This window comes from Pseudomonas sp. NPDC087804, from assembly GCF_044742965.1.
GTDB classification, from domain to species: Bacteria; Pseudomonadota; Gammaproteobacteria; order Pseudomonadales; family Pseudomonadaceae; genus Aquipseudomonas; species Aquipseudomonas rustica.
Map to the genome: position 1 here is coordinate 1 of NZ_JBIUVN010000020.1, position 83,695 is coordinate 83,695.

Annotated in this window: 79 protein-coding genes (1 of these 79 cut by a window edge); 59 read left to right on the top strand and 20 right to left on the bottom strand. The window is 59.2% G+C overall.

Annotation, left to right across the window (positions count from 1 at the left end; translation table 11 throughout):
- Positions 1-176: 176 nt before the first annotated feature.
- From fabF to ACIOMO_RS20755, 21 genes are all read left to right on the top strand, one after another.
- The gene (gene fabF / locus ACIOMO_RS20655; protein ID WP_053122604.1) at positions 177-1,421 is read left to right on the top strand and encodes a beta-ketoacyl-ACP synthase II; all 1,245 of its coding nucleotides are present in this window, start codon (positions 177-179) and stop codon (positions 1,419-1,421) included.
- Positions 1,421-2,236 (top strand): aminodeoxychorismate lyase, encoded by an 816-nt coding sequence (pabC, locus tag ACIOMO_RS20660; protein WP_401243277.1) that lies wholly within the window; start codon positions 1,421-1,423, stop codon positions 2,234-2,236. The genes fabF and pabC overlap by 1 nt, the downstream gene beginning before the upstream one ends.
- A gap of 3 nt (positions 2,237-2,239) precedes the next feature.
- Positions 2,240-3,412, top strand: a complete 1,173-nt coding sequence (gene mltG, locus ACIOMO_RS20665) for an endolytic transglycosylase MltG (RefSeq protein ID WP_401243280.1) — start codon at positions 2,240-2,242, stop codon at positions 3,410-3,412.
- Positions 3,413-3,431: 19 nt separating this feature from the next.
- The gene (tmk, locus tag ACIOMO_RS20670) at positions 3,432-4,064 is read left to right on the top strand and encodes a dTMP kinase (protein ID WP_053122595.1); all 633 of its coding nucleotides are present in this window, start codon (positions 3,432-3,434) and stop codon (positions 4,062-4,064) included.
- Positions 4,057-5,040: a DNA polymerase III subunit delta' gene (locus tag ACIOMO_RS20675; RefSeq protein ID WP_282355209.1), complete on the top strand. Its 984-nt coding sequence runs from the start codon at positions 4,057-4,059 to the stop codon at positions 5,038-5,040. The genes tmk and ACIOMO_RS20675 overlap by 8 nt, the downstream gene beginning before the upstream one ends.
- A gap of 42 nt (positions 5,041-5,082) precedes the next feature.
- Positions 5,083-5,439, top strand: coding sequence for a PilZ domain-containing protein (locus ACIOMO_RS20680; protein WP_007950801.1), 357 nt, complete (start codon positions 5,083-5,085; stop codon positions 5,437-5,439).
- Between the two features lie 15 nt (positions 5,440-5,454).
- Positions 5,455-6,246, top strand: coding sequence for a TatD family hydrolase (locus ACIOMO_RS20685; RefSeq protein ID WP_401243285.1), 792 nt, complete (start codon positions 5,455-5,457; stop codon positions 6,244-6,246).
- Positions 6,247-6,700: 454 nt separating this feature from the next.
- On the top strand, positions 6,701-7,339 hold the full coding sequence (locus tag ACIOMO_RS20690) for a TetR/AcrR family transcriptional regulator (protein ID WP_007908276.1): 639 nt from the start codon (positions 6,701-6,703) through the stop codon (positions 7,337-7,339).
- 137 nt (positions 7,340-7,476) lie between these two features.
- Positions 7,477-8,445 carry a GTP 3',8-cyclase MoaA gene (locus tag ACIOMO_RS20695; RefSeq protein ID WP_159811500.1) on the top strand — a complete coding sequence of 323 codons (969 nt, stop codon included), beginning with the start codon at positions 7,477-7,479 and terminating at the stop codon, positions 8,443-8,445.
- A gap of 169 nt (positions 8,446-8,614) precedes the next feature.
- On the top strand, positions 8,615-9,220 hold the full coding sequence (locus ACIOMO_RS20700; protein WP_053122582.1) for a DUF4823 domain-containing protein: 606 nt from the start codon (positions 8,615-8,617) through the stop codon (positions 9,218-9,220).
- Between the two features lie 16 nt (positions 9,221-9,236).
- Positions 9,237-9,797: a DUF1285 domain-containing protein gene (locus ACIOMO_RS20705; RefSeq protein WP_401243289.1), complete on the top strand. Its 561-nt coding sequence runs from the start codon at positions 9,237-9,239 to the stop codon at positions 9,795-9,797.
- A gap of 176 nt (positions 9,798-9,973) precedes the next feature.
- Positions 9,974-10,690, top strand: coding sequence for a FadR/GntR family transcriptional regulator (locus ACIOMO_RS20710; protein ID WP_053122577.1), 717 nt, complete (start codon positions 9,974-9,976; stop codon positions 10,688-10,690).
- Positions 10,691-10,825: 135 nt separating this feature from the next.
- Positions 10,826-11,701: an SMP-30/gluconolactonase/LRE family protein gene (locus ACIOMO_RS20715; RefSeq protein WP_401243292.1), complete on the top strand. Its 876-nt coding sequence runs from the start codon at positions 10,826-10,828 to the stop codon at positions 11,699-11,701.
- A gap of 271 nt (positions 11,702-11,972) precedes the next feature.
- Positions 11,973-12,791: an SDR family oxidoreductase gene (locus ACIOMO_RS20720; RefSeq protein ID WP_159811504.1), complete on the top strand. Its 819-nt coding sequence runs from the start codon at positions 11,973-11,975 to the stop codon at positions 12,789-12,791.
- Positions 12,792-12,927: 136 nt separating this feature from the next.
- Entirely contained in the window at positions 12,928-13,932 is a 1,005-nt protein-coding gene (locus tag ACIOMO_RS20725; RefSeq protein ID WP_008087257.1) for a substrate-binding domain-containing protein, read from the top strand.
- Between the two features lie 53 nt (positions 13,933-13,985).
- The gene (araG, locus tag ACIOMO_RS20730; RefSeq protein WP_401243296.1) at positions 13,986-15,530 is read left to right on the top strand and encodes an L-arabinose ABC transporter ATP-binding protein AraG; all 1,545 of its coding nucleotides are present in this window, start codon (positions 13,986-13,988) and stop codon (positions 15,528-15,530) included.
- A gap of 12 nt (positions 15,531-15,542) precedes the next feature.
- Entirely contained in the window at positions 15,543-16,511 is a 969-nt protein-coding gene (gene araH, locus ACIOMO_RS20735) for an L-arabinose ABC transporter permease AraH (RefSeq protein ID WP_026000669.1), read from the top strand.
- A 246-nt stretch (positions 16,512-16,757) separates the two neighbouring features.
- Complete coding sequence (locus ACIOMO_RS20740; RefSeq protein ID WP_212543778.1) at positions 16,758-17,471, top strand: GntR family transcriptional regulator; 714 nt, start codon at positions 16,758-16,760, stop codon at positions 17,469-17,471.
- Positions 17,468-18,466 carry an ADP-ribosylglycohydrolase family protein gene (locus tag ACIOMO_RS20745; RefSeq protein WP_401243299.1) on the top strand — a complete coding sequence of 333 codons (999 nt, stop codon included), beginning with the start codon at positions 17,468-17,470 and terminating at the stop codon, positions 18,464-18,466. The genes ACIOMO_RS20740 and ACIOMO_RS20745 overlap by 4 nt, the downstream gene beginning before the upstream one ends.
- Positions 18,467-18,637: 171 nt before the next feature.
- A complete protein-coding gene (locus tag ACIOMO_RS20750) occupies positions 18,638-20,104 on the top strand; it encodes a cytosine permease (RefSeq protein WP_053122564.1) in 1,467 nt (488 codons plus the stop codon).
- Positions 20,097-21,026: a PfkB family carbohydrate kinase gene (locus tag ACIOMO_RS20755; RefSeq protein ID WP_401243302.1), complete on the top strand. Its 930-nt coding sequence runs from the start codon at positions 20,097-20,099 to the stop codon at positions 21,024-21,026. Before ACIOMO_RS20750 ends, ACIOMO_RS20755 begins: the two co-directional genes overlap by 8 nt.
- Before the next feature lie 145 nt (positions 21,027-21,171).
- On the opposite strand, the gene ACIOMO_RS20760 is transcribed toward ACIOMO_RS20755, so the two are convergent.
- The 5 genes from ACIOMO_RS20760 to ACIOMO_RS20780 form a co-directional block, all read right to left on the bottom strand.
- Positions 21,172-21,552, bottom strand: coding sequence for a Rho termination factor N-terminal domain-containing protein (locus tag ACIOMO_RS20760; RefSeq protein ID WP_400753762.1), 381 nt, complete (start codon positions 21,550-21,552; stop codon positions 21,172-21,174).
- 166 nt (positions 21,553-21,718) lie between these two features.
- On the bottom strand, positions 21,719-21,973 hold the full coding sequence (locus ACIOMO_RS20765) for a hypothetical protein (protein WP_053122559.1): 255 nt from the start codon (positions 21,971-21,973) through the stop codon (positions 21,719-21,721).
- Between the two features lie 44 nt (positions 21,974-22,017).
- Complete coding sequence (locus ACIOMO_RS20770; RefSeq protein WP_053122557.1) at positions 22,018-22,359, bottom strand: hypothetical protein; 342 nt, start codon at positions 22,357-22,359, stop codon at positions 22,018-22,020.
- An 82-nt stretch (positions 22,360-22,441) separates the two neighbouring features.
- Positions 22,442-23,638: an MFS transporter gene (locus ACIOMO_RS20775; RefSeq protein ID WP_401243307.1), complete on the bottom strand. Its 1,197-nt coding sequence runs from the start codon at positions 23,636-23,638 to the stop codon at positions 22,442-22,444.
- A 110-nt stretch (positions 23,639-23,748) separates the two neighbouring features.
- Positions 23,749-24,402, bottom strand: a complete 654-nt coding sequence (locus ACIOMO_RS20780) for an HD domain-containing protein (RefSeq protein WP_282358457.1) — start codon at positions 24,400-24,402, stop codon at positions 23,749-23,751.
- A gap of 220 nt (positions 24,403-24,622) precedes the next feature.
- On the opposite strand from ACIOMO_RS20780, the gene ACIOMO_RS20785 reads away from it, so the two are divergent.
- The 10 genes from ACIOMO_RS20785 (at position 24,623) to ACIOMO_RS20830 (ending at position 33,430) form a co-directional block, all read left to right on the top strand.
- The gene (locus ACIOMO_RS20785; RefSeq protein ID WP_053122551.1) at positions 24,623-25,102 is read left to right on the top strand and encodes a GNAT family N-acetyltransferase; all 480 of its coding nucleotides are present in this window, start codon (positions 24,623-24,625) and stop codon (positions 25,100-25,102) included.
- Positions 25,103-25,439: 337 nt separating this feature from the next.
- A complete protein-coding gene (locus ACIOMO_RS20790) occupies positions 25,440-25,934 on the top strand; it encodes a PAAR domain-containing protein (protein WP_053122549.1) in 495 nt (164 codons plus the stop codon).
- A 5-nt stretch (positions 25,935-25,939) separates the two neighbouring features.
- Positions 25,940-26,668, top strand: a complete 729-nt coding sequence (locus ACIOMO_RS20795; RefSeq protein ID WP_053122547.1) for a hypothetical protein — start codon at positions 25,940-25,942, stop codon at positions 26,666-26,668.
- Positions 26,665-27,198 carry a hypothetical protein gene (locus tag ACIOMO_RS20800; RefSeq protein ID WP_053122545.1) on the top strand — a complete coding sequence of 178 codons (534 nt, stop codon included), beginning with the start codon at positions 26,665-26,667 and terminating at the stop codon, positions 27,196-27,198. Before ACIOMO_RS20795 ends, ACIOMO_RS20800 begins: the two co-directional genes overlap by 4 nt.
- 30 nt (positions 27,199-27,228) lie before the next feature.
- Positions 27,229-28,143, top strand: coding sequence for a hypothetical protein (locus tag ACIOMO_RS20805; RefSeq protein ID WP_401243313.1), 915 nt, complete (start codon positions 27,229-27,231; stop codon positions 28,141-28,143).
- Positions 28,144-28,232: 89 nt separating this feature from the next.
- On the top strand, positions 28,233-29,222 hold the full coding sequence (locus ACIOMO_RS20810) for a 2-dehydro-3-deoxygalactonokinase (RefSeq protein WP_401243316.1): 990 nt from the start codon (positions 28,233-28,235) through the stop codon (positions 29,220-29,222).
- A 19-nt stretch (positions 29,223-29,241) separates the two neighbouring features.
- Positions 29,242-29,862, top strand: a complete 621-nt coding sequence (locus ACIOMO_RS20815) for a 2-dehydro-3-deoxy-6-phosphogalactonate aldolase (RefSeq protein WP_401243318.1) — start codon at positions 29,242-29,244, stop codon at positions 29,860-29,862.
- A gap of 61 nt (positions 29,863-29,923) precedes the next feature.
- Complete coding sequence (gene dgoD, locus ACIOMO_RS20820) at positions 29,924-31,072, top strand: galactonate dehydratase (protein WP_030131992.1); 1,149 nt, start codon at positions 29,924-29,926, stop codon at positions 31,070-31,072.
- Between the two features lie 183 nt (positions 31,073-31,255).
- Entirely contained in the window at positions 31,256-32,566 is a 1,311-nt protein-coding gene (locus ACIOMO_RS20825; RefSeq protein WP_401243321.1) for an MFS transporter, read from the top strand.
- A gap of 60 nt (positions 32,567-32,626) precedes the next feature.
- Positions 32,627-33,430, top strand: coding sequence for an IclR family transcriptional regulator (locus ACIOMO_RS20830; protein WP_053122534.1), 804 nt, complete (start codon positions 32,627-32,629; stop codon positions 33,428-33,430).
- A gap of 6 nt (positions 33,431-33,436) precedes the next feature.
- Here the strand turns inward: ACIOMO_RS20830 and ACIOMO_RS20835 are convergent, their stop codons facing one another.
- Positions 33,437-34,489, bottom strand: coding sequence for an NAD(P)-dependent alcohol dehydrogenase (locus tag ACIOMO_RS20835; RefSeq protein ID WP_053122532.1), 1,053 nt, complete (start codon positions 34,487-34,489; stop codon positions 33,437-33,439).
- Between the two features lie 192 nt (positions 34,490-34,681).
- Between ACIOMO_RS20835 and ACIOMO_RS20840 the strand changes: the two genes are divergently transcribed.
- On the top strand, positions 34,682-35,572 hold the full coding sequence (locus tag ACIOMO_RS20840; RefSeq protein WP_053122530.1) for an AraC family transcriptional regulator: 891 nt from the start codon (positions 34,682-34,684) through the stop codon (positions 35,570-35,572).
- A gap of 185 nt (positions 35,573-35,757) precedes the next feature.
- On the opposite strand, the gene ACIOMO_RS20845 is transcribed toward ACIOMO_RS20840, so the two are convergent.
- Complete coding sequence (locus ACIOMO_RS20845) at positions 35,758-37,422, bottom strand: 4Fe-4S dicluster domain-containing protein (RefSeq protein ID WP_212543769.1); 1,665 nt, start codon at positions 37,420-37,422, stop codon at positions 35,758-35,760.
- A gap of 548 nt (positions 37,423-37,970) precedes the next feature.
- Here ACIOMO_RS20845 and ACIOMO_RS20850 point away from each other — a divergent pair.
- The 10 genes from ACIOMO_RS20850 to ACIOMO_RS20895 all read left to right on the top strand — a co-directional run bounded on the left by ACIOMO_RS20850 (position 37,971) and on the right by ACIOMO_RS20895 (position 47,482).
- Complete coding sequence (locus ACIOMO_RS20850) at positions 37,971-38,720, top strand: electron transfer flavoprotein subunit beta/FixA family protein (protein ID WP_102900003.1); 750 nt, start codon at positions 37,971-37,973, stop codon at positions 38,718-38,720.
- Between the two features lie 2 nt (positions 38,721-38,722).
- A complete protein-coding gene (locus tag ACIOMO_RS20855) occupies positions 38,723-39,652 on the top strand; it encodes an electron transfer flavoprotein subunit alpha/FixB family protein (protein ID WP_007908340.1) in 930 nt (309 codons plus the stop codon).
- Between the two features lie 80 nt (positions 39,653-39,732).
- A complete protein-coding gene (locus ACIOMO_RS20860; RefSeq protein ID WP_401243328.1) occupies positions 39,733-40,554 on the top strand; it encodes a substrate-binding periplasmic protein in 822 nt (273 codons plus the stop codon).
- A gap of 9 nt (positions 40,555-40,563) precedes the next feature.
- Entirely contained in the window at positions 40,564-40,920 is a 357-nt protein-coding gene (locus tag ACIOMO_RS20865) for a DUF4398 domain-containing protein (protein ID WP_212543767.1), read from the top strand.
- Complete coding sequence (locus ACIOMO_RS20870) at positions 40,917-41,729, top strand: OmpA family protein (RefSeq protein WP_401243331.1); 813 nt, start codon at positions 40,917-40,919, stop codon at positions 41,727-41,729. Before ACIOMO_RS20865 ends, ACIOMO_RS20870 begins: the two co-directional genes overlap by 4 nt.
- A gap of 291 nt (positions 41,730-42,020) precedes the next feature.
- On the top strand, positions 42,021-43,460 hold the full coding sequence (locus ACIOMO_RS20875; protein ID WP_053122520.1) for a PLP-dependent aminotransferase family protein: 1,440 nt from the start codon (positions 42,021-42,023) through the stop codon (positions 43,458-43,460).
- Between the two features lie 79 nt (positions 43,461-43,539).
- A complete protein-coding gene (locus ACIOMO_RS20880; protein WP_053122518.1) occupies positions 43,540-44,007 on the top strand; it encodes a hypothetical protein in 468 nt (155 codons plus the stop codon).
- Between the two features lie 166 nt (positions 44,008-44,173).
- Positions 44,174-44,428 carry a YkgJ family cysteine cluster protein gene (locus ACIOMO_RS20885; protein WP_401243336.1) on the top strand — a complete coding sequence of 85 codons (255 nt, stop codon included), beginning with the start codon at positions 44,174-44,176 and terminating at the stop codon, positions 44,426-44,428.
- Positions 44,429-44,469: 41 nt separating this feature from the next.
- The gene (locus tag ACIOMO_RS20890) at positions 44,470-45,075 is read left to right on the top strand and encodes an START domain-containing protein (protein ID WP_401243339.1); all 606 of its coding nucleotides are present in this window, start codon (positions 44,470-44,472) and stop codon (positions 45,073-45,075) included.
- Between the two features lie 313 nt (positions 45,076-45,388).
- Positions 45,389-47,482, top strand: a complete 2,094-nt coding sequence (locus ACIOMO_RS20895) for an LTA synthase family protein (RefSeq protein ID WP_401243342.1) — start codon at positions 45,389-45,391, stop codon at positions 47,480-47,482.
- A gap of 74 nt (positions 47,483-47,556) precedes the next feature.
- On the opposite strand, the gene ACIOMO_RS20900 is transcribed toward ACIOMO_RS20895, so the two are convergent.
- Positions 47,557-47,715, bottom strand: a complete 159-nt coding sequence (locus ACIOMO_RS20900; RefSeq protein ID WP_169432680.1) for a DUF3309 family protein — start codon at positions 47,713-47,715, stop codon at positions 47,557-47,559.
- A 324-nt stretch (positions 47,716-48,039) separates the two neighbouring features.
- On the opposite strand from ACIOMO_RS20900, the gene ACIOMO_RS20905 reads away from it, so the two are divergent.
- The 3 genes from ACIOMO_RS20905 to csrA all read left to right on the top strand — a co-directional run bounded on the left by ACIOMO_RS20905 (position 48,040) and on the right by csrA (position 49,575).
- The gene (locus tag ACIOMO_RS20905; protein WP_053122510.1) at positions 48,040-48,855 is read left to right on the top strand and encodes an SDR family oxidoreductase; all 816 of its coding nucleotides are present in this window, start codon (positions 48,040-48,042) and stop codon (positions 48,853-48,855) included.
- A 63-nt stretch (positions 48,856-48,918) separates the two neighbouring features.
- A complete protein-coding gene (locus ACIOMO_RS20910) occupies positions 48,919-49,251 on the top strand; it encodes a YnfA family protein (RefSeq protein WP_053122508.1) in 333 nt (110 codons plus the stop codon).
- A gap of 138 nt (positions 49,252-49,389) precedes the next feature.
- Positions 49,390-49,575, top strand: a complete 186-nt coding sequence (csrA, locus tag ACIOMO_RS20915; RefSeq protein ID WP_401243347.1) for a carbon storage regulator CsrA — start codon at positions 49,390-49,392, stop codon at positions 49,573-49,575.
- 5 nt (positions 49,576-49,580) lie between these two features.
- Here csrA and ACIOMO_RS20920 read toward each other — a convergent pair whose 3' ends face one another.
- From ACIOMO_RS20920 to ACIOMO_RS20935, 4 genes are all read right to left on the bottom strand, one after another.
- Positions 49,581-49,808, bottom strand: a complete 228-nt coding sequence (locus ACIOMO_RS20920) for a YheU family protein (RefSeq protein ID WP_003192759.1) — start codon at positions 49,806-49,808, stop codon at positions 49,581-49,583.
- Positions 49,809-49,972: 164 nt separating this feature from the next.
- On the bottom strand, positions 49,973-51,163 hold the full coding sequence (locus ACIOMO_RS20925) for an osmoprotectant NAGGN system M42 family peptidase (protein ID WP_053122504.1): 1,191 nt from the start codon (positions 51,161-51,163) through the stop codon (positions 49,973-49,975).
- Positions 51,164-51,302: 139 nt separating this feature from the next.
- On the bottom strand, positions 51,303-53,048 hold the full coding sequence (ngg, locus tag ACIOMO_RS20930; protein WP_401243351.1) for an N-acetylglutaminylglutamine synthetase: 1,746 nt from the start codon (positions 53,046-53,048) through the stop codon (positions 51,303-51,305).
- A 3-nt stretch (positions 53,049-53,051) separates the two neighbouring features.
- On the bottom strand, positions 53,052-54,824 hold the full coding sequence (locus tag ACIOMO_RS20935; RefSeq protein ID WP_212548994.1) for an N-acetylglutaminylglutamine amidotransferase: 1,773 nt from the start codon (positions 54,822-54,824) through the stop codon (positions 53,052-53,054).
- Positions 54,825-55,140: 316 nt separating this feature from the next.
- Here ACIOMO_RS20935 and ACIOMO_RS20940 point away from each other — a divergent pair, with 316 nt between their 5' ends.
- Both ACIOMO_RS20940 and ACIOMO_RS20945 read left to right on the top strand, forming a co-directional pair.
- Positions 55,141-57,444: a dermonecrotic toxin domain-containing protein gene (locus ACIOMO_RS20940; RefSeq protein WP_401243354.1), complete on the top strand. Its 2,304-nt coding sequence runs from the start codon at positions 55,141-55,143 to the stop codon at positions 57,442-57,444.
- A gap of 22 nt (positions 57,445-57,466) precedes the next feature.
- Positions 57,467-59,962, top strand: coding sequence for an NEL-type E3 ubiquitin ligase domain-containing protein (locus tag ACIOMO_RS20945; RefSeq protein ID WP_401243357.1), 2,496 nt, complete (start codon positions 57,467-57,469; stop codon positions 59,960-59,962).
- A 3-nt stretch (positions 59,963-59,965) separates the two neighbouring features.
- Here ACIOMO_RS20945 and mnmC read toward each other — a convergent pair whose 3' ends face one another.
- The gene (gene mnmC / locus ACIOMO_RS20950) at positions 59,966-61,945 is read right to left on the bottom strand and encodes a bifunctional tRNA (5-methylaminomethyl-2-thiouridine)(34)-methyltransferase MnmD/FAD-dependent 5-carboxymethylaminomethyl-2-thiouridine(34) oxidoreductase MnmC (protein ID WP_401243359.1); all 1,980 of its coding nucleotides are present in this window, start codon (positions 61,943-61,945) and stop codon (positions 59,966-59,968) included.
- 227 nt (positions 61,946-62,172) lie between these two features.
- Here mnmC and pap point away from each other — a divergent pair, with 227 nt between their 5' ends.
- Together pap and ACIOMO_RS20960 are read left to right on the top strand one after the other, a co-directional pair.
- Positions 62,173-63,687, top strand: a complete 1,515-nt coding sequence (gene pap / locus ACIOMO_RS20955; protein WP_401243362.1) for a polyphosphate:AMP phosphotransferase — start codon at positions 62,173-62,175, stop codon at positions 63,685-63,687.
- Positions 63,688-63,789: 102 nt separating this feature from the next.
- Positions 63,790-64,974, top strand: a complete 1,185-nt coding sequence (locus ACIOMO_RS20960; protein ID WP_401243365.1) for a thiolase family protein — start codon at positions 63,790-63,792, stop codon at positions 64,972-64,974.
- A gap of 135 nt (positions 64,975-65,109) precedes the next feature.
- On the opposite strand, the gene ACIOMO_RS20965 is transcribed toward ACIOMO_RS20960, so the two are convergent.
- A complete protein-coding gene (locus tag ACIOMO_RS20965) occupies positions 65,110-65,304 on the bottom strand; it encodes a DUF6316 family protein (protein WP_212543757.1) in 195 nt (64 codons plus the stop codon).
- A 211-nt stretch (positions 65,305-65,515) separates the two neighbouring features.
- On the opposite strand from ACIOMO_RS20965, the gene ACIOMO_RS20970 reads away from it, so the two are divergent.
- Positions 65,516-66,469 carry a DMT family transporter gene (locus tag ACIOMO_RS20970; protein WP_401243369.1) on the top strand — a complete coding sequence of 318 codons (954 nt, stop codon included), beginning with the start codon at positions 65,516-65,518 and terminating at the stop codon, positions 66,467-66,469.
- Positions 66,470-66,553: 84 nt separating this feature from the next.
- Here ACIOMO_RS20970 and ACIOMO_RS20975 read toward each other — a convergent pair whose 3' ends face one another.
- Entirely contained in the window at positions 66,554-67,948 is a 1,395-nt protein-coding gene (locus ACIOMO_RS20975; protein WP_053122487.1) for a class II fumarate hydratase, read from the bottom strand.
- 194 nt (positions 67,949-68,142) lie between these two features.
- Here ACIOMO_RS20975 and ACIOMO_RS20980 point away from each other — a divergent pair, with 194 nt between their 5' ends.
- The 7 genes from ACIOMO_RS20980 (at position 68,143) to ACIOMO_RS21010 (ending at position 76,065) form a co-directional block, all read left to right on the top strand.
- Complete coding sequence (locus ACIOMO_RS20980) at positions 68,143-68,664, top strand: DUF2059 domain-containing protein (protein WP_053122485.1); 522 nt, start codon at positions 68,143-68,145, stop codon at positions 68,662-68,664.
- Between the two features lie 12 nt (positions 68,665-68,676).
- Positions 68,677-68,976: a BolA family transcriptional regulator gene (locus ACIOMO_RS20985; RefSeq protein WP_008079766.1), complete on the top strand. Its 300-nt coding sequence runs from the start codon at positions 68,677-68,679 to the stop codon at positions 68,974-68,976.
- Positions 68,977-69,271: 295 nt separating this feature from the next.
- On the top strand, positions 69,272-70,213 hold the full coding sequence (locus tag ACIOMO_RS20990; protein WP_401243374.1) for a rhodanese-related sulfurtransferase: 942 nt from the start codon (positions 69,272-69,274) through the stop codon (positions 70,211-70,213).
- A gap of 35 nt (positions 70,214-70,248) precedes the next feature.
- A complete protein-coding gene (locus ACIOMO_RS20995; RefSeq protein ID WP_401243397.1) occupies positions 70,249-70,851 on the top strand; it encodes a DsbA family protein in 603 nt (200 codons plus the stop codon).
- Complete coding sequence (locus ACIOMO_RS21000; protein ID WP_400649829.1) at positions 70,844-72,661, top strand: ABC transporter ATP-binding protein; 1,818 nt, start codon at positions 70,844-70,846, stop codon at positions 72,659-72,661. The genes ACIOMO_RS20995 and ACIOMO_RS21000 overlap by 8 nt, the downstream gene beginning before the upstream one ends.
- A 103-nt stretch (positions 72,662-72,764) precedes the next feature.
- Entirely contained in the window at positions 72,765-75,224 is a 2,460-nt protein-coding gene (locus tag ACIOMO_RS21005; protein ID WP_401243378.1) for an EAL domain-containing protein, read from the top strand.
- A gap of 79 nt (positions 75,225-75,303) precedes the next feature.
- Complete coding sequence (locus ACIOMO_RS21010) at positions 75,304-76,065, top strand: TenA family transcriptional regulator (protein ID WP_371925881.1); 762 nt, start codon at positions 75,304-75,306, stop codon at positions 76,063-76,065.
- Positions 76,066-76,204: 139 nt separating this feature from the next.
- Here the strand turns inward: ACIOMO_RS21010 and ACIOMO_RS21015 are convergent, their stop codons facing one another.
- The 5 genes from ACIOMO_RS21015 to ACIOMO_RS21035 all read right to left on the bottom strand — a co-directional run bounded on the left by ACIOMO_RS21015 (position 76,205) and on the right by ACIOMO_RS21035 (position 81,105).
- Positions 76,205-77,131 carry a GGDEF domain-containing protein gene (locus tag ACIOMO_RS21015; protein WP_053122473.1) on the bottom strand — a complete coding sequence of 309 codons (927 nt, stop codon included), beginning with the start codon at positions 77,129-77,131 and terminating at the stop codon, positions 76,205-76,207.
- A gap of 359 nt (positions 77,132-77,490) precedes the next feature.
- Positions 77,491-78,231, bottom strand: coding sequence for a YciK family oxidoreductase (locus ACIOMO_RS21020; protein ID WP_053122471.1), 741 nt, complete (start codon positions 78,229-78,231; stop codon positions 77,491-77,493).
- Between the two features lie 108 nt (positions 78,232-78,339).
- Positions 78,340-79,011, bottom strand: coding sequence for an N-acetylmuramic acid 6-phosphate phosphatase MupP (mupP, locus tag ACIOMO_RS21025; RefSeq protein ID WP_038364376.1), 672 nt, complete (start codon positions 79,009-79,011; stop codon positions 78,340-78,342).
- Positions 79,012-79,015: 4 nt separating this feature from the next.
- Positions 79,016-79,714, bottom strand: a complete 699-nt coding sequence (gene ubiG / locus ACIOMO_RS21030; protein ID WP_008079776.1) for a bifunctional 2-polyprenyl-6-hydroxyphenol methylase/3-demethylubiquinol 3-O-methyltransferase UbiG — start codon at positions 79,712-79,714, stop codon at positions 79,016-79,018.
- 56 nt (positions 79,715-79,770) lie between these two features.
- Entirely contained in the window at positions 79,771-81,105 is a 1,335-nt protein-coding gene (locus ACIOMO_RS21035; RefSeq protein WP_401243383.1) for a TRZ/ATZ family hydrolase, read from the bottom strand.
- A gap of 108 nt (positions 81,106-81,213) precedes the next feature.
- On the opposite strand from ACIOMO_RS21035, the gene mtnA reads away from it, so the two are divergent.
- A complete protein-coding gene (mtnA, locus tag ACIOMO_RS21040) occupies positions 81,214-82,290 on the top strand; it encodes an S-methyl-5-thioribose-1-phosphate isomerase (RefSeq protein ID WP_401243386.1) in 1,077 nt (358 codons plus the stop codon).
- Positions 82,291-82,714: 424 nt separating this feature from the next.
- On the top strand, positions 82,715-83,695 hold the 5' portion of the coding sequence (locus tag ACIOMO_RS21045) for a DNA gyrase subunit A (protein ID WP_401243389.1). Its footprint extends 1,857 nt past the window's final position; only the first 981 of its 2,838 coding nucleotides appear in the window; it begins with the start codon at positions 82,715-82,717; its stop codon lies off the right edge, out of view.

Here is an 83,695-nt window from a genome sequence, read left to right on the forward strand (position 1 = left end):
AAGACCCAGAGAAGATCACTACTGTACAAGCTGCAATCGACTACGTTACTAGCCACCAGGCGTAATAGTTTGTAATCGTTGTTTGCTGTCATGGAAAAACCGCACTGCCATCATGGCGTGCGGTTTTTTCTTTAGGCCTGATGCAAAGTCGTCGTCATTTGAAAAAGGAGAGTGCTGTGTCGCGTAGACGCGTCGTAGTCACCGGTATGGGTATGTTGTCGCCACTGGGCACGGATGTGCCGAGCAGTTGGCAGGGCATTCTGGCTGGCCGCAGTGGCATTGGTCTGATCGAACACACCGACCTTTCTGCCTATTCCACCCGCTTTGGCGGCTCGGTAAAGGGCTTCAATGTCGAGGAATACCTGTCGGTCAAGGAAGCACGCAAGCTCGACCTGTTCATTCAGTACGGTCTCGCCGCCGGTTTTCAAGCCGTGCGCAACTCCGGTCTGGAAGTCACCGATGCCAACCGTGAACGCATTGGCGTGGCCATGGGTTCGGGTATCGGCGGTCTGACCAACATCGAAGAAACCAGCCGTACCCTGCATGAGACGGGCCCGCGTCGAATCTCCCCATTCTTCGTGCCAGGCTCGATCATCAATATGATTTCCGGTTTTCTGTCCATCCATCTGGGTGCACAGGGGCCTAACTACGCCATCGCCACTGCATGCACCACCGGTACGCACTGCATCGGCATGGCCGCGCGCAACATCATGTACGACGAAGCCGACGTGATGATTGCCGGCGGTGCCGAAATGGCCGCGTGCGGTCTGGGCATGGGCGGCTTCGGCGCGTCCCGTGCGCTGTCGACCCGCAACGACGAGCCAACCCGTGCCAGCCGTCCGTGGGACAAGGGCCGTGACGGTTTCGTCCTGTCCGACGGTGCCGGTGCACTGGTACTCGAAGAGCTGGAGCACGCCAAGGCACGCGGCGCGACCATCTACGCCGAGCTGATCGGGTTCGGCACCAGCGGCGATGCGTTCCACATGACTTCGCCACCTGCCGACGGCGCCGGTGCAGCACGCTGCATCACCAATGCGTTGCGCGACGCGAAGATCAACGTCGACCAAGTGCAGTACATCAACGCCCACGGCACCTCGACTCCGGCCGGCGACCTTGCCGAAGCCAACGCGATCAAGTCGGTGTTCGGTGAGCACGCCTACAAGCTGGCCGTCAGCTCGACCAAATCGATGACCGGCCACCTGTTGGGCGCGGCGGGCGCGGTTGAAGCGATCTTCAGCGTGCTGGCGATCAACAGCCAGGTGGCACCGCCGACCATCAACCTCGATGAGCCGGACGAAGGCTGCGATCTCGATTTCGTGCCGCACACTGCGCGCAACATGGACATCGATGTCGTGCTGTCCAACTCCTTCGGTTTTGGCGGCACTAACGGCACCCTGGCGTTCCGTCGGTTCGCAGGCTGATGGACTGCTGGGTCGACGGTCAACCGGCTGACGCTCTGTCGCTGAAAGATCGCGGCCTGGCTTACGGCGATGGTCTGTTCGAGACCATTGCTGTGCGTGGCGGCCAACCGATCCTGCTGGATCGGCATCTGACGCGACTGGCCGATGGCTGTTCGCGTCTGGCCATCGCCGCCGATATCGAGTTGATTCGCGATGAGCTGCTGAGCTATGCGGCAGCGATGGGCGAGGGCGTGCTCAAACTCATCCTCACCCGTGGCGACGGTTTGCGCGGTTATGCGCCCGATCCTGCGGCGCCGGGCCGACGCATTCTGCAAGGCAATTCACCGGCGGCTTATCCCGCCGTCCATGCTGAACAAGGCGTTCGCCTGTTTCCGTGCAGCACACGCTTGGCTATTCAGCCATTGCTTGCCGGACTCAAACACCTCAACCGACTCGAACAAGTGCTCGCCCGCGCCGAATGGCAGGACAGCGAGCATGCTGAAGGCTTAATGCTCGATCAGGCTGGTCGGGTCATTGAAGGGGCGTTCAGCAATGTGTTTCTGGTGCGTGACGGCGTGTTGATCACGCCCGATCTGAAACGCTGCGGTGTCGCCGGTGTGATGCGCGCCGAAATATTGTTTCAGGCCGAGTCATTGGCCATCCCCACGCAAATCGCCGACATCAGCCTCGAACAGCTGCAATGGGCTGATGAAGTGTTCCTCTGCAACAGTGTTTATGGCGTGTGGCCGGTACGCGCCTACGCTGCACTGAGCTGGCCGGTTGGCCCGCTCACCCGTAAACTGCAAACCATTGCCCGCGCGCTACTGGATGCCTGATTCGTGAGACGTAAACTTTTGCTGCTGCTGGAAACCGGACTGGTTCTGGCAGGGCTGTTGTTGGGCGCCAGCGCCTGGAAGATTCACTCCGCACTGGAACAACCCCTGAACATCACGCAGGAAGAGCTGCTGGATGTGCCGAAAGGCTCTACCCCCACCCGTACTTTCCTCGAACTCGAAACCGATGGCGTCATCAAGGACGCGTTCTGGCTACGGGTTTACTGGCGCTTCAACCTCGCCGGCACACCGATCCACAGCGGTGAATACCGCATGCAGCCGGGCATGACCGTTAACGGTCTGATCGATTCGTGGAAGCGTGGCGACGTGGTTCAGTACAGCCTGACCCTGGTCGAGGGCTGGAACTTCCATCAAGTGCGTGCTGCATTGGCCAAGGACGAGAAAATCGAGCAGACCCTGAGCGGTTTGAGCGACAGCGACGTGATGGCGAAGATCGGCCACAAAGGCCTGTTCCCGGAAGGGCGTTTCTTTCCTGACACCTATCGCTTCGTGCGCGGTATGACCGATGCCGAGTTGCTGAAAAAGTCCTTCGACCGTCTCGACGAAGTGCTGGCCAGCGAATGGGAAAAACGGGCGTCGGACGTGCCTTACCGAGAGCCGTATCAAGCGCTGATCATGGCTTCGCTGGTCGAAAAAGAAACCGGCGTCCCGCAAGAGCGTGGGCAGATTGCCGGGGTCTTCGTACGGCGGATGGCGCTGGGCATGCAGCTGCAGACCGACCCGACGGTGATCTACGGTTTGGGTGATCGCTACACCGGCAAGCTGACCCGCGCGCATTTGAAAGAGCCGACGCCTTACAACACCTATGTGATTCCCGGCCTGCCGCCGACGCCGATTGCGATGGTTGGACGTGAAGCGATTCATGCGGCGCTGAATCCGGTCGATGGCACCAGCCTGTACTTCGTCGCGCGTGGCGACGGCAGCCATGTGTTCTCGGATGATCTCGATGCGCATAACGCGGCGGTGCGAGAGTTTCAGCTCAAGCGTCGTGCGGATTATCGTTCCAGCCCGGCGCCTGTAGTTGCACCGGAATCTGCGCAAGATCCGATTCCTGCAGCATCACCGGACACGGCGCCGGAAGCGTTGCCGCAAGTTCCCGCCGAGGAACCTGCGCCAACCCCGGCACCGGACGCCGCTGCACCCTCCAACGCGCAATGACTTTGACTAAGGACTGCCTGTGACTGGCTTGTTTATTACTCTGGAAGGCCCGGAAGGCGCCGGCAAAAGTACCAACCGCGAATACCTCGCCGAGCGTTTGCGCGCCGCCGGTATCGAAGTGGTGCTGACCCGTGAGCCCGGCGGTACGCCACTGGCCGAGCGGATCCGCGATGTGCTGCTGGCCCCGGCCGACGAAGTCATGAACCCGGATGCCGAGCTGTTGCTGGTGTTCGCGGCGCGCGCTCAGCACCTGGCCGAAGTGATTCGTCCGGCGCTGGCCCGCGGTGCAGTGGTGCTGTGTGATCGTTTTACCGATTCGACGTACGCCTATCAGGGTGGTGGACGAGGTTTGTCGCTGGAGCGCATCGCCACGCTGGAGAACTTCGTGCAGGGCGATCTGCGTCCTGACCTGACCTTGATTTTCGATCTGCCGGTGGAAATCGGCTTGGCCCGCGCCAGCGCCCGTGGTCGTCTCGATCGTTTCGAGCTGGAAGGCCGGGCGTTTTTCGAGGCAGTGCGCAATGCGTTTCTGAAGCGCGCCGAAGCCGATCCTGCGCGCTATGTGCGCATCGACGCCGGCCAACCATTGGCCAAGGTTCAGCAATCGCTGGATACCTTGCTGCCGAACTTGCTGGAGCTGGCCCGTGGCTGAGGCCTATCCATGGCAGGACAGCCTCTGGCAGCAACTGGCCGGCCGCAAGCAACACGCGCACGCGTATTTGCTGCACGGCCCGGCCGGGATCGGCAAGCGCGCGCTGGCCGAGCGCTTGATGGCGAGCCTGCTGTGCCAGCGCCCGACCCCGGAAGCCTGCGGCGAGTGCAAATCCTGCATGCTGCTCAGGGCCGGCAGTCATCCGGATAATTACATCCTCGAACCGGAAGAGGCCGACAAGGCGATCAAAGTCGATCAGGTGCGTGATCTGGTCAGTTTCGTGGTGCAAACCGCGCAACTGGGTGGGCGCAAAGTGGTGCTGATCGAGCCGGTCGAGGCGATGAACATCAACGCCGCCAACGCTTTGCTGAAAAGCCTTGAAGAGCCTTCCGGCGATACTGTGTTGCTGTTGGTCAGCCATCAGACCAGCCGTTTGCTGGCGACTATCAAGAGTCGTTGCGTGCAACAGGCCTGTCCGCTGCCGAGCGAAGCGATGAGCCTGCAATGGCTGGCTCAGGCGCTGCCCGATTGTTCTGAAGATGAGCGTGTCGAACTGCTGACGCTGGCGGCCGGTTCGCCGTTGATGGCGGTCAGTCTGCAATCTCAGGGTGTGCGTGAACAGCGCGCGCAAGTGGTCGAAGGCGTGAAGAAGTTGCTCAAACAGCAGCAATCGCCGACGCAACTGGCCGAAGAGTGGAAAAGCATTCCGATGCTGCGCCTGTTCGACTGGTTCTGCGACTGGTCGAGCCTGATCCTGCGCTATCAACTGACTCAGGATGAAGCGGGCCTCGGCCTGACCGATATGCGTAAAGTTGTGCAGTACCTCGCGCAGAAAAGTGCGCAGGGCAAAGTCCTCGAGATTCAGGACTGGATTCTCGCGCAGCGGCAGAAAGTCATGAGCAAGGCCAACCTCAATCCGGCGTTGCTGCTGGAGGCATTGTTGGTGCAATGGGCGGGATTGCCTGGCCAAAGATAAGAATGTGTACCTAGACTCTGAACATCAGCAGTGGAGGTCAACATGAATGAACCCGTCAGCCCGGGGCCGCGTAACGGCATCTTGTCCCTGACCATCAAGGACAAGTCGGTGCTTTACGCCGCCTACATGCCGTTCATCAAGAACGGCGGTCTGTTCATCCCGACCAACAAGAGCTACAAGTTGGGCGACGAGGTGTTCATGCTGCTGAACCTGATGGACGAGGCGGAGAAGATTCCGGTGGCCGGCAAGGTCGCCTGGATCACGCCCAAAGGTGCGCAGGGCAATCGCGCCGCCGGTGTCGGCGTGCAGTTTAATGATGGCGACAACACCGCGCGCAGTCGCATCGAAACCCATCTGGCCGGAGCCCTCAAGTCCGACCGTCCCACTCATACGATGTAAGTAGCCGTCCTTTTTATGCTCGTAGATTCCCATTGTCACCTTGATCGCCTCGACCTCGCCGCCCATGACGGTTCGCTGGATGCCGCACTCGATGCCGCCCGGCAGCGCGGGGTAGGGCACTTTCTGTGCATCGCCGTCAGCGCCGACAACGCTGCCGACGTCAAAGCCCTTGCTGAGCGTTACGACGACGTCGATTGCTCGGTCGGCGTGCATCCGCTGGATGTGCAGCCGGGCGCTGCGCCTGCGCTGGATTGGCTGCTGCACGAACTCAATCACCCGAAAGTGGTGGCGATCGGCGAAACCGGTCTGGACTATCACTACGAGCCGGAAGCCGCTGAATTGCAGCAGGAGTCGTTTCGTCTGCACCTGCAAGCGGCGCAGCAAACGGGCAAACCGGTGATCATCCACACCCGTGGCGCGCGGGCCGATACTCTTGAACTGCTGCGCGAAGCGGCGTTGCCTCAGGCCGGTGTGCTGCATTGCTTCACCGAAGACTGGGACATGGCCAAGGCTGCGCTGGACATGGGTTATTACATTTCTCTGTCGGGGATCGTCACCTTTCGCAATGCCGATGCGTTGCGCGATGTCGCGAGCAAAGTCCCGGCGGATCGCTTGCTGGTGGAAACCGACTCGCCGTACCTGGCGCCGATCCCGTATCGCGGCAAGCCAAACCTGCCGCAATACGTGCGTGAAGTGGCGGAATTCCTTGCGATGCTGCGCGGTGAGAACTACGAGCGGTTTGCCGAGCAGACCACCGAAAACTTCAAACGCCTGTTCCCGCTGGCCTCCGTTAAATCTGCCGTGTAGGAGCTGCCGCAGGCTGCGATCTTTTGATCTTGATTTTGACAGGCAAGGGCAAAAGATCGCAGCCTGCGGCAGCTCCTACAGGTGTGATGTTCGGGTAGCTGGGGTAAAGGTCAAATCGCAGGCAAAAAAAACCCGGGTTCTGGGGGGTGAATCCGGGTTAAGACCATTAGGAGTAAAACAAAGGCACGCGGTCCGTTGGTACCTTTATCGGCGCGACACTTGGGGGAGATGTCGCCCGACAGTTCAAGTATTGATCAGTCTGGCGTGCAGTCCAGTGAGCCGGTCGGGGTTTTTAAACAAATTTGGAATACGTTTGCTTCAGTTGAGTTCTCATTGCGTCCAAAACGTTCTCAAAATGAACAAGAAACGCAGATATGGTCGGATGATCCGTGCATTTTTGCGCAAGTTAGGCATAATACGCGGCTTCGAATTTTGACCCTTCAGACCTTTTCTTATGCACAAAGAACCTCGTAAGGTCCGTGAGTTTCGTCGCCGCGAGCAAGAAATTCTCGATACCGCGCTCAAGCTGTTCCTCGACCAAGGTGAAGACAGTGTCACCGTCGAGATGATTGCTGATGCCGTCGGTATCGGCAAAGGCACGATCTACAAGCACTTCAAATCCAAGGCGGAAATCTACCTGCGCCTGATGCTCGATTACGAGCGCGATTTGAACGAGCTGCTGCATTCGGCCGACGTCGACAAGGACAAGGAAGCGCTGTCCCGCGCCTACTTCGAATTCCGCATGCGCGACCCGCAGCGCTATCGCCTGTTCGATCGCCTCGAAGAGAAGGTGGTCAAGGGCAATCAAGTGCCGGAAATGGTCGAAGAGCTGCACAAGATCCGTGCCTCGAACTTCGAACGTCTGACCCTGTTGATCAAGGGCCGTATCAGCGAAGGCAAACTCGAAGACGTGCCGCCGTACTTCCACTACTGCGCATCCTGGGCGCTGGTGCACGGCGCGGTGGCGCTGTATCACTCGCCGTTCTGGAGCAATGTGCTGGAAGATCAGGAAGGTTTCTTCCAGTTCCTGATGGACATCGGCGTGCGCATGGGCAACAAGCGCAAGCGCGACCCGGAAACCCCAAGCAGCTGAGCCATTCAGCCGCCTTATTGCGCCATGATTTCGCTACATGTCGCAGTACCGCAGGAATATACTCAGGCATAGGGCTTGCTAAAACTTGATTTGTGAGTCAAGTTTTAGCGGCTCGAAATTTTTCCGCCGGAGTGATCATGATCGTTGACCGTCAAGGCAGGCGTTTTCGCAATTTGCGCATCAGCCTGACCTCAGCCTGCAATTACGCGTGTACCTACTGCGTGCCCAACGGCAAGCGGCTGGTGGCTGCGCAGGATGAACTGTCGGCCGAAGCCATGGCGCGCGGTGTTGAATACCTGATCGAGGCGGCTGGCATCGAGCGCTTGCGCATCACCGGTGGCGAGCCGCTGGTCAGCCCGAAACTCGAATCGTTCATGACCGCCGTCGGCAAGATGGGCCTGGAAGACATCAGTCTGACCACCAACGGCCAACTTCTCGCCAAGAAACTCCCACTGCTGGTCGATGCCGGTATACGCCGGATCAACGTGTCCCTCGATACCCTCGACGCCGGTGCCTTCCGCAGCATCGCCCGCGGCGGCGATCTGGCCACCGTGCTTGATGGCATGGATCAAGCCGCCGCCGCGGGGATGAAGATCAAGGTCAATATGGTGCCGTTGCGCGGGCAGAACCTTGATCAAGTGATGCCGCTGCTTGATTACTGTCTGCAACGAGGTTTCGAACTGCGCTTTATCGAATTGATGCGCATGGGCCACTTGGCCAAAGACTCCAATGCGTTTCTGCAACAGTTCGTCAGCCTTGAGCAATTGCTCAGCCTGATCGGCGAGCGCTACGAGTATGCGCAGACTGATGCGCCGATCGATGCCACCGCTGTGCGCTATGCGATTCCTGGCCTGGGCAACTTCGGCGTGATTGCCAACGAAAGCGTGCCGTTCTGTCGGACATGCTCGCGCTTGCGACTGTCGTCGACGGGTTGGCTGCATGGCTGCCTGTCGTCGAGCAACCGCCACTATGTCGGTGATCTGCTTGATAAGCCGCGTCATCAGGCGTTGCCAGCGCTGCAGCGTTTGTTGGTCAAGGCGTTGGGCGACAAGCAGGAAGTGGCGTTCTCTGGCGGTGCAACCGTCATGAAGATTATCGGCGGCTGATACTCCCTATTCGCGGGCAAGCCTTGCTCCTACAGGATCGCGTAAATCTGTAGGAGCAAGGCTTGCCCGCGAAAGCATTCTATAAATCAACGAAGATCCCGAGCTGGCGCAAAAGCTGCATCCAACGGCCATTCGCCGGTTTTCCGTCACCGGCCTCTGGAGGAATAGGATGCGTAGCCTGGTTTTGCTGCTGGCCGTTTTGGCGCTTGGCGGCTGTATGACTGTCAGCGATATGGCCGAAGGCACTCGCTACCAGATGAGCGACGCCGGTTTGCTCGATCACAGCGACAGCCGTCGCGTGAACAACTTCCGCATTCAGCCTGATTCGTTCATCTACATCGCCCAAGGCGCGTTCGCCCCGCCGGGCGGTTCTTACCCGCGTCCGAACGTGGTCGCCGAGGAAGCCTTCAAGGGTTTCGTCGAATACTTCCCGATGGTGCGCCGCGCTCGCGCTCCGGAAGGCCTTGATCAGGCGATGGGTGAGGCTCGCGATGCCGGTGCTCATTACCTGCTGTACACGCGTTTCGCCAAGGCTGATGACCGCATTGGTAACTCTGATGAGTGGCTTGATGAAGAAGCGGTCGACCGTCTCGGCATTGACGGTGGCGTGATTCAGATCATGTTGATCGAGACCAGCACCCAGTATTTGATTGATACTGCACGCATCAAAAGTCGTGGCGGTTTACTGACGTTCCACGACAATAAACCCGAAGACCTCATTGGCCCGCCGCTGGCACAGTACGCGCGCAGCCTGTTGGGGATCGGCGACCAATAAATTAAAGGAGAACGCCATGAGTGGCCCGCAAAAAGCCAATGACCTGTTGGGACAAATTCCCAAAACCAAAGGCTTGCCGCCGGTGCACTTGTGGAACCCGGACTTCTGCGGCGACATCGACATGCGCATCGCCCGCGACGGCACCTGGTATTACCTGGGCACGCCGATCGGGCGTAAGCCGATGGTCAAACTGTTCTCGACGATCATGCGCCGCGATGGCGATGATTATTTCCTGATTACTCCGGTCGAGAAGGTCGGGATCAAGGTCGACGACGCGCCGTTTGTGGCGATTGCCGTTGAGGTGGAAGGCGAGGGTGAGGCGCAGCTTTTGCGTTTTACCACCAACGTGGATGAGACGGCTGAGGCCGGGCCTAAGCATCCGATCCGCGTCGAGATTGATCCGACGACGCAAGAGCCTGCGCCTTATGTGCATGTGCGTACCAATCTTGAGGCGTTGATTCACCGCAATGTGTTCTACCAAATGGTGGAATTGGCGGTCAGCCGCGAAATCGATGGCCAGCGCTGGCTGGGCGTGTGGAGCGGCGGCGAGTTCTTTCGCATCGGCCTCGAACCCTGAGACACACATCCCCCCTGTAGGAGTGAGCCTGCTCGCGATAGCGGTTGATCAGTCAATCCTTGTGGTGACTGACACTCCGCAATCGCGAGCAGGCTCACTCCTACAGGGGATTGTGTTGACACCCAATCATATGATGATTAGCTTTATCACCCATCGCACTCCGCTTTGAGGTGTTCATGTCCAGCAGCTTCCACGCATCCACGGTTGACTGGCTCGGCAGCTGGATCGCCGCCGGCCAGGTAAAACCTGGGCAGACCATCAAGGTCGAGGCGGATCTGGGTGAGCAGCTCGGCGTCAGTCGCACCGTGATCCGCGAAGCAATCAAAACCCTCGTCGCCAAAGGCATGCTCGAAGTCGGGCCGAAAGTTGGCACCCGCGTGCTGCCAGTTCGGCGCTGGAATCTGTTCGATCCGCAAGTCGTCGGTTGGCTGTCGCGCAACGGCTTGCCGGAAAACTTCGTCGATGACCTGCTTGATCTGCGCCGCACCATCGAACCGATGGCCGTACGCTGGGCCTGCGAACGCGCCACCTTCGAACAGATCGAAGCCGTTCAACTGGCCTACAACGCCCTCGAACGCGCGGTCGACAGCGGCATCGATTACAACCGCGCCGATCAGGTCTTTCACGAATGCATCCTCGCGGCCAGTCACAATCAATTCATTGAACAAATGGTGCCGGCGCTCGGCGCGTTGTTGGCGGTGTCGTTTGAAGTGTCTGCCGCCGATCCCGATGAACTGCGCCGCACATTACCGATCCACAAAGACATGGCCGACGCCATCGCTGCCCGGGATTCCGCACGAGGTGTGTGGGCGTGCATGACTTTGATCGATAACGCCGACCTGGCGATCAAACGTTTTTACCCGAAAGTCATGGCCGACAAAAAAGCCAGCTGAACACACAGAAATCCCCTGTAGGAGTGAGCCTGCTCGCGATAGCGGTGAATCAGTCGCATTGAAGTCAACTGACACGACGCGATCGCGAGCAGGCTCACTCCTACAGAAAATCATAAGAACAATAGAGGAATGGATATGCCGTGCACCGCCCTGACCCAACACCGCGCCCAACTCGGTGAAGGCCCGTTCTGGGACGCGCCGACCCAGGCGTTGTACTGGGTCGACATCGCCGGCAAACAGGCCCTGCGCCTGATCGGCCAGAACGTACAAATCTGGCAAATGCCCGAGCACGTTTCCGCGTTCATCCCCTGTGCCAGCGGCGATGCGCTGGTCACGCTCAGCAGCGGCGTCTATCGCCTCGATCTCGATTCCCCTGGCCTCGAACCGCACCTGACCCTGTTCTGCGTCGCCGACCCGCAACCGGGCAATCGGCCCAATGAAGCGCGTTGCGATGGCCAAGGCCGTTTGTGGCTCGGTACCATGCAAAACAACATCGGCGAAAATGGCGAAGACCTGCCGATCACTCGCCGCTCCGGTGGCCTGTTCCGCGTCGATGCGGATCAACGCGTCACGCCATTGCTGCGCGGTTTGGGCATTCCCAACACGCTGCTGTGGAGTGACGACGGCACCACAGTTCTGTTCGGCGACAGCATGGACAGCACGCTCCATCGCTATTTCATTCAAACGGACGGCCATCTCGGTGCCGCCGAAACCTGGTACGGCCCCGACCAACAGGGCGGCCCGGACGGTTCGGCGATGGACGCCGAAGGTTACGTGTGGAATGCCCGTTGGGATGGCAGTTGCCTGCTGCGCCTGACGCCTGAAGGCAAAGTCGAGCGCAAAATCGAGTTGCCTGTCAGCCGCCCGACCAGTTGCGTGTTCGGTGGCGATGACCTGAAAACCCTGTACATCACCAGCGCCCAGAGCCCGCACAAGCATCCTCTGGACGGTGCAGTGCTGTCGATGCGCGTTGATGTGCCGGGAAAACTCTGTACGCGCTTTGCTGGTTAAATCCCAAAATATGGGATGCAAAATTATATATTGAGATTATTTGGCCGACGGGTTTATAGTCGGCTCCAGCAGTAACACGCACTCACACTTAAAAAGAACAAAACAGGTGAAGTGATGCAGCGAATCTCCATCGCACTCCCACGCGGAGTCCGCGTCTCGCAACGGCCCCATGCCGTCAGCGACGCCTGCCTGTTTTGTTTCAAACGCCTTCCGAACCGGACATCTTCAGCTGTCCGGTTTTTTTGTGCTTGCGAAACAGGAGTCGAGATCCATGGCTGAACCCCTTTCCCTGCCGCCGGTGCCTGCACCGCCGAAGGGCGAGCGTCTGAAAGACAAAGTGGTCTTGCTGACCGGCGCTGCGCAAGGCATCGGTGAAGCGATCGTTGCTGCATTTGCCTCGCAGCAAGCGAAACTGCTGATCAGCGATATTCAGGCCGAAAAGGTTGAGAAGGTTGCCGCCCACTGGCGCGAGCAGGGCTGTGACGTGCAGGCGCTCAAGGCCGATGTGTCGCGCCAGCACGATCTGCACGCGATGGCCAAACGCGCCGTTGAATTGCACGGTCGTATCGACGTGCTGGTCAACTGCGCCGGGGTCAACGTGTTCCGCGATCCGCTGGAAATGACCGACGAAGACTGGCATCGCTGCTTCGCCATCGACCTCGATGGTGCCTGGTTCGGCTGCAAAGCCGTGCTGCCGCAGATGATCGAGCAGGGCGTTGGCAGCATCATCAACATCGCCTCGACCCATTCCAGCCACATCATTCCCGGCTGCTTCCCGTACCCGGTGGCCAAACATGGTTTGCTCGGCCTGACCCGCGCCCTCGGCATCGAATACGCGGCGAAAGGCATTCGCGTCAACGCCATCGCGCCGGGCTACATCGAAACCCAATTGAATGTTGATTACTGGAACGGTTTCGCCGATCCGCACGCCGAACGTCAGCGCGCCTTCGATCTGCACCCGCCGAAACGTATTGGTCAGCCGCTGGAAGTGGCGATGACTGCGGTGTTTCTGGCCAGTGATGAAGCACCGTTTATCAACGCGTCATGCATCACCATCGATGGTGGCCGCTCGGTGATGTACCACGACTGAGCGCAGCGGCTTTCACGCGGATAAATCCGGGTGAAATCCAATCATCATACGATATGACTATTTTCAACAGGCTTTGCAGGAACACGCTTTAACGCTTTTCAAACATTGCTCAAAAAAAATAACAAGGAGTCAGCTTATGAAACGTCGTTTCGGGATTCGTACCCTGTGCACTACCGCCCTGGCGGTCACTGCATTCAGCCTGAGCAGTTCGCTGCTCGCTGCCGACACCGTGAAAATCGGTTTTCTGGTCAAGCAGGCTGAAGAGCCGTGGTTCCAGACCGAGTGGGCTTTCGCCGAGAAAGCCGCCAAGGACAAGGGCTTTGAACTGATCAAGATTGCTGTGCCGGATGGCGAGAAAACCCTCTCGGCCATCGACAGCCTCGCCGCCAACGGTGCCAAGGGCTTCGTGATCTGCCCGCCGGACGTGTCGCTCGGCCCGGCGATCATGGCCAAAGCCAAACTCAACGACCTGAAAGTGATTGCCGTCGACGACCGTTTTGTCGACGCCAACGGCAAGTTCATGGAAGACGTGCCGTACCTCGGCATGGCCGCGTTCGAAGTCGGCCAGAAGCAGGGCAACGCGATGGTCGCCGAAGCGAAGAAGCGTAACTGGGACTGGAAAGACACCTACGCGGTGGTCAACACCTACAACGAACTCGACACCGGCAAGAAGCGCACCGACGGCTCGGTGAAATCCCTTGAAGACGCCGGCATGCCGAAGGATCACATCCTCTTCGCCGCGCTGAAAACCCTCGACGTACCGGGCAGCATGGACGCCACCAACTCGGCGCTGGTGAAACTGCCGAGCGCGGCGAAAAACCTGATCATCGGCGGCATGAACGACAACACCGTGCTCGGCGGCGTGCGCGCCACTGAAGCGGCCGGTTTTGCCGCGACCAATGTGATCGGCATCGGCATCAACGGCACCGACGCCATCGGCGAATTGAAAAAGCCTAACAGCGGCTTCTTCGGTTCGATGCTGCCAAGCCCGCACATCGAAGGCTACAAAACCGCCGAGATGATGTACGAGTGGGTCACCACCGGCAAAGAACCGCCGAAGTACACCGCCATGGACGACGTCACCCTGATCACCCGCGAGAACTTCAAGCAAGAGCTGGAAAAAATCGGCTTGTGGAACTGATGCAGCGACGGCCCGGGCAGCCGGGCCGTTTTTCGGTGTGAAGAGGTGGCTTTATGCACGCGCAAGTACAGACACAACAACACAGCTCCAGCGGCAGCCTGCGCTTCAACGGGATCGGTAAAACCTTTCCCGGTGTGAAGGCGCTGGACGCCATCAGCTTCGTCGCGCATCCGGGGCAGGTTCATGCCTTGATGGGCGAGAACGGCGCTGGCAAATCGACCCTGCTGAAAATTCTCGGGGGCGCTTACATCCCGAGCAGCGGCGAGTTGCAGATCGGCGAGCAGACCATGGCGTTCAGGTCGACCGCTGACAGCATCGGCAGCGGCGTCGCGGTGATTCACCAAGAGCTGCATCTGGTGCCGGAAATGACCGTCGCCGAAAACCTGTTTCTCGGCCACCTGCCGGCCAGTTTCGGTTTGATCAATCGCGGCGCGCTGCGTCAGCAAGCGTTGAATTGCCTCAAAGGCCTGGCCGACGAAATCGATCCGCAGACCAAGGTCGGACGCCTGTCCCTCGGCCAGCGGCAACTGGTGGAAATCGCCAAAGCCCTGTCACGCGGCGCGCATGTCATCGCCTTCGACGAACCGACCAGCAGCCTCTCGGCCCGTGAGATCGATCGCTTGATGGCGATCATTGGTCGTCTGCGCGACGAGGGCAAAGTCGTGCTCTATGTCTCCCATCGGATGGAAGAAGTGTTCCGTATCTGCGACGCGGTCACGGTGTTCAAGGACGGCCGCTACGTGCGCACCTTCGAGGACATGAGCCAGCTGACCCACGATCAACTGGTGACCTGCATGGTCGGTCGCGACATTCAGGACATCTACGATTATCGCCATCGTCCACGCGGCGCTGTCGCGCTGAAGGTCGACGGTTTACTCGGTCCGGGTCTGCGTGAGCCGATCAGTTTCGAGGCGCACAAAGGTGAAATTCTTGGCCTGTTCGGATTGGTCGGGGCAGGGCGCACCGAGCTGTTTCGCTTGCTCAGCGGCCTTGAACGCAACACCGCCGGACGCCTCGAACTGCGCGGTCACGAATTGAAACTGCGCTCACCGCGCGACGCGATTGCCGCCGGGATTTTGCTCTGCCCGGAGGATCGTAAAAAGGAAGGCATCATCCCGCTGGCCAGCGTCGCCGAGAACATCAACATCAGTGCACGCGGTGCCCATTCGGGGTTCGGCTGCCTGATTCGCGGTCTGTGGGAAAAGGGCAACGCCGACAAACAGATCAAAGCGCTGAAAGTGAAAACGCCGCACGCCGGTCAGCAGATCAAATTCCTTTCCGGCGGCAATCAGCAGAAAGCCATTCTTGGCCGCTGGCTGTCGATGCCGATGAAAGTTCTGCTGCTCGACGAACCAACGCGCGGCATCGACATCGGCGCCAAAGCGGAGATCTACCAGATCATCCACAACCTCGCTGCCGAGGGCATTTCGGTGATCGTGGTGTCCAGCGACCTGATGGAAGTGATGGGCATTTCCGACCGCATTCTGGTGCTCTGCGAAGGCGCCCTGCGCGGCGAAATCAGCCGTGACCAGGCCAATGAATCCAACCTGCTGCAACTGGCTTTGCCGCGCCACCGCGCTGACGGCGTGGCGAACTGAGAGGTGACTATGATGACAACCCAAAACGAAACCCTGCCCAAAGAGCGCAAACCGCTGGACATGCGCCGCTTCCTTGATGACTGGGTCATGTTGCTGGCGGCGGTGGGCATTTTCGTTGCCTGTACGCTGCTGATCGACAACTTCCTTTCGCCGCTGAACATGCGTGGCCTGGGCCTGGCGATTTCCACCACCGGGATCGCGGCGTGCACGATGTTGTACTGCCTGGCGTCGGGGCATTTCGACTTGTCGGTGGGCTCGGTGATTGCCTGCGCCGGCGTGGTCGCGGCAGTGGTGATGCGCGACACCAACAGCGTGTTTCTCGGTGTCAGTGCAGCGTTGGTGATGGGCCTGATTGTCGGACTGATCAACGGGATTGTGATCGCCAAGTTGCGCGTCAATGCGTTGATCACGACGTTGGCGACCATGCAGATTGTTCGCGGTCTGGCGTACATTTTTGCCAATGGCAAAGCGGTGGGCGTGTCGCAGGAATCGTTCTTCGTGTTTGGTAATGGCCAGTTGTTTGGCGTGCCGGTGCCGATCCTGATCACGATTGTGTGCTTTCTGTTTTTCGGCTGGCTGCTGAATTACACCACCTACGGGCGCAACACTATGGCCATCGGTGGCAACCAGGAAGCGGCGCTGTTGGCGGGCGTGAACGTTGATCGCACCAAGATCATTATCTTTGCCGTGCATGGCGTGATTGGTGCGCTGGCGGGGGTGATTCTGGCGTCGCGGATGACCTCGGGGCAGCCGATGATTGGTCAGGGGTTTGAGCTGACGGTGATCTCGGCTTGCGTGTTGGGCGGGGTGTCGCTGAGCGGCGGGATTGGCATGATTCGGCATGTGATTGCCGGGGTGTTGATTTTGGCGATCATCGAGAATGCGATGAACTTGAAGAATATTGATACCTTCTACCAGTACGTGATTCGCGGGTCGATTCTGCTGCTGGCCGTCGTCATCGACCGCCTCAAACAACGCTAAGATCAAGAGCCCCTCACCCCAGCCCTCTCCCAGAGGGAGAGGGGGAAAGGGAGCAGATATCCTGGCTGTTCAAAACCTGAGTTCGACTCGATATTTCAGGTCGATCTAAGTAGAACAAACACCTCGATCAGTCCCCTCTCCCTCCGGGAGAGGGCTAGGGTGAGGGTGCTTTTGACCTTCAACCTTCCGTCACTTCCCCTAAATTTCCCTTGCTCGCCCGAACCCGTTTCGGTTATCACTTTGTACATGATTAGACAGGTACGATTTGACAAGAAACAACGGGTGGTCGACGAGCTCGTCCGGCGCATCGAAAGCGGCCTCATGGAGGACGGCTTTCTGTTGCCCGGCGAGCATCAGTTGGCTCAAGAATTCAAAGTCAGCCGAGGCACGCTGCGCGAAGCGCTGGCCGAACTGAAGCGGCGCAAGTACATCGCTACGCAAAGCGGGGTCGGTTCGATCGTCACCTTCGACGGTGTCGCCCTCGACCAGCGCAGCGGTTGGGCGCAGGCGCTGGCCGACAGCGGCGCGATGATCAATACCGAAGTGTTGCGTCTGGAAGCCGTGACCCGGCCCGATCTGCTTGCGCGTTTTGGCACTGACCAATTCATCACCCTCGACCGTCGTCGCCGTTCCACCGAAGGCACGCTGGTGTCCCTTGAACGTTCTTTGATGCCGGCCACCGGCGGCCTGGAAAGCCTGCCGCGCGTCGGTCTGATCGACAATTCCCTGACCATCACCCTGGCGGCCTATGGCTACGTCGGCGAGCGCGGCGATCAATGGATCGGCGCCGAACCGCTGAATGCCGTCGACGCTGAACTGCTCGGTCGCGCGGAAGGCACGGTGTTCCTCAAAGCCCTGCGCACCACTTACGACCGGCAGAACCGTTTTATGGAGCTGGTCGAAAGCCTGCTCGACCCGGTGCATTTCCGTCTGCACCTGCAATTTGGAGAAGCAAAATGACCCCGCTCAACCGTGCCCTCGGCGCTTTCTATGGTCTGGCCCTCGGCGACGCGCTGGGCATGCCGACGCAATCGCTGAACCGCGAAACCATCAAGGCGCGCTTCGGCCAGATCACCGATCTGCAAGATGCCGGGCCACTGCAACCCATCGCCGCGAACATGCCTAAAGGCTCAATCACTGACGACACCGAACAGGCGATTCTGGTCGGCGAATTGTTGGTCGAAGGCAACGGCCACATCAAACCGGCGATCCTCGCGCAACGCCTGATCGAGTGGGAAGCCGCGATGCAGGCCAAGGGCTCGCAGGACTTGCTCGGCCCGTCGACCAAACGCGCGATCGAAATGATCCTCGCCGGCCACTCGCCGGAAGACGCCGGGCGTTACGGCACCACCAATGGTGCAGCGATGCGCATCACACCGGTCGGCATCGCGGCGGATGTCGCCAATCCTGAGCGTTTTATCGCCGCCGTGGTGCAGGCCTGCCAGGTCACTCACAACACCACGCTGGGAATTTCCAGTGCGGCGGCGGTGGCGGCGGTGGTGTCTGCGGGTATCAACGGCATGGATCTGGGCGAGGCGTTGAACCTCGGTCAGCAAATCGCTCAGCAAGCGGAAGCGCACGGTCACTGGGTTGCCGGTGGGCGTATCGCTTCGCGCATCAGTTGGGCGCGCAGCATCAGCGTCGACAGTGACAACGCGTTGCTGGCCGATCTGCTCTACGACGTGATCGGTACATCGGTGGCGTCGCAGGAGTCGGTGGTGGTCTCGTTTGCACTGGCGCAGCAAGTGGCCGTCGGTGAGATGAGCGCGTTTGCTGCGCTGTGCATGGCCGCCAGTCTCGGTGGCGACACCGATACCATCGCGGCGATTCTTGGGGCGATGCTTGGGGCCTGCCTGGGTCTTGAGAGTTGGCCTGTCGAGATGATCGAGACAGTGAAAACCGTCAACGATCTGGAGCTGGAACCCCTTGTGAAAGGACTCCTCACTCTTCGCTGAGGACACCCATGTGTAGGAGTTGCCGAAGGCTGCGATCTGTTGATCTTCAGCAGTCTTCAGGCCGCCCCGAAATCGAGATCAAAAGATCGCAGCCTGCGGCAGCTCCTACAAGGAGAGGTGCAGGTATTGAATTGCCCATAAACACAAGAATGGCAAACAGGAGCATTTTTCATGAGTTCATCAAACGCCGGGCAAAGCGCCGGGCAACTGGAAACCCGCGGCATCGAGCCGGTGCCGGAAGCCGAGTGCAACGGTCATCCGCTGCAACTGTTCTGGGTCTGGTTCGCCGCCAACATTTCCATCCTCGGTCTGCCGCTGGGCGCCACGCTGGTCGCGTTTCGCGGGTTGGCGATCTGGCAAGCCATCATCGTCGCAATCATCGGTGCTGCCGGCTCGTTTGCCGTGGTCGGGATCATCTCGATTGCCGGTCGCCGTGGCCGTGCGCCGAGCCTGACCCTGTCACGCGCAATTTTCGGCGTACGCGGCAATATCGGCCCGACGCTGGTCTCGCTGATGTCGCGTCTGGGCTGGGAAACGGTCAACACCACCACCGCGGCATTCGTGCTGTTGTCGCTGTGTTCGATCCTGTTTGGCTCGCCGGTTGAAGCGAAAAGCGCTCCGGTACTGACGCTGATTTTCATCGCCATTTTCGTCCTGCTGACCTTGTCGGTTTCCGGCCTCGGTCACGCGACGTTGCTGGTGATTCAGAAGTGGGCGACCTACGTGTTCGGCGCGCTGAACATTCTCGTCGGCGGCTTCCTCTGCGCCACCATCGACTGGAGCGCGGTGTTCAACGCCACGCCGGCACCGATGAGCGCAATGATCATCGGCATCGGCACCATGGCTGCCGGCACCGGCATCGGTTGGGCCAACGCCGGCGCTGACATGTCGCGCTATCAACATCGCAGCGTCAAAGCCGTACGCTTGGTCGCGTCGGCAGCATTCGGCGCAGGCATTCCGCTGGTGTTGTTGATCACCCTCGGCGGCTTGCTCTCGGTGGGCAACAACGACCTGGCTTCGGCGACTGACCCGATCGTGGCGATCCGCGACATGCTGCCAACGTGGATGGCCGTGCCTTACCTGATCACCGCATTCGGTGGCCTGCTGCTGTCGAACAACCTGTCGGTGTACTCCGCCGGTTTGACCACGCTGACCCTCGGTCTGAAGGTCAAGCGCGTCTACGCCGTGGTGGTCGATATCGTTGCGATTTTCGCCGGTTCGATTTACTTCATGCTGATAGCTGACAGCTTCTACGGCCCGTTTATCACCTTCATCTCTTTGCTGGCAGTGCCGATCACCGCGTGGGTCGGGATCTTCATCGTTGACCTGATTCACCGTCACTACTACAGCCCGACAGACTTGCTCGACGTCAGCCCGCGCAGCGCCTACTGGTACAACGGCGGCATCGAGTGGCGTGCGTTCGGCGCGTGGGCGATTGCCATCGTACTCGGCTTCAGCTTCACCACCATCGGCACCACCGCTGAAAATGTCTGGTTCAAAGGCTTCCTGTCCGACTCGTGGCTGGGCCACAACGGCCTCGGCTGGATCGTGACCTTCGTGGTCGCCGGTGGCATTTACTTCGTCCTCGGCGGGGCGAAAGATCGCCGCGCCGCGCCAACCGAGAATGCTCATGCCTAAGATGCTGCACACCGGCCAGGTCATCATCGACCTGGTCATGGCCGTGGATAAACTGCCGCAGATTGGCGGCGACGTGCTCGCGCAGTCAGCCGGTTTCGAGGCCGGCGGCGGCTTCAACGTGATGGCCGCGGCGGTACGTAATGGCTTGCCGGTGGTGTACCTCGGTCGCCATGGCACCGGGCGTTTCGGCGATCTGGCGCGGGACGCGATGACTGTCGAAGGCATTCATATCGGCATCAAAGAACGTGCGCAGCGCGACACCGGTCTGTGCGTGGCGCTGACTGATTCTTCCGCGGAGCGCAGTTTCATTTCCTACATTGGCGCTGAAGGTGACGTGACCGAGGACGATCTGAATAGCGTTGCAGCCGAGGCGGGCGATTACGTTTATCTCAGCGGTTACAGCTTGCTTCACGAAGGCAAGGCGCAGGCGTTGCTCGACTGGACGCTGGCGTTGCCGGGCTCGGTCAACGTCGTCTTCGATCCGGGCCCGCTGGTAGAATCGCCGGATTCGCCGATGATGCAGGCGCTGCTGCCACGCATTGATGTGTGGACGAGCAACAGTGTTGAAGCGCTGCGGTTTACCGGCGCTGAAGACATTGCGCTGGCGCTGGATCGGCTGGCTGAGCATCTGCCCAAAGAGGTGTTGATGGTGGTGCGCGACGGGCCGCAGGGTTGCTGGATTCATCAGGCTGACGAGCGTCGGCATGTGCCGGGGTTTACTGTGAAAGCGGTGGACAGCAATGGCGCTGGCGATGCGCATGCCGGGGTGTTTGTTGCCGGGTTGGCGCAGGGTTTGAGCGCGCATGAAGCGGCACGACGGGCGAATGCGGCGGCGGCCATTGCGGTGACACGCTGGGGGCCGGCGACCTCGCCGGGGACGGCTGAGGTGGATGCGTTTATCCGCGAGTCTGGCGGTGCTTGATAGATAGCTTTCGCGAGCAAGCCCGCTCCCACAGGGGAATTTGTGATCGACATGAATCGCCTGTAGGAGCTGCCGAAGGCTGCGATCTTTTGAACTTGAAAGCGGCAAAAGATCGCAGCCTGCGGCAGCTCCTACAGGGGATGTGTCAACTGGCCTTGCGCAGCGCCTCGATCAACTGCTGCTTACGCATCGAAGACCGCCCCGGAATTTTCTTGGCCCGGGCCTCCTTCATCAAACTATCAACCGTCTGCGCATCCCGCGAAGCCGTGCTGTTACGCGAATGTCCCTCGCGACTGGCCACTGCTCGTCGCGACGAATCTTTGCGATCTTCAGACTTGGCACTCGCCGGTTTCTTGCGCCCGGAACCGCCGGCCTTGTCGCCGCCGCCCGATTGTTTGTTCACCGTCGCCCAGGCTCGCGCTTCGGCTTCATCCTTCGGCACGCCCTTATTTTCGTAGCTGTCTTCGATGTGCTCGGCTTTGCGCTTTTGCTCGGCGGTGTATTTTTCTTTGCTTCCACGAGGCATGGGATTTCTCCTTGCATCCGTAGATGAATTGCCATGTAGGAGCTGCCGAAGGCTGCGATCTGTTGATCTTGAAAATCAAAAGATCGCAGCCTGCGGCAGCTCCTACATAATTTACGATCACACGATCACACGATCACACGATCAAACGATCACACGATCACATTGCTCAGCTATCGAGCTTACGCGCCGCTTCAACCCCGGCCGCGCTGAGCTTGATCGGCAGGTTCAGCGAATGTTCGCCGGCTTCGTTGCAGGTCACATGGCCGTGGTGAATCAGTCCGCGATCCTGCAAAGCGGCGAGGGCGCCGGCCACGACTTTCTCGCCCCGGTAATTGTCCAGCACCTCCTTGCCCAGACCACTCGGGTGGGCGTGCAGCAGACGGGTGAGGACTTCTTTTTCCAGGTTTTTATCGACGTTCATGGTTACCTCTTCATTGGATTGAATAGGACGCTCGCGTCGGCGAACTACTGACCGGAGCCTTCGGAACCGGAACCACCCGTGGTGGATTTAGAGCCGACGCCGGGGCCCGCGTTGTCGGGCATGCCGGGGGCGTCGGGGGTGTTCATGCCGCCCTGACGACCCGGGTCACTGCCCTGCGTGCGCGGATCAGTGCCGGTGGCCGGCGGCTGATTGATCAACGGCACGCCCGAACCATCGGTGTTCATGCCGGGAGCACTGTTGATGGCGGGGGCGCGAGGCGGGGTCGGGTCGGTAGGGCCGGTGCCTGCCGCAGTGGCGGATGCGGCGAACACCGCAGGGCAGAGCAGGGCGCTGAATACGAAAGCGGTCAACCTTGACGAGATCATAGGGCTTCTCCAGTGATTGGAATCCTTACCTGTCGTTGGTCTGCCCTGTGATCGGATTGGTGCCTGATGAACGACGAACGGTCTAAATCGCCTCCACCGTTTTTACGTTGAGTCGGCGCCAGAGCAGCCGCCCCAGTGTGATCAACCAGTTGATCAAAGCCACCGCCAATACCGTCAGCAACAACGTCGCCATGCCGTGTTCAACGATGATTTTCCCGGCCAGCAATGGAAAACCAAACACGCCGATAAAATACGAAAGGCTGAACAGCAGCAGCGCTTGTGAAGTGGTACCCGTCGGTGCTTCGTTCGCCGCGAGTCCGTTGATCACTGAATAGGTCAGACCATAACCAACGCCGAGCGTCAGCGCCGCCAGCAGATAGGTGAACCCGCTGTGCACTCCAAACGCGAAGAGCACGATCGAGCCAAGCATCAGCCCCGATAACAGGCACGACGCGCGCAGCGGATCACGCTTGACCACGTAACCGGCGATCAACATCCGGCTGCTGATGGCCGCACTCATGAAGCCGAGGAAGAACAGCGAATAATCCAGCGAGCGTGCCGCCGCATAACTGGTCTGAAAACTCGACAATCCGCCAAACACACAGCCGCCGAGCCCAACCATGATGATCGGAAACACGGCGCGCGAGCTGAGCACTTGGCGGGTCGCTTGCCAACTGATTCTCGCGGCAGAGGTGGGTTGCGTGCTTTTCAATCGAGCGCCGAGACGCCAGAACAGCAGCACGCCGATCAGGCTCGCCAACGCCGCCAGATAAAACGCCGACGTCACCGGCAACCCCAGCGCACTGGCTGCGCGCCCGAGTAACGGGCCGCTGCCGATGCCGGTCATCATGCTGCCGGAGAGCAGCGCGAAGTACTTGGCCCGCTGCGCCGGGGACACCAGGCTGGCGACGATGATCGGCCCCAACGTGTAGAAAACACCCCAGCCCAACCCCAGCAGCAAACCGAAAAACAACAGCAAATGCCCGAACCCCGGCGTCATCGCAAAACCCAGACTCGCCGCGACCAGCAACAGCCCGAACAGCGCAATCGACCGCGCCGCGCCGAGCATGTCCGACAAATGCCCGGACACCAGCACCGCGACAAACGTACTGAGCATCGCCGCCGAAATTACGCTGCCCGCATCGTGTTCATTACCGCCGCGTGAACCGATCAACAGCGACAGCAAAAACGTCGAGCCATACGACAGCGACAACAGATAACTGGCGAGGCAGAACAGGCCGAACAACTTGCCTGACACCTGGGGCGTTGCTTGCGACATGACGCGGTTCCTTGACCGGGAAAATTGAGCGTCATCTGTTTAACACGTCGGGCCTGTGGGTTAGGTGCGCGGTTGGCGAAGTCAGGTTCAGCACAGGCCGGAGTAACCATTCAGACGATGCCGATTTCTTCCATGAATTGCTCCATGAAACCCTTCAGACGTTGATGACGTATCTGCGCCAGACGCTGGCCGGCGACAGTCTGGAAACCGTCGGCGAGGTGCAGCAGTTTGGTCTGGAAGTGGTCGAGGCAAAAACGCTTGTCGTCGTAGTCGCGATGTTTCGCCTGCGGATCTTGCGGGTCATACAGCGCCGACCCCATGCGCCCGGCGATATAAAACGTGCGGGCGACGCCGAGCATGCCCAGCGAATCGAGGCGGTCAGCGTCCTGGACGATCTTCGCTTCGAGGGTGAGCGGGGTGATGTTGGCGGAGAAGCTATGCGCTTCGATGGCGTGGGCGACGCTGGCGATTTTATCGCTGGGCCAGTTCTGTTCGGCGAGCACTGACGACGCTTTTTCTGCGGCCAGGCGCGAGGCTTGTGAACGCAGCGGCGAGTTCTTTTCGACGGCCACGCAATCGTGCAGCAGCACGGCCGCGAGCAAGACCTCGAGATCGCCACCTTCTGCTTCATGCAAGGTGCGCACGTTGTGCCAGACCCGCTGCAAATGCGCGAGGTCGTGCGCGCCGTCGTCGGATATTTCCAGAGCGTGGGGCAGTAACCCGGCGGCGAGTGAAATCAGTGGTGCAAAAGCAGCATCGTTCATAAGCATCCTTACTGGCTGTCGTAGATTCTCAGTTGATGATACTTCTGTGGTGAGGGGATTTATCCCCGACGGGTTGCGAAGCAGCCCCTTTTTTTGGGGGCGCTGCGCACCCCATCGGGGATAAATCCCCTCACCACAAGGTTCTCTACCAGGTTTGGAGTGTGACGAGCAGCGCCCACGGCCTTAGTATGGCGTTTTCCTTTTCCGACAAGGCCCGTCCATGACGATCGAAATCCGCCCGGCGACCCCCAGCGATGCCCCGCAAATCCTCGCCTTCATCACTGAACTCGCCGATTTCGAAAAGGCCCGCCACGAAGTCATCGCCAGCGTCGCCGACATCGAACGCAGCCTGTTCGGCGAAGGCGCCACCGCGCACGGTCTGATCTGCCTGCGCGACGGCTTGCCAATCGGTTTCGCCGTGTTCTTCTTCAGCTACTCGACCTGGCTCGGCAGCAACTGCCTGTACCTCGAAGACCTCTACATCACCCCCGAACAACGCGGCGGCGGCGCCGGCAAAACCCTGCTGCGCCACCTGGCAAAAATCGCCTGCGACAACGACTGCGGCCGCTTCGAATGGAGCGTCCTCGACTGGAACACGCCAGCGATCGACTTCTACAAATCCCTCGGTGCGCAACCGCAGGAAGAGTGGGTGAGGTATCGCATGGACGGCAAGGTGTTGCGCGAATTCGCTGAAGGCTGAACGTCAATAAGAGCTATACGCTGCTAATTTGATTGTCGGCACTGCTCTAGTCCTGCATTCTACGCGCGCATTTTTGCGCGCTCATGGATGACACCTGCAATGCCTCTGGCACCCTTTCTCCACGCCCGTGGAGCCTTCGCCGCGTCAATGAGTGACCGGCCGATGTGTCAGCTACGGGCGTCGATGCTTTATTTAGCAAACAACAATGTTGGTCGACCTCTGCAAACTGCCGCCACCTCGATCGGCTTGAGTACTGTCGCGTCTTGTTCGTCCCAGTCGACAACTGCAATCGATATCCGTAGCCGCACCCGAAATCTTTGAAGCAAGGAGCTTTGAATTGAGTGGTAAACCTGCTGCCCGCGTCACCGACCCTACCGCCTGCCCATTGCCAGGCCATGGCACCAACCCAATCGTTACCGGCTCGCCGAATGTTTTCTTCGACGGCCTCGCCGCCGCGCGCATGACCGATACATCGGCGTGTGGCAGCCCGATTACCGGAGCTGTGTCCGGTACGGTATTTATCAACGGCTTAAATGCCGCCACGCTAGACAGCACCGGCGGGCACGGCAATGTCGTGATCGGTGGCTCGGGCACAGTAATCATCGGCCAGAGTGGCGGCGGTGCGGCGTTTACCGGGTTACTGCCGATGCCGGTGCATTTCAATGACCGGATGCAGATCGTTGATGAACACAGCGGTGAACCGCTTTCCTATATTGCCTATGTCATCGAACGGGCGGATGGAGCGTTGGAACGAGGCGTAACTGACGCCGGAGGGCATACTCATACGGTCAGTTCGCACCTCAAAGAAACCATCAAACTGTACGTGGAGTAACACTGATGGGAGCCCAATCCGGAGCCATTCAAGGATGCATCGGGAGATTGGTCGCCAGCCATGAGCTGACGACCAAAGAGGATCAGACAGTCAAACCGGTGACACTTGCCAGAGAAGTTGTAGCCTTTTTCATTGGTGGTGCTGGCGATTCGGAAAGTTACTACGGAGACGGGCCGAGCAACTACACGTTGCGTGCCATGGAAGCTTTGCAGAGTCGTTTGGGCACGAGCTTTGGCGGAAAATTCCAACCCTATTACATGGGATACAACGATGTAAAAGGGGAAGGCGATCTGGAGGAGTTTATATTCTCGAGGCTGCCTCACAAGTCCGCTCACGTCTACATCGTTGGTCATAGTCTGGGCGGGTGGAACGGCGCGCATTTGTCGCAGATTCTGACCGATAAAGGTTTTATCGTGAAAATGCTCGTCACGCTGGATCCTGTGGGCGAAGGTGTGATGGTGGCGTTGATTTCCGATATTTACTGGTCGGAGCCGACGCCCAAGGCTGAAACCTGGATCAACGTTCGTGCGGAACCTGACGAGATAGATCGAACTGACGTAGTCGCTTGGGTGGGGGGTAAATGGGATATCGAATCCGGGCCGGATGTTATCGGGATCGTTAAATTCAACCATTACTCGGCGTTGAGGCTTTATGAATCCCGGTTGGAGTGCGGACAGTCCGCATTGGATTTATCGGCGAACTCAATCGCGGGTTACTTGGGAGCAGGCGCATGAGATGGGTATTGCTTCTCGTTGTGTCGTTCTTGTGCGTTGCCTGCGCTAAGTCTCATGACATTACCCCCGCAACGTTGGGCTATGAATCGATTACACCTCGCCCGGACAGTGTTTTTTTTGAGGTCAATTTCAGTTCCGATGTAGAACTGCTGGAGATTTTCTGGCGGGAGAAGAACGCGAACAGTTTTGATCAGGTGTTTATCTGTGCCCTGGGTGATGACACTGATTTTTCGATTGAGCACACGATATCGAAAGCAGCCATGGGTTTGATCACAGAAAACAAGAAGCACTCGAAGATCGCCGGATTCGGTTATACCGCGAGCATTTCTTTCAAAGACGTTGGGGAAAAGAAAAGAACCTCGGCGTATCTGAGTCGTGACGCCATAAAGAGCTTATTGAAAGACAAGCAAAAGATTCCGTGCAAAGTGGTGGTCACGGCAACCGGTTATGACGCGTATTTCACAAGGTCACTGTTTATTCCGGTTGCAGATGTTTTTTCTGCCTTGTCGGACTACGACAGCCTTCGATGAGGCGCCCTGGTGTTGGCTTATGGAGTGGTAATGGCAAGGTTGCTTTTGGTTTTTTTGTTTGCGTTGTGTTCCTCCTGCATGCACTTGGATGTTCCGCCCGCCAGGCTTGAGTTTGCCTCGATCAATCACGAGATGTCCTCCTACTACGACCTGCGTTTCACCTCAGACCGAAATTTGATTGACCTCTATGAAGATCACGGGCGGCAAGGTCAGATTGGTACCTGGATCCATTGCTCGCTAAATGGTGATGTGGATTTTTCCATCGAACATGAAATTGTTCTCGAAGCTTCGGGAATCGTCAGCGGCATGCGTTTGATTGAAGGTGATCGTCGATTCGAAATGTTGGCCAGCATCAACGTCGAGAATCACGCGATCAACGATGGACATAAAGACGTCCGGCCCGCCGAACTGGTGCAAATTCTCAAACCGCAGGAATACATTCCCTGCAAGGTCGTCATCACCGCGTTCCCATTCGTGGCGTATTACTCGAAAGTCATGTACATGCCCACGTCGAGATTCATTGCGGCCATAGAAAATCCTCGAGTGGCACCAGCCCGTATTTTGCTAAAACCGTCCGATCAACCGAGGTCATTACTGCCTTTTTCGTCAGTGTGCATCGTGCGCTGGCGCTATGAACTGGCGCTCGGATATGACCAGATCGACAGGCTCGGGCTCTGCAGTGACGTGCCCTATGCCGGCCTGCTGGCCTCATTTGCGCCGAACAAAACGAAGTTGAAGATTGTTTCAGGTTCAGAGCAGACATCAGCACCGTTTGCGGCGTACACCATCATTCGCGGTGATGGACGTTTGGAGCCCGGGATCGCTGATGAAAATGGCCGTACGCACGAGGTGGGTTCCACTGAGTACGAAACGCTGAGGATCCAGATCAACAAGGAGTTGGATGTCGTCGAGTGCTGGACAAAATGGACTGACGCCTTCCCATAATATGGGATGCAAAATTACATATTGAGATTTTGTTCTCGGAGGGGCTATAGTCCATCGCACTCACTGCCAAAAACAAAACAGGTGAAGCGATGCTGGCGCAATTGATCGCGCTCGATTGGGGGACGACCTCATTACGTGCTTACAAACTCGCGGCGGACGGTGTGGTGCTGGAGCAGCGCTCGCTGTCGTCCGGGATCATGCAGTTGCCCAAGACCCCGCGAATCAACAACGGTCGCGAATGCGCCGATGGTTTTGAATTGGCTTTCGATGAAGCCTGCGGCGACTGGCTCGATGCGCAGCCGGATCTGCCGGTGATTGCTTGCGGCATGGTCGGCAGTGCGCAGGGCTGGCGTGAAGCAGCCTACTGCGAGACGCCGGCGAACGTCGCCAATCTCGGAAACTCCCTACAAACAGTTATCAGCATTCGCGGCACTGTCGTGCATATCGTGCCGGGTGTGATTCAGCGTTCGCGTTTGCCGAACGTGATGCGCGGCGAAGAAACCCAAGTGCTGGGTGTTCTGCAGAATCTGCCGGTCGAGGCGGGCGCTGATCTGTTGATCGGTCTGCCGGGCAGTCATTCGAAGTGGGTCGACGTGGTCGATGGCTGCATCACCCGTTTCGACACGTTCATGACCGGCGAAGTGTTCGCCGTGCTCAGCGAACACAGCATCCTTGGCCGCACCCAGCAAGTCAGCGCGACGTTCGATGCTCAGGCATTTGACCGTGGCGTGCAGATTGCGCAGTCGGCGGACGGCGAACTCGGCGTGCTGTCGACCTTGTTCAGTGCCCGCACGCTGGGACTGACCGGTGAACTGAGCCCAACGGCGCAGGCGGATTATCTGTCCGGCCTGATGATCGGCCATGAATTGGCCGCACTGGCCAGCGCTCAACGCCGACGCCGCAACAACCCGAATCTTCCTTCGATCATCCTCATCGGCAACGCGCAACTGTGCGCGCGCTACCGCCGTGCCCTCGACGCCTGTGGTTTCGCCAAGGTGACGCTGGCCGAGCAGGCCACCGAGCGTGGTTTGTGGCAACTGGCGCTGGCCGCCGGATTGATCGATTCCTCATCCCGTTAACCCTGACTGGAGGCCTGACATGCTCAAGCAAGCATTGGCGCAAAACGGTCTGATCGCGATTCTGCGTGGCCTGCACCCGCAGGAAGCCGCCGCTGTCGGAGAAGTCCTGTATGCCGCCGGATTTCGCGTCATCGAAGTACCGCTAAATTCCCCATCGCCGTACGAAAGTATCCGCATCCTGCGCAAGACCTTGCCCGCCGATTGCCTGATCGGTGCCGGTACTGTGTTGACGCCGGAGCAGGTCGAGTTGGTGAAAGAGGCCGGCGGCCAAGTGATCGTCATGCCGCACAGCGATGCCAAGGTGTTGCGCGCGGCGAAAGCGGCGGGGCTGTTTCTGTCGCCAGGTGTTGCCACGCCAACGGAAGCGTTCGCGGCGCTGGCGGAGGGCGCGGACATTCTCAAGCTGTTCCCGGCCGAGCAGATGGGGCCGGCAGTCGTCAAAGCCTGGCTTGCGGTGTTGCCGTCCGGGACGGTGCTGGCGCCGGTTGGCGGCATCACGCCGGACAACATGCAGGCGTTTATCGACGCTGGCGTGAAAGGTTTCGGCCTCGGTTCCGGCCTGTTCAAACCGGGCATGACGCCGCAGCAGGTGGCGCAGAACGCCGAGGCCTACGTGGCCGCATGGAAGGCCCTTCGCTAAGACTTTCTGGCGCTGCGTGCGCTGCATCTAATAAGAGCTGCATTTACAAAAGAGAGCAGAGATGAAAATCACCAAACTCACCACCTTCATCGTTCCGCCGCGCTGGTGCTTCCTCAAGATCGAAACCGACGAGGGCGTGACCGGTTGGGGCGAGCCTGTGGTTGAAGGGCGCGCGCACACCGTTGCCGCCGCTGTCGAAGAATTGTCCGACTACCTGATCGGCAAAGACCCGCGCAACATCGAAGACATCTGGACGGTGCTCTATCGCGGCGGTTTCTACCGTGGCGGCGCGATCCATATGAGTGCGCTGGCCGGCATCGATCAGGCGCTGTGGGACATCAAAGGCAAGGCCCTCGGGGTGTCGGTGAGTGATCTGCTCGGCGGCCAGGTGCGCGACAAGATTCGTGTGTATTCGTGGATCGGCGGCGACCGTCCGGCCGACACTGCGCGTGCGGCGAAAGAGGCGGTGAGCCGTGGTTTCACTGCGGTGAAAATGAACGGCACCGAAGAGCTGCAATTCCTCGACTCCTTCGAGAAAGTCGATCTGGCACTGGCCAACGTTGCCGCCGTGCGTGACGCGGTCGGGCCGAACGTCGGTATCGGCGTCGATTTCCATGGCCGCGTGCACAAGCCGATGGCCAAGGTGCTGATGAAGGAACTCGATCCATACAAACTGATGTTTATCGAAGAGCCGGTGCTCAGCGAAAACTACGAAGCGCTGAAAGAGCTGGCGCCGTTGACCAGCACACCGATTGCCCTCGGCGAGCGCTTGTTTTCGCGTTGGGACTTTAAACGCGTGTTGAGCGAAGGTTACGTCGACATCATCCAGCCGGATGCTTCTCACGCCGGCGGCATCACCGAAACCCGCAAGATCGCCAACATGGCCGAAGCCTACGACGTCGCGCTGGCGCTGCATTGCCCGCTGGGGCCGATTGCGCTGGCAGCGTGCTTGCAACTGGACGCGGTTTGTTACAACGCGTTTATTCAGGAGCAAAGCCTGGGCATCCATTACAACGAGAGCAATGATTTGCTCGACTACGTGAAAGATCCTCGGGTGTTCGATTACGACAAAGGCTTCGTGAAGATTCCGAACGGGCCGGGGTTGGGTATCGAAATCAACGAGGAATACGTGATCGAGCGCGCGGCGGTCGGGCATCGCTGGCGCAACCCGATCTGGCGCCATGCCGATGGCAGCTTTGCCGAGTGGTGAGTCCTGCCTGACTCAACACCAATCCCCTGTGGGAGCGAGCTTGCTCGCGAATGCTATGTCACATCCGACATCGATGTGACTGATCCGACGCCTTCGCGAGCAGGCTCGCTCCCACAGTTTTGATCTCCATGGATGGGAGATTTGCGTCATGACCTCAAATAAACATAAGAAGAGGCATCTCTCATGCAACCGCAAACCCTCACCGGGCAGGCGTCTTTAGTCGCGCCCAGCCGCAAGCGGTTTTTCATCATGGTGCTGCTGTTTATCACCGTGGTCATCAACTACCTCGACCGCAGCAACCTGTCGATTGCTGCGCCGGCGCTGACCAGCGATCTGGGCATCGACCCGATCCACGTCGGCCTGATCTTCTCCGCGTTCGGCTGGACTTACGCTGCCATGCAGATCCCCGGCGGCTGGCTGGTCGATCGCGTGCCACCGCGCATTCTCTATAGCGTCGCTTTGCTGTTGTGGTCGATTGCCACGGTGATGCTCGGTTTCGCCGCCAGTTTCATCGCGCTGTTCGTGCTGCGCATGGCCGTCGGCGCGCTGGAAGCACCGGCCTATCCCATCAACAGTCGCGTTGTAACAACCTGGTTCCCCGAGCGTGAACGCGCCACGGCCATCGGTTTCTATACCTCCGGGCAATTCGTCGGCCTGGCATTCCTGACCCCGGTACTCGCTTGGCTGCAACACGAATTCGGCTGGCACATGGTGTTCGTCGCGACCGGCGCGGTCGGCGTCATTTGGGCGGCGATCTGGTACGCGGTGTATCGCGAGCCGCGGGATTTCAAAGGCGCCAACGAAGCCGAAATCGACCTGATCCGCGAGGGCGGTGGCTTGGTCGATATTCAGAAAGAAACGGCCAAGGTCAAAGCCAAATTCAGCTGGACCGATCTCGGTATCGTTCTGACCAAACGCAAATTGTGGGGCATCTACCTCGGCCAGTTCTGCCTGAACTCGACGCTGTGGTTTTTCCTGACATGGTTCCCGACCTACCTGGTGAAATATCGCGGTATGGACTTCATCAAGTCCGGCCTGCTCGCGTCGCTGCCGTTTCTTGCCGCGTTCGTTGGCGTGTTGTGTTCAGGGTTCTTTTCCGACTTCCTGATCCGTCGCGGCTACACCGTCGGCTTTGCGCGCAAGTTGCCGATCATTGGCGGGCTGCTGATTTCCACCTCGATCATCGGCGCCAATTTCGTTGAGTCGACGCCGCTGGTGATTGCCTTTCTGGCGCTGGCGTTCTTCGGTAATGGCCTAGCCTCGATCACCTGGTCGCTGGTTTCGACACTGGCGCCGGCTCGCTTGCTCGGCCTGACCGGCGGGGTGTTCAACTTCATCGGCAACCTCTCGGCGATCACCACGCCGATCGTGATCGGCTTCCTCGCCAGCGGCGATTCGTTCGCGCCGGCAATCACTTATATCGCGGTGCTCGCATTGATCGGTGCTTTGTCCTACGTGCTGCTGGTCGGCAAGGTCGAGCGTATCGAGTTGTAGTGGTCAGCGTCGGGCGACCATAATGCCGCCCGTTCCCTCGCTCAACGGTAAAGGCTGGATATGCAGGAAGACGCTCCGGAAAAAACCAAGGACGCCGCGCCCACCGGCACCCAGACGCTGTTGCGCGGCCTCGGTGTGGTGCAAGCGGTGGCCAGTGGCGCCCGCGATCTCAAGGAAATTGCCCGACTGATCGGCACCACGCGCAGCACCACCCATCGTCTGGCCAGTTGCCTGGTCGATGAACGCTACCTGCGCGTGGTGCCACAAGTCGGTTATCTGCTCGGGCCGAAGCTGATCGAACTGGGTTTTCAGGCGCGCGAAGAGTTGCCGCTGGTGAGCCTGGCCGGGCCGTATCTGGACGAGTTGTCGGCGCTGACCGGCGACACCGTGCACTTGGGCATTCGTGAAGGTGATGAAGTGCTGTATCTGCTGAAGAACCCGGGGCGCAATGGCCCGGAAATGCGTTCGCGGGTCGGCCATCGCATGCCGTTGGCGCGCACCGGGATTGGCAAGGCGTTGATGCTCGATGACTCGCCGAAAGATTGGCAGCGGCTGTACGACATCAGTCTGCCGGCGGGTGGGAAAAGTCAGTTCTGGCCGCAGCATCCCCAGCAGTCGTGGGAACAGCTTGAGCAGCGCATGACCGAGTACGTCGCCGGTGGCTACGCGTTCGATCTGGAAGACAACGAACCGTCGATCCGCTGCGTGGCGGCGCCGATTCGCGATGCGAGCAAGGGCATCGTGGCGGCGATCAGTATCGCCAGCACCGTGCCGTACATGCCGCTGGAAAAAATGGCCGAGCTGATTCCCCTGATCAAAGGGGTCACAGCCCGGCTCTCGGCGGAGCTTGGCTTGAAGGTTTAAGCGGGTTTAAACCTTGAGCGTCGCCATGTCGATGACGAAACGGTACTTCACGTCGCCGGCGATCATGCGCGCATAAGCTTCGTTGATCTGGCGAATGTCGAGCATTTCAATGTCGCAGGTGATGTTGTGCTCGGCGCAGAAATCCAGCACTTCCTGGGTTTCGGCGACGCCACCGATCAGCGAACCGGCCAGGATGCGGCGACCCAATACCAGTTTGGCGGCATGCACGGGCGGATCGATCGGTTCGATCAGGCCAACCAGAATGTGCACGCCGTCGAAGCGCAGGGTGTCGAGGTACGGGTTGAGATCGTGCTGCACCGGAATGGTATCGAGCAGGAAGTCGAAGTAACCGGCAGCCGCTTTCATCTGCTCGGCATCAGTGGAAACGATCACATGATCGGCACCCTGACGACGACCTTCTTCAGCCTTGCTCGCCGAGCGGGTGAACAGGGTGACTTCGGCGCCCATGGCTTTGGCGAACTTGATGCCCATGTGGCCGAGGCCGCCCATGCCGAGAATCCCAACCTTGTCGCCAGCCTTGACGCCGTAGTGCTTGAGCGGTGAGTAGGTGGTGATGCCGGCGCAAAGAATCGGCGCGGCGCTGGCCAGTGCCAGTCTTTCCGGAATGCGCACGACGAAGTGTTCGCTGACGACGATGCTGTCGGAATAACCGCCCATGGTGTTGCTGCCATCGACCCGATCCGGTGTGGCGTAGGTCATGGTCGGGCCTTCGAGGCAGTATTGCTCAAGGTTCGACTGGCAGGCTTCGCAGGTGCGGCACGAGTCGACCATGCAGCCAACCCCGACCAGATCGCCTACTTTGTGTTGGGTGACATTCGCACCGATCGCGGTGACTTTTCCGACGATCTCGTGGCCGGGCATCAACGGGTAAACAGCGATGCCCCATTCATTGCGAGCCTGGTGGATGTCGGAGTGGCAGACGCCGCAGTAGAGGATCTCGATCGCGACGTCGTCGGCGCGCGGGCTGCGACGTTCGAATTTCATCGGGGCGAGGGGCGTGGTGGCCGATTGGGCGGCATAGCCGATGGCGGTGTACATGTGAAACCTCGCAAAAGCAGGAACAAGTGAGGCGGCGCATTCTGGGCGTCGACTGACAGTCCGGCCATGACGATTCCTCCGGGTCTCATGCCTAATCCTCCGGCATGCGGGTTTGATTGGCCGCAGCGGCAAAAGGATCTGCCATCATGCTTTCATCGCCTTTTTCCGCCCTATTTTCAGTGAAGAGTTTTGATGCAATTAACCCGTCATCTTGATGCCAATGCCCGGCTGGTTTCGTTGATCGAACCGCTGGCGCTGCGCGATGGTTATTCCCCGACCGGGTTGCCCGGTGTGCAAGTGTTGCGCGCCAGTTGCGACGTCGCCCGTGGCCCGCATATTTATGAACCGAGCCTGATGATCATCGCCCAAGGCAGCAAACTGGCGTTTCTCGGGCCGCGGACGATGGAATATGGCGCCGGACATTATCTGATTCAGGCGCTGCCAGTGCCGTTTGAGTGTGAGACGTTTGCCTTGCCGAATGCGCCGTTGCTTGGCGTGAGCGTGGCGATTGATCGGGTGTTGCTCGGTGAACTGGTGTTGGCCATGGGGCTGGCACCGGGGCGGCATATTCCGGCGCAGACGCCGGAGTCGATGACCTCGGTGGTGCTCGACGATGACATGCGTGGCTGCGTCGAGCGCCTGTTGAGTTGCCTGCACGATCCGCTGGAGTGCCAGATTCTCGGGCCGGCGCGCGTACGTGAATTATTGTTTGTCGCGTTGCGCGGGCCGCAGGCGGATGTATTGCGCGCGTTGGTCGAGCAGCAGGGGCAGTTTGCCCGGGTGGCGGCGTCGATCAGTCATCTGCATGCGCATTACACCGAGCCGTTGAATGTCGAGACACTGGCCGGTTGCGCGAACATGAGCGTGTCGACGTTTCATGAACATTTCAAACGCAGCACGTTGTTGTCGCCGGTGCAGTATCTGAAGCGTTTGCGCTTGTTGAAGGCGCAGACGTTGCTGGTGGCGGAGGGCTTGGGTGTGGCGCAGGTGGCGCATCGCGTCGGGTATCAGAGTACGTCGCAGTTCAGTCGCGAATATAAGCGCTACTTCGAGCGCAGCCCGGGCGATGAGCGCGCTGCCTGATTCCACGCATATCCCCTGTGGGAGCGAGCCTGCTCGCGAATGCGGTGCATCAGTCGACATCATCTTTATATGACACACCGCTTTCGCGAGCAGGCTCGCTCCCACAGTTGTTTTGTGGTGATACAAGGAATTTTTGGCAACAAAAAGGCCCCCGATTCGGGAGCCTTGATGTTCAGCGTTTCGACTTACATATTCGGATAAGTCGGGCCGCCAGCGCCTTCCGGCGTGACCCAGGTGATGTTCTGCGAAGGATCCTTGATGTCACAGGTCTTGCAGTGCACGCAGTTCTGGGCGTTGATCTGGAAGCGCTTCTCGCCGTCTTCCTTGGTGATCACTTCATATACGCCGGCCGGGCAGTAGCGCTGCGCCGGTTCGTCGTACAGCGGCAGGTTTTTGCTGATCGGGATGCTCGGGTCTTTCAACTTCAAGTGGCAAGGTTGTTCTTCTTCGTGGTTGGTACCGGAGATGAACACCGAGCTGAGTTTGTCGAAGCTGAGTTTGCCGTCCGGCTTCGGATAGTCGATCTTCTTGCAGTCGGCGGCGAGCTTGAGGCAAGCGTAATCCGGCTTGGTGTCGTGCAGGGTGAACGGCAGTTTGCCGCCGAAGATGTTCTGATCCAGCCAGTTGAAACCGCCGCCAACGATGGCGCCGAACTTGTGGATCGCCGGGCCGAAGTTACGGCTGGCGAACAGTTCGTCGTAGAGCCAGCTCTTCTTGAACGCGTCCACGTAGGTGGTCAGTTCTTCAGTGCCGTCCTTCTCAGCGAACAACGCGTCAGCTACCGATTCAGCGGCGAGCATGCCGGACTTCATCGCGGTGTGGCTGCCTTTGATCTTGGCGAAGTTCAGGGTGCCGAGGTCGCAACCGATCAGCGCGCCGCCCTTGAAGACCATTTTCGGCAGCGAGTTCAGGCCACCCTTGCAGATCGCACGAGCGCCGTAGCTGATGCGCTTGCCGCCTTCCAGGTACTGAGCCAGCACCGGGTGATGCTTGAGGCGCTGGAACTCGTCGAACGGCGACAGGTACGTGTTGCTGTAGGAAAGATCGACGATCAGACCGACCACCACCTGATTGTTTTCCAGGTGATAGAGGAACGAGCCACCGGTGTTCTCGGTGCCCATGATGTCCAGCGGCCAACCGGCGGTGTGCACCACCAGACCTGGTTGATGCTTGGCCGGGTCGATTTCCCAGATTTCTTTCAGGCCGATGCCGTAATGTTGAGCGTCGGCGTCGCTGTCGAGGTTGTAGCGCTGGATCAGTTGCTTGCCGATGTGACCACGGCAGCCTTCGGCGAACAGCGTGTATTTGCCACGCAGTTCCATGCCCGGGGTGTACAGGCCTTCCTTCGGATTGCCTTCGCGGTCGACGCCGAGATCACCGGTGATGATCCCGCGCACCACGCCTTGCTCGTCGATCAGCGCTTCCTGAGCGGCGAAGCCCGGGTAGATTTCTACGCCAAGGTTCTCTGCCTGTTGGGCCAGCCAGCGGCACAGGTTGCCGAGGGAGATGATGTAGTTGCCTTCGTTGTGCATGGTCTTGGGCACAAAGAGGTCTGGAATTTTCTGCGCGCTTTCGGCGTTTTTCAGCACGAAAATATCGTCGCGGGTGACGGGCGTGTTCAGCGGGGCGCCGAGTTCTTTCCAGTCCGGGAACAGTTCGTTCAGAGCGCGTGGTTCGAACACGGCGCCGGACAGGATGTGTGCGCCGACTTCGGAGCCTTTTTCGACCACGCAGACGCTGATTTCCTTACCGGCTTCGGCGGCCTTCTGCTTCAAACGGCAGGCGGCGGACAAGCCAGCGGGGCCGGCACCGACGATGACCACGTCGAATTCCATGTATTCGCGTTCCACAGACTATCTCCTACTCAAGGCTCACAGTTTTTTTTCTAATTTGGAGGTTCGATCTCGCATCCGAATTGCCTTTACGTTAACGTCAAAGGGAATATCGGGAAACCCACCTTTCTCTCTAGGCGGCGCATTATATCTACACCACTCTCAGCGTCCAATACAAACGTTTGTTTGAATTGGCTCCAGCCCAGAGAAATCAAAGAAGCGCGGCTTATGAATGGTCATTTTGCTGTATTGACCGGAATAGGCGTTCCGGTCAAGATACGGGCGGTTTTGCGCTCGTCGTAGGCAGACTGGCGGTTTCAAGAGCACCTCTAAAGACAGGGCGTAGGCAGAAAGGGTGATGCGCAGCGCAGGTCTGGCGCGCAGTTTACACACCGCGAAGTTGAATGACTGAATGGTCACCACTGACGAACGGTCACGCACTTCGCAACGTGAAATCATCCCGAGTACAAGCCGGCGTTTTTAGAGGTGCCCTTGTAGCCCGATGAGCATCAACCGCCAGGTTCGCCTAGGCGACTTTCTTTTCACCGGAGAGTAACGAGGAATCCATGAAGGTTCTTGTAGCTGTCAAACGCGTTGTGGATTACAACGTCAAGGTTCGCGTCAAGGCGGACAATTCCGGCGTAGACCTCGCCAACGTCAAGATGTCGATGAACCCGTTCTGCGAAATCGCAGTGGAAGAAGCCGTACGCCTGAAAGAGAAAGGTGTTGCGACTGAAATCGTCGTCGTCTCCATCGGCCCGACCACCGCTCAGGAGCAGTTGCGTACCGCACTGGCTCTGGGTGCCGACCGTGCCATCCTCGTCGAATCCGCTGAAGATCTGACCTCGCTCGCCGTGGCCAAGCTGCTCAAGGCTGTGGTCGACAAGGAACAGCCTCAACTGGTGATCCTGGGCAAGCAGGCCATCGACAGCGACAACAACCAGACCGGCCAGATGCTCGCTGCATTGAGCGGCTTCGGTCAGGGCACGTTCGCCTCGAAAGTCGAAGTCTCTGGCGACAGCGTTGCCGTGACTCGCGAAATCGACGGCGGCGCGCAGACGGTTTCCCTGAAACTGCCGGCGATCGTCACCACCGACCTGCGTTTGAACGAGCCGCGTTATGCGTCCCTGCCAAACATCATGAAAGCCAAGAAGAAGCCTCTCGAAGTGCTGACTCCGGACGCTTTGGGCGTTTCCACCGCCTCCACCAACAAGACCCTGAAAGTCGAAGCGCCGGCTGCACGCAGCGCAGGCATCAAGGTCAAGTCGGTGGCTGAACTGGTCGAGAAACTGAAAAACGAAGCGAAGGTAATCTAATCATGACTATCTTGGTAATCGCTGAACACGACAACAAAGTGCTGGCCCCGGCCACACTGAACACCGTGGCTGCTGCTGCCAAAATCGGCGGCGACATCCACGTTCTGGTTGCAGGCCAAGGCGCTGGCGCCGTGGCTGAAGCCGCAGCGAAAATCGCTGGCGTGAGCAAAGTCCTGAACGCTGACAACGCCGCTTACGCGCATCAGCTGCCGGAAAACGTTGCTCCGCTGGTCGCTGAGCTTGGCGCTGGCTACAGCCACATCCTGGCTGCCGCGACCTCCAACGGCAAAAATATCCTGCCGCGCGTTGCTGCGCAGCTGGACGTTGACCAGATCTCCGAGATCATCTCGGTCGAAAGCGCTGACACTTTCAAGCGCCCGATCTATGCCGGTAACGCCATCGCTACCGTGCAATCGACGGCTGCGATCAAAGTGATCACCGTGCGTGCCACCGGTTTCGACCCGGTTGCTGCTGAAGGTGGTTCGGCGGCTGTTGAAGCAGTCGGCGCTGCACACGACGCGGGCACTTCGAGCTTCGTTGGCGAAGAGCTGGCCAAGTCCGATCGTCCAGAACTGACCGCTGCCAAGATCGTCGTTTCTGGCGGCCGTGGCATGCAGAACGGCGACAACTTCAAACACCTGTACGCCCTGGCCGACAAGCTGGGCGCTGCGGTGGGTGCTTCGCGCGCCGCCGTCGACGCAGGTTTCGTACCGAACGATATGCAGGTCGGTCAGACCGGCAAAATCGTTGCGCCACAGCTGTACATCGCCGTCGGTATCTCCGGCGCGATCCAGCATTTGGCCGGTATGAAAGACTCCAAAGTGATCGTTGCGATCAACAAGGACGAAGAAGCGCCGATCTTCCAGGTGGCCGATTATGGTCTCGTGGCGGATCTGTTCGAAGCAGTACCTGAGCTGGAGAAGCTGGTTTAAACCGGCGGCTTCACTTATAAAGAGCCCGGCCTGTTGGTCGGGCTTTTTTTTGTCTTGGATTTGAGTGGGAGCGTTTCGCCATGGATCTGCGCTGCGGATGGTTGTTGGGTTTGGCCCTGTTGCCCGGTTTGGCGATGGCCGCTGGCAAGTGCGAGCGCCTCGTCGTCACCGGCAGCCCGGACGCGCCGCCGTACCTGTGGCAGGATCCGCAAAATCCCAAGCAACTGATCGGCGCCAGTGCCGACCTGCTTCAACAAGTCGCCAGGGATCTCGGCATCAAAGTCGAGTTGCTCTACGCCGGTAAACGCTCGCAAGCCCTCGACGAAGTGCGCAGCGGGCGCATGGACATGCTCGCCGACGCGCCGCTGATCTTCAACGAGCTGGAAAGCCTCGACTACATCTACCCGCCACTGCTGGAAAACGACTATCTGGTGTGGACGCGCAAAGGCTCGACACTGGTCTATAGCGAAGCCAAAGACCTGCAGGGTCACGCGGGCGCGTTGTCGGAAAAGTCTCGAATGACGCAGGGATTCGGTACTTTCGCCGAGCAGAATCTGACCCTGACCAAGACAGCCAACCTCCCCCAAGCCCTGCAGAAATTGCTCCTCGGTGAAGTGGAATATGTACTCGCCGGCCGCTACTCGGGCATGGCCGCCGCGCAGGCATTGGGCATGGTCAATGATCTGCTGGCGTTCGAGCAACCCATCGACCGCCCGGGCCTGTTCCTCGCGGTTTCCCACAACTCGGCCTGCAACGATCCGTGGTTGCGCGGACAGCTAGCCAAAAAGATGACAGAATTGCCCGCGTCCGGACTGACGGAAGCCGTGCTGCAACGCAATATCGAGCGCTGGAAGGCGCAGCAGCAACAGCCGCAACAACCTGTCAGTGCCCCAAAACAGTAGGGATTCTTAGTGAGTATTCGACCTCTTTTCGCGGCGATGGCCGTTCTGGCTTTGGCCGGTTGCGCCAGTGATCCGGCACCCAACGAACAAATGCGCCTCACCGAGCAGGCCATCACCCAGGCCAAGGCTGTCGGTGCCACCGCTGATGATGTGCCGGAAATGAAACTGGCCGAAACCAAATACGATCGAGCCAAGGGCAACATGGCCGACGAGTCCTACCGCAATGCGCGGATGCGTTCCGAGCAGGCCGAACTGGATGCGCGTCTGGCCGAGGCCAAAGTGCTCACGCAAAAAAGTGAAGAACAGGTGAATGTGCTCAACACCCGCATCGTCCGTCTGCGCAAGCAACTGGGGGATGCCCAATGAGCCTCAAGTCGAAAGTCCTTGGCGGTCTGATCCTCGCCGGTTGCGCCAGTCTTTACGGCTGCGCCGGCCAACACAGCGAATCCGCGCTGCAAGAAGCGGGCGCTGACTTTCAGAAAGTCAAAGAAGACTCCAACGTGCTGCGCATCGCGCCGAAAGACGTGATCCGCGCCGGGGAATCCCTGGCCCGCGCCGATCGCCTGTCGACCTATTGGGGCAGCGGTTCGGACGTGGTGCATTACGCCTACCTGAGCCAGCGCTACAGCGAAATCGCCCGCGAGCACACCAGTCAGGTGCTCAACGAAGAACGCATCGCCAAGCTCGAACTCGAACGTCAGCGCCTGCAACTGGCCCTGCGCGAATCGAAACTGCTCAGCGTGCAGCAGCAAGGAAAATGGCTGGAAGAGCAGATCGTTGCACTGGCCACCACGCAAACCGACCGTGGTCTGGTGATGACCCTCGGCGACGTGCTGTTCGACACTGGCGAAGCGGAGCTGAAAAACTCGGCCAACCGTGTCGTGCTGAAAATCGTCCAGTTCCTGCAACTGAACCCGAAACGCGTAGTGCGCATCGAGGGTTACACCGACAGCACTGGCGGCAAGCAGGAAAACCTCAAGCTGTCCCGCGACCGCGCGCAAGCGGTGGCCGACGTGCTGATGGATCTTGGTATCGAGGACAAACGCATTCAGGTCGAAGGCTACGGCGACGAATACCCGGTGGACGTCAACGCTTCCGAGCGTGGGCGCGCGCAGAACCGTCGCGTGGAAATTGTCTTCTCCGACGAAAAAGGCCAGCTCGGCGCCGCCCGCTAAGCAACGCAAAACCCTGTAGGAGCTGCCGAAGGCTGCGATCTTTTGACTTTTATTTTTGAACATCAAAAGATCGCAGCCTTCGGCAGCTCCTACACAGCTCCTACAAAGCCCGGCCTGTCATGCAGCGCCGGGCTTTTTTACGTCTGTCGATTGGCTCGCAAATCGGTACAGTCGGGGGCAGACACTGCACTGTATGGTCGAGTATTGTGGCAACTGTCCCAGTACACTTCTAAACTGTTCCGGTATTGTTTCACACAAGAATAAAATGCCCGTGAAATCGAGTGCTGCGTCATGACCAATCTCTTGCTCTACCAACGTATTGCTCAACAACTGGCCGAAGATATCCGTCGTGGTGTCTATCAACCGGGGGAGCGCGTGCCTTCGGTGCGCAAGATGAGTTCGCAGCTCAACGTCAGCCATGCCACGGTGTTGCAGGCGTACGCCAATCTCGAAGATCAGGGGCTGATTCGCGCCCGCCCGCAGTCCGGTTATTACGTCCACCAGACCCCCGCACTGACCGCGCCAACGCCGGACATTGCACGGGTTGAGCGTCCGGGTTTGGTGACGCGCAGCAGCATCATTCAACAGGTACTGGTCGAGTCGCGCCGCGAAGGTGTGTTCCCGTTGGGTGCCGCCGTGCCGAGCGTCGATTATTTGCCGGTGCGCGCACTGCATCAGCAACTGGCGAAAGTCACCCGGTTCCACAGCCCGCGCGCGTTCAGTTACATGTTCAGCCCCGGTTTCGAACCGTTGCGTCGGCAAGTGGCAATTCGCATGCGCGACGCCGGTGTCGTCGTCGATCCGTCAGAAGTGGTGATCACCCACGGTTGTGTCGATGCCTTGCAGATGTCGCTGCGCGTGCTGACCCGCCCGGGTGATCTGATCGCCGCCGAGTCGCCGACTTATTACGGCTTGCTGCAACTGGCTGATCTGCTTGGCTTGAAAGTCATCGAAATCCCGAGTGATCCAGCCACCGGCATGAGCCTCGAAGCTCTGCAACTGGCGGCCAACCAATGGTCGATCAAAGCGCTGGTGCTGACCACGCGCCTGAGCAATCCGTTGGGCGGCACCATGCCCGAAGAGCGCCAGAAACAGTTGCTGCGACTGGCCTCGGATTTCGATATCCAGATCGTCGAAGACGACATCTATGGCGAGTTGATGTTCGAGCAGGGCAAAACCAAAGCGCTCAAGGCTTATGATCGACTGGATCGGGTCATTTACTGTTCCAGTTTTTCCAAGACCTTGTCGCCCGGCGTGCGCATCGGCTGGATGATTCCCGGTAAATATCAGCAGGAAATCCAGCGTCTGCAGACCTTCAGCACCCATTCAGCCTGCAGCGTCACGCAGATGGCGATTGCTGCGTATCTGGAAAACGGCGGCTATGACCGGCATTTGCGCTACATCCGTCAGGAGTACCGCAAGAACCTCAGCGCTTTCCAGTTGGCGGTGCAGCAGTATTTCCCCGAAGGCACGCAAATGACCCGTCCTACCGGCGGTTTCATTCTCTGGGTGAGCTTGCCGGGGAGGGTGAATACGCAGGATTTGCACGTGCGCGCCTTGCAGCAGGGCATCAGCATCGCGCCGGGGCTGATCTTCAGTAATACCGAGCAGTTCAACCACTGTATCCGCCTGAATTGCGGCATTCCGTGGAACCGCGAGGCGGAGCGGGCGTTGATGACGCTGGGCTTGCTGGCAACGCAACTGTGTCAGGAAACGGCGGGCGGTTTCTGAACGAACGGCGCGTCATGCTTGTCATGTGACGTGCAACAGGCCAGCATATGGCCCTCTGCCGTTAATGTCGTTGGAGTTCATGAAAGCGATTTTTCCTGCCGCCTGGGTTGTGCTTTGCCTGCTGATGATCGGCCATGTGCCCGATGTCATGGCGTCTGGCCCGGAAAAACCGGCAGCGACCACGCCGGCGAAAAAAGCGCCGGCAGTGAAGAAGGCCGCAGCTGCGAAACCAGCCCAGCAGAAAATCGTGAAGAAACGCCCACCTGTGGCTTCCAAATCGAAGTCCGCCCGTGAAGTGGCGAAAACCCCGCTGCCGTCGACCAAACTCGATCTGAGCCTGCCCAAAGACATGGTTCAAGAGTTGAAGCCTAAGGGCACCGTCGAGATGCCCAAGCGCGAGCCGATCCTGCCGCAGATGTTCGGCGAGAAAAACACCGGGTTCCAGCTCAATGGCCGTTTGCTCAGCAACGAAATGCAGTTGCAGCTGCGCAACGAAGAGCGTCGGGAAGTGGAAGGCGCGGCGCTCGATTTCGAATTCAAGCAATAAACAGCACGTTGCTGTGACCCGCAGACCAGACGCTTTGTCGGAGACTGGTCAGTCACATTCAGTAATCGCTAAAAACCCCGGTTCAGGCAATTTAAAACAGCCGTTTTAGCGGTTACTCTGTTCCGCGTCCCTTTTACACATCGCCCGTCGCGAGGAAATGTTCGTCATGAAATGCCGTGAAGGCTGTGGCGCTTGCTGCATCGCCCCCTCCATCAGTTCGCCGATTCCCGGCATGCCTGATGGCAAACCTGCCGGCGAACGTTGCGTGCAACTCTCGGTCGAAAACCTGTGCAATATTTTCGGCCGCCCCGAGCGCCCGGCAGTCTGTTCCGGCTTCTCTGCGGACATTGAAGTCTGCGGCAGCAACTCGGAAGAAGCGATCAGGCTGATCGGCTGGTGGGAACAAATGACGGCGGCGTGATGTGTCAAACGAACGGAACTTCAACAATAAGGAATAAGACTATGGGTTCGCTGCATCGTATCGCTGTGTTGTGTGGTTTGACCGCTTTGCTGGCCACCTCGGTTGCCCAGGCGGAAGACTGGAAAGTCGCCAAGAACGAAGACGGCATCAAAGTCTCCCTGAGCGAAGTGCCGGGTTCGGACTACAAGTCCTATCAGGGCGTCGCGCTGATGAAGACCACCGTCGCCAAACTGCGCGCACTGCAGGAAGACGTGTCCGGCGCCTGCGCCTGGATTCACGAGTGCAAGACCCAGAAGCTGCTCAAACATGAAGGCGATCAGAGCTGGACTTACACCCAGTTCAACACGCCTTGGCCAGTCACCCCGCGTGACTCGGTACTTAAGGTCACCACCGTTGAAGGCGCCGACGGCAGCCTGACCCGCAACTTGGAAGGCCTGCCGAAGTACGTTCCGGAAGAAAAGGGCTTCGTTCGCGTTGAACAGGTCAAAGGCTTCTGGAAGTTCGTACCAAAAGGTGATCAGGTTGAAGTGACCTACCAGGTTCACACCGAGCCAGGCGGCAGCGTGCCGGCGATGGTTGCCAACAAGTTCGTGGTCGATGCACCGTTCAACACCCTCAAAGCTCTGAAAGAACGCGCCGAGAAGTAATCAGCCCGCTCTACACAAAACGCCCCGACCGATTCGGGGCGTTTTGTTTTGTATCTATATTGTGTTTCCAGATATGCGTTGCACGAAATTTTCACAAAGTGTTCCAGACAATTCGCCCGCGCTGTTTGCACGTTGCCGCTGTCTGCTGCCGCTTGAAATGAAACTGTCTGGCGGCGGGGCAGTAATCAATGGCAATGGTGCGAACGATCGTGCAACATTTGCGCACCGCGCACGCCCCGGGGCCTGGAATGGCCAATAGAGGGCAGGGCGCCGCTGTATTTTTGCAACTTTAACTAATGGGTCCTAAAACGACATGGCAAACCCGGACGCCCTGAATCAGCAGCGATCTTCTGCTCGCCTGCTGCAACCGACCGTCAAATCGCATCTGGCCTACACGCTGCTTTGTGCGCTGGTCATGATGGTGATGTTTTCCGTGCTGCGCCTCGCGCTGCTGGTCTACAACCGCGAGATGATCCTCGATACCCCCGCTTCGACCTTCCTCGAAGCTTTCGCCAACGGCCTGCGTTTCGACCTGCGCCTGGTGGTTTACCTGTGCATTCCGTTGGTACTGGCGCTGTTCAGCGCACGGGCCATGGCAGCACGCGGTTTCTTCCGTCTGTGGCTGACCATCGCTTCGAGCATCGCGCTGTTCCTCGGCCTGATGGAGATGGACTTCTACCGTGAGTTCCACCAGCGCCTTAACGGTCTGGTGTTCCAGTACGTAAAAGAAGACCCGAAAACCGTGATGAGCATGCTCTGGTACGGTTTCCCGGTGGTGCGTTATCTGCTGGCGTGGGTCGTCGGCACGGTGATTCTGACCCTGGCGTTCAAAGGCGCTGATCGTGCAACGCGTCCGCGCGGGCCGTTCAGCGGCGGTACCGTCAGCACCCGTCAGGTGGCGCCGTGGTACACCCGCGCTGCGGTATTCGTGGTGTGCCTGTTGATCTGCGTGGTTGCCGCGCGTGGCACCCTGCGTCAGGGCCCGCCAATGCGTTGGGGTGATGTCTACACCACCGATTCCAACTTCGCCAACCAACTCGGCCTCAACGGTACGCTGTCGCTGATCGCCGCTGCGAAAGACCGCATGGGCGAAGACCGCGACAACATCTGGAAAGCCACACTGCCGCAAGAAGAAGCGCAGAAAGTGGTGCGCGAGATGTTGGTGATGCCGGACGACAAACTGGTCGATGCCGACATCGCTGCCGTGCGTCGTGATTACACGCCGCCGGCCGACAAGACCCTGCCGATCAAGAACGTCGTGGTGATCCTGATGGAAAGCATGGCCGGTCACTCGGTCGGTGCATTGGGCGCGCCGGGCAACATCACGCCGTACCTCGACAAACTGTCGAAGGAAGGCCTGCTGTTCGACCGTTTCTTCTCCAACGGCACGCACACCCACCAGGGTATGTTCGCGACCATGGCCTGCTTCCCGAACCTGCCGGGTTTCGAATACCTGATGCAGACCCCGGAAGGCAGCCACAAACTGTCCGGCCTGCCGCAGTTGCTCAGCGCGCGTGACTACGACGACGTCTATGTCTACAACGGTGACTTCGCCTGGGACAACCAGTCGGGTTTCTTCAGCAACCAGGGCATGACCAACTTCGTTGGCCGTAACGATTTCGTCGATCCGGTGTTCTCCGATCCAACGTGGGGCGTGTCCGACCAGGACATGTTCGATCGCGGTCTGGTCGAGTTGAAGGCACGTGAAAACGGCAAGCCGTTCTATGCGTTGCTGCAAACCCTGTCCAACCACACGCCATACGCCTTGCCGTCGCCATTGCCGGTCGAGCGCGTCACCGATCGTGGCAGCCTCAACGAACACTTGACCGCCATGCGTTACTCCGACTGGGCGTTGGGTCAGTTCTTCGAGAAGGCGCGCAAAGAGCCGTACTTCAAGGAAACCCTGTTCGTCATCGTCGGCGACCACGGTTTCGGCAATGAGCGTCAGATCACCGAAATGGATCTGGGCCGCTTCAACGTGCCGATGCTGATGATCGCGCCGGGCATCCAGGAGAAGTTCGGCACCCGTGACCACACCGTGGGCACACAGATCGACATCGTGCCGACCATCATGGGTCGCCTCGGTGGCGAAGTGCGTCACCAGTGCTGGGGCCGTGACCTGCTCAACCTGCCGGAAGGCGACACCGGTTTCGGTGTGATCAAACCGTCGGGCAGCGAGCAGACTACTGCCATCGTCACCGCAGACCAGATTCTGGTACTGCCGAAAGACAAGGACATGTCGGCGAAGGTCTATCAGTACCAACTGGGCGCCACCCCAAGTGCCGAGGTTATTCCGGATGCACCACGCGCTGCCGAGTTGAAACACAAACTCGAAGCGTTCCTGCAAACGGCGACCAAGAGCCTGATGGACAACACCGCCGGTGTGATTAACGGCAAGCCGGACTAAGCGCTGTAAAGTAAAAGTCCGCGCAATAAAAAGAGGCCCTGAAAAGGGCCTCTTTTTTTTTGCCGGCTAGAGGGTTATATCCGACCCAGTAGCAACAGCACCAACAGCACGACCAGCACCACACCGATGATGCCCGACGGACCATAACCCCAACTTCTGGAGTGCGGGAAGACCGGCAGACCACCGATCAGCAACAGGATCAGGATAATGATAAGAATTGTGCCCATGTCGATTTCCTTGTTGAGAGAGTTCGAGAAGTCTTGGTGTTCAAGGGGCGACTGGAGACTAAGTAATTCCAGGCGGCTTACAAAATCCGACTGGTGCGAATGAAAGAAAATTCAATGTTTTTTTAATGTATTTGGATTAGTCGCTTATTTCCTTTGACGCAAAAAGATCGCAGCCTCGTTTCACTCGACAGCTCCTACACAAATCCATGTAGGAGCTGCCGAAGGCTGCGATCTTTTGACCTTGTATTCAGCAACTTGATGGAGCGTGGGCGCACACACAACCTTCGCTACACTCCGCGCATCTTCCCCAGAACAACAAGGCTGTGTGCTATGCAAAATCGCATGATGATCACTGGCGCGGGCTCAGGCCTGGGTCGCGAAATCGCGCTGCGCTGGGCGCGTGAAGGCTGGCAACTGGCCTTGTCCGACGTCAGCGAACCTGGCCTGCAGGAAACCCTGAAAATGGTGCGCGAGGCGGGCGGTGACGGCTTCATCCAGCGCTGCGATGTGCGTGATTACAGCCAACTCACAGCCTTCGCACAGGCTTGCGAAGAAAAACTTGGCGGCATCGACATCATCGTTAACAACGCCGGCGTCGCGTCAGGCGGTTTCTTCAGCGAACTGTCGCTGGAAGACTGGGACTGGCAAATCGCGATCAACCTGATGGGTGTGGTCAAGGGTTGCAAAGCGTTCCTGCCGCTGCTCGAACAAAGCAAAGGCAAGATCATCAACATCGCCTCGATGGCCGCGCTGATGCAGGGCCCGGCAATGAGCAACTACAACGTGGCCAAGGCTGGTGTCGTGGCGCTTTCAGAAAGTCTGTTGATTGAACTGGCGCAACAGGAAGTCGGCGTGCATGTGGTCTGTCCTTCGTTCTTTCAGACCAACTTGCTTGATTCTTTCCGTGGCCCGACCCCGGCAATGAAGGCGGCGGTCGGCAAGTTGCTGGAGAGTTCGCCGATTACCGCAGCGGACATCGCCGATTACATTTACCAGCAAGTCGCTGCCGGCGAGTTCATGATCCTGCCTCACGAACAAGGGCGCATGGCGTGGGCGATCAAGCAGAAAAACCCGCAACTGCTCTACAACGAAATGACCTCGATGGCGGAGAAAATGCGCGCCAAGGCCAAACAGAACAACGGCTGACCTTGCCCGCAGCGGATTGCGTCGTTAGGGTGGCCGCAATGGTCACCCTGTCGAGACGCGTCAATGCTCAATTACTTGTGGTTCTTCCTCGCGGCGCTGTTTGAAATCGCCGGTTGTTACGCTTTCTTCATGTGGCTGCGTCAGGGCAAAAGTGCGTTGTGGGTGATCCCGGCGTTGCTCAGCCTGACCCTGTTCGCGTTGTTGTTGACCCGTGTTGAAGCCAACTATGCCGGCCGTGCTTATGCCGCTTATGGCGGGATCTACATCGTCGCGTCGATTGGCTGGCTGATGGTGGTCGAGCGGGTTCGTCCGTTGGGTTCGGACTGGATCGGCGTGGCGCTGTGCGTGATCGGCGCCAGCGTGATTCTGTTCGGGCCGCGGTTTTCCGCTGCCTGAATTATCGATTTGTCGGAAGCGTCTGACAGCCAAGGGCTTGCCAAGCTGTAGGGCAAGACTGAATTGCCGGCCACACATTGTGGCGCGCCGGCAAGCCGCGCATCTTCAGGGTTTGCCACCCCCTGAAGGACGAACCCCATGCTTGTACTCAGCCGTGTTGTCGGTGAGTTGATTTCCATCGGCGACGATATTTCCCTGCGCGTGCTGTCCGTCAACGGCTCCAGCGTGCGCTTTGGCGTCGAAGCGCCGAAGAAGATCAATGTGCACCGCGCCGAAGTCTATGAACGAATCCAGCGCAAGCAGGCCCGCGAAGGGGCCCGCTGAGGATTTCAGTCGAATAGATGCTTGGGCACATCGTGCTTGAGCATCAACTGGCACTGCTCGCTTTCCGGGTCGAAGACGATCAACGCCTGGCCTTTGGTCAGCGCCTGACGCACGCGCAGCACGCGGGTTTCCAGCGGCGTGTCATCGCCGTTGTCGGTGCCGTCGCGGGTGACGAAATCTTCGATGAGGCGGGTGAGGGTGTCGACTTCAAGAGCGTCGTAAGGGATGAGCATGGGCACCTCGGCTGAATCAATGTCGGGATGCTACGGCGATTGCCGGTTGGCTGCCAGTTTTGTGTAGTCAGTACCGGCCTCATCGCGAGCAAGCTCAGCTCCTACAGGAAACGCGGTCAACTGTAGGAGCCGAGCTTGCTCGCGAAGGCGGCCTAATGGTCACATTAATTGTCGGAGCGCTGCCCTACCAGACTATCCACCGGCGGCACCCGCGTTTCGCTCTCCATCTGCGTGTCATGTTCAATCTGATGACTGAAGCGATCCAGCGAAGCATTCGCCGGCGCCGCATCACTGGCAAACACCGGTGGGCTCAAGATGTACGCGCCCAACAATCGGCTCAGCGCGGCCAGACTGTCGATGTGCGTACGCTCATAACCATGGGTCGCATCGCAACCAAACGCCAGCAGCGCGGTACGAATATCGTGCCCGGCGGTCACCGCCGAATGCGCATCGCTGAAGTAATAACGGAACAGATCACGACGCACCGGCAGCTCGTTTTCAGCGGCCAATCGCAGCAAATGCCGTGATAGGTGATAGTCATAAGGCCCGCCGGAATCCTGCATCGCCACGCTCACCGCGTGTTCGCTGGAATGCTGTCCCGGCGCGACCGGCGCAATGTCGATGCCGACAAATTCACTGACGTCCCACGGCAATGCCGCCGCCGCGCCACTGCCGGTTTCTTCGGTGATGGTGAACAGCGGATGGCAATCGATCATCAGTTCCTGACCGCTGTCGACGATGGCTTTCAGCGAAGCCAGAAGCGCAGCAACGCCAGCCTTGTCATCGAGGTGACGGGCGCTGATGTGGCCACTTTCGGTGAACTCCGGCAGCGGGTCAAACGCCACCACATCGCCAACACTGATGCCCAGCGAATCGCAATCGGCCTTGGTCGCGCAGTAGGCGTCCAGACGCAATTCGACGTGATCCCAGCTGATCGGCATTTCATCCACCGCGGTGTTGAACGCATGCCCGGACGCCATCAACGGCAACACACTGCCGCGAATCACACCGTTGTCGGTGAACAGGCTGACACGGCTGCCCTCGGCAAAACGGCTCGACCAGCACCCGACGGGGGCGAGGGTCAGACGACCGTTGTCCTTCACCGCGCGGACAGCGGCGCCGATGGTGTCGAGGTGTGCGGAGACTGCGCGGTCAGGGCTGTTTTTCTTGCCCTTGAGCGTGGCGCGAATGGTGCCGCGCCGGGTCATTTCGAACGGGATGCCGAGTTCTTCGAGACGCTCGGCGACGTAACGCACGATCGTGTCGGTGAACCCGGTCGGGCTGGGAATGGCGAGCATTTCCAGGAGGACTTTTTGCAAGTAGTTGAGATCCGGTTCGGGGATTTGTGGGGTCATGGAAACTCCTGATGGGTTGAGCACTGATCGTTCCCACGCTCTGCGTGGGAATGCAGCCCGGGACGTTCTGCGTCCCAAATGGACGCGGAGCGTCCGGTGAGGCGTTCCCACGCAGAGCGTGGGAACGATCAGGAAGGGGTTAAACAGCCGGCTGACTGTGCGGAAACAACAAATCAACAAACCGCTCAGCCGTCGGCTGCGGTTCATGATTGGCCAACCCGGCGCGTTCGTTGGCCTCGATAAACACGTACTCCGGCTGATCCGCCGCCGGCACCATCAAATCGAGGCCAACCATGGGAATGTCCAGCGCCCGCGCCGCACGCACCGCCGCGTCGACCAGCGTCGGATGCAGAATCGCCGTCACATCCTCCAGCGTGCCACCGGTGTGCAGATTCGCGGTACGGCGCACAAACAAATGCTCACCCGCCGGCAGAATGCTGCTGTAGTCATACCCGGCCGCATGCAAGGTGCGCTGGGTTTCGTGATCCAGTGGAATCTTGCTCTCGCCACTGGTGGCCGCTTGCCGACGTCGACTCTGCGCCTCGATCAATGCGCCAATCGAATGCTGACCATCGCCAACCACTTCCGCCGGCTTACGAATCGCTGCTGCGACCACTTCAAAACCGATCACCAGAATTCGCAGATCAAGGCCTTCGTGGAAGCTCTCCAACAGCACTCGGCTATCAAATTGTTTCGCCGCTTCGATGGCCTGCTGCAGCTCTTCGATGTTCTGCAGATCCACCGCAACGCCCTGGCCCTGTTCACCATCGAGCGGCTTGACCACCACCCGTTGATGCTCATCGAGAAAGGCCAGATTGTCGTCGGCATTGCCCGCCAGTTGCTGCGAGGGCAGGTTCAGACCGGCCGCTTTCAGTACTTTGTGCGTCAGGCTTTTGTCCTGACACAGGCTCATGCTGATCGCGCTGGTCAGGTCGCTCAGCGATTCACGGCAACGCACGCGACGGCCGCCATGGCTGAGCGTAAACAACCCGGCGTCGGCGTCGTCGACCTGCACGTCAATGCCGCGCCGATGTGCTTCTTCAACGATGATCCGCGCATACGGATTGAACTGCGCCTCCGGCCCAGGGCCAAGAAACAGCGGCTGATTGATGCCGTTTTTGCGCTTGATCGCGAAGGTCGACAGGTTGCGAAAACCGAGCTTGGCGTAGAGGTTTTTCGCCTGACGGTTGTCGTGCAACACCGACAGATCGAGATAGCTCAACCCGCGACTCATAAAATGCTCGACCAGATGACGCACCAGCACTTCGCCGACACCCGGCCGCGAGCACTGCGGATCAACCGCCAGGCACCAGAGGCTGCTGCCGTTTTCCGGATCGTTGAACGCCTTGTGATGATTCAGGCCCATGACGCTGCCGATCACCGCGCCGCTGTCCTCATCCTCGGCCAGCCAATACACCGGGCCGCCCTGATGGTGCGGGGTGAGCAGGGTGGAGTCGATCGGCAACATGCCGCGCGCCTGATACAACAGATTGATCGCCTGCCAGTCCGCCTCGTTCTGCGCCCGGCGAATGCGGAACCCGCGAAACACGCGGGTGGCCTGACGGTAATCGCTGAACCACAAACGCAACGTGTCGGACGGATCGAGAAACAGCTGCGTCGGTTCCAGCCCGAGAATCTGCTGCGGCGCAGCCACGTACAGCGCAATATCGCGTTCGCCGGGCTGCTCGTTGAGCAGTTCCTGCGCCAACGACGCCGGGTCAGGAAAGGTGTGGCCGATCAGCAACCGGCCCCAACCGCAATGCACCGCAATCGGCTCGGCGGCCAGCGCGCTGCCGTCTTCAGCCAAACGTGCCTGCAAGCGTTCATAGGACGGGGTCTGACCGCGAATCAGCCGTTGGTTGATGGCCGTGGCGTGGGGTTTCATCGATCAGATTCCTTGTTCACTGAGCCACAGGTTCAGAGCAGCCAGTTGCCACAGTTTCGAACCGCGCAACGGCGTCAGTTGGCCTTGCGGGTCGGTCAGCAATTTATCGAGCATGGCCGGGTTGAACAGGCCGCGATCCTGACTCGGATCGAGCAGCAGTTCGCGCACCCAGTTCAGCGTGTCGCCTTGCAAATGCTTGAGGCCCGGCACCGGGAAGTAGCCTTTTTTACGGTCGATCACTTCACTCGGAATGACCCGGCGCGCGGCTTCTTTCAGCACCTGCTTGCCGCCATCCGGCAGCTTGAATTTGCCCGGCACACGGGCCGACAGTTCAACCAGTCGGTAGTCGAGAAACGGCGTACGCGCTTCCAGGCCCCAGGCCATGGTCATGTTGTCGACACGTTTGACCGGGTCATCGACCAGCATCACCGTGCTGTCCAGACGCAGCGCTTTGTCCACAGCGGCGTCGGCGCCGGGCTGTGCGAAATGTTCCTTCACGAAGTCGCCGGCAGCGTCATTTGCAGTCAGCCATTTCGGTTGCACGGTGGCCGCGTAATCGTCGTAACTGCGGTCGAAAAACGCGTTGCGATACGCCGCGTACGGGTCGGCCGCGCCGTCGACTTGCGGGTACCAGTGATAACCGGCGAACAACTCATCCGCGCCTTGGCCGCTCTGCACCACCTTGCAGTGCTTGGCCACTTCACGCGACAGCAGATAAAAGGCGATGCAGTCATGGCTGACCATCGGCTCGCTCATCGCGCGGAACGCGGCGGGCAATTGTTCGATGATTTCTTTTTCGTCGATGCGCAGCTGATGGTGCTGCGTGCCGTAGTGTTTGGCGATCAGATCGGAGTACTGGAACTCGTCACCGCGCTCGCCGCCGGCATCCTGAAAACCGATGGAAAAGGTCGACAGATTCTCCACGCCGACTTCACGCAACAGACCGACGAGCATGCTCGAATCGACACCGCCGGACAGCAGCACGCCGACATCGACGGCGGCACGTTGACGAATAGCCACCGCTTCGCGAGTGCTGTCTAGCACGCGGTCGACCCAGTCTTCCAGCGTCAGATTTTTCTCGTCGTCGTGTGGGCCGTAAGGCAGCGTCCACCAGGTTTTCTGCTCGGTGGTGCCATCGGCTTCAACGCGCATCCAGCTCGCTGGCGGCAGTTTTTCAATACCGGCCAGCAAGGTGCGCGGCGCAGGCACCACGGCGTGGAAATTCAGGTAGTGATTGAGCGCCACCGGATCGAGGATCGGGTTGATGTCGCCGCCCTTGAGCAGCGCCGGCAGGGCCGAGGCGAAACGCAAACGCTGGCCGGTGCGCGACAGGTACAGCGGCTTCACGCCGAGACGGTCACGGGCGATAAACAGACGCTTGGCGTCGCGCTCCCAAATGGCAAAGGCGAACATGCCGTTGAGTTTCGGCAGCAGCGCTTCGCCCCAGGCGTGATAGCCCTTGAGCAGCACTTCGGTGTCGCCACCGGAATAGAAGGCATAGCCCAGTGCTTCGAGCTCAGCGCGCAATTCCGGGAAGTTATAGATCGCGCCGTTGAAGGCCAGCGACAGGCCGAGTTGACTGTCGACCATCGGCTGCGCCGAACCGTCCGACAAGTCCATGATTTTCAGGCGACGATGGCCCAGGGCAATCGGCCCTTGAGCATGAAAGCCCCACGCGTCAGGGCCGCGAGGCGCCAGGTGATGGGTGATTCGCTCGATGGCTGCAAGGTCTGCAGGTTGTTGATCAAAACGTAACTCGCCAGCTAATCCGCACATAAAGTCCTTACCGGTTTTTCCGTTGGGGAGGGTATTTCTTCAGCGGCCGACATGGCCGGTACTCAGAAACTGACCCGGTGCGATTGTGGGAGTTTTAGAACGATGAGTTATAAGCGCGTATATCCGACAGCGCGTAATGACAAAGCGAGGGCCGCACCACTTACCAAATGATCGAATTTAAATGGCGGTATATAGATATTTTATCGGTGCAAAAAACTGTTGAATTACCGGGGTTTCAGCCGTTTTTTTAGGTTTTTTATTTTTCCTCGGTGTTGATATGGTCGTCGTTCGAACCCGCAATAAAGGACTATTGCAGATGCCGACCACAGAAATAAAAACGCAGTCTCAAGATCTGACTTTGAACACGTTGCTCGACGCCACTGGCGATCTGGACAGCGCCGAAGCCTTGCAAAAAAACCTGCCCGCTTTTTTGCTGAAATGTTCAGCCACCCAACTCGCGGCGATTGATCGAACCACTCGAGAGTTGCATGCCGTTCAACTGACAGTCGAAAAGGAGCTGGCCACGCTCAAGCCGTTGCACTCCTTTTGTATCGATGAACTGACCGTTGCGCTGCGCCAGAAATGGCCGGTGGATTTCGACGTGGAAAAGGATTTTCTGAGCTTGCCCGGTGCCGATTGCGGCTGCGAGCCGATATCGACAGATGAAAACGGCGTAAAAACCTTTCCGGCGGCCACGCAGACGTTGCTACAGGCCGCCATGCAGAATTTCACCGAAGAGGAAGCAGCAGGCGGATTTCCCGTCGGCAGTCAGGTCGTCGTACAAAGCACTCCGGGCGGCGTAAGCGGTTTGACTGTGGCAGCCTTTGCCGGGCTATGCCGAGAGCTGGATCTTGGTAAACGCTATCAGGCGCATTTTCAGCAGGTTTTCGGGCCTTTGGAGGGTGACGACAAGGCCGTGGTGCGCAACGCCATGGTTCACGACATAGCGAACATGAAAAAGCTGTCGTTGCAATTGGACACCCAACTCGCCGCCATCAAAAATCACATCACCCCTGCCGGGTTGCAGACTGTGCAACGGCTTATTGACGCCGAGGGTGTGGTGTCGGCGGCAACGCTGCTCTACAACAAACAGACACTGATGATGCAAGGCCTGGAGATTTTCGACAGCTGCGTCTGGGGTGTCGTGGTGTTTTGCGCCCATTCGTTCGAATCGCATCCTCAGGAACCGTGCCTGGTGTATATGGCAGGAGAGCCCGAGCGCGCGTTGTACGAATACCCGAGCTTCAATGCGTTCAAACAGTACCTGACGCAAAAGTTGAAGGATCGGCGCTACAAGGATTACTTCGCCAACAGCATTGATGAAGATGACAAGGCAGATTTTTTCAAGGCTGTAGCCGATTCCGCTGAGCTGGGATCCATCAAGTCGTTGCCGATCACGGTGCCGCTGTTCGAGTTCATGGTGCAAAGTCACGTAGGCAAAATGCAGGTTGATGCACGCAAGCTGGCGGTGCCGACCGCCGACATTGATGACGATGCACGCAGCAAACGTCTGCTGGATTTTCTCCAGCTCGGTGTCACCGTTGCCTCCGTCGCAGGATTTTTTGTACCGGTGCTCGGCCAACTGATGATGGGCGTTGCGGTAGGGCAATTGCTTGGCGAGGTGTATGAAGGCATCGAGGACTGGCAGCGGGGCGACCAGCAGGAAGCGCTGTCACACCTGCTCAGCGTGGCGGAAAATATTGCACTGATGGGCGTGTTCGCGGGTGGCCAGAAAGTCGTTGGCACGCTCGGACGCGATCTGGTGCGTTCACATCCGGCGTTCTTCGGCCAGTTCACCGCGATTTTCAATCAGGCCGGCAAACCACGCCTGTGGAAACCTGATTTAAGCCCTTACGAGCATGACCTTCCGCGCGGATTCACGCTGGCTGAAGGAACCGAAGAACTGCATCAGATCGGCAGCACGGAGTACGGCCGCGTCGGGCACCGGATCCTTGCGGGCACTTTCGATTCGACATCGCGTACCTGGCGCCTGCAACACCCTGGACGCACTGAAGCGTTCTCCCCTGTGCTTGAACGTCACGTCGAAGGTGGCTGGCGCACTCCGGCCGAAGACACAGAACAGTGGCGCAGCGCGGCGTATACCCTCAAACGCATCGATCCACAGCTGTGTGATTTTACAGATGCCGAACTGGACATGATGCGCAGGATCAGCGGCGACCGCTATGAAGCGTTGCAGCGTGCCTTGCACGACAATCTGCCGCTGTCATCCCGGCTGCGCGACAGCGTGGAGCGACTGCGTACGGAGCGACGGTTACGCGTGCTCATCGCCGAGCTTGAGCGGGGCGAAACCCACTCAGGGCAACCGGTGCATGAACAGTTGCGTGCGTTGTCGAAGCTGCCCGGCTGGCCCACAGACCGTTACATCGCGGTCACCGATGCCGCGGGCGAAGTCACCGCAACCTACCCCCTCACCACGGTGCGCGATGATCGTCTGAGTGTGGTGATCACTGAAGACCAATTGGCCGAAGGTCAATTGCTGCAAACGGTAATCGATGGTTTGTATCAGAAGGAAGTCGATGCCTTGCTGGGGGGCAATCCCGGTCGTCAGAACGAACGCGAGATTCTCGCTAAAAAAACTCGGCTCACGGCTCAAGGCTGATCGTCCGGCGGTGTTCCAGCGAATGTATGAACGCTACGACCGGATCGAGGCTGACGATGTGCAGAAGCTGCGCAATACGTTTGTCGAGCTGCCGGCGCGCCATGCGCAGCGTCTTATCGATCAAGCGCCGAGTGCCGAGCGTCTGCACCTGCGTTCTAGCGGTCGAGTGCCTGTCGGTCTGGCGCAGAAGGTCAGGGCCGCGACCCATCAGGTACGTGTTGATCGTGCGCTGATCGGGCTTCATTTGCCGGCAATGGCCAATCCGGACACTGAAAAGCTGGCCATACAGTTACTGCCCCGTCTGAGCGGCTGGGATGCACAACTGCGGCTTGAGGTACGAGAAAAAACCCTGAAAGGGCCTTTGCTGGAAGCGATTGGTGTCGCGCCGGCGACGCCCTTGAACACCCGCACTTTGGTTAAATCCAATGGCGGGTATGAGGTGTTTGATGGCGACAGCAAATCGCTGGGACGGGTTGAGGCGGGGGCTGACGAGCGCTATCAAGCCATTCTCAAGGCGCTGACTCCTGCGCAACGTGCCGCCGCCGGTTTCCCCGATCCGGTGCCTGCTGATGGGGCTCGACTACGCAACAAGCTGCTTGAAACTGCACTGGACGAGCGCGAGGTGACTGCGCGGATGTTGATCTCCGGCAAGTCTGAGCCGGTTGTTTTCGAGCCGGCTTGTGTGCAGGCCGATCAGGTGATGGCGACGACTCATCCGCGAGCATTGCTGCGCAAAGTCTTGAGGCTTTTCCCCAGCTACACCGAGACCCAGGCCAGCCAATTGATCGATCAGTTGGGCAACGACCCGCTGACCCGGGCAACCGGTGTTAAAGCGTTGCGTGAGGATCTGCGCAGCCTGCGCGACGCACTGGAACTCTGGAGCGAGGATGAGCCCGCGATAAGGGCGCTCGGCGGGGATGGGCAAGAGGTGCGTCATAGTCGCAAAGCCACCGCTGAACTGATTGAGGACAGTTTTCGGCGACTCTTATGGGTCAGAGACGCCAATGGCCAACCCGTTTGTACCTTGAATCTGGACGGCATGCGAGTCGGCAAACTGCCCACCCTGCCACCGGGTCTGAAGTTCGACCACATCAAACGATTGTCGTTGAGGAACATGGAGCAAGGCGACGATATCGCGTATTTCCTTCGCTCGTTCAAGCAAGTTGAAACGCTGGAGCTTGATCGCAATAAGCTCACTCGGCTGCCGGAAATTCTGTCGTTCATGCCTGATCTGGGTCGGTTGAGCCTGGCGGGTAACCAGATCAGGCTGACCGAGCAGACGCTGTTGAAGCTGAGCCAGTTGCGCACGCTTCACAGTTTGAATCTGAGCGGCAATCCGCTGGGGGCAACCCCGGATGTCAGTCATATGTTGAAATTGCGCTCTCTGGCACTGCGCGAGACCGGTGCTACGGAATTGCCCAAAGGTCTGGCACGCTTGCCGGATCCGGACTGGGTGGATTTGCGCAACAACGAAATAAAGGTATTGCCGGATTGGCTCTTCACAACACCGCGCCGTTTCAGTGAGGCACTTAACCTGCGATTCAATCCACTGTCCGACGTCAGCAGCACGCACCTGTCGAATTACCGGGAAAACATCGGCGTCGGCATGGGCTATCTGGATAACGATAATGCCCGTCTCGACGAAAACCAGGCGCGATCGCTCTGGTTCACTGACGGCGCGGGGGAGGACTGGAATCGTCGTAACCGAATCTGGACGGCATTCAAGGATGATCCGAGGGCCGAAGGATTATTCCATCTGCTGGCGGAACTCAGTCATACCGCCGATTCCGAGAAAGCGACCAAAGACATGCATCGGCGGGTTTGGGCAGTACTCGAGGCGGCGGAGCAGCGAGCGCCGTTGTACGAACAGATTCTCGATCTGGCGGCCAATCCGATCAACTGTACGGACAGTGCAGCGATAAACTTCAGTCATCTGGAAATCGCCGTTGAAGTCGACAGGGTGATCAGCCCTGCTGAAGGTCGGGTAAATGGTGCCAAACCCCTGATCAAACTCGGCCGTGGTCTGTTCCGTCTGGATCAGTTGAACCAGATCGCTCAAGAACATGCCGACAAGAATCCGACCGCCGATCCTTTGGAGGTCAACCTCGCGTATCGCACCGGTCTCGCCGATGACCTGGATCTGCCGGGGCAGCCGCGGTTCATGCGTTATGCATTACTGGGCGGTGTGACCCGTGCTGATCTGGACATTGCGAAGAACAGGATCATTACGGCTGAAGCTTCAGCGCAGTGGGTGACGTTCCTGCAACGCCAGTCATTCTGGTGCGATTACCTCAAACGCACGTTCAGTCGCCAGTTCTCCAACATTGACGAGACGTTTTCACCGCAGCTGGATGCCGTATTTGAACAGGCGAGCACACTCAGTTCCGCCGATTATCTCAGCCAGATGGATGCGATCAGGTTCCAGCGCGAGCTGGCTGAGGAAGCTGTGCTGACACGCCTGACCGACGATGCGATACGTTTGGTTAATCTGGGGATCTGCGCCTTGCCCCAAGGGTAAAAGCTACTTGCCGCGAATCAGACGGCGCAGCGCAAAGCGATTGGGATGGCACGCCTCAGCGACACTTCGCGGCAGCGGCAACGGTTCGTTGTCGAGCCAGGCGGCGAGCAATTCACCCGACAGCGGTGCGGTGATCAGACCGCGAGAGCCGTGACCGCTGTTGACGTAGAGCCCGTCAAGCCACGGGCAGGCCACGTCCGGAACCTGGCGGGCATCTTTGGCTAATGTGGCGTATGCCTGATTGAACGCTTCGCGGTCGGAAACGGGGCCGACGATCGGCAAATAGTCGGGGCTGGTGCAGCGGAAAGCAGCGCGGCCCTGGAGGTTTTCGACAGGCTGTTCGCTGATGTGCAGACGCGACACGAGGTCGCTGGAGATTTCTTCGAGCATCGCCAGATTGCCTTCGTGTTCGGCGATGGTCGGGGTCAGGTCGTCGCTGTTGAAATCGAAGCTCGCACCGAGGGTGTGTTCGCCCAAACGTGCCGGGGCGACGTAGCCTTCGGCGCAAACCACGGTGGTCAGGGCCTGGCTTTCTGCGGTCTCGGCAAGGCGAGTGACTTGTCCGCGAATGCGCTTGAGCGGCAGCTCGGCACTTTGCGCAAAACGTTTGATCTCGGCGGCGCCGGCCAGCACCACGACCGGTGCGCTGGCCAGTAAGCGGTCACCGTCGAAGGCTTGCCACTGATCGTCGACTTTGCGCAGTTCCAGTACGTCACGATGGCTGAGCAGTTCGATGTTCGGTTGCGCCGCTTGCGCCTGACACAGCGCCGGTGGATGCACCCAGCCGCCTTCGGGGTAGTACAAACCGCCGTGATCCAGACCGATGCCGGCGTGGCGTTGCGCTTCGGGTTGATCGAGCCATTGCAGTAAATCTTCGGGGAAGGCTGCGGCCAATTGCGCGTGGCGCTCGGCTTCCTTGGCATTGAACGCCAGTTGCAGCACGCCGCAATCGTCCCAATCGGTACCGCGTTGCAGGGTTTCCAGCAAGCGACGGGTGTAGCCGAAACCGCTGACGATCAATTGCGATAACGCGGTGCCGTGGGCGGAGAGCTTCAGATACAGCACGCCCTGCGGATTGCCCGAGGCTTCTTGCGCCACGCCATCGTGGCGCTCCAGCAAGCTCACTTGCCAACCGCGCGCGGCGAGGCTGGAAGCGGTGGCGCAACCGGCCAGTCCGGCGCCGATTACCAGTGCACGACGTTCGCCTGCCACTGGGGCAGGGCGGGCGAACCACGGTTTTACCGGGGCGGGTGGCGCAACGTCTGACGGCCAACCGAGGAACTCGCCACGCAGAATTTCCCACTTATGGCCAATGCCCGGCGTGCGTTTCATTTTGAAGCCGGCGGCGTTGAGCAAACGGCGCACCCAACCGGTACTGGTGAAGGTGCTGATGGTCGAGCCGGGTGCCGCGAGTCGTGCCAGTTCGACGAACAGTTCCGCCGTCCACATGTCCGGATTTTTCGCCGGGGCGAAACCGTCGAGAAACCATGCATCGATCTGCGCATCGAGTTGCGGCAGTTGCTCCAGCGCATCGCCGATCAGCAGGGTCAGCGTCACGCGACCGTCGGCCAGGGTGATGCGCTGAAAGCCTTGATGGACGGCTACGTAATGCTTGAGTAACTGATCGGCCAGTGGTTTGAGTTCTGGCCACAAGGCCAATGCCCGTTGCAGATCGGCCGGGCTCAACGGGTATTTTTCGACGCTGACAAAATGCAGCCGGGCCCCGGCCACGGCGTGTTGTGCGAACAACTGCCAGGCACAGAGAAAATTCAGCCCGGTGCCAAAACCGGTTTCGCCGATAACCAGGCGACCGCTTGCCGGCAGCGCAGCAAAACGCTCGGCCAGGCGGTTTTGTTCGAGGAACACATAACGGGTTTCATCCAGACCGGACTTGTCGGAAAAATACACGTCATCAAACACTCGCGAACGCGGGCGTCCCTGTTCATCCCAATCGAGTTGGGCGTGGGGCAATACGGGTTTCATGGCAGGCTCGGCAACGTCAAGGCGGCCATTCTAGCCGATCGGGCGAGGGGTGCTTGATCCATGGCAAGGTCTGATCCAGGGGGCCATGGAAAATGTCAAAAGATCGCAGCCTGCGGCAGCTCCTACAGGGTGGATTGCATTCCAGTGTAGGAGCTGCCGCAGGCTGCGATCTGTTCAGAGGTTGTCATCATCCGCTAGTCTTGCTGAACCCTGGAAGGAGCCGTCCAATGTTTGAATCCGCTGAAATCGGTCACGCCATCGACAAAGACACCTACGAGGCCGCCGTCCCGGCACTGCGTGAAGCGCTGCTGGAAGCCCAGTTCGAGTTGCAGCAACAGAAGCGTTTCCCGGTGATCATTTTGATCAACGGCATCGAAGGCGCGGGCAAGGGCGAGACAGTCAAGTTGCTCAACGAGTGGATGGATCCGCGCCTGATCGAAGTGCGCACTTTCGACCAACAGAGCGACGAAGAACTCTCGCGGCCACCGGCCTGGCGTTACTGGCGGATGCTCCCGGCCAAAGGGCGGATGGGGATTTTCTTTGGCAACTGGTACAGCCAGATGCTCCAGGGGCGGGTGCACGGTTTGTTCAAGGATCCACGCCTGGATCAAGCGATCGCTGGCGCCGAGCGTCTGGAAAAGATGCTCTGCGATGAAGGCGCGCTGATCTTCAAATTCTGGTTTCACCTGTCGAAAAAGCAGATGAAGGCGCGACTCAAAGCGTTGGCCGACGATCCGTTGCACAGCTGGCGCATCAGCCCGCTCGACTGGCAGCAATCGGAGACCTACGACAAATTCGTCAAATACGGCGAGCGCGTGCTGCGCCGCACCAGTCGCGATTACGCGCCGTGGCATGTGATCGAAGGCATGGATGCGAACTACCGCAGTCTGGCCGTCGGCAAGATTCTCCTTGAAGGTTTGCAAAGTGCGCTGAAACGCCCGGACGTGCATCCCCACGATGTCAGCGCCGCGCCGCTGGGCACACCCGTTGATCATCTGAACCTGCTCGACAGCCTCGACCTGACCCAGCGTCTGGACAAGAAAGATTACGAAGAACAACTGATCACCGAACAGGCGCGATTGTCCGGTCTGATGCGCGACAAACGCATGCGTCGCCATGCACTGGTCGCGGTGTTCGAAGGCAACGATGCGGCGGGCAAGGGCGGGGCGATCCGTCGGGTGGCGGCGGCGCTCGATCCGCGCCAATACAACATCGTGCCGATTGCCGCACCGACCGAAGAGGAGCGTGCGCAACCGTACCTTTGGCGTTTCTGGCGACATATTCCGACGCGCGGCAAATTCACCGTGTTCGACCGTTCGTGGTACGGCCGAGTGCTGGTGGAGCGCATTGAAGGTTTCTGCACACCGGCGGACTGGCTGCGTGCGTACGGCGAGATCAATGACTTCGAGGAGCAGCTGGCCGACGCCGGGGTGATCGTCGTCAAGTTCTGGCTGGCCATCGACAAGGACACGCAGATGGAGCGTTTCCAGGAGCGTGAAGAGATCCCGTTCAAGCGCTTCAAGATCACCGAGGACGACTGGCGCAACCGCGACAAGTGGGATGATTACCGTGCCGCCGTCGGCGATATGGTCGATCGCACCAGTTCCGAGATCGCGCCGTGGACGTTGGTTGAGGCCAATGACAAGCGCTGGGCGCGAGTGAAAGTGCTGCGCACGATCAACCGCGCACTCGAAGACGCGTTCGAGAAATCCGACAAGCACGCGAAAAAGCACAAGGACTGAACCGATGGACACGCATACGCGGGGTGAATGATTGTCGCGGTCGGCAATGGGGTGGACTTATGCTCGGTTCACTCTCAACCGACAACAACAATGAGGTATGCCATGCGTGAAGTGGTGATCGTCGACAGCGTGCGGACTGGCCTGGCCAAATCCTTTCGCGGCAAGTTCAACCAGACCCGCCCCGATGACATGGCGGCGCACTGCGTCAACGCGCTGCTGACGCGCAATGACATCGACCCGGCCAGCGTCGAGGATTGCATCGTCGGCGCCGGCTCCAACGAAGGCGCGCAGGGCTACAACATTGGCCGCAACGTCGCGGTGCTTTCGCGTCTGGGCACCGGCACCGCCGGCATGACCCTCAACCGTTTCTGCTCGTCGGGCTTGCAAGCGATTGCGATTGGCGCCAACCAGATCGCCTCGGGTTGCAGCGACATCATCGTCGCCGGCGGCGTCGAGTCGATCAGCCTGACGATGAAAAGCGTCAACACCGATCACCTGATCAACCCGCTGCTCAAGCAACAGTCGCCGGGCATCTATTACACGATGGGTCAGACTGCCGAAGTGGTTGCGCGACGTTATGGCGTCAGCCGTGAGGCGCAGGATCGCTATTCATTGCAGAGCCAGATCCGCACCGCGCAGGCGCAGGCGGCCGGGCTGTTCAACGATGAAATCGTGCCGATGTCGGTGAAGTATCGCGTTGAAGACAAGAACACTGGCGAAGTGCAAATTCTCGACGGCGTGGTTGATCGCGATGACTGCAACCGTCCGGACACCACCTATGAAAGCCTCGCCGGGTTGAAACCGGTGTTCGCTGAAGACGGTTCGGTGACGGCGGGCAACTCGTCGCAACTGTCGGATGGCGCGTCGATGACGCTGGTGATGAGTCTGGAAAAAGCCCTGGAATTGGGGCTGAAGCCGAAAGCGTTTTTCCGTGGGTTTACCGTGGCCGGTTGCGAGCCGGACGAGATGGGTATCGGCCCGGTGTTCTCGGTGCCGAAACTGCTCAAGGCGAAAGGTTTGCAGGTGTCGGACATTGATCTGTGGGAACTCAATGAGGCGTTCGCTTCGCAGTGCCTGTACAGCCGTGATCGGCTGGAGATCGATAACGACAAGTACAACGTCAACGGTGGCTCGATTTCGATTGGTCACCCGTTCGGCATGACCGGGTCGCGGCAGGTCGGGCATCTGGTGCGCGAGTTGCAGCGGCGTAATTTGCGTTACGGGATTGTGACGATGTGCGTGGGCGGCGGGATGGGTGCGACGGGGTTGTTTGAGGTGGTGCGTTAACCGCCAAAAGATTTGTCAATTGATATACCGCATTCGCGAGCAGGCTCGCTCCCACAGGGTTCAGGGTGTACACATTTTCAATGTTCACCTAAGTCCTGTGGGAGCGAGCCTGCTCGCGAATGAATTCACCACTGACTATCGGCTGGAATCCAGCCCCTGCATCCGCGCAATGTAAGCCTGAATTTCCTTCTCAATCTGCTCGGCACTCTCAAACGGCCCTTCAAGGGTATTTTCCCGAGTGCTGAAATACAGTTCGCCATTGACCCGGCACACGCGGTCGCTGCGAAAGTGCGTGGCGGGGGCGTTGTCTTGGGCGCGCATGCCTAACATGAGCGGTCTCCTTGGCTGAGGCGCTGGACGGGATCCAATCAGCTTATGCCTGAAGCACTTAACCCGCGCGGTCAGCCGATCAACGGCAGCGCGTCAATTTAATGCTGCGACCTGCACAGTTTCATTCACGTCCTGGCCCCAACTGTCCCTGTGTCGCGCCCGGCGGCACGCCTAGAATGAGCGCACTTGTCAGCAGGCTTTTGGGGTTCGCATGCACATTTCATCCGGTCGCTGGGTTTACGGCTTGTTCCTGGCGCTGCTGACCGCGTTTCTGTGGGGCATCCTGCCGATCAAACTCAAACAGGTGTTGCTGGTGATGGATCCCGTCACGGTGACCTGGTTTCGCTTGATGGTGTCCGGCAGCTGCCTGTTCATTTATCTGGCCGCGGTCAAACGCCTGCCGAGCCGCAAAGTGCTGGGGCCCAAGGGTGGCTGGCTGGTGATGATGGCGGTGCTCGGCTTGGTCGGCAACTACGTGCTGTATCTGATGGGCCTCAACCTGCTCAGCCCCGGCACCGCGCAACTGGTGGTGCAGATGGGCCCGATCATGTTGCTGATCGCCAGTCTGTTTGTGTTCAAGGAGCGTTTCAGCATTGGCCAGGGCATTGGATTGTTGGTGCTGCTGGTCGGTTTTGTGCTGTTCTTTAATCAGCGTCTGGCTGAGTTGCTGACCTCACTGTCGGATTACACCGCTGGCGTGTTGTTGGTGCTGCTGGCGTCGACGGTGTGGACGTTTTACGCGCTGGGCCAGAAGCAATTGCTCACGGTGTGGAATTCGTTGCAGGTGATGATGGTGATTTACCTGTTCTGCGCGTTGTTGCTGACGCCGTGGGTACACCCGCTCGAAGCGCTGGAGTTGAGCCCGTTGCAGGGTTGGTTGCTGCTCGCGTGCTGCATGAACACGTTGATTGCCTACGGTGCATTTGCCGAAGCGCTGGCGCATTGGGAGGCATCGCGGGTCAGTGCGACGTTGGCGATTACGCCGTTGGTGACGTTTGGCGCGGTGGCGATTGCGGCGGGGATCTGGCCGGAGTACGTGCATGCCGAGCAGATCAATGGACTTGGGTATGGCGGGGCGGTGCTAGTGGTATTGGGCTCGGCGCTGGTGGCGTTGGGGCCTTCGTTGATTGCCGGGCTCAAGGCGCGGCGCATGCGTATGGCCTGAAGATCAAAAGATCGCAGCCTGCGGCAGCTCCTACAGAGAACGCATTCCAATGTAGGAGCTGCCGCAGGCTGCGATCTTTTGTTTTTAGCCCTTGGCCCCAGCCTCAATCATGTTTTCCGGCCGCACCCACGCATCAAACTCTTCATCCGTCAGGTAGCCCAACGCCAACGCCGCCTCACGCAACGTCAGCCCCTCGCTGTAAGCCTTCTTGGCGATTTCCGCCGACTTGTCATAACCGATGTGCGGATTCAGCGCTGTCACCAGCATCAACCCACGCTCCAGATGCCGCGCCATGACTTCCGCATCCGGCTCCAGCCCGGCAATGCAGTGCTGCTGGAAGTTGCTGCAGCCGTCGCCGAGCAGGCGGATCGATTGCAGCAGATTGTGGATGATCACCGGTTTGTACACGTTCAACTGCAAGTGACCCTGACTGGCGGCGATGCCGATCGTCACGTCGTTGCCCAGCACCTGACAGGCCAGCATCGACAGCGCTTCGCATTGGGTCGGGTTGACCTTGCCCGGCATGATCGAGCTGCCCGGCTCGTTGGCCGGTAGGCGAACTTCGGCAAAACCGGCGCGTGGGCCGGAGCCGAGCAACCGTAGGTCGTTGGCGATTTTCATGAGCGCCACGGCGAGGGTTTTCAGCGCACCGGAGAGGCTGGTCAGCGGTTCGTGGCCGGCGAGGGCGGCAAACTTGTTTGGCGCGGTGACGAATGGCAGACCGGACAGCGCCGCCAGTTCTGCGGCAATCGCTTCACCGAAACCGTGCGGCGAATTCAACCCGGTGCCGACGGCTGTGCCGCCCTGTGCCAGTTCACACACCGCTGGCAGCGCGGCGCGGATCGCCCGTTCGGCGTAATCCAGCTGCGCGATAAAACCGGACAATTCCTGACCGAAGGTGATCGGTGTCGCGTCCATCATGTGCGTGCGCCCGGTTTTCACCAGTTTCATATGCCGCGCGGCGAGTTCAGCGAGGCCACCGGACAACTCGGCAATTGCCGGCAGCAGTTGTTCCTGCACGGCTTGCGCGGTGGCGATGCTCATGGCGGTGGGGAAACAGTCGTTGGAGCTTTGCGAGCGGTTGACGTGATCGTTCGGGTGCACCGGCGTCTTGCCGCCGCGCGGATTGCCGGCCAGTTCGTTGGCGCGACCGGCGATCACCTCGTTGACGTTCATGTTGCTCTGGGTGCCGCTGCCGGTCTGCCAAACGACGAGCGGAAACTGGTCGTCATGCTGGCCGTCGAGGACTTCGTCAGCGGCCTGTTCGATCAGGCGGGCGATGTCGGCGGGCAGGTCGCCGTTGCGGTCGTTGACCCGTGCCGCGGCTTTCTTGATCAGGGCCAGGGCGTGCAGTACCGGGAGCGGCATGCGTTCCTGACCGATGGCGAAGTTGATCAGCGAGCGTTGCGTCTGAGCCCCCCAGTAAGCATCGTCCGGGACGTCGATCTGGCCCAGGCTGTCGGTTTCGATACGGCTCATCGTGCACACTCCTGTTGGTCTGTTTGCGCAGTTTAGGCCGGGTTCGGCCCGGGTGGTTCCATCGAATCGATTGTTGACCGGTAAAACCCCGCCAATCAAGCGCGGCAAGGCTTGGGGGGTTGAGCCGCAGCGATTTTTAGGCGCAGAATGGTCGCCCTTGGGGTTTTACCTCGCTTTGCTTAAAAGGAAACTCGATGACTCGTCTTCGTGCCATCTGTACCGCGGTTGCACTGGTTTGCGCCAGCGGCCAGGTGCTTGCCGATACCGCCAGCCACAACGCCAGTGCCGAAGCTTTCCTGACACTGGCCCACGCTGACAAACTGGGCACTCCGGTGTACATGCAAGTGCAGCAAATGTTCGCTCAGCGTTTTGAGCAGACCAAAGCCCCTGAAGCTAAAAAAGCCGTGCTGGAAACCTATCAGGCCAAAGCCAACGCCGCGCTGGATCAGGCCATTGGCTGGAACAAGCTGAAGCCGGACATGGTCAAGCTGTACACCACCAACTTCAGCGAATCCGAGCTGAAAGATCTGGTCGCGTTCTACCAGTCGCCACTGGGTAAAAAAGTCCTGGAAAAAATGCCGCAGCTGACTCAGCAATCGGCCCAGATGACCCAGGCCAAACTGGAAAGCGCGGTACCGGTAGTCAACAAGCTGCTGGAAGACATGACCAACGAGCTGGCCCCGAAAGGCGCTGCTCCGGCCAAGAAAAAGCCGTAAGCGGAGTTCGTGATGAGCATGCAACAACGCATCGAATCTACGCTGGGCCTGTTACAGCCTGAGCATCTGCAAGTGCTGGATGAAAGCCACATGCACAGTCGCGGGTTACAGACCCACTTCAAGGCAGTGGTGGTCAGCGCGCAGTTCGAAGGCCTGAACCGGGTCAAGCGCCACCAGAAAGTCTACGGCACGCTCGGCGAGCTGATGGGCGAGTTCCATGCGTTGGCGCTGCACACCTACACCCCGCAGGAATGGGCAGAGACCGGCGCCGCCCCGGCGTCGCCGACCTGTGCCGGCGGAAGCAAACACTGATTTTGGATGTGGCTGGATTTTTGTGGCGAGGGGATTTATCCCCGATGGGTTGCGAAGCAGCCCCAAAAGCCACAGAACCCAATCTCCCTGAAAGACCGCATTCTCAGGGTTTGGGGCCGCTTCGCAACCCATCGGGGATAAATCCCCTCGCCACAGGTTTTGTGTTGTCACAGAAGACTCAGTACATCCAAAACACATCGTGTTTTTGCTAGAATCCGCAACGCGCCGCTACCCGGCGCGTTTTTTTTTGAATCCGGTTCACCCTTTGCGAGGGTAGCCACCTGGAGAAATACCCATGACACAACCGATTGTCGTGGCGGCACTGTATAAGTTCGTCACCCTCGAAGATTACGTCAACCTGCGCGAGCCACTGCTGCAAGCGATGGTCGATAACCAGATCAAAGGCACCCTGCTGATTGCCGAAGAAGGCATCAACGGCACGGTGTCCGGCACTCGCGAAGGCATCGACGGCCTGCTCGCCTGGCTCAAGAGCGACCCACGCATGATCGACATCGATCACAAAGAGTCGTACTGCGACGAGCAGCCGTTCTATCGCACCAAAGTCAAACTGAAGAAAGAGATCGTCACCCTCGGTGTCGAAGGCGTCGACCCGAACAAAAAGGTCGGCACTTACGTTGATCCGCAAGACTGGAACGCGTTGATCAGCGACCCGGAAGTGCTGTTGATCGATACGCGCAACGATTACGAAGTGTCGATCGGCACCTTCGAAGGCGCCATTGATCCGAAAACCACCAGTTTTCGCGAATTCCCTGACTACATCAAAGAACACTTCAACCCGGCCGTGCACAAGAAAGTCGCGATGTTCTGCACCGGCGGTATTCGCTGCGAGAAAGCCTCGAGCTACATGCTCAGCGAGGGCTACGAAGAGGTTTACCACCTCAAGGGTGGCATTCTGAAGTACCTCGAAGAGGTGCCGCAGGAAGAAACCAAGTGGCAGGGTGACTGCTTCGTGTTCGACAACCGCGTGACCGTGCGCCACGACCTCAGCGAAGGCGACTACGATCAATGTCATGCCTGCCGCACACCGGTCAGCGTTGAAGATCGCGCCAGCGAGCATTACGTGGCCGGCATCAGCTGCCCGCATTGCTGGGACAAGCTGAGCGAGAAGACCCGCCGCAGCGCAATCGACCGGCAGAAGCAGATCGAACTGGCCAAGGCGCGCAACCAGCCGCACCCGATCGGCTACAACTATAAGCAAGCATCCACCGAGGCTTAATCATGTCTGCACGCCTGCTCTATGTGATGGACCCGATGTGTTCGTGGTGCTGGGGTTTTGCTCCGGTGGCCAAGGCATTGGTGGAGCAGGCGCAGGCAGCCGGGGTCGAGCTGCATCTGGTGGTCGGCGGTTTGCGCACCGGCAGCGGCTCGGCGTTGGAGCCGACCACGCGGCGCTACATTCTTGAGCACTGGCAAGCGGTCACCGACGCTACTGGCCAGCCGTTCAGATTCGACGGCGCGTTGCCCGACGGTTTTGTCTACGATACCGAGCCGGCCTGTCGCGCGATCGTCACCGCGCGCAGCCTGGCGCCGGATTGCGCGTGGACACTGGTCGGACTGATCCAGCAGGCCTTCTACGCCGAAGGTCGTGATGTCACCCAAGCCAGCGTGCTGGTGGAACTGGCCGAGCAGGCCGGCGTGCCGCGTATCGAATTCGCTGCGCTGTTCGACCGTGCCGATCAGCACGAAGCCACGTTGGCTGATTTCAATTGGGTGCAGGATCTCGGCATCGCTGGGTTCCCGACCTTGCTCGCCGAGCGTAACGGTCAGCTGGCGCTGCTGACCAACGGCTATCAACCGCTCAGCGAACTGTCGCCGTTGCTCGGCCGCTGGCTGGAGCGCGCTGCCTGTGCATGATCCGGCCGATGACACGCCAGCCGTAAAGCGTGTCGACCGGCTGAGCTGGGCAGAAGTCCGGCGTTTGGCTCTCACACACAAAAAATCCCTGTGGATCGCTAACGGCGTGGCTGTTCTGGCGACGCTGTGCAGCGTGCCGATTCCTCTGCTGCTGCCGTTGCTGGTCGATGAAGTCTTGCTCGGCCACGGCGATGCGGCACTGAAAGTCATGAACCATGTGTTGCCCAGCATGTGGCAGCAAGCGGCGGGTTACATCGGCCTGATGCTGGTGGTGACGCTGACTCTGCGTTGCAGCTCGCTGTGTTTTGGCGTGTTGCAGTCGCGATTGTTTGCGCGACTGGCCAAGGACATCGTTTACCGCATCCGCGTGCGCCTGATCGAGCGCCTCAAGCGGATTTCCCTCGGCGAATACGAAAGTCTCGGCAGCGGCACGGTGACCACGCACCTGGTCACCGATCTCGATACCCTCGACAAATTTGTCGGCGAAACCCTCAGTCGTTTCCTCGTGGCGATGCTGACTCTGGTCGGTACCGCGAGCATCCTCATGTGGATGCACTGGAAGCTGGCGCTGCTGATTTTGCTGTTCAACCCACTGGTGATTTACGCCACGGTGCAGTTGGGCAAACGCGTCAAACACTTGAAGAAACTCGAGAACGACAGCACCGCGCGCTTCACTCAGGCGCTGAGTGAAACCCTCGATGCGATTCAGGAAATTCGCGCCGGCAACCGGCAGGGGTTTTTCCTCGGCAGGCTCGGCCTGCGCGCGCAGGAAGTGCGCAATTACGCGGTCAATTCGCAATGGAAAACCGACGCCTCCAACCGCGCCAGTGGTTTGTTATTTCAGTTCGGTATCGATATTTTCCGTGCGGCGGCGATGCTCACCGTGCTGTTTTCCGACCTGTCGATCGGCCAGATGCTCGCGGTGTTCAGTTACCTGTGGTTCATGATCGGCCCGGTCGAACAGCTGCTCAACCTGCAATACGCCTACTACGCGGCGGGCGGTGCGCTGACGCGGATCAACGAGTTGCTGGCGCGCGCCGATGAACCGCAGTATCCCGGCGGCGTCGATCCGTTCAAGGGTCGCGACACCGTCGGTATTCAGGTGCAAGGCTTGAGCTTCGGTTACGGCGATGAACTGGTGCTCGATCAGCTCGATCTGTCGATTGCCCCCGGTGAGAAAGTCGCGATTGTCGGTGCCAGTGGCGGCGGCAAAAGTACTCTGGTGCAATTGCTGCTGGGGTTGTACACGCCGCTGTCCGGCACCATTCGTTTCGGCGGTTCGACCCAGCAGGAAATCGGCCTCGACACCGTTCGCGAGAACGTCGCGGTGGTGTTGCAACACCCGGCGCTGTTCAACGACACCGTGCGCGCCAACCTGACCATGGGTCGCACGCGCGACGACGAAGCCTGTTGGCAGGCGCTGGAAATCGCTCAGCTCGAAGCGACCATCCGCGCCTTGCCCGATGGTCTCGACAGCATCGTCGGCCGCTCCGGCGTGCGCCTCTCCGGTGGTCAGCGCCAACGTTTGGCGATTGCGCGGATGATCCTCGCCGAGCCAAAAGTGGTGATCCTCGACGAAGCCACCTCGGCCCTCGATGCGGCCACCGAATACAACCTGCATCAGGCCATGGCGCGCTTTCTCAACGGTCGCACCACGCTGATCATTGCCCACCGTTTGTCAGCGGTGAAGCAGGCCGATCGCGTGTTGGTGTTCGATGGCGGGCAAGTGGCTGAAGACGGCGATCATCAACAACTGATCGCCGATGGTGGTTTGTACGCCAAGCTCTACGGGCATTTGCAGCGCCACTGAGTTATCGGCATCCATGCCGCTTGCCGTGAGCCCAAACGCCTCCTAGTCTAGGAAGGTGGTCTGATCGGAAGGGATGATCAGGCAGTGCCATACAAGGGATCCCATGAAGCAAAAGCGGACGCTCGGAACGCCACGTTTGTTGGGCATCGTCTGGCCTTTCATTGCCGTCGTGTTGTTTCAGGCGTTATTGGGCGGTGTGAGTCTTTATGTCCTGTCGGCCGTGCGTGGTTACGTGGCGGGCGAGAGCCTGTGGTCGAAAGGTCAGAAAGACGCCATTTATTACCTCAACCTGTACGCCGACAGCCGTGACGAGGCGATCTTCCTCAAGTATCAGGACGCCATTGCCGTGCCGCAGGGCGGTCATCAATTGCGCGTGGCCCTAGATCGTCAGCCACCGGATCTGGAATCGGCGCGTGAAGGCATTCTCAAGGGTGGCAACCACCCGGATGACGTCTCCAGCCTGATCTGGCTGTACCTCAATTTTCGTCATTTCAGTTATCTGGAAAGGGCGATCGACCGCTGGACGGTGGGCGATGCCTATCTGGTCGAGCTGGATAACGTGGCACGCGAGATGCATCACAGCATCACCGAGAACACCGCGTCCGATGCGGATGTTCGCCTCTGGAAAGCGCAGATTTTTGATATCAACGACGGCGTGACGCCGGCGGCCAAAGCGTTCAGTGATGCTTTGGGTGAAGGTTCGCGGGTGATTCTGCGGCTGCTGCTGTTCACCAACCTCGCCACCGCGCTGGGGTTGATCGTGCTGGCGCTGTTGCGCACACGCAAGTTGCTCAAACAACGCCACGCGTTTGCCGAAGCCCTGCAACTGGAAAAAGATCGTGCGCATGTCACGCTGCATTCGATTGGCGACGGCGTGATCACAACGGATGTCGACGGCGCTATCGACTATATGAACCCGGCTGCCGAGGCCCTGACCCACTGGAAAGCCGAGCAGGCTGCCGGCTTGCCGTTGGCGGCATTGTTCAATTTGCTCGATGACAACGCGCAGGCCGAAGGACTGACGCTGATCGAGCACATCCTAAGCGGCCAGCTCAGCGGTGGCAGCGAACACTCCAAACTGATTCAGCGACTCGACGGCAGCACGGTGTCGGTGACGCTGGTCGGCGCGCCAATCCGTAATGCCGGCAAAGTCAGCGGCACGGTGCTGGTGTTGCACGACATGACCCAGGAGCGGCAATACATCGCCAATCTGTCGTGGCAGGCGACCCACGATGCGCTGACCGGGCTGGCCAACCGCCGCGAGTTCGAATATCGCCTGGAGCAAGCCCTGCACAACCTCACGCGGCAGGGCGGGCGACATGCGCTGATGTTCCTCGATCTTGACCAGTTCAAACTGGTCAACGACACCTGCGGTCACGCGGCGGGCGATGAGTTGTTGCGGCATATCTGCGCGTTGCTGCAATCAGGCCTGCGCGAGGGCGACACTCTGGCGCGGCTGGGTGGTGATGAGTTCGGGATCTTGCTGGAGAACTGCGCGCTGGAGGCAGCGGAGAAGATTGCCGACAGCCTGCGCCAGACCGTGCAGAACCTGCATTTCGTGTGGAAGGGCCGTCCATTTCTGACCACCGTCAGTATCGGCCTGGTGCATGTCGGTCAGACGCCGACCACCCTCGAAGCGTCGCTGCGCGCCGCCGACATGGCCTGCTACATGGCCAAGGAAAAGGGCCGCAATCGGGTGCAGGTCTATCACGCCGACGATTCGGAGCTGTCCCTGCGCTTCGGCGAGATGGCCTGGGTGCAACGCTTGCACATGGCACTGGAGGAAAACCGCTTCTGCCTGTACGCCCAGGAAATCGCTCCGCTGGGCGGCATTCAGGATGGCCGCGCGCACATCGAAATTTTGCTGCGCCTGCATGATGAATCCGGCCGGATGATTCTTCCGGACAGTTTCATTCCGGCCGCTGAACGTTATGGATTGATGAGTCAGTTAGATCGTTGGGTTGTGCAAAACGTATTTAAGGTTATTGCTCAATGTATTGCAGAAGAACATGAAGGCCCGTTGGCGATGTGTGCGATTAATCTGTCAGGCATTACTATAGGAGATGACGCGTTTTTGCACTTCCTGAGGGAACAGTTTGTTAACTATGCCATCCCGCCTGAAATGATTTGTTTTGAAATTACAGAAACCAGTGCTATTTCAAATTTAGGCAGTGCAATACGTTTTATTAATGAACTCAAAGGCTTAGGTTGTTACTTTTCGCTGGATGACTTTTGTGCCGGAATGTCTTCATTCGCTTACTTGAAACATTTACCTGTAGACTTCCTGAAGATCGACGGGAGTTTCGTAAAGGATATGCTGGACGACCCGATTAACCGCGCAATGGTCGAAGTGATCAATCACATCGGGCATGTCATGGGTAAGCAGACAATTGCCGAATTTGTTGAAACAACCCAGATCGAACAAGCCTTGCTTGAGATCGGAGTTGATTACGCTCAGGGTTACGTTATTGAGCGTCCGCAGTTGTTTACCTGTGACAGTTTGCAAAGTCGGCCCGCCAGACCGCAGCCGCTGTTATTCAAAGCGCCTGGCACGTTCCGTTGAAATCTCTTGCCGATCCTTATAATCACAAATCAAAAGGAGCCGAACAGTGATCGACACATTCAACCGAACCGGACCACTCATGGAAGCTGCAAGTTATCCTGCTTGGGCACAACAGCTCATTGAGGATTGCAGCGAGAGCAAGCGCCGGGTTGTCGAACATGAGTTGTATCTGCGCATGCGTGATAACAAGCTCAGCGCAAAAACCATGCGTCAGTACCTTGTCGGGGGCTGGCCGGTAGTTGAGCAGTTCGCGTTGTACATGGCGCAGAACCTGACCAAAACCAAGTTCGCCCGCCACCCGGGTGAAGACATGGCGCGGCGCTGGTTGATGCGCAATATCCGCGTCGAACTCAACCACGCCGATTATTGGGTGCACTGGAGTCGCGCGCACGGTGTCAGTCTCGAAGACCTGCAAGCACAACAAGTGCCGCCGGAACTGCATGCCTTGAGTCATTGGTGCTGGCACACCAGTTCCGCCGATTCGCTGATCGTGGCCATTGCCGCCACTAACTATGCAATTGAAGGCGCAACGGGTGAGTGGTCAGCGGTGGTGTGCTCCACTGGCGTTTACGCCGCCGCGTTCCCGGAAGAGGATCGCAAGCGCGCGATGAAGTGGCTGAAGATGCATGCGCAGTACGATGATGCGCATCCATGGGAAGCGCTGGAGATCATCTGCACACTGGCGGGGATGAACCCAAGCAAGGCCTTGCAGACCGAGCTGCGTCAGGCGGTGTGCAAGAGCTACGACTATATGTACCTGTTCCTCGAACGGTGCATGCAACTGGAAACGTCCGAGCGTTTGCTGGTAAGCCGTGAGCGCAGGGCGGTAGTCGAGAGCTGATTCCGGCTAACACCGCGTAAAAAAATGTAGGAGTGAGCCTGCTCGCGATTGCGGACTGTCAGTCAACATCATTGTTGAATGTCAGATCGCATCGCGAGCAGGCTCGCTCCTACATTTGATTTGGGGGTGTCCGGAGGGCTTAGCCCGCCATCGCCAAGCGGTTACGACCTTCGCGCTTGGCCACATACAGCGCACTGTCCGCGCGGCGCAACAGGCTCTCCGCCGATTCCCCCGGCAGCAGCGTCGAACAACCCAGACTCACCGTCAACTCGATCAACTGGCCATCGGCGTAATACTCGGCAGCCTGCGCCGCATAACGCAGTCGCTCGCCAACCATCGCCGCCGCCTCGCGGCTGGTGTTCGACAGCAGAATCAAAAACTCTTCACCGCCATAACGAAAGACCATGTCGACGTTGCGCAACTGACCCTTGATCGACGCCGCCACGGCTTTGAGCACGTCATCACCGGCGCTGTGCCCATGGCTGTCGTTGACGCGTTTGAAGTGGTCGATATCCAGCATCAACACAGACAGTGGCTGCCCGTGCCGGCGCGACATGTCGATCTCGCGTTGCAGGGTTTGCTCCATGGCGATGCGATTGCCAGCGCCAGTCAGTGGATCACGCAGAGCACTTTGCGTCGCGGCGCGGTAGAGCAGGGCGTTGCGCATCGGATACAGCAGCGACGACAGCAGTGATTCGAGGTTGCCCTGATCCTGTTCGTTGAAACGCTGATTGCGGCGGAACACCAGTTCGCCCATGTGCTCGCCTTCGTGGCTCAAGCTGTAGCTGACCGAATGGTGACCGCGAGCGCCGAACTCCAGCCGCAGGTCGCTGCCCTGATGCACGTAGCTCAAGGCGTCCAGCGGCACGAGGCGTTGAACCTCACGGAAAAACAGCCCGAGGATACGTTGCGGTTCAAGACTGGTTTGCAGTTGCAGGCTCAGTTGCTGGCGCAGCTGCGCAAGACTGGTCGGTCGCTCCAGCAAGGGAGGCAGTTGACCGAAGCCCAGGCGTTGCAATTTGGCGCTGTCGAAGTCAATTGCATTGGTCTGGGAGGGTGATTTCATATGGCGTGAACCCTTAGCAGTAAGTCTGTCTTACAGGCTGGGTGAGAGCGGCTATGGCTGCGCGTCATACTGATCCATCAGTCCCGTAGGACGTTTGGCGTAAGTTTAGTCTGCCTGATGACGATTAGTAAGCTATCGAAATCGGCCTCGCCCCATTGCCTTCACGCGGCTTGCTTTGAGGAAAATTAGAGCGAAAGTCGTGCCATTCGGTTGATATTTGTTAAAACCGTTTTTATTCAATGGCTTGCGAGCTTTGGGGGAAAATTAGCGCTGGATAATTGACTAAATTGTGACGGCCGCGAGCGGCAAATGTTGGCCGCGACGGGAATCCGCCGCGGCAACAAAGCCGACGTATGGCACTACTGAGCGTTGAAAGCCTGGCCGTTGATGCCGGTGCTGTCCGGGCCCATCAAATACAAATAGACCGGCATTATCTCTTCTGGCGTCGGGTTGTTCAGCGGATTTTCCCCCGGATATGCCTGAGCACGCATGCTGGTGCGAGTGGCGCCGGGGTTGATGCTGTTGGAGCGCACCGGCGCCACGGTTTCAACTTCGTCGGCGAGGGTTTGCATCAAACCTTCGGTGGCAAACTTCGACACGCCATAAGCGCCCCAATAGGCGCGGCCCTTACGGCCGACGCTGCTGGAGGTAAAGACAACAGAAGCATCCTGCGACAGCTTGAGCAGCGGCAGCAGGGTGCTGGTCAGCATGAACATGGCATTGACGTTGATCTGCATGACGCGCATGAAATTCTCGCCGGACAACTGCTCGATCGGCGTGCGCGGGCCGATGATCGAGGCGTTGTGCAGCAGGCCGTCGAGGTGGCCGAATTCAGCTTCGATCATCGCTGCCAGTTCATCGTACTGATGGGGCAGGGCGGTTTCGAGGTTGAACGGAATCACCGCCGGCTGCGGATGGCCCGCCGCTTCGATGTCGTCGTAGACCTGCGTCAGATTGGCTTCGGTCTTGCCCAGCAGCAGCACGGTCGCGCCGTGAGCGGCGTAGGTTTTCGCCGCAGCCGCGCCAATGCCACGACCGGCACCGGTGACCAGAATGACCCGATCCTTGAGCAATTCGGGACGAGCGGAGTAATCAAACATAAAAACCTCACAATCCATTAATAGCTAAAAGATCGCAGCCTGCGGCAGCTCCTACAGGGCAGTAAATATCTGTAGGAGCTGCCGCAGGCTGCGATCTTTTGACCTTGATCAGCAGCTGCAGAGCGCGCTATCGAGCACCTTGCGCAACTCCGACGGATGATCCACCACCACGTCCGCTCCCCAATGCCGCGGGTTGTCGTCCGGGTGGATGTAGCCAAACGTCACCGCCGCGGTTTTCGTGCCGGCGTCGCGCCCCGATTCGATATCGCGCAGATCATCGCCCACAAACAAAACCGTCGATGGATCCAGATCAAGCATCTTGCACGCGAGGATCAATGGCTCCGGATCCGGCTTGCTGTTTTTCACGTGATCCGGGCAGATCAGTAGCGCCGAACGTTCGGCCAGCCCCAACTGCTGCATGATCGGTTCAGCAAAGCGCAGCGGCTTGTTGGTCACCACGCCCCAGATCAGGTTGGCCTTTTCGATGTCGGCGAGCAGTTCGCCCATGCCGTCGAACAGCTTGCTGTGCACCGCGCAGCCGACCAGATAGCGCTCAAGGAACTCAAGGCGCAATTCCTCGAAGCCCGGCGATTCCGGATCCATCGAGAACGTCACCGCGACCATGGCTTTGGCGCCGCCGGAAATCTCGTCGCGAATGTGCTTGTCGTTGATCGGCGGCAGGCCGCGATCGGCGCGCATTGCCTGGCAGATGGCGATGAAGTCCGGCGCCGTGTCGAGCAGGGTGCCGTCCATGTCGAAGAGAACCGCTCTGATGGCCATCGGCTTACTCCTCGCGCAGGGTCTGGATCATGTAGTTGACGTCAACGTCGCTGGCCAGTTTGTAGTGCTTGGTCAGCGGGTTGTAGGTCAGGCCGATGATGTCCTTGACGGTCAGACCAGCCATGCGGCTCCAGGCGCCGAGCTCGGACGGGCGAATGAATTTCTTGAAGTCGTGGGTGCCGCGCGGCAGCAACTTCATGATGTATTCAGCGCCGACGATGGCGAACAGGTACGCCTTCGGGTTGCGGTTGATGGTCGAGAAGAACACTTGGCCGCCCGGTTTGACCATGCGGAAGCAGGCACGGATCACCGAGGATGGATCCGGTACGTGCTCAAGCATTTCAAGGCAGGTCACCACGTCGAACTGCTCAGGCATTTCTTCTGCGAGGTCTTCGGCAGTGATCTGGCGGTATTCGACGTTGACGCCAGATTCCAGCTGATGCAGTTGCGCGACCGCCAGCGGCGCTTCGCCCATGTCGATGCCCATCACGGTGGCGCCACGCTGGGCCATGGCTTCGCTGAGGATGCCGCCGCCGCAACCGACGTCGAGGACTTTCTTGCCGGCCAGATTGACGCGCTCGTCGATCCAGTTGACGCGCAGCGGGTTGATGTCGTGCAGCGGTTTGAATTCGCTTTCACGATCCCACCAGCGATGGGCCAGGGCTTCGAATTTGGCGATTTCGGCGTGGTCGACGTTACTCATGTTGAATCCTCTAAAACTTGAAAAAGGCTGTAGCCCCGGTTTGTGTTCCGGGGTTTTTACGATTCTTTGTGGCCGCTGATGCGTTGGCCCCAGGCCCTGGCGGTGGCGCCCAGTTGTGCTTCGTCCAGTCGCGTCAGGCGGCGGTCGTCGAGCAGTTGTTTGCCGGCGACCCACAGATGCTTCACGCAGTCGCGGCCGGTGGCGTATATAAGCTGCGACACCGGGTCGTACACCGGTTGCTGCGCCAGGCCGGACAGGTCGAAAGCGACGATGTCGGCGGCTTTGCCGATTTCCAGCGAACCCACTTGCGCTTCGATGCCCAGCGCGCGAGCGCCGTTCAAAGTGGCCATGCGCAGCGCACGATGGGCGTCCAGCGCGGTGGCCGAACCGGCGACGGCTTTCGCCAGCAGCGCGGCAGTACGGGTTTCGCCGAGCAGGTCGAGGTCATTGTTGCTCGCCGCGCCATCGGTGCCGACCGCAACGTTCACCCCAGCCTGCCACAAACGCTCGACCGGGCAGAAGCCGCTGGCCAGTTTGAGGTTGGATTCCGGGCAATGGATCACGCTGGTGTTGCTTTCTACCAGCAACGCCAGGTCGTCATCGCTGATCTGGGTCATGTGCACGGCCTGGAAACGCGGGCCGAGCAAGCCTAGGCGGCCGAGGCGGGCGAGCGGGCGTTCGCCGAGCTTCTCCAATGACTGCTGAACTTCAAATGCGGTTTCGTGCACATGCATATGAATCGATGCGTCGAGCTCCTCGGCGATCACGCGGATTTTTTCCAGATTCTCGTCGCCGACGGTGTACGGTGCATGAGGGCCGAAGGTGATCTTGATGCGTTCGTGATGCTTCAAGTCGCCGAACAACTCGACGCCCTGACGAATGGCTTCATCGGCACTGCTCGCGCCCGGGATCGGTAAATCGAGGATTGGAATCGCGATCTGTGCACGGATGCCGCTGTTGTGCACGCGCTCGCTGGCGACTTTCGGGAAGAAGTACATGTCCGAGAAGCAAGTGATGCCACCCTTGATCTGCTCGGCGATGGCCAGATCGGTGCCGTCGCGGACGAAATCTTCATCGACCCATTTCGCTTCGGCCGGCCAGATGTGGTTTTCCAGCCAGGTCATCAGCGGCAGATCATCGGCCAGGCCGCGGAACAGCGTCATCGCCGCGTGTCCGTGCGCATTGATCAGGCCGGGGGCGAGCAGTACATCCGGCAATTCGCGGACTTCGCTGGCGTTACACTTCAATGCTTCGGCGCGCGGGCCGATAAACACAATGCGACCGTCGCGGATGCCCAGGCCATGCTCTTTGAGCACAACGCCTGCAGGTTCGACGGGTACCAGCCAGGTCGGCAGCAATAATAAGTCGAGCGCAATGGCAGGTTTCGGCATCGAGGGTCGGTTCCAGTGCTTTTGTAAAGGATGGCGAAGTATACCCGAGCGTCTTCGCGGGGGGATCGCTATAATCGGCGGCTTTTGTTCATGAGTGCGGGGTGTGGGATGCGCGATCGACTGTTGGCTGCGGAGAAAGTGAAGGCCATCGATTGGCGAGACGGCGCGCTGCACCTGCTGGATCAGCGTATTTTGCCGTTTGAAGAAACGTGGATTGCCTACACCAGCGCCGCCGGCGTGGCTGAGGCGATTCGCTCGATGGTTGTGCGTGGCGCGCCGGCCATCGGCATCAGTGCGGCCTACGGCATCGTGCTCGCCGCGCGCGCGCGGATCGCTGAAGGTGGCGACTGGTACGCGGCGCTGGAAGAGGATTTTGCCTTGCTGGCCGATTCCCGTCCGACTGCGGTCAATTTGTTCTGGGCGCTCGGCCGTATGCACGATCGCCTGGATCGCGTGAGAGAAAACGCCGATCCGTTGGCGGCGCTGGAAACCGAGGCGATCGCTATTCATGAAAGCGACCGTGAAGCCAACCTGACGATGGCGCAGCTCGGCGTCGACCTGATCCGCAAGCATCAAGGCAATGCTCAGGCGATTCTGACCCACTGCAACACTGGCGCGCTGGCCACAGGCGGTTTCGGTACCGCGCTGGGTGTGATTCGCGCAGCCTTTATTGAAGGCATGGTCGAGCGTGTTTACGCCGACGAAACCCGTCCGTGGCTGCAAGGCTCGCGTCTGACCGCGTGGGAACTGGCCAATGAAGGCATTCCGGTGACCCTGAATGCCGACTCCGCTGCTGCACACATCATGAAAACCAAAGGTGTGACCTGGGTGATCGTCGGTGCTGACCGCATCACTGCCAATGGTGACGTGGCGAACAAGATCGGCACCTATCAACTGGCGGTCAACGCCATGCACCACGGTGTGCGTTTCATGGTGGTGGCGCCGAGTTCGACCATCGACATGAACCTGGCCAGCGGCGACGACATCCCGATCGAAGAACGCGATGGCGCCGAGTTGCTGGAAGTCGGCGGCAAGCGCGTCGGTGCCGACGTTGAAGCGTTCAACCCGGTGTTTGACGTGACGCCGGCGGATCTGATCGACGCGATCGTCACCGAGAAAGGCATCGTCGAGCGCCCGGATACCGCCAAAATGGCCCAGCTGATGTGCCGCAAACGCCTGCATTGATTGGCTGTGGCGCATGGAAGACCGCTATCGCGAGCAGGCTCACTCCTACAAGGCCTTGTGTCGAACGCAGAACCTGTAGGAGTGAGCCTGCTCGCGATGAGGCCCTAAATGTCAATAAACATCGTTAAACCGAGCCCCATTTCTGCATTCAAAGAAGCTCTAAGCCTCTCTCGTCCCCGTTAAGCCTGTCACCGGTCAACTAACTATGCTCCATGCGCATCTGGGGGATAGGTGCGTGGCGGCCTTTGTGATAACATCCGGCGTTTTCCGAGGCAGCTTCACGAAGCTGTCTTTACTGCGCAAATCCACGCTCCAATGTTGATTTGTCGTAAGTCGGCGCATGGCACTCGGCCGGCCCCGACGAGCTTCGTTGGTCCCATATGGATATGACGAAGTTTCACCAGAAAAAGGAATCAGGCTTCTCATGGGCGAACTGGCCAAAGAAATCCTCCCGGTCAATATCGAAGACGAGCTGAAGCAGTCCTACCTCGACTACGCGATGAGCGTAATCGTCGGCCGTGCACTGCCGGATGCGCGCGATGGCCTCAAGCCCGTGCACCGTCGCGTACTGTTCGCGATGAGCGAGCTGGGTAACGACTACAACAAGCCGTACAAGAAATCTGCCCGTGTTGTCGGCGACGTGATCGGTAAGTATCACCCGCACGGTGATACCGCGGTGTACGACACCATCGTTCGTATGGCCCAGCCTTTCTCCCTGCGCTACCTGCTGGTAGACGGTCAGGGCAACTTCGGTTCGGTCGACGGCGACAACGCTGCGGCGATGCGATACACCGAAGTGCGCATGACCAAGCTGGCGCACGAGCTGCTGGCTGACCTGCACAAAGAAACCGTGGACTGGGTGCCGAACTACGACGGCACCGACATGATCCCGGCGGTCATGCCGACCCGTATCCCCAACCTGCTGGTCAACGGCTCCAGCGGTATCGCCGTGGGCATGGCGACCAACATCCCGCCGCACAACCTCGGTGAAGTCATCGACGGTTGCCTGGCGCTCATCGACAACCCTGAGCTGACCGTCGATGAACTGATGCAATACATCCCCGGTCCGGACTTTCCGACCGCCGCGATCATCAACGGTCGCGCCGGCATCATCGAAGCCTACCGCACCGGTCGCGGGCGCATTTACATGCGTGCCCGCTCGATCATTGAAGACATCGACAAAGTCGGTGGCCGTCAGCAGATCGTCATCACCGAACTCCCTTACCAGTTGAACAAGGCGCGTCTGATCGAGAAGATCGCCGAGCTGGTTAAAGAGAAGAAGCTGGAAGGCATCACCGAACTGCGCGACGAGTCCGACAAGGACGGTATGCGCGTCGTGATCGAACTGCGTCGCGGCGAAGTGCCTGAGGTGATCCTCAACAACCTCTACGCCCAGACCCAGCTG

Coding starts and splice junctions, on each gene's coding strand:
- pabC (WP_401243277.1), top strand. CDS start 1,421: ATGGACTGCTGGGTCGACGGTCAACCGGCTGACGCTCTGTCGCTGAAA.
- ACIOMO_RS20680 (WP_007950801.1), top strand. CDS start 5,083: ATGAATGAACCCGTCAGCCCGGGGCCGCGTAACGGCATCTTGTCCCTG.
- ACIOMO_RS20685 (WP_401243285.1), top strand. CDS start 5,455: ATGCTCGTAGATTCCCATTGTCACCTTGATCGCCTCGACCTCGCCGCC.
- ACIOMO_RS20690 (WP_007908276.1), top strand. CDS start 6,701: ATGCACAAAGAACCTCGTAAGGTCCGTGAGTTTCGTCGCCGCGAGCAA.
- ACIOMO_RS20695 (WP_159811500.1), top strand. CDS start 7,477: ATGATCGTTGACCGTCAAGGCAGGCGTTTTCGCAATTTGCGCATCAGC.
- ACIOMO_RS20700 (WP_053122582.1), top strand. CDS start 8,615: ATGCGTAGCCTGGTTTTGCTGCTGGCCGTTTTGGCGCTTGGCGGCTGT.
- ACIOMO_RS20705 (WP_401243289.1), top strand. CDS start 9,237: ATGAGTGGCCCGCAAAAAGCCAATGACCTGTTGGGACAAATTCCCAAA.
- ACIOMO_RS20710 (WP_053122577.1), top strand. CDS start 9,974: ATGTCCAGCAGCTTCCACGCATCCACGGTTGACTGGCTCGGCAGCTGG.
- ACIOMO_RS20715 (WP_401243292.1), top strand. CDS start 10,826: ATGCCGTGCACCGCCCTGACCCAACACCGCGCCCAACTCGGTGAAGGC.
- ACIOMO_RS20720 (WP_159811504.1), top strand. CDS start 11,973: ATGGCTGAACCCCTTTCCCTGCCGCCGGTGCCTGCACCGCCGAAGGGC.
- ACIOMO_RS20725 (WP_008087257.1), top strand. CDS start 12,928: ATGAAACGTCGTTTCGGGATTCGTACCCTGTGCACTACCGCCCTGGCG.
- araG (WP_401243296.1), top strand. CDS start 13,986: ATGCACGCGCAAGTACAGACACAACAACACAGCTCCAGCGGCAGCCTG.
- araH (WP_026000669.1), top strand. CDS start 15,543: ATGACAACCCAAAACGAAACCCTGCCCAAAGAGCGCAAACCGCTGGAC.
- ACIOMO_RS20740 (WP_212543778.1), top strand. CDS start 16,758: ATGATTAGACAGGTACGATTTGACAAGAAACAACGGGTGGTCGACGAG.
- ACIOMO_RS20745 (WP_401243299.1), top strand. CDS start 17,468: ATGACCCCGCTCAACCGTGCCCTCGGCGCTTTCTATGGTCTGGCCCTC.
- ACIOMO_RS20750 (WP_053122564.1), top strand. CDS start 18,638: ATGAGTTCATCAAACGCCGGGCAAAGCGCCGGGCAACTGGAAACCCGC.
- ACIOMO_RS20755 (WP_401243302.1), top strand. CDS start 20,097: ATGCCTAAGATGCTGCACACCGGCCAGGTCATCATCGACCTGGTCATG.
- ACIOMO_RS20760 (WP_400753762.1), bottom strand. CDS start 21,552: ATGCCTCGTGGAAGCAAAGAAAAATACACCGCCGAGCAAAAGCGCAAA.
- ACIOMO_RS20765 (WP_053122559.1), bottom strand. CDS start 21,973: ATGAACGTCGATAAAAACCTGGAAAAAGAAGTCCTCACCCGTCTGCTG.
- ACIOMO_RS20770 (WP_053122557.1), bottom strand. CDS start 22,359: ATGATCTCGTCAAGGTTGACCGCTTTCGTATTCAGCGCCCTGCTCTGC.
- ACIOMO_RS20775 (WP_401243307.1), bottom strand. CDS start 23,638: ATGTCGCAAGCAACGCCCCAGGTGTCAGGCAAGTTGTTCGGCCTGTTC.
- ACIOMO_RS20780 (WP_282358457.1), bottom strand. CDS start 24,402: ATGAACGATGCTGCTTTTGCACCACTGATTTCACTCGCCGCCGGGTTA.
- ACIOMO_RS20785 (WP_053122551.1), top strand. CDS start 24,623: ATGACGATCGAAATCCGCCCGGCGACCCCCAGCGATGCCCCGCAAATC.
- ACIOMO_RS20795 (WP_053122547.1), top strand. CDS start 25,940: ATGGGAGCCCAATCCGGAGCCATTCAAGGATGCATCGGGAGATTGGTC.
- ACIOMO_RS20800 (WP_053122545.1), top strand. CDS start 26,665: ATGAGATGGGTATTGCTTCTCGTTGTGTCGTTCTTGTGCGTTGCCTGC.
- ACIOMO_RS20805 (WP_401243313.1), top strand. CDS start 27,229: ATGGCAAGGTTGCTTTTGGTTTTTTTGTTTGCGTTGTGTTCCTCCTGC.
- ACIOMO_RS20810 (WP_401243316.1), top strand. CDS start 28,233: ATGCTGGCGCAATTGATCGCGCTCGATTGGGGGACGACCTCATTACGT.
- ACIOMO_RS20815 (WP_401243318.1), top strand. CDS start 29,242: ATGCTCAAGCAAGCATTGGCGCAAAACGGTCTGATCGCGATTCTGCGT.
- dgoD (WP_030131992.1), top strand. CDS start 29,924: ATGAAAATCACCAAACTCACCACCTTCATCGTTCCGCCGCGCTGGTGC.
- ACIOMO_RS20825 (WP_401243321.1), top strand. CDS start 31,256: ATGCAACCGCAAACCCTCACCGGGCAGGCGTCTTTAGTCGCGCCCAGC.
- ACIOMO_RS20830 (WP_053122534.1), top strand. CDS start 32,627: ATGCAGGAAGACGCTCCGGAAAAAACCAAGGACGCCGCGCCCACCGGC.
- ACIOMO_RS20835 (WP_053122532.1), bottom strand. CDS start 34,489: ATGTACACCGCCATCGGCTATGCCGCCCAATCGGCCACCACGCCCCTC.
- ACIOMO_RS20840 (WP_053122530.1), top strand. CDS start 34,682: ATGCAATTAACCCGTCATCTTGATGCCAATGCCCGGCTGGTTTCGTTG.
- ACIOMO_RS20850 (WP_102900003.1), top strand. CDS start 37,971: ATGAAGGTTCTTGTAGCTGTCAAACGCGTTGTGGATTACAACGTCAAG.
- ACIOMO_RS20855 (WP_007908340.1), top strand. CDS start 38,723: ATGACTATCTTGGTAATCGCTGAACACGACAACAAAGTGCTGGCCCCG.
- ACIOMO_RS20860 (WP_401243328.1), top strand. CDS start 39,733: ATGGATCTGCGCTGCGGATGGTTGTTGGGTTTGGCCCTGTTGCCCGGT.
- ACIOMO_RS20870 (WP_401243331.1), top strand. CDS start 40,917: ATGAGCCTCAAGTCGAAAGTCCTTGGCGGTCTGATCCTCGCCGGTTGC.
- ACIOMO_RS20875 (WP_053122520.1), top strand. CDS start 42,021: ATGACCAATCTCTTGCTCTACCAACGTATTGCTCAACAACTGGCCGAA.
- ACIOMO_RS20880 (WP_053122518.1), top strand. CDS start 43,540: ATGAAAGCGATTTTTCCTGCCGCCTGGGTTGTGCTTTGCCTGCTGATG.
- ACIOMO_RS20885 (WP_401243336.1), top strand. CDS start 44,174: ATGAAATGCCGTGAAGGCTGTGGCGCTTGCTGCATCGCCCCCTCCATC.
- ACIOMO_RS20890 (WP_401243339.1), top strand. CDS start 44,470: ATGGGTTCGCTGCATCGTATCGCTGTGTTGTGTGGTTTGACCGCTTTG.
- ACIOMO_RS20895 (WP_401243342.1), top strand. CDS start 45,389: ATGGCAAACCCGGACGCCCTGAATCAGCAGCGATCTTCTGCTCGCCTG.
- ACIOMO_RS20905 (WP_053122510.1), top strand. CDS start 48,040: ATGCAAAATCGCATGATGATCACTGGCGCGGGCTCAGGCCTGGGTCGC.
- ACIOMO_RS20910 (WP_053122508.1), top strand. CDS start 48,919: ATGCTCAATTACTTGTGGTTCTTCCTCGCGGCGCTGTTTGAAATCGCC.
- csrA (WP_401243347.1), top strand. CDS start 49,390: ATGCTTGTACTCAGCCGTGTTGTCGGTGAGTTGATTTCCATCGGCGAC.
- ACIOMO_RS20920 (WP_003192759.1), bottom strand. CDS start 49,808: ATGCTCATCCCTTACGACGCTCTTGAAGTCGACACCCTCACCCGCCTC.
- ACIOMO_RS20925 (WP_053122504.1), bottom strand. CDS start 51,163: ATGACCCCACAAATCCCCGAACCGGATCTCAACTACTTGCAAAAAGTC.
- ngg (WP_401243351.1), bottom strand. CDS start 53,048: ATGAAACCCCACGCCACGGCCATCAACCAACGGCTGATTCGCGGTCAG.
- ACIOMO_RS20935 (WP_212548994.1), bottom strand. CDS start 54,824: ATGTGCGGATTAGCTGGCGAGTTACGTTTTGATCAACAACCTGCAGAC.
- ACIOMO_RS20940 (WP_401243354.1), top strand. CDS start 55,141: ATGCCGACCACAGAAATAAAAACGCAGTCTCAAGATCTGACTTTGAAC.
- ACIOMO_RS20945 (WP_401243357.1), top strand. CDS start 57,467: ATGTATGAACGCTACGACCGGATCGAGGCTGACGATGTGCAGAAGCTG.
- mnmC (WP_401243359.1), bottom strand. CDS start 61,945: ATGAAACCCGTATTGCCCCACGCCCAACTCGATTGGGATGAACAGGGA.
- pap (WP_401243362.1), top strand. CDS start 62,173: ATGTTTGAATCCGCTGAAATCGGTCACGCCATCGACAAAGACACCTAC.
- ACIOMO_RS20960 (WP_401243365.1), top strand. CDS start 63,790: ATGCGTGAAGTGGTGATCGTCGACAGCGTGCGGACTGGCCTGGCCAAA.
- ACIOMO_RS20965 (WP_212543757.1), bottom strand. CDS start 65,304: ATGTTAGGCATGCGCGCCCAAGACAACGCCCCCGCCACGCACTTTCGC.
- ACIOMO_RS20970 (WP_401243369.1), top strand. CDS start 65,516: ATGCACATTTCATCCGGTCGCTGGGTTTACGGCTTGTTCCTGGCGCTG.
- ACIOMO_RS20975 (WP_053122487.1), bottom strand. CDS start 67,948: ATGAGCCGTATCGAAACCGACAGCCTGGGCCAGATCGACGTCCCGGAC.
- ACIOMO_RS20980 (WP_053122485.1), top strand. CDS start 68,143: ATGACTCGTCTTCGTGCCATCTGTACCGCGGTTGCACTGGTTTGCGCC.
- ACIOMO_RS20985 (WP_008079766.1), top strand. CDS start 68,677: ATGAGCATGCAACAACGCATCGAATCTACGCTGGGCCTGTTACAGCCT.
- ACIOMO_RS20990 (WP_401243374.1), top strand. CDS start 69,272: ATGACACAACCGATTGTCGTGGCGGCACTGTATAAGTTCGTCACCCTC.
- ACIOMO_RS20995 (WP_401243397.1), top strand. CDS start 70,249: ATGTGTTCGTGGTGCTGGGGTTTTGCTCCGGTGGCCAAGGCATTGGTG.
- ACIOMO_RS21005 (WP_401243378.1), top strand. CDS start 72,765: ATGAAGCAAAAGCGGACGCTCGGAACGCCACGTTTGTTGGGCATCGTC.
- ACIOMO_RS21010 (WP_371925881.1), top strand. CDS start 75,304: ATGGAAGCTGCAAGTTATCCTGCTTGGGCACAACAGCTCATTGAGGAT.
- ACIOMO_RS21015 (WP_053122473.1), bottom strand. CDS start 77,131: ATGAAATCACCCTCCCAGACCAATGCAATTGACTTCGACAGCGCCAAA.
- ACIOMO_RS21020 (WP_053122471.1), bottom strand. CDS start 78,231: ATGTTTGATTACTCCGCTCGTCCCGAATTGCTCAAGGATCGGGTCATT.
- mupP (WP_038364376.1), bottom strand. CDS start 79,011: ATGGCCATCAGAGCGGTTCTCTTCGACATGGACGGCACCCTGCTCGAC.
- ubiG (WP_008079776.1), bottom strand. CDS start 79,714: ATGAGTAACGTCGACCACGCCGAAATCGCCAAATTCGAAGCCCTGGCC.
- ACIOMO_RS21035 (WP_401243383.1), bottom strand. CDS start 81,105: ATGCCGAAACCTGCCATTGCGCTCGACTTATTATTGCTGCCGACCTGG.
- mtnA (WP_401243386.1), top strand. CDS start 81,214: ATGCGCGATCGACTGTTGGCTGCGGAGAAAGTGAAGGCCATCGATTGG.